Source organism: Enterobacter sp. CC120223-11, assembly GCF_900215375.1.
Taxonomy (GTDB): Bacteria; Pseudomonadota; Gammaproteobacteria; order Enterobacterales; family Enterobacteriaceae; genus Scandinavium.
Genome location: NZ_OBEF01000001.1, coordinates 1 through 115343 on the forward strand (window position 1 = coordinate 1; position 115343 = coordinate 115343).

At 55.9% G+C, this 115343-nt stretch carries 100 protein-coding genes, 1 tRNA gene and 3 pseudogenes (1 of these 104 running past the window's edge); 44 read left to right on the top strand and 60 right to left on the bottom strand.

From position 1 onward, the window contains the following. Positions 1-279 precede the first annotated feature (279 nt). From CRO87_RS22425 to CRO87_RS00015, 4 genes and pseudogenes are all read right to left on the bottom strand, one after another. The gene (locus CRO87_RS22425; protein ID WP_141398647.1) at positions 280-1479 is read right to left on the bottom strand and encodes a fimbrial protein; all 1200 of its coding nucleotides are present in this window, start codon (positions 1477-1479) and stop codon (positions 280-282) included. Positions 1480-1903: 424 nt separating this feature from the next. Then, positions 1904-4435: a fimbria/pilus outer membrane usher protein gene (locus CRO87_RS00005; protein ID WP_097160874.1), complete on the bottom strand. Its 2532-nt coding sequence runs from the start codon at positions 4433-4435 to the stop codon at positions 1904-1906. A gap of 20 nt (positions 4436-4455) precedes the next feature. Beyond that, positions 4456-5139 (bottom strand): molecular chaperone, encoded by a 684-nt coding sequence (locus CRO87_RS00010; RefSeq protein ID WP_255252461.1) that lies wholly within the window; start codon positions 5137-5139, stop codon positions 4456-4458. A 46-nt stretch (positions 5140-5185) separates the two neighbouring features. Beyond that, positions 5186-5720 (bottom strand): annotated as a pseudogene (locus tag CRO87_RS00015) (fimbrial protein). A gap of 628 nt (positions 5721-6348) precedes the next feature. On the opposite strand from CRO87_RS00015, the gene CRO87_RS00020 reads away from it, so the two are divergent. Together CRO87_RS00020 and CRO87_RS22430 are read left to right on the top strand one after the other, a co-directional pair. Beyond that, a complete protein-coding gene (locus CRO87_RS00020) occupies positions 6349-6879 on the top strand; it encodes a fimbrial protein (protein ID WP_176504237.1) in 531 nt (176 codons plus the stop codon). A 127-nt stretch (positions 6880-7006) separates the two neighbouring features. Next, positions 7007-8197, top strand: coding sequence for a fimbrial protein (locus CRO87_RS22430; RefSeq protein WP_141398648.1), 1191 nt, complete (start codon positions 7007-7009; stop codon positions 8195-8197). Between the two features lie 412 nt (positions 8198-8609). Here the strand turns inward: CRO87_RS22430 and CRO87_RS22795 are convergent, their stop codons facing one another. From CRO87_RS22795 to fusA, 3 genes are all read right to left on the bottom strand, one after another. Beyond that, complete coding sequence (locus CRO87_RS22795; RefSeq protein ID WP_255252462.1) at positions 8610-9134, bottom strand: hypothetical protein; 525 nt, start codon at positions 9132-9134, stop codon at positions 8610-8612. A 300-nt stretch (positions 9135-9434) separates the two neighbouring features. After that, positions 9435-9731: a VF530 family DNA-binding protein gene (locus tag CRO87_RS00035; RefSeq protein WP_097160878.1), complete on the bottom strand. Its 297-nt coding sequence runs from the start codon at positions 9729-9731 to the stop codon at positions 9435-9437. A gap of 165 nt (positions 9732-9896) precedes the next feature. Next, entirely contained in the window at positions 9897-11999 is a 2103-nt protein-coding gene (gene fusA, locus CRO87_RS00040) for an elongation factor G (RefSeq protein ID WP_097160879.1), read from the bottom strand. A gap of 212 nt (positions 12000-12211) precedes the next feature. On the opposite strand from fusA, the gene CRO87_RS00045 reads away from it, so the two are divergent. The 3 genes from CRO87_RS00045 (at position 12212) to CRO87_RS00055 (ending at position 14578) form a co-directional block, all read left to right on the top strand. Then, positions 12212-12520 (top strand): helix-turn-helix transcriptional regulator, encoded by a 309-nt coding sequence (locus tag CRO87_RS00045; protein WP_097160880.1) that lies wholly within the window; start codon positions 12212-12214, stop codon positions 12518-12520. Positions 12521-12812: 292 nt separating this feature from the next. After that, positions 12813-13163: a ProQ/FinO family protein gene (locus CRO87_RS00050; RefSeq protein WP_176504238.1), complete on the top strand. Its 351-nt coding sequence runs from the start codon at positions 12813-12815 to the stop codon at positions 13161-13163. Positions 13164-13297: 134 nt separating this feature from the next. Next, on the top strand, positions 13298-14578 hold the full coding sequence (locus CRO87_RS00055; RefSeq protein WP_255252463.1) for a glycoside hydrolase family 10 protein: 1281 nt from the start codon (positions 13298-13300) through the stop codon (positions 14576-14578). Between the two features lie 85 nt (positions 14579-14663). Here the strand turns inward: CRO87_RS00055 and CRO87_RS00060 are convergent, their stop codons facing one another. The 6 genes from CRO87_RS00060 to CRO87_RS00085 form a co-directional block, all read right to left on the bottom strand. Further along, positions 14664-15221, bottom strand: a complete 558-nt coding sequence (locus CRO87_RS00060; protein ID WP_097160883.1) for an RNA polymerase sigma factor — start codon at positions 15219-15221, stop codon at positions 14664-14666. Beyond that, positions 15218-15685: a hypothetical protein gene (locus CRO87_RS00065; protein WP_097160884.1), complete on the bottom strand. Its 468-nt coding sequence runs from the start codon at positions 15683-15685 to the stop codon at positions 15218-15220. Before CRO87_RS00065 ends, CRO87_RS00060 begins: the two co-directional genes overlap by 4 nt. A gap of 85 nt (positions 15686-15770) precedes the next feature. Continuing rightward, the gene (locus CRO87_RS00070; protein ID WP_255252464.1) at positions 15771-16724 is read right to left on the bottom strand and encodes a hypothetical protein; all 954 of its coding nucleotides are present in this window, start codon (positions 16722-16724) and stop codon (positions 15771-15773) included. 26 nt (positions 16725-16750) lie between these two features. Next, complete coding sequence (locus CRO87_RS00075) at positions 16751-17548, bottom strand: MipA/OmpV family protein (protein WP_097160885.1); 798 nt, start codon at positions 17546-17548, stop codon at positions 16751-16753. A gap of 115 nt (positions 17549-17663) precedes the next feature. Continuing rightward, positions 17664-18179 carry a DUF6622 family protein gene (locus tag CRO87_RS00080; protein WP_097160886.1) on the bottom strand — a complete coding sequence of 172 codons (516 nt, stop codon included), beginning with the start codon at positions 18177-18179 and terminating at the stop codon, positions 17664-17666. Between the two features lie 102 nt (positions 18180-18281). Then, positions 18282-19187, bottom strand: coding sequence for a LysR family transcriptional regulator (locus CRO87_RS00085; protein WP_097160887.1), 906 nt, complete (start codon positions 19185-19187; stop codon positions 18282-18284). Between the two features lie 122 nt (positions 19188-19309). Between CRO87_RS00085 and CRO87_RS00090 the strand changes: the two genes are divergently transcribed. Beyond that, positions 19310-20719 carry an MFS transporter gene (locus tag CRO87_RS00090; protein ID WP_097160888.1) on the top strand — a complete coding sequence of 470 codons (1410 nt, stop codon included), beginning with the start codon at positions 19310-19312 and terminating at the stop codon, positions 20717-20719. A gap of 98 nt (positions 20720-20817) precedes the next feature. Here the strand turns inward: CRO87_RS00090 and CRO87_RS00095 are convergent, their stop codons facing one another. The 4 genes from CRO87_RS00095 to CRO87_RS00110 all read right to left on the bottom strand — a co-directional run bounded on the left by CRO87_RS00095 (position 20818) and on the right by CRO87_RS00110 (position 23326). After that, positions 20818-21357 (bottom strand): NUDIX hydrolase, encoded by a 540-nt coding sequence (locus CRO87_RS00095; RefSeq protein ID WP_097160889.1) that lies wholly within the window; start codon positions 21355-21357, stop codon positions 20818-20820. 6 nt (positions 21358-21363) lie between these two features. Beyond that, positions 21364-21726 (bottom strand): DUF1801 domain-containing protein, encoded by a 363-nt coding sequence (locus CRO87_RS00100; RefSeq protein ID WP_097160890.1) that lies wholly within the window; start codon positions 21724-21726, stop codon positions 21364-21366. Positions 21727-21800: 74 nt separating this feature from the next. After that, complete coding sequence (locus CRO87_RS00105) at positions 21801-22229, bottom strand: OsmC family protein (protein ID WP_097160891.1); 429 nt, start codon at positions 22227-22229, stop codon at positions 21801-21803. Positions 22230-22279: 50 nt separating this feature from the next. Next, positions 22280-23326: an NAD(P)-dependent alcohol dehydrogenase gene (locus tag CRO87_RS00110; protein WP_097160892.1), complete on the bottom strand. Its 1047-nt coding sequence runs from the start codon at positions 23324-23326 to the stop codon at positions 22280-22282. A 261-nt stretch (positions 23327-23587) separates the two neighbouring features. Here CRO87_RS00110 and sra point away from each other — a divergent pair, with 261 nt between their 5' ends. From sra to adhP, 4 genes are all read left to right on the top strand, one after another. Then, entirely contained in the window at positions 23588-23728 is a 141-nt protein-coding gene (gene sra, locus CRO87_RS00115) for a stationary-phase-induced ribosome-associated protein (RefSeq protein WP_097160893.1), read from the top strand. Positions 23729-23917: 189 nt separating this feature from the next. Further along, positions 23918-25615: an NAD-dependent malic enzyme gene (locus CRO87_RS00120; RefSeq protein WP_097160894.1), complete on the top strand. Its 1698-nt coding sequence runs from the start codon at positions 23918-23920 to the stop codon at positions 25613-25615. Between the two features lie 322 nt (positions 25616-25937). Further along, positions 25938-27656 (top strand): ABC-F family ATP-binding cassette domain-containing protein, encoded by a 1719-nt coding sequence (locus tag CRO87_RS00125; RefSeq protein WP_097160895.1) that lies wholly within the window; start codon positions 25938-25940, stop codon positions 27654-27656. A gap of 255 nt (positions 27657-27911) precedes the next feature. Further along, positions 27912-28922 carry an alcohol dehydrogenase AdhP gene (gene adhP, locus CRO87_RS00130; RefSeq protein WP_097160896.1) on the top strand — a complete coding sequence of 337 codons (1011 nt, stop codon included), beginning with the start codon at positions 27912-27914 and terminating at the stop codon, positions 28920-28922. Positions 28923-28973: 51 nt separating this feature from the next. On the opposite strand, the gene CRO87_RS00135 is transcribed toward adhP, so the two are convergent. After that, positions 28974-29483, bottom strand: a complete 510-nt coding sequence (locus CRO87_RS00135) for an Rrf2 family transcriptional regulator (RefSeq protein ID WP_097160897.1) — start codon at positions 29481-29483, stop codon at positions 28974-28976. A 131-nt stretch (positions 29484-29614) separates the two neighbouring features. Between CRO87_RS00135 and CRO87_RS00140 the strand changes: the two genes are divergently transcribed. From CRO87_RS00140 to CRO87_RS00150, 3 genes are all read left to right on the top strand, one after another. Continuing rightward, positions 29615-30817 (top strand): NAD(P)/FAD-dependent oxidoreductase, encoded by a 1203-nt coding sequence (locus tag CRO87_RS00140; protein ID WP_097160898.1) that lies wholly within the window; start codon positions 29615-29617, stop codon positions 30815-30817. Between the two features lie 207 nt (positions 30818-31024). Continuing rightward, positions 31025-31303 carry a type II toxin-antitoxin system RelE/ParE family toxin gene (locus CRO87_RS00145; RefSeq protein ID WP_097160899.1) on the top strand — a complete coding sequence of 93 codons (279 nt, stop codon included), beginning with the start codon at positions 31025-31027 and terminating at the stop codon, positions 31301-31303. After that, entirely contained in the window at positions 31303-31593 is a 291-nt protein-coding gene (locus CRO87_RS00150) for a HigA family addiction module antitoxin (protein WP_097160900.1), read from the top strand. The genes CRO87_RS00145 and CRO87_RS00150 overlap by 1 nt, the downstream gene beginning before the upstream one ends. 38 nt (positions 31594-31631) lie before the next feature. On the opposite strand, the gene fdnI is transcribed toward CRO87_RS00150, so the two are convergent. From fdnI to fdnG, 3 genes are read right to left on the bottom strand one after another with little or no spacing between them, the layout of a single operon-like run. Beyond that, positions 31632-32279, bottom strand: a complete 648-nt coding sequence (gene fdnI, locus CRO87_RS00155; protein WP_097160901.1) for a formate dehydrogenase-N subunit gamma — start codon at positions 32277-32279, stop codon at positions 31632-31634. Continuing rightward, entirely contained in the window at positions 32272-33156 is an 885-nt protein-coding gene (gene fdxH, locus CRO87_RS00160) for a formate dehydrogenase subunit beta (RefSeq protein WP_097160902.1), read from the bottom strand. The genes fdnI and fdxH overlap by 8 nt, the downstream gene beginning before the upstream one ends. Before the next feature lie 11 nt (positions 33157-33167). After that, the gene (gene fdnG, locus CRO87_RS00165; protein WP_097160903.1) at positions 33168-36215 is read right to left on the bottom strand and encodes a formate dehydrogenase-N subunit alpha; all 3048 of its coding nucleotides are present in this window, start codon (positions 36213-36215) and stop codon (positions 33168-33170) included. A gap of 193 nt (positions 36216-36408) precedes the next feature. On the opposite strand from fdnG, the gene yddG reads away from it, so the two are divergent. After that, on the top strand, positions 36409-37287 hold the full coding sequence (gene yddG, locus CRO87_RS00170; protein ID WP_097160904.1) for an aromatic amino acid DMT transporter YddG: 879 nt from the start codon (positions 36409-36411) through the stop codon (positions 37285-37287). Here yddG and CRO87_RS00175 read toward each other — a convergent pair whose 3' ends face one another. Next, positions 37288-38778, bottom strand: a complete 1491-nt coding sequence (locus CRO87_RS00175; RefSeq protein ID WP_097160905.1) for an MFS transporter — start codon at positions 38776-38778, stop codon at positions 37288-37290. It lies immediately after the preceding gene. Between the two features lie 117 nt (positions 38779-38895). On the opposite strand from CRO87_RS00175, the gene CRO87_RS00180 reads away from it, so the two are divergent. The 6 genes from CRO87_RS00180 (at position 38896) to narI (ending at position 47791) form a co-directional block, all read left to right on the top strand. After that, the gene (locus CRO87_RS00180) at positions 38896-39471 is read left to right on the top strand and encodes a TetR family transcriptional regulator (RefSeq protein ID WP_097160906.1); all 576 of its coding nucleotides are present in this window, start codon (positions 38896-38898) and stop codon (positions 39469-39471) included. Between the two features lie 178 nt (positions 39472-39649). Then, a complete protein-coding gene (locus CRO87_RS00185) occupies positions 39650-41035 on the top strand; it encodes a NarK family nitrate/nitrite MFS transporter (protein WP_097160907.1) in 1386 nt (461 codons plus the stop codon). A 102-nt stretch (positions 41036-41137) separates the two neighbouring features. Further along, on the top strand, positions 41138-44878 hold the full coding sequence (locus CRO87_RS00190) for a nitrate reductase subunit alpha (protein ID WP_097160908.1): 3741 nt from the start codon (positions 41138-41140) through the stop codon (positions 44876-44878). Then, the gene (narH, locus tag CRO87_RS00195) at positions 44875-46419 is read left to right on the top strand and encodes a nitrate reductase subunit beta (RefSeq protein WP_097160909.1); all 1545 of its coding nucleotides are present in this window, start codon (positions 44875-44877) and stop codon (positions 46417-46419) included. The genes CRO87_RS00190 and narH overlap by 4 nt, the downstream gene beginning before the upstream one ends. Beyond that, on the top strand, positions 46419-47114 hold the full coding sequence (narW, locus tag CRO87_RS00200; RefSeq protein ID WP_097160910.1) for a nitrate reductase molybdenum cofactor assembly chaperone: 696 nt from the start codon (positions 46419-46421) through the stop codon (positions 47112-47114). The genes narH and narW overlap by 1 nt, the downstream gene beginning before the upstream one ends. Then, the gene (gene narI / locus CRO87_RS00205) at positions 47111-47791 is read left to right on the top strand and encodes a respiratory nitrate reductase subunit gamma (RefSeq protein ID WP_097160911.1); all 681 of its coding nucleotides are present in this window, start codon (positions 47111-47113) and stop codon (positions 47789-47791) included. Before narW ends, narI begins: the two co-directional genes overlap by 4 nt. 85 nt (positions 47792-47876) lie before the next feature. On the opposite strand, the gene nhoA is transcribed toward narI, so the two are convergent. Continuing rightward, positions 47877-48722, bottom strand: coding sequence for an N-hydroxyarylamine O-acetyltransferase (nhoA, locus tag CRO87_RS00210; protein WP_097160912.1), 846 nt, complete (start codon positions 48720-48722; stop codon positions 47877-47879). Positions 48723-48873: 151 nt separating this feature from the next. Between nhoA and CRO87_RS00215 the strand changes: the two genes are divergently transcribed. Next, positions 48874-49446 (top strand): flavin reductase family protein, encoded by a 573-nt coding sequence (locus CRO87_RS00215; protein ID WP_097160913.1) that lies wholly within the window; start codon positions 48874-48876, stop codon positions 49444-49446. Here CRO87_RS00215 and CRO87_RS00220 read toward each other — a convergent pair whose 3' ends face one another. Beyond that, a complete protein-coding gene (locus CRO87_RS00220) occupies positions 49447-50418 on the bottom strand; it encodes an isopenicillin N synthase family oxygenase (protein ID WP_097160914.1) in 972 nt (323 codons plus the stop codon). Positions 50419-50939: 521 nt separating this feature from the next. Here CRO87_RS00220 and CRO87_RS00225 point away from each other — a divergent pair. The 4 genes from CRO87_RS00225 to CRO87_RS00240 are packed head-to-tail and all read left to right on the top strand — an operon-like array spanning position 50940 to position 54940. Then, positions 50940-51902: an ABC transporter substrate-binding protein gene (locus tag CRO87_RS00225; protein ID WP_255252470.1), complete on the top strand. Its 963-nt coding sequence runs from the start codon at positions 50940-50942 to the stop codon at positions 51900-51902. A gap of 9 nt (positions 51903-51911) precedes the next feature. Then, complete coding sequence (locus CRO87_RS00230; RefSeq protein WP_097160916.1) at positions 51912-52730, top strand: ABC transporter ATP-binding protein; 819 nt, start codon at positions 51912-51914, stop codon at positions 52728-52730. After that, a complete protein-coding gene (locus tag CRO87_RS00235; RefSeq protein WP_097160917.1) occupies positions 52723-53517 on the top strand; it encodes an ABC transporter permease in 795 nt (264 codons plus the stop codon). The genes CRO87_RS00230 and CRO87_RS00235 overlap by 8 nt, the downstream gene beginning before the upstream one ends. 7 nt (positions 53518-53524) lie before the next feature. Beyond that, positions 53525-54940 (top strand): amidohydrolase family protein, encoded by a 1416-nt coding sequence (locus tag CRO87_RS00240; RefSeq protein WP_097160918.1) that lies wholly within the window; start codon positions 53525-53527, stop codon positions 54938-54940. Between the two features lie 34 nt (positions 54941-54974). Here CRO87_RS00240 and CRO87_RS00245 read toward each other — a convergent pair whose 3' ends face one another. The 13 genes and pseudogenes from CRO87_RS00245 to CRO87_RS00310 form a co-directional block, all read right to left on the bottom strand. Then, a complete protein-coding gene (locus CRO87_RS00245) occupies positions 54975-55802 on the bottom strand; it encodes a CPBP family intramembrane glutamic endopeptidase (RefSeq protein WP_097160919.1) in 828 nt (275 codons plus the stop codon). Positions 55803-55904: 102 nt separating this feature from the next. Continuing rightward, entirely contained in the window at positions 55905-56135 is a 231-nt protein-coding gene (pptA, locus tag CRO87_RS00250; RefSeq protein WP_097160920.1) for a tautomerase PptA, read from the bottom strand. A 48-nt stretch (positions 56136-56183) separates the two neighbouring features. Further along, positions 56184-56816, bottom strand: coding sequence for a glutathione S-transferase family protein (locus CRO87_RS00255; protein WP_097160921.1), 633 nt, complete (start codon positions 56814-56816; stop codon positions 56184-56186). Positions 56817-56863: 47 nt separating this feature from the next. After that, positions 56864-57712 carry a transporter substrate-binding domain-containing protein gene (locus CRO87_RS00260; RefSeq protein ID WP_097161294.1) on the bottom strand — a complete coding sequence of 283 codons (849 nt, stop codon included), beginning with the start codon at positions 57710-57712 and terminating at the stop codon, positions 56864-56866. 44 nt (positions 57713-57756) lie between these two features. Continuing rightward, complete coding sequence (locus CRO87_RS00265) at positions 57757-58533, bottom strand: amino acid ABC transporter ATP-binding protein (protein WP_097160922.1); 777 nt, start codon at positions 58531-58533, stop codon at positions 57757-57759. Then, positions 58517-59443 (bottom strand): amino acid ABC transporter permease, encoded by a 927-nt coding sequence (locus CRO87_RS00270; protein WP_097160923.1) that lies wholly within the window; start codon positions 59441-59443, stop codon positions 58517-58519. Before CRO87_RS00270 ends, CRO87_RS00265 begins: the two co-directional genes overlap by 17 nt. Positions 59444-59452: 9 nt before the next feature. Continuing rightward, entirely contained in the window at positions 59453-59962 is a 510-nt protein-coding gene (locus CRO87_RS00275; protein ID WP_097160924.1) for a GNAT family N-acetyltransferase, read from the bottom strand. 10 nt (positions 59963-59972) lie between these two features. After that, a pseudogene (locus CRO87_RS22800) lies at positions 59973-62245 on the bottom strand (NtaA/DmoA family FMN-dependent monooxygenase). Between the two features lie 32 nt (positions 62246-62277). Then, on the bottom strand, positions 62278-63399 hold the full coding sequence (locus CRO87_RS00290) for an amidohydrolase (protein WP_097160927.1): 1122 nt from the start codon (positions 63397-63399) through the stop codon (positions 62278-62280). Then, complete coding sequence (locus CRO87_RS00295; protein WP_097160928.1) at positions 63396-64397, bottom strand: LLM class flavin-dependent oxidoreductase; 1002 nt, start codon at positions 64395-64397, stop codon at positions 63396-63398. Before CRO87_RS00295 ends, CRO87_RS00290 begins: the two co-directional genes overlap by 4 nt. A 91-nt stretch (positions 64398-64488) precedes the next feature. Next, positions 64489-65040 carry an AAA family ATPase gene (locus CRO87_RS00300; RefSeq protein ID WP_097160929.1) on the bottom strand — a complete coding sequence of 184 codons (552 nt, stop codon included), beginning with the start codon at positions 65038-65040 and terminating at the stop codon, positions 64489-64491. A gap of 39 nt (positions 65041-65079) precedes the next feature. Next, complete coding sequence (gene dhaR, locus CRO87_RS00305) at positions 65080-66999, bottom strand: dihydroxyacetone kinase operon transcriptional regulator DhaR (RefSeq protein ID WP_097160930.1); 1920 nt, start codon at positions 66997-66999, stop codon at positions 65080-65082. 98 nt (positions 67000-67097) lie between these two features. Beyond that, a complete protein-coding gene (locus tag CRO87_RS00310) occupies positions 67098-68195 on the bottom strand; it encodes a glycerol dehydrogenase (protein ID WP_097160931.1) in 1098 nt (365 codons plus the stop codon). A gap of 566 nt (positions 68196-68761) precedes the next feature. Between CRO87_RS00310 and dhaK the strand changes: the two genes are divergently transcribed. From dhaK to CRO87_RS00330, 4 genes are all read left to right on the top strand, one after another. Continuing rightward, positions 68762-69832, top strand: coding sequence for a dihydroxyacetone kinase subunit DhaK (dhaK, locus tag CRO87_RS00315; RefSeq protein WP_097160932.1), 1071 nt, complete (start codon positions 68762-68764; stop codon positions 69830-69832). Between the two features lie 10 nt (positions 69833-69842). Next, positions 69843-70475 (top strand): dihydroxyacetone kinase subunit DhaL, encoded by a 633-nt coding sequence (dhaL, locus tag CRO87_RS00320; RefSeq protein ID WP_097160933.1) that lies wholly within the window; start codon positions 69843-69845, stop codon positions 70473-70475. 10 nt (positions 70476-70485) lie between these two features. Next, complete coding sequence (gene dhaM, locus CRO87_RS00325) at positions 70486-71901, top strand: dihydroxyacetone kinase phosphoryl donor subunit DhaM (protein ID WP_097161295.1); 1416 nt, start codon at positions 70486-70488, stop codon at positions 71899-71901. An 81-nt stretch (positions 71902-71982) separates the two neighbouring features. Next, positions 71983-73632, top strand: a complete 1650-nt coding sequence (locus tag CRO87_RS00330; RefSeq protein ID WP_097160934.1) for a glycerone kinase — start codon at positions 71983-71985, stop codon at positions 73630-73632. Positions 73633-73807: 175 nt separating this feature from the next. Here CRO87_RS00330 and CRO87_RS00335 read toward each other — a convergent pair whose 3' ends face one another. Then, positions 73808-76189, bottom strand: coding sequence for a glycoside hydrolase family 3 protein (locus tag CRO87_RS00335; protein WP_097160935.1), 2382 nt, complete (start codon positions 76187-76189; stop codon positions 73808-73810). Between the two features lie 592 nt (positions 76190-76781). Further along, entirely contained in the window at positions 76782-77180 is a 399-nt protein-coding gene (locus CRO87_RS00340) for a cupin domain-containing protein (protein ID WP_097160936.1), read from the bottom strand. Between the two features lie 105 nt (positions 77181-77285). Between CRO87_RS00340 and CRO87_RS00345 the strand changes: the two genes are divergently transcribed. Beyond that, complete coding sequence (locus CRO87_RS00345; protein ID WP_097160937.1) at positions 77286-78176, top strand: LysR family transcriptional regulator; 891 nt, start codon at positions 77286-77288, stop codon at positions 78174-78176. A 275-nt stretch (positions 78177-78451) separates the two neighbouring features. Further along, positions 78452-79948 carry an L-asparagine permease gene (ansP, locus tag CRO87_RS00350; protein ID WP_097160938.1) on the top strand — a complete coding sequence of 499 codons (1497 nt, stop codon included), beginning with the start codon at positions 78452-78454 and terminating at the stop codon, positions 79946-79948. 187 nt (positions 79949-80135) lie between these two features. Here ansP and CRO87_RS00355 read toward each other — a convergent pair whose 3' ends face one another. Beyond that, positions 80136-81197 (bottom strand): YncE family protein, encoded by a 1062-nt coding sequence (locus CRO87_RS00355; protein ID WP_097160939.1) that lies wholly within the window; start codon positions 81195-81197, stop codon positions 80136-80138. A 256-nt stretch (positions 81198-81453) separates the two neighbouring features. Between CRO87_RS00355 and pqqU the strand changes: the two genes are divergently transcribed. Next, complete coding sequence (pqqU, locus tag CRO87_RS00360) at positions 81454-83565, top strand: TonB-dependent receptor PqqU (protein WP_097160940.1); 2112 nt, start codon at positions 81454-81456, stop codon at positions 83563-83565. A gap of 76 nt (positions 83566-83641) precedes the next feature. Here pqqU and CRO87_RS00365 read toward each other — a convergent pair whose 3' ends face one another. From CRO87_RS00365 to CRO87_RS00375, 3 genes are all read right to left on the bottom strand, one after another. Continuing rightward, a complete protein-coding gene (locus CRO87_RS00365; RefSeq protein ID WP_097160941.1) occupies positions 83642-84301 on the bottom strand; it encodes a GntR family transcriptional regulator in 660 nt (219 codons plus the stop codon). Between the two features lie 261 nt (positions 84302-84562). After that, the gene (locus tag CRO87_RS00370; RefSeq protein WP_097160942.1) at positions 84563-85600 is read right to left on the bottom strand and encodes an NADP-dependent oxidoreductase; all 1038 of its coding nucleotides are present in this window, start codon (positions 85598-85600) and stop codon (positions 84563-84565) included. A 63-nt stretch (positions 85601-85663) separates the two neighbouring features. Further along, a complete protein-coding gene (locus CRO87_RS00375) occupies positions 85664-86239 on the bottom strand; it encodes an XRE family transcriptional regulator (RefSeq protein ID WP_097160943.1) in 576 nt (191 codons plus the stop codon). A 96-nt stretch (positions 86240-86335) separates the two neighbouring features. On the opposite strand from CRO87_RS00375, the gene CRO87_RS00380 reads away from it, so the two are divergent. The 3 genes from CRO87_RS00380 (at position 86336) to CRO87_RS00390 (ending at position 88575) form a co-directional block, all read left to right on the top strand. Continuing rightward, positions 86336-87535 carry a DUF2235 domain-containing protein gene (locus CRO87_RS00380; protein ID WP_097160944.1) on the top strand — a complete coding sequence of 400 codons (1200 nt, stop codon included), beginning with the start codon at positions 86336-86338 and terminating at the stop codon, positions 87533-87535. A 75-nt stretch (positions 87536-87610) separates the two neighbouring features. Beyond that, positions 87611-88129, top strand: coding sequence for an L-methionine sulfoximine/L-methionine sulfone acetyltransferase (gene mddA / locus CRO87_RS00385; RefSeq protein WP_097160945.1), 519 nt, complete (start codon positions 87611-87613; stop codon positions 88127-88129). Then, the gene (locus tag CRO87_RS00390) at positions 88126-88575 is read left to right on the top strand and encodes a DMT family transporter (protein ID WP_097160946.1); all 450 of its coding nucleotides are present in this window, start codon (positions 88126-88128) and stop codon (positions 88573-88575) included. Before mddA ends, CRO87_RS00390 begins: the two co-directional genes overlap by 4 nt. Positions 88576-88577: 2 nt before the next feature. On the opposite strand, the gene CRO87_RS00395 is transcribed toward CRO87_RS00390, so the two are convergent. The 3 genes from CRO87_RS00395 to CRO87_RS00405 all read right to left on the bottom strand — a co-directional run bounded on the left by CRO87_RS00395 (position 88578) and on the right by CRO87_RS00405 (position 92062). Next, positions 88578-89843, bottom strand: a complete 1266-nt coding sequence (locus tag CRO87_RS00395) for a TcdA/TcdB catalytic glycosyltransferase domain-containing protein (RefSeq protein WP_097160947.1) — start codon at positions 89841-89843, stop codon at positions 88578-88580. A 365-nt stretch (positions 89844-90208) separates the two neighbouring features. Beyond that, complete coding sequence (locus CRO87_RS00400) at positions 90209-90442, bottom strand: DUF2526 family protein (protein ID WP_097160948.1); 234 nt, start codon at positions 90440-90442, stop codon at positions 90209-90211. Between the two features lie 9 nt (positions 90443-90451). After that, positions 90452-92062: an ABC transporter substrate-binding protein gene (locus CRO87_RS00405; RefSeq protein WP_097160949.1), complete on the bottom strand. Its 1611-nt coding sequence runs from the start codon at positions 92060-92062 to the stop codon at positions 90452-90454. A 272-nt stretch (positions 92063-92334) separates the two neighbouring features. On the opposite strand from CRO87_RS00405, the gene CRO87_RS00410 reads away from it, so the two are divergent. The 4 genes from CRO87_RS00410 (at position 92335) to CRO87_RS00425 (ending at position 100350) form a co-directional block, all read left to right on the top strand. Further along, positions 92335-93666, top strand: coding sequence for an SrfA family protein (locus CRO87_RS00410; protein ID WP_097160950.1), 1332 nt, complete (start codon positions 92335-92337; stop codon positions 93664-93666). A gap of 2 nt (positions 93667-93668) precedes the next feature. Next, entirely contained in the window at positions 93669-96650 is a 2982-nt protein-coding gene (locus tag CRO87_RS00415; RefSeq protein WP_097160951.1) for a virulence factor SrfB, read from the top strand. Next, positions 96647-98788, top strand: a complete 2142-nt coding sequence (locus CRO87_RS00420; RefSeq protein WP_097160952.1) for a virulence factor SrfC family protein — start codon at positions 96647-96649, stop codon at positions 98786-98788. Before CRO87_RS00415 ends, CRO87_RS00420 begins: the two co-directional genes overlap by 4 nt. Before the next feature lie 128 nt (positions 98789-98916). Next, positions 98917-100350: an aldehyde dehydrogenase gene (locus CRO87_RS00425; RefSeq protein ID WP_097160953.1), complete on the top strand. Its 1434-nt coding sequence runs from the start codon at positions 98917-98919 to the stop codon at positions 100348-100350. 24 nt (positions 100351-100374) lie between these two features. Here the strand turns inward: CRO87_RS00425 and CRO87_RS00430 are convergent, their stop codons facing one another. Then, entirely contained in the window at positions 100375-100548 is a 174-nt protein-coding gene (locus CRO87_RS00430; RefSeq protein ID WP_097160954.1) for a GhoT/OrtT family toxin, read from the bottom strand. Between the two features lie 182 nt (positions 100549-100730). Between CRO87_RS00430 and yncL the strand changes: the two genes are divergently transcribed. Continuing rightward, positions 100731-100829 (top strand): stress response membrane protein YncL, encoded by a 99-nt coding sequence (gene yncL / locus CRO87_RS00435; RefSeq protein WP_097160955.1) that lies wholly within the window; start codon positions 100731-100733, stop codon positions 100827-100829. A 46-nt stretch (positions 100830-100875) separates the two neighbouring features. Here the strand turns inward: yncL and CRO87_RS00440 are convergent, their stop codons facing one another. The 7 genes from CRO87_RS00440 to CRO87_RS00470 all read right to left on the bottom strand — a co-directional run bounded on the left by CRO87_RS00440 (position 100876) and on the right by CRO87_RS00470 (position 104869). Beyond that, complete coding sequence (locus tag CRO87_RS00440; RefSeq protein ID WP_097160956.1) at positions 100876-101124, bottom strand: lipoprotein; 249 nt, start codon at positions 101122-101124, stop codon at positions 100876-100878. A gap of 62 nt (positions 101125-101186) precedes the next feature. Continuing rightward, positions 101187-101756 (bottom strand): GNAT family N-acetyltransferase, encoded by a 570-nt coding sequence (locus tag CRO87_RS00445; RefSeq protein ID WP_097160957.1) that lies wholly within the window; start codon positions 101754-101756, stop codon positions 101187-101189. Between the two features lie 149 nt (positions 101757-101905). Then, positions 101906-102130, bottom strand: a complete 225-nt coding sequence (locus tag CRO87_RS00450) for a hypothetical protein (protein ID WP_097160958.1) — start codon at positions 102128-102130, stop codon at positions 101906-101908. 83 nt (positions 102131-102213) lie between these two features. Next, a tRNA-Lys gene (locus tag CRO87_RS00455) sits at positions 102214-102291 on the bottom strand. A 66-nt stretch (positions 102292-102357) separates the two neighbouring features. Further along, entirely contained in the window at positions 102358-102789 is a 432-nt protein-coding gene (locus CRO87_RS00460; RefSeq protein WP_097160959.1) for a glycine zipper 2TM domain-containing protein, read from the bottom strand. A gap of 428 nt (positions 102790-103217) precedes the next feature. Further along, complete coding sequence (locus CRO87_RS00465; protein ID WP_097160960.1) at positions 103218-103580, bottom strand: energy transducer TonB; 363 nt, start codon at positions 103578-103580, stop codon at positions 103218-103220. A 71-nt stretch (positions 103581-103651) separates the two neighbouring features. Beyond that, positions 103652-104869, bottom strand: coding sequence for a hypothetical protein (locus CRO87_RS00470; RefSeq protein ID WP_097160961.1), 1218 nt, complete (start codon positions 104867-104869; stop codon positions 103652-103654). Between the two features lie 341 nt (positions 104870-105210). Here CRO87_RS00470 and CRO87_RS22770 point away from each other — a divergent pair, with 341 nt between their 5' ends. Continuing rightward, positions 105211-105381, top strand: coding sequence for a YnfU family zinc-binding protein (locus CRO87_RS22770; protein WP_217992659.1), 171 nt, complete (start codon positions 105211-105213; stop codon positions 105379-105381). Between the two features lie 132 nt (positions 105382-105513). Further along, positions 105514-105678: pseudogene (locus CRO87_RS22805) on the top strand (site-specific integrase); the annotation flags it as partial. A gap of 86 nt (positions 105679-105764) precedes the next feature. Here CRO87_RS22805 and patD read toward each other — a convergent pair. From patD to CRO87_RS00500, 6 genes are all read right to left on the bottom strand, one after another. Further along, the gene (patD, locus tag CRO87_RS00475; protein ID WP_097161296.1) at positions 105765-107189 is read right to left on the bottom strand and encodes an aminobutyraldehyde dehydrogenase; all 1425 of its coding nucleotides are present in this window, start codon (positions 107187-107189) and stop codon (positions 105765-105767) included. Between the two features lie 21 nt (positions 107190-107210). Then, a complete protein-coding gene (locus CRO87_RS00480) occupies positions 107211-108017 on the bottom strand; it encodes an ABC transporter permease (protein ID WP_097160962.1) in 807 nt (268 codons plus the stop codon). Further along, positions 108007-108948, bottom strand: a complete 942-nt coding sequence (locus tag CRO87_RS00485) for an ABC transporter permease (RefSeq protein WP_097160963.1) — start codon at positions 108946-108948, stop codon at positions 108007-108009. Before CRO87_RS00485 ends, CRO87_RS00480 begins: the two co-directional genes overlap by 11 nt. Before the next feature lies 1 nt (position 108949). Beyond that, positions 108950-109963 (bottom strand): ABC transporter ATP-binding protein, encoded by a 1014-nt coding sequence (locus CRO87_RS00490; protein ID WP_097160964.1) that lies wholly within the window; start codon positions 109961-109963, stop codon positions 108950-108952. A 16-nt stretch (positions 109964-109979) separates the two neighbouring features. Then, positions 109980-111125: a putative ABC transporter substrate-binding protein YdcS gene (gene ydcS / locus CRO87_RS00495; RefSeq protein WP_097160965.1), complete on the bottom strand. Its 1146-nt coding sequence runs from the start codon at positions 111123-111125 to the stop codon at positions 109980-109982. Positions 111126-111442: 317 nt separating this feature from the next. Continuing rightward, the gene (locus CRO87_RS00500; protein WP_097160966.1) at positions 111443-112858 is read right to left on the bottom strand and encodes a PLP-dependent aminotransferase family protein; all 1416 of its coding nucleotides are present in this window, start codon (positions 112856-112858) and stop codon (positions 111443-111445) included. A gap of 147 nt (positions 112859-113005) precedes the next feature. On the opposite strand from CRO87_RS00500, the gene CRO87_RS00505 reads away from it, so the two are divergent. Then, on the top strand, positions 113006-114400 hold the full coding sequence (locus tag CRO87_RS00505) for a cytochrome ubiquinol oxidase subunit I (protein WP_097160967.1): 1395 nt from the start codon (positions 113006-113008) through the stop codon (positions 114398-114400). Next, positions 114400-115343 carry the 5' portion of a cytochrome d ubiquinol oxidase subunit II gene (cydB, locus tag CRO87_RS00510; protein ID WP_097160968.1) on the top strand. 67 nt of this gene lie beyond the right edge of the window, so the window shows 944 of its 1011 coding nt (coding positions 1-944); it begins with the start codon at positions 114400-114402; its stop codon lies beyond the right edge, outside the window. Before CRO87_RS00505 ends, cydB begins: the two co-directional genes overlap by 1 nt.

A 115343-nucleotide genomic window follows, 5' to 3' on the forward strand; every position in this document is an offset into this window, starting at 1 on the left:
CATTGCAAGGTTATTTGATTCTTCTTTTAAATAATCAAAATGAATAAAATAACCTTATCATACAAGATGATATCGGAGGTAATGCTATTAGTGGCTATGTGTTTTCGTCATCTGGTAAAACTTCAAATATAGTCACCACAGACAACCTCGTTCCCCTCTTCCCCATGGCATTCAATAGTCATATTGCATGTCTAAAATCATTCCATCGGTCGCTGACACCGATGGAATGATAGCCAATGAGACATTCGGGAAGTTCAATATTGTCAGTAAGAAACGCTATTACTTGTAATAAATATTAATAACAACCTGAGTATTGGCTATGCCGGGGGTAATTTTACTGGCTGTCTGATAATAACGCGCAGCTAACGGTATTTTTACTGTACCGCCAGCTGCTGGAGGCGTGAGATCCCATGTTTCCCCAGCAGTCCAGATGGTGGTCGGTGATGTTGCAGCCGCGGAAATATCTCCAGGGGTGTAACCTAATTGAACCCCCACACCTGAAGCCGCCCCGGCAACAGCATCAAGTCCAATCACATTCCCGGAAACAGAATTGGCAGGGGATACTGAAATAGTGAAGATGTTTGCCGTCCGGCTTCCATCAGTTGGCGCTCCGGAACCATCAATGGTCTGATAGCCTGAATACCCATGATACCCTGAAAACTCCGGGCAATTATTCAGCACGATGGACGAGTCAACCCATTTCGTTGTTACCCCTGGCCCGCTAAATGTCGCATCGGTCACATCATATTTTCCAAGATCAACAACAGTACTTGCCGGAGTTGTGCATGTTTTAGTGACAAAAGTACTGGTTCCAGTGTAACTCGCGGTAAGTACAGTAATGGGCAGCCCTGAGTAACCCGACTGAGCCCGTACATCCCAAACCCAGTGTGGGAAAGAGCTTCCATTTACAACGGCTCCCGAAGCGATGGGACCCGTTTTCACCAGTGCGAGACCGAAATATTTCACATGTGGCCCAATACCGCTATCCCCTGCCGAATCATGAGAAATAGCCGTATTACTGTCCACAATTGTTGATGTCAAAAAATATTTGTTACTTGAGTTGCCATTTTTCCAGATGACCACCCCGACTCCCGCGACATTGGTCGGAAAAACAGGGACGTTGCCATACAATGTATTCATCATGGTTGGAGCACCTGACGGCATACTGGTTGTTCTCATATCAAGGCCCACTGTGAACGGGGCATCACAATAGATACCGAGTGTGCTAACCGAGTAACCATTTTGCAGCGAATAAATTGTGCTTCCCAGGGGGAGATCATTTCCTGCGGTGGATGAAGAAACAGTCACGTTTGGTACAATCGTTATGGCTGGAAAGCGAGTTGATGGTTCGCATGCAATAGTTGCCTGTGCATTATGGCTAAATATCAACAAACCAATAAATAATGCCAAAACATATGACAAATATTTGCCCCCGCTATAACTTTCAATGTTTTTTTTACTGCCCGTCATTATATCCATAACCTTCATTCTTATTATTTTCCCTGCAAGCGTAGACCACACTTTGAATCCGAATAATAATCAGTCAACCATACGCTCAATATCATTTCAAAACAGTCCTTATTACCTATGTCCGCATCAATGCCCTCATCATAAAAACCCAAGCATCACGCTCACAACAACATAAATTAAAGGTTATACTCTAAAGCAAAACATACCAAACCAACAAATGAATAGAATACTAAACGAATCACATTACACCCTGCCCAAATGTAGAATTGCTTGGTGATAACTAACCCATTGAATAATAACAATATACAAGAAAAATTCAAGCAAATTCACAAAGTATATTTATAAACCCTTGCCCCTTCCGTCATCCTGAATATTGGGCCAATCTCAATGAAAAATTCATTGAGATTGCAAGCCTTATCCTTCGGGTAATTTCTCAGCGATCCCTACACGGAGCATTAAATGTCTGTAGTGCTTTTGAATCCCTTGCTCTTGCCTGTGGCATCAGGTGGTAACGGATCTGGCACTGCTCTGTTGCTTCCTTGCCCCAGCGCACTGTCAGTGCGCCCTGCTCGGCCTCCACACGGGCATACACCTGGCCACCCTGGCCGGCACTCCCCACGCTCCGGCCTTTCGCATCCAGCACTTCCGCGCCAAACGGCACAGGCACTCCGTTTATCGTCGCGTTCACCAGTACCGGCGTACCCGTCTTCGTTTCGTATTTCACCTTCACCACCGCACCGTAGTACGGTGCCACTTTTTTCACAGTACTCGCCATCTCCACGTCATCACTCGCGCCTTTCGGATCCAGTGTGATGTCATTCATCTGGTACGGATCAAGGTACGGCACCAGCGCATAACCGAAACGGTCAATATGCACTCCCGGGTAACCGGACACTGACGCTCCTGCTGCCCCCTTCGCTTCTATCAGCGCAAACGTGTCTGAGGTGTAGGACGTCAGGGTCACTCCTCCGCTGTGGGCCACTATCGTGCCGCTCGCCCCCAGGGATTCGCTGTGGTAGTTTTTGCCTCCGCTCCACCCGGCACTCAGGCCAGTATAGTGTGTCCGGTACTGCGCATTCAGCGCCCCTGACTGACCCACACTCTGGTTCGCATTCATCGCCGTTGCGCTATAGCTCAGCTGATGTTCATCACCCCCTGTGCCCGACAGCGTGGCCTGCTCGCCGGTGCGCCCGGTGCTGTTATGCGTCATCTGCATCGACAACTGCGGACGGTAAGAGCTGTCCGAACGCCCCAGAGGCAGACTCACCGTCAGCAGGTACGTGTCTTCCGTCCCGTTCAGGTTGTAAGTTCGTCCTGCCGAGAGACCGTAGCTAACCGCACCGTAGCTGTTGTTATAACCCACCTGGTACTGCTCGTCCGACCCACTCTTGTTCCAGAAATCCTGCACCGAACCACTCAGGTAGAACTGTCCCCATTCCCCCGGCAGCGCCTGGCTTGCCGTCACGCTGTAACGGTTACGCGAACGCCAGACGCTGTCCATCGAGCCGCCGCGATGGATTGCATCCACGGTCTCCTGGGCTGTCATGAAGTCCATGAAACCACTGGACGAGAAACGATAGGCCGCCACTGACAGACTGGTATCGCTCACCGTTTCGCTGTAGCTCAGACGGTAGCTCTGCCCCTCACTCTTTACGGAATGATGAGAATGCAGTTTTGCCTGCGTCACATCGAAGGAGAACGCCCCCAACGCGGTTCCCACCGCGGTACCGCCCAGAATGGCGTAATAGTTCTGACTTAGCTGCATCCCGCCATAACCCGTCAGCCAGTTGGTGATGCCGTGGCGCACCGTTCCCTGATACAGGGCAACATCGTCAGAGAGATAATCGTTACGCAGCTTGCCACCAACGATTTCATAGCGCGTTGCCCCCGGACGCAGCTGCTCCACCACCGACGCATATGGCACGGTAAACGCCTGTTTGGTGCCGTCGGCTTCCTCCACCGTCACCAGCAGATCACCGCCGTAGCCGGTCGGATACAGGTCATCAATCAGGAAGGCCCCGGGAGCCACCGTGGTCTGATAAATCACCGCCCCGCCCTGACGCACTGTCACTTTGGCATTCGTGCTCGCAATGCCGCGAATTTCCGGTGCATAACCCCGCTGGGAATCCGGCAGCATGCGCTCATCCGTCGCCAGCTCCAGCCCGGTAAACGGCAGAGTGTCAAACACATCCCCGCGAGTGTTGGCCTGACCAGCCAGCGTACGCGCTTTCAGCACTGGTATGTCACGCTGCACATAAGTGTTGATAGCTTCGTATTTTTTCTGCCCGTACTGATTCCAGTTGTAGCTTCCGTTATGACGGAAATACCACGCCCCCACGTTCAGCCCGGCGTTAATCCCGGCATACAGCGACTTGCTGTCGTAACCGTTCGAGGTACTCTGGTAGCCATTCAGGTTATATCCCAGAATGGCGGCCGGAATACCACTGTCCCACAGCGCCGGGTTTACTGAACCCCGTGCGCTGTCCGACACATACAGCTGCGGCAGCTGAATATTGAGACGCATCTCATTACTGTCGAACTGCGTCACCGCCTCCGACAGCAGCAGCGTCAGGTCACCGCACTCGCCCACTTTATCGAAAAAGTGGTCCGGCAGATGTTCATAGCGAAACGGGATCTGTTGCAGCAATGTCTCCGTCATGCACGGATAAATTGTTTTATCCTGACGTTCACGCAGCTCCACATCTATCGACCCCACCGACTCGCCGTTCACATAAACCGCGGCGTTGTAGGTACCGGGTTCAATACTCGACCCGTTGGCATAGCGACTTAAATCAACAGCACTCTGATCTTCCAGTTGCAAAAAAGAAGAGCTGAAAGATCTGTCCTGACCGGACTCAGAAGATGTGGCCTGAGCTGCAAAGCTCAGTAAAATCGCAGAAATGACAAGAACAGTATTGTTGTTCCTGTTGTGCAATACCGCACGAGAAGCGGGTATAAATCTCATAAACACTTTTACATGATGTTCTAGTGAACATCAGCACTCACTGAAATAATCGCACCATAATCGCTGACATATTTTGCCGTCACCTTACCAGAAGCGCTCAGTTCATAATCCCCATCACCAAACGGAGCTAACATTTTTCCATCAATCGTTTTGCCGCCCGCAGCGAGATCAACAAACGTGATAAAATAGGGTGAATTATTGTGAACATGAAGCCCGGATTTGCGGTGACTCCATTGCAGCGCTTTTACCGCTTCACTCAGACTGCCCTTAAGTTCTGCTGGACGATAAAAGAATTTGATACGACTGCGGAAAGCCACCTGTAGATAATTGCTTGCATCTGAGCTGATGTCTTTTGGTTTCGCAGGGATCTCCAGCACATTCAGCCAGAACACGGATTCTTTATTCGTCGGTAAATTGTTCGGTAACCCACGAATACGCAGCGTCTGACCACTACCTGGTTCCACGCGATTAATCGGTGGGGTCAGAACAAAAGGCACCTTTATCTGGTCGGGTTTGGCTTTAGTATCCCCATTATCCATCCAGCTCTGGATTAATACCGGAGAGGACCCTTTATTACTGACCTTAACGCTAACCTCTTTGGCACTCGATGGATAAATTACGCGAGTACCGGTAATGACAATACTGGCCTGTGCACCAGTACATAACAAAAGTAAGGAAAGCAGGGATATACAATGACGAAACACAATAACCTCCAAAAAACCGGAGACTTTGAGTCATCCGGTAATGTATCTATTTATATTGAATGGAATAAATAACATCGCTGACAACAGTCCCAGCAGTGGTGACACCATCGGCATAATATTCGACGGCATACGGAAGTTCTGCCGTGCCTGCTGAAACATCAAAATAGGTTGCGTCCGTACTCTGGCTGCTGCTTCCCGCTTTAATAATAGATTCAGCCCCCGACTCTTCACGCAACTGCAGGCTAACATTGGTTGCATCTCCACTCATGTTTTTCAGATGTCCGCTGCTAACATCAACCGAAGAACCCGCTTCAAAAAAAGCAGAAGCGGTCTGAAGCGTACCGGAACATCCACTCAAGCTGATGTTAAATCCTGTACGTCCGGCGGTGTCCCCCAGATTAGCGGCCAATGGTTGGTAAGACGATTGTTGCATCTGGCCCCTGGCCATCAACATCGGCATTACAGGTATTAGCGGTCAACTCACCGTTAAACGTAATAGTTCCGGTTCCTGCCGCTACTGCTACATTTTGCATTGCCGTTGCGCTGGCCAATGTAAATACTATCGATGTGATTAATTTCATCTTCATTCCAGCTTCTTAATATATCCAGAGTCATTCATGGATATAGACAGCCACCAATAAATGGCAACCCTTTTTCTGATCAAAATATTTGGTCACGTTAATTAAAATATTCATTTATAACCGAAGTGCTTTCCAGTTCCTGACTAAACTAACACAGTGGGAAAAACACACAATGCAATAGAAAGTGAAAGCGCGCACTAAATGCAAGGCTATCAATTTGGTCAGATTGCATTCTTCAATAATAACACCATTGAATTTAATTTTTTTCATTATTTAATTTAAAAAAAAACAAAAAAAATCAAAACACCCCTCCTTATCACGCCTATAAATAGCCCTAACGCTCTGAAAAACCAACGTTAATATGTGCCTGAGATTCAATGCTTGGGGGACTGATTGGCACCTCTTTATCACAGCCAAACCTTGCAATTATATTTCATGCAGTTAAAATGCCCCCAAATGTATGCCCCCCCCAAAAAAACATATTGCTAAGCATTCTGTGCATCCGAATCACATCATTGTTTCATTCCAGTATGTTTCATGAGTGACTTAAGTCAGGTAAGGAGGGATATTCTGTTCACGGACTTAATCCATCCTGACTGAAAGGATGGGAAAATTGAAGGGTCAGGATATGAATTTACGCATAGTATTTTTTACTTTACCAGGGCTTTTGTTTTCCCCTTTCACCGTAACAGCCCAAAATGCCACCCTTACCCTTCAGGGGGAGTTTTTCTCTGGCACCTGCGATGTCGCTTTGAATGGCGCTCAGGCAGATGGCACCGTGACGTTGCCGAAAGTCTCTACAGACGAATTAAACCAGCTTAAAATTACAGGGGAAACAACTTTTTATTTTACACTAACAAATTGTGCCTCCGCGTCTAACAACTGGGTCATTTTTTACTTTGAGGGTGGAAACACTGTCGACACAACTAATTACTATGTAAAAAATAGTGACGGTAGTGCCACGGGTGTCGAACTTATTCTGAAAACACCCGGGGGAAACCAAATAAAACCAGGGACAGACACCCAAGCTGGAGAGAATAAATTTGCAGATAGTAGATCAGGTAACTTCTCTGTATCTTACGTTACGGACAACAATATCGGACCCGCCACTCCCGGCACGGTTATCAGCCATATCACTTACCATCTTGAATACAAATAAGCGCATAACAATACTTTTCACACCAGTCATTTGTTAGACTTTATATGATTTGATTATCATAGCAATATAAATAAGTTACCAACAACATCACGAAATAAAACTCAAACAAATTAAGGCGTTAAACATAATGAAAGTGACTGAGTCATCTAAGTCCTGCAGAAAATATGGTGTTTTTACCCATATAATGTTCCGGATTTGTATCTCATCTTCACTACTCTGGTTAACACTCTTCAGCCAAAGCGTGCAAGCCGATGTTAGTTGTCAGTTAAACGGTTCGGTGGCTGTTGAAACTCCCACAATCAGTCCATCAGTCTCCTATGTTGGAAATGATCTGCCCGTAGGAAGCAGCATCTATCGGTTAAAAATGCAATTGGGGACGTATCCTGGTGTTTATTGCGACGGCGCGTTCGATCTGACCAGTTATCTCAGGGTGACTAATGAACCTTTAGGTGCCCCTACAATCATGACTACTCCAAATGGAACGGGTCCCGTATATCCTACAAATGTCCCGGGAGTTGGTGTCTATATATGGGCCGCCAATCAAAGCGGAGGCGGAACATCATTATTTTCGAAAACATCCCCCATGCCCTATATAGCATTTCAGCACGCTTCGCAGGGGATCATTAGGAAGGGGCCAACGCTGGATATCTCACTCATCAAAACAGGCGATATTCCATCAGGAGCCTCTGTCAACGCCAGTCTTTTTCCCAGTTTTGAATGGTATATTCCGTCGACGACCGGGTATTCGGGTTTACCTGTTCAACTAATGACATACAGCTTTACAGGTAGTCTAAAATTTACCACTCAGACCTGCACTACCCCTGACGTTAACGTAGACATGGGCAGTTATGATGTAACGAATAATTTTAATGCTGTAGGAACCACCACTCCCTGGCGGGATGTTTCTATCGTCATGCAGGATTGTCCGAGTTTCACGGGATACTACAATGGCGGTAGCGGGAACAATCAGGACATTGTTGATTCAGGGGCCATCGATGAGGCCTCCCGTCAGGCCACTACTTTTAACGTTTCTCTGACACCGGCGAATCCCTCATCAAATAATATTATCAGTGTTGATAACACTACTGATGCGGCCACAGGAGTGGGTGTGCAAATGGGCTACTCCACCAGTGTTGACACCGATCCGATCCCACCACAAACTCTCTGGAGTGCAAATTCAAACTGGAGTGTAGTCGCTCCCACAGATGGCCGAAGCACCTTTAAAATACCGCTGGCGGCACGCTATTACCAAACTGCAAGTACCATTACCCCAGGTAAAGCGAATGTCAAAATTATCGTGAATATTGCATACAAATGAGCAGTCTGAATCGCCACGGATAATCTAGACACTTCCGAGCCGTTGGTAATACTGGTTTTCATATTCAGCCGGTGGCGATTCACTCTTTGACGCTGCTAAAGCTATGGATGCTGGCCTTTCCACGATGACGAAATGAGTCAATCAACTGCGTGTTTACGGTCACCCGCAGAGTCATTTCATAATAGAAATTGTTTGCTGGTTCTGTGAGTGATGACTTGTCATTACCCTAGACGCGATATACGTGACTTTGCTTCATTAATATGGCTGCTCAACGCTGCGAGACATGGGGCAAAATTTACCGACAGGCGATTGTCATCACGGGCCAACGCAATAAAACTCTCGGCTAACCCGAGCGCTTCCCGCCAGATTTCGCCACTTACCACCTCAAGCAGTGTCGCTGGCCGAAGTGTATTCACAAGTTCACCGCCCGATTTAGGGGCAAAACCCATTGGCAAAATATCGTAGTGAATTTCACCAGAACATGGCCATGTTCCGTATGAGTGCAAAACTTTGGCTGCTCGCCTCCGGCGGAAGATCCCGGCACTTCGCCAGCGCTGACTGCCCGGGCCAGCATGGGAAAAACGGTGTGGCGATCAACGGCTTCAGGTACTGGCATCTCCAGGAACTGATTTCTGGCCTGTTCACCGATGAGCAGATTCCCTACTGCATCGTGCCCGTGAACCAACAGCGCTTTGATCACATCCGAATCATTCCAGTTTTCTGGATTAGCAGACAGGCCAATTCCGGCTGAATATGTTGATGCCCAGGCTCTGCCAAGGTATCCCTGTGGCCGCATATCAAAGAGCCACCACGGCAGGCCGTCGCTATGGAGGCACACTTTGTCAGCCTGCTCCATGACATAACCCTGCGGATAAACCGGAATAAGTTTGCCCAGGAGTTTTACCTGACCTTCTTCGGAAATACGGTAAACAGGCACAGGTTTGAACCCACGATAATCATCGCGTTAAGCATATTGAATAGATGGGTCAGAACCGATTCGAACTACTTCATCACCCTTGGTTTAAAGACACGGGGCAACATCTTCTGGCTAATCTCTATGATATCAGTAAGTTGCCTTTCCGCCGCTGGCCCTTGGCCCAGCAGTTGGCGGATTGTCTCGGATCGATTTTTAATACCGTGAATAACTTAATGAATAGGTATATGAATAGTTAATCTAACAGTTGATTCACGCTATGCCATCTACGGAGGATGCAGCCCTGCCATTCAATTTCCGGATTTAGCTTTCTGAAGAGTTTTTATTCTGCCAGTTTGCCCACGGATTATCAGCCGGAGCGCTATCGCTCGCATTTTGCAGATCGTCCAGCGAATCGATATACAGCGCTTCAACTTCTTTACGCGCCCACGGCGTGCGGCGTAAAAATTTCAGGCTCGATTTGATGCTCGGGTCGCTTTTGAAGCAGTTAATGTTGACCTGCTTTGCCAGGGCTGCCCAGCCATAGCGTTCTACCAGCGTGGTGAGTAACGCTTCAAGCGTGATGCCGTGTAAAGGGTCTTTTGAAGGCTGGCTGGTCATGGTCTGTCCTGGGATCTTAAGAATTTGCGCACACCTTACTGGCATCATAGACCATACGCAATATACCTCCTGTCTCTTCCTTACCCTTTGTAGCGCTTATTGGGCCGAATAAACGCCCTGATAAAATAATGCCGATCACCCTGGGTAACCGGCATTATTCAAAGGTCAGGCTTTGGCTCGCTTGGCGATAATCTCATCTGCCACGTTGCGCGGCGCCTCAGCATAATGATGGAACTCCATGCTGTAGGTCGCGCGGCCCTGCGACATTGAGCGCAGCGTCGTCGAGTAGCCAAACATTTCGGCTAGCGGCACATCGGCGCGGATGATCTGGCTCCCGAACCGCTCTTCCATGCCCTGCACCATGCCGCGGCGAGATGAGAGATCGCCCATAATGTTCCCGGCGTATTCCTCCGGTGTTTCCACTTCGACATGCATGATCGGCTCGAGGATAGCCGGATCTGCGCGACGAGCGCCCTCTTTGAAGCCAAAGATGGCCGCCATGCGGAACGCCATTTCCGATGAGTCGACGTCATGATAAGAGCCAAACGTCAGCGTCGCCTTCACGTCCACGACAGGGTAACCCGCCAGTACGCCGGTGTTCATGGCTTCGCGCAGCCCTTTTTCCACTGAAGGAATGTACTCGCGCGGCACCACCCCACCTTTGGTGGCATCTTCAAACCTGAAGCCGCTACCCGGCTCCAGCGGTTCAAGGGAGAGCACTACGTGGCCGTACTGCCCTTTCCCGCCGGACTGGCGCACAAACTTGCCTTCAATCTCACTGACCGCTTTGCGGATCGTCTCGCGATACGTCACCTGAGGCCGGCCGATATTGGCTTCCACGCCAAATTCGCGCTTCATACGATCGACGATGATTTCCAGGTGCAGCTCACCCATACCGGAAATGATCGTCTGGCCGGACTCTTCGTCGGTATGCAGACGGAACGACGGGTCTTCCGATGCCAGGCGCTGCAGCGCGATGCCCATTTTCTCCTGATCGGCCTTGGTTTTTGGCTCAATGGCGAGTGAAATCACCGGTTCCGGAAACTCCATTCGCTCAAGCGTAATCACCTTGTCAGGGTCGCTCAGCGTGTCGCCGGTGGTGACGTCCTTCAGCCCCACGCAGGCAGCAATATCTCCGGCGCGCAGTTCATCAACTTCATGCCTGTCGTTGGCGTGCATCTGCACGATGCGCCCGATACGCTCTTTCTTGCCTTTTACCGGGTTATACACGGCGTCGCCTTTGCGCAGCACGCCGGAATAGACACGAATAAAAGTCAGTTGGCCCACGTAGGGGTCGGTCATCAGCTTGAATGCCAACGCCGAGAACGGTTCATCGTCGCTCGGGTGGCGTTCCGCCGGTTGCCCTTTTTCGTCCACGCCATCTATGGCAGGAATATCCAGCGGCGACGGCATAAACTCCACCACCGCATCGAGCATGCGCTGCACGCCCTTGTTTTTAAAGGCGCTGCCGCACAGCATCGGCTGGATTTCACCGGCAACGGTGCGGGCACGCAGCCCAGCGATGATGTCAGCCTCATCGAGAGCGCCCGTTTCCAGATACTTATCCATCAGCGCATCACTGGCTTCCGCTGCCGCAGAAACCATTTTCTCACGCCACTCCTGCGCGGTTTCCAGCATCGCTTCAGGTACTGGTCCATAGCTGAATGTCATGCCCTGAGTGGCATCGTCCCAGTGGATCTCACGCATTTTGATGAGGTCGATAACGCCAGAAAAGTGCTCTTCTGCGCCAACGGGAATGACAACAGGAACTGGATTAGCTTTCAGGCGGTCCTTCATCATCTGCACCACGCGGAAGAAGTCCGCGCCCTGCCGGTCCATTTTGTTGACGAACGCCAGCCGCGGCACGTGATATTTGTTGGCCTGACGCCAGACGGTTTCCGACTGCGGCTGCACGCCACCCACGGCGTCGTACACCATCACTGCGCCATCAAGCACGCGCATGGAACGTTCCACTTCGATAGTGAAATCCACGTGACCCGGGGTGTCGATAATGTTGATCCGATGCGGCTCAAAATTACGATCCATACCCGGCCAGAAGGCACTCACCGCGGCGGATGTGATGGTAATGCCGCGCTCCTGCTCCTGCGCCATCCAGTCGGTGGTTGCCGCGCCATCGTGTACTTCACCCAGCTTGTGGCTCATACCGGTATAAAACAGAATGCGCTCAGTGGTGGTTGTTTTACCGGCATCGATATGCGCGGAGATACCGATGTTGCGATAACGTTCGAGAGGAATGGGTCGGGGCATGATGCGTCCTTAGTCAGTTGACTGTCAGTGAGCGGCCAGAAGTGGCGCTCTTCATTTAACGCTGCCAATAATAGTACAACTGTACGAGTATATTCGAACTATAATTACCTATCGTAGCTATCGATGAAACGGCGGGTGCATATTTGGCTTTCATGAAGGCCTTTCGGTATATTACCGCCCACCAGCGCCCGCTAAGCAGACACAGGAACAGTATGATCGCGAACCATCCGGAACCTGAACAAATTCGCCTCGAAAATGTGCTTTTTGCGCTCGGAAATGCACTGCGTCTGGAAATTGTGAAAACGCTGGCCGACGGCAGTGAGCTGAACTGCAGCGCCCTGCGTCAGGATGTGGCCAAATCCACCATGACCCACCACTGGCGGGTGTTACGCGACAGCGGCGTTATCTGGCAGCGCCCTCAGGGGCGTGAGAATTTGATTTCACTGCGTCGGGAAGATTTAGATGCGCGCTTCCCCGGCCTGCTGGATACGCTATTAGAAGCCGCTCTGCGTAACGGCTAGCATGAACGGAAGAATGCATCCCATATCAGATACGCCCCAAAGGACCAGCAGAGCCCTTTGAATACCCAGCGATGGTAGCGGTACTGGTGCCGCTCCCGCGCGTTCGCCTGCATGATGCGCTGATCGACGTCCCTTTCCATTGATTCCCCCTAAGATTTCCGCCTGACTGACCGATACTGACTTTAGCTTATGCGATTTTTTGGGGGCCCGTCTTCAGGCTACGCCACAAAAACGTAATGCATCGCTATGTTTTATACTAATAAATATTCACCTGTGACAAAGGGACATGACTTTGGATAAAAACCAACGCGCCATGATGCTGCGTGAGAGCTGGCCTCTGCTCTTTACGCAGGAGCCGCTCAAGCCGATGAAAACGGGCATCATGCAGGACCTGATTACCGATGCTGAAAAGCGAAAAATTGATTTTCCGGGGCTGGAAATTGGTAAAGCACTGAAGCGCTACACGCGTACAATCCCCTACCAGCTCGCACTCGCCAGTGATTCCCAGCGTTACGATATCCATGGCCAGCCCGACGGCGTGGTGACGGAGGAGCAGCGGCAGATGGCCCTGACCTGGCTGAAGAATAATCCAAACTATCCACAAGATGCTGAAAAGTCAGATGTAGCGAAAAAGGCACGCTGAACGAGTATCATGATGTATTGCTCTGATCTTCGATTAAGCAGAAAATGACGTCCTTCTTCACTGCATGATAACTCAGGGACGCCATCATCAGCTCACATCATCTCCCCTTAGCTGGCCGGCTCAGTCGTGCTGGCTTGTTGATTGCCACCGCGCTGGTGCTCGCCAGCTGTGGCTCGAAACCACCCAAATCGCTGGTAACGCCGTTGCCACCAGTGGCTAAGCACCCGTTGCCGGATTCTTCTTCGTCGGACCACCAGCCTGTTCGCGGCATCTGGCTGACGACCGTTTCACGCCTCGACTGGCCGCCAATCCCTTCGGTGAACGTCAGCGATCCAGCCACCCGCGCCCGCATGCAAAAGCAGGCGATGACCGACAAGCTGGATAATCTGCAACGTCTCGGCATCAATACCGTGTTCTTCCAGGTGAAACCTGACGGCACTGCCCTGTGGCCGTCACAGATTCTGCCGTGGTCAGATATGCTGACTGGCACTATTGGTGAAGATCCGGGTTACGATCCGCTGATGTTCATGCTCGAAGAGGCGCACAAGCGCGGCATGAAGGTGCACGCGTGGTTTAACCCCTATCGCGTGTCGACCAACATCAAACCGGGCACGACCGCCGCGCTGAATCGCACGAGTTCGCTGCATCCGGCGAGCGTGTTCGTCACGCACAGGGACTGGATCCGCACCTCAGGCGATCGTTATGTGATCGACCCGGGTATTCCCGAAGCGCGTGACTGGATAACCAGTATCGTGGCGGAGGTCGTGTCCCGTTACCCGGTCGATGGCGTGCAGTTTGATGACTATTTCTATACTGAATCGCCAGGCTCTGCGCTGAATGACAATCAAACGTTCGGCTTATACGGTCAGGGCTTTGCCTCTAAGGCAGACTGGAGACGTAAAAACACGGAGCTGTTAATTGGGCAGGTCTATCGCACCATCAAGCAGATCAACCCTAACGTGCAGTTTGGCGTCAGCCCGGCGGGCGTGTGGCGCAACCGCTCACACGATCCAGCAGGATCCGATACCCGCGGCGCAGCGGCGTATGATGAATCATTCGCTGACACCCGATTGTGGGTACAGAAAGGCCTACTGGACTACATCGCGCCACAGGTTTACTGGCCTTTCGCGCGTGATGCCGCCCGTTATGACGTGCTGGCAAAATGGTGGGCTGACGTTGTGAAACCAACGCATACCCGGCTTTATATCGGCGTGGCGCTGTATAAAGTGGGCGAGCCTTCCCGAAGCGAGCCGGACTGGACCGTTCAGGGCGGCGTGCCTGAGCTGAAAAAGCAGCTGGATTTGAATGAATCTCTGCCCAATATCAGCGGCACGATTCTGTTCCGCGAAAACAACCTCAATCAGCCACAGACGCAGCAGGCGGTGAATTATCTTCGTAACCGCTGGGGAAGCTGATTCAGGTATCACTTCATCCACACGGGCCTACAGAATCACGGTGATCTGCAGGCCCGCTAAAGCGTCACCGCCAGCGGGAAGTTTGTTATTCGATCAACTCGTCATACAGACTACGCAACCGCGTGCGGAGAAAGAGTACCGCTTTGTGCTTGCGCGACAGCAGCGCCTGAACGCTGTCGCCGGTCTCCTCCGCCAGTTCCTTATAGCTCAAACCTTCGAGCTCCGTGCGTTCAAACACTTCACGCTGCGCAGCGGGCAATTCCGCTAACGCATCGTTTAATTCTTCCCACAGCAGCGACTTCAGGTAATCCTCTTCCGGCGTTTGTGCGACGCCAAACAGCGTTTCAGCCAGCTCATCTTCCGGAAAATCCCCCTCTTCGTCTGCCGTAAAAAAGGACGACAGCGGCAACTCTTTTTTCTTACGTGACCGATCCGTTAGTTCATTACGCGCGGCGCGAAACAGCCAGGCGGCGACATTCTCCACCGGCTGCTCCACCTTCATCAGTTGCCAGGTAATTTCCTGCAAAACGTCATCGGCATCTTCCCTTACCGCCGTGCGGCCACGGATAAAGGCGGTTAACCGTGATCGACAGGCGTTGAGCGCCGTCATCAGCAGTGAATCCCCTGCCGCGTCCGATTTCATCCGCGCGGTTCGCTGTCAGGTGCATCCGATGGACGAGACTCTGGTGACGCTTCCGGACCCATGCGCTCATCACGTCGTTCGTGCCAACGGCCGCAGCGTCCGTGACGTTCATGATGATGTCCGTGACGGCCAAACCCTTCACGGCGATGCTGCATAAAGGCTTCGCGCTGCTCCGGCGTCATTTGCATCCAGCGCTCATGCATCCGGCGACGCATGCCTCCGAACATCCCGGGGCGGAAACCGAGCCCGCCGAACAGAATACGACACAGTACCAGCAACCCTAACGCCTGCCAGAAGCCAATGCTTTTCACGCCGATAAGCGCTGGCAGCAGCGCATTCCAGAGCGACATCACCAGCAGGCCAAGTACGGCAACGATAATCGCACCGATAACCAGCGGTTTCGCCATCCGGTGTCCGCCAAAACCGTGGCCGTGGCGATGTTCGTGTCTGTCAAAATTTCTCATGTTTTTTTCCTCATTACGTTTCGTACTGAGGTAGACGAATCAGACGCAGAAATATTGCTGAAAAAAAGAGAAAAAATAAGAAAAGTTAAAAACTCATCGCCAGGCCAATGCCGTAACCGGTGGTGTTTTCACCAAACATATAACGCGCAACCAGCCGGGTGCGGGTGATAAAGACCGGGTATTTACTGCTGTCGAGCTCAAGCCCGATGCCGACAGAGCTCAAACTGTTGAAGCCCAGTTGCCCGCGCTGTTGGCCGAGATATTCCGTATGCGCCCCTTCAAGCACATAGCGCACAGGGCTTTTCAGCAGCGTCCAGTCAGAAATGGGGGCGCGACGGCGCAGATACAAACCCAGATTCTGCGCGTTAGCCTCCCCCTGCACCGCATCCGATGTGCTGCCGAAGGTTTGCAGATTCATGGCGGAATAGCGCAGCTCCACGTCAATGTCCTGAGGATCGGATATCAACTCGTAATCAAGCATCAGTGAACCGCCAAGGCCATAAGCGTTCAGCCGTCCGCCGTCGAGAAATTTGTAGTCGGCGTCCCGGCGTTGCTCAATCACGAAGCTGCCAATTCGCACATCGCTTGCCATGGTGCCAAGCATAAAGTTGGCGATTGGGCGCAGGACAAGGTTCCCACCGAGACTGTCCGTATAGAGCTTGAAATCCCAGCCGATACCGCCAGTAGCGGTCAGGCTATTCCATTTGGTGGGGACACGACGTGCTTGTGCGCCATCGGTTAAAACGAATTGCGGATCATAACGGCTGTAGCCCATCGTGCCTTCGAGGTAAATCGGAAAGCTGTCGCTCAGGGTCGCACCGCCGCCGAACTGGGTCATGGAGAGATTATTATTTTCGTTCCCCGCGCTGCCGATGTTCAGGTCGCTGGCGGTGACATCCGGAAAAACCGAATAGCTCATCAGCGCCAGCACGGCATCGACGCGTTTCTTAATGCGGTCACCATCGGCAGCGGAGCAGAATGCGGAGGGAAGCCAAGCGCTCAGCAGTAAAAGAACAAGACCTGGAGATGGAACTGTCATGCGTGGCCCCCTTCAGCGATAAATAGCTACCAGGTGTATCCGACCCCGGCAATGACGAAGAACTCACCCGAGTGCTGCACAATGGGGCTGTCAGCAATGTCTTTATCGTACAACTCGTAGTTAGCCGCAAACAGGCCCATCCAGTGTTGGCTGAAGCGGTAAGTGGTTATCACCGCCGCCATGGGTGAAAACGTCGTACCGGTGTCCCAGGCTTTACGCTGCGGTGTCGCCTCAGCAGACGACACACCACCGAAATAGTAGTTCGCCATTTTGTCGCTGCGGATCATCATCCCCATTCCGGGCATCACTAACCAGTTATCTTTGAGTATCGGGAAGTCGGCCCACAGCAGCAACTCCTGGCCGTTACTGCGCCCGGTGACATCGGTTGCAAAACGGGCGGTCAGCAAAGCATAGGGCGTGATGTAGGTTGCCCCAAGCCCGGCCTCAAATTCCCCTTTTCGCTTATGCATACCGTGAAGCGAGTCGGCATCGTCCGGATCGAGGTTGCCGAAGCGATAACGCCCGTAGCCATACAACGCAAGATTGTCGTCGTAATGGAAGTAGTAGCGGGCCCGGTCGCCGAGGTACATCAACTGGTCACCAAAATAGAGCGCGCCGGGGATCGCTAAGGCCGTATTATCCTGCCCTTTATAACGCGCCTGGCCGCCAATGCCCGCCGCCCCCGCGACAAAACCTTTTGGCACAGGGCTTTGCGGATTATCTCTTGCCAGAATATCCAGAGAGCCGAGATCCACTTCGGCGCAGACAGAGGCGCTGAGAAGCCAGAGCACGCTCAGCGCGACAGAATGACGTTTCGTTATCATTATAATTCCTGAACCTGCTATTAGCCGTTGTGCGGCAAAAGAATGCTTCAATTTATCAAGTGATTACTCTAGTCTGCCGCCTGAATATTACCAGCCTGGACGCGGCAGGATCGTCCTAATTCAGCGAGCGAGCCGGAGAAAAGTAACACTGCAAATAGCGGGTGAACTTCCCAAGGAAACTGCCGGCAAAAATCCCGCCTGCAATCACTGCCGTCGCGCTGACCAACGGCTGCTGCATTGTCTGCGGAGAAACCGCCGTCAGTACGCCAAAAACATACTTAATGGCAAAAGCAGTCATCATCAGCGGCAGCGCTGAATAATCAGCCTGACGATTAATGGCCCGCGGCTGCGTGGCCCGGCTCACCCGCTCAGGACGAATCAGCCAGAATCCCAGCGCCGCGCCGGCGAGCAGCCCGGCAATCCACAGCGCCACAATACCTGGCGTCAGATGGCGGTAAACCACCAGGTCGTAAAGATCCCAGGTTAGAAATATCAGGGGGATGATTGCCAGCCTTTCCAGCGTGACGGTTGCAGGCTGGCGCGCCTTTAGGCCGCGCAGCAGCAAAAACACAAACAGCACGTACACCCAGATGGGTGTATCAGTCAGCATATGAACAATAAATTCAGCCATTCCGGGTACCTGCGGGCACGTGAACGGAGCTTCTGCTCTGCAAAAAAAAGCCTGGCACAACGGCAATCACTTTGCGAATCAGCCGCTTCAATGCTGTGACACTCAATCAGGATACTGCTGCTGGCAAACGCTCAGCACCGTCTGCCTCAACCAGCGGTGCGCCGGATCCCTTTCCATACGCGGATGCCACATTTGCGACACGGTAATGGTGCGTGTTTTCAGCGGAAGCTCAAAAGCGTGCAGCGCCGGTGCGCCCTGGCGCAAAAAAGAGGCCGGTACCAGGGCGATTAAATCCGATGCCTGCGCTACCGCCAGCGCGGCAGAAAAGCCAGGCACAACGCTGACAATTTTGCGTTCTAAACCCTTGTCTGCGAGCGCTTCATCCACCGGCCCATGCGGCTGACCGCGACGCGAGGCCACCACGTGGCCCCAGGCAATATAGTCGCTGATGCTCACCGGGTCCTGCTTCGCCAGCGGATGATCCTTGCGAACCACGCCGACAAACCTGTCGCGAAACAGCGCCTGGAGACGAATTTCCGGGCCCATATTGCTCAGCACGCCGATCTCAAGATCCACAAGCCCTTCACGCAGATAGCGCGAGGACTTTTCCGGTTTTGGCGCAAAGCGTAAACAGACCTGCGGGGCGGCCTGGGCGACCGCGGCAATCAACGCCGGACCGAAGGCTTCGATAAAACCGTCATTGGCGCGAACGGTGAAGACCCTTTGCAACTCGGACAAATCGAGCGTCTCAGCTGAGGGTTGCAGCACAGCCCTGACCTCGAGCAGCGCATTTCTCGCCCTCTCACGATTAGCCTGGGCGTAAGGCGTCAGCACCATATTGCGGCCTGCCCGAACCAGCAGTGAATCACCGGTCACCTCACGTAAACGGCCAAGCGTACGGCTCATCGCGGAGGTGCTCAGATTCAGCCGCCGGGCGGCGCCAGCGACGCTGGCCTCCGTCAGCAGCGCGTCCAGCGCAATCAGCAAGTTGAAGTCAGGATCGGTCATCAAAATGGTCCTCAAAGTAAGATAAGGCGTTTGATGCAACTATAACCTGACATTGCTGCGTCTTCCGCCTTCTTTCTGGTAGGCCTATTCTTTGCGCATTCCAACATTGCTGAGTGATTGATATGACCCTTTTTTCTGACCAACCGGGTGACGAAGGCCTGCCGGGCCGTGAACGAGCCTTCGCCATGGCGGCGGTGATGACCTCCACGCTGATGGCGGTATTTGACGGCTCAATGGTGAATATTGCCCTGCCTCAGATGGCGCAGTCTTTAGCGGTAACGAGCGCCACTGCCGTCTGGTTTGCTAACGGCTATTTACTCTCTGCCGCCATGACGCTGGCTATTTTCGCCGCGCTGGCCACGCGCTTTGGTTTTCGCGCGGTGTTTCTCTTCGGACTGAGCCTTTTTACCCTGGCGTCTGTAGGCTGCGCGATGGCCTTCTCGGCAGAGATGTTGATCGCCATGCGTATTTTGCAGGGCATTGGTGGCGCCGCGACGCTGAGCATTGCCCCGGCGATTTTGCGATCCGTGTTTCCTGGCAGGTTGCTCGGGAGGATCCTCGGCATGAATGCACTTTTGATTGCCTCCAGCACCGCTGTGGCACCCGTACTCGGCGGTGCGCTGCTCGATACGCTGAGCTGGCCATGGCTTTTTGCGATCAACATTTTGCCGGGGAGCGTGGCTATTGCATTAGCGATGAAGGCGATTCCACATCAGCCCGCCCTGAAACCACAGAAATTTGATGCGACAGGCGCGGTGCTTTCTGCCACGTTGTTGGGATCACTGATCATGGCGGCGAACAGCTTCGCGGAACCTCGCGCCGCCCTCCATGCGCTGAACACTGGTGTGTATGGTTGGAGCACTCTGGCGCTTGTCGGTGGCATAACGTTCATCTGGCATATCCGACGAACCGACAAGCCCCTGCTGCCACCGGTGATCTTCACATCGTCCCGTTTTTCCCTCGCGGCGCTGACGTCGCTGGCATCGTTTGTCAGCCAGGGCATCACCTTCGTCGCCCTGCCGTTTCTGTTTCAGAGCGTTTATGGCTACAGCGCGCTGGATTCGGCCCTGCTGTTTACGCCGTGGCCGGTGGGCATCGTGCTGGTTGCCCCACATGCGGGAAGACTGGCGGATAAGTACCCGCCGTCGGTGATTTCGACTCTTGGTCTGGCGGTTTTCGTTATTGGCCTTACGCTGCTGGCGATGTTGCCCGCCCAGGCGACGGCCTGGGATATCGGCCTGCGCAGCCTGATTTGCGGGATGGGGTTTGGCTGCTTCCAGAGTCCGAACAACCGGGAGATGCTGTCAGGCGTGGCGAGGGAGTTCAGCGGTTATGCCTCCGGCGTGCTGGCGATTGTCAGAACGTTCGGGCAGTGCGTGGGCGCGGCGCTTGTCGGCGTGATGCTGGCGATAATGGTGACCGGAGGTCAGGTAGCGCTGGAAGCCCAGGCGGTAAGGATGAGTTTGTGGGTCGCGGTTATTGCTTCAGGCGTGGCGGTGGTATTCAGCTTGAGTCGTTTGCGTCAGAATTAGCGTGAGAAGAGCCCGGTGGCGTTACCTTACCGGGCCTACAAAAACGCCTGTAGGCCTGATAAACGAAGCGCCATCAGGCAATAAAATAAGTGACAACGTCACACAAACCCTTTCAGTTTAGCTAACAAAAAGGCCGTAACCGAGGTGGCATCGCTGATTTTACCTTCGGCAATCAGCGCTTCAAACTCGGCGACCTGCATCCGGCGGCAGGTCAGCCCGACCTCTTCCACATCCAGGTTTTGCGTGCTGGCAACAAAATCTGTTGCCAGCCAGATGTGATACCCCTGGCTGGAATAGCCCTGCGCCAGTTTCTGATAGCCGATTTGCGTCATGCTGTTGGCGAGTAGCCCGGTTTCCTCGACCAGTTCCCCGCGCGCAACGGCAATCGGGTCAGCGTCCGGGCTCAGCTCCCACGACCCCTGCGGCAGCTCAATCGTCCTTTTGCCAAGCGGATAACGGTACTGCTCCACGACCCAGATATGGCCTTCGGCAACGGGCACGATCACCGCAAAGTCTGGCTTCTCGATGACTGAATAAACGCCGTGCGAGCCGTCGGCCCGCTCGATGCGATCTTCCTTCAGCCGCATCCACTGATTACTGTATATTTCCTGCGAACTCAGGGTCTTAATTTCACTCATAACCACTCATTTTTGACTGTTGTAGGCGATGGCGCGACGGATCATTGCCACCAGCGCGGGTTTATCCAGTTTGTCTCCGGCACTCAGATCCAGCGCCCGCCACTGGTTGCCGTTGAGACCGGCGTTAAACAGATTATCGGGATCGGCAAGTTTCGCGCCCTGGGCAAAGGTCACTTTTACCTTTTCCTTGTGGGCGTTGGCAACGGCCAGATTGCCGTTCAGCACCCAGGTCGGGCTGCCCATCCATTTCCAGGCTTCGGACACTTCTTTGTCCGCCTCCAGAAAGCAGTGACGGATCTGCGATAACATCTCACCGCGCCAGTCATCGAGCCCGGCGATCAGCTGGTCTATCTGTTCTGTGGGGGTCATGCTGGCCTCGGACTGTGCGCCGACTTGTGCGGTTGGCCGGGTAAGCTGCGATCGCCCCCCGGCAATCAGCGAACTTAGTTCAGCGTATAATCCAGCGTGATCTCAGCCTTCAGCACCTGAGACACCGGGCAGCCCGCTTTGGCTTTCTGAATAATGCCATCGAAGGTGCCTGCATCAATATCAGGCACGGCAATTTTGCTTTGCAGCGCCACTTTGGTAATGGAGAATCCGGCGTCGGATTTATCAAGCGAAACGGTCGCTTCGGTATCAATGGAGGTGGCCGTAAACCCGGCCTCGCTCAGCATCAGCGACAGCGCCATGGAGAAGCAGGACGCGTGCGCGGCCGCAATCAGCTCTTCCGGGTTAGTCCCTTTAGCCCCTTCAAAGCGGGTGTTAAAGCCGTAGGGCTGCTGGCTCAGCGCCCCACTTTCCGTCGAGACGGTGCCTTTGCCGCGTTTCAGATCGCCTTCCCAGTGGGCCTGACCTTTCTTATGGATAGTCATCTTTCACTCCTTTTTCCTGTGGGCTGATAAGTATAGAACATGCGCCTGACTCAGGCCTGAAGGGAGGCCATATCAATCACAAAGCGGTATTTCACATCGCTCTTCTGCATCCGCTCCCAGGCGTGGTTGATATCCTGAATGTTGATCACCTCCACGTCGGCGGCGATCCCTTTCTCAGCGCAGAAATCAAGCATCTCCTGGGTTTCCGCAATGCCGCCAATGGCCGACCCGGCAATGGAGCGGCGATTGATCAGCATCGGGACGGTATTAAATTCTGGGGTGTCGCCAAGCAGGCCAACGAACACCAGCGTGCCGTCCAGCGCCAGCGTCGGCAGGTACGGGTTGATGTCGTGCTCATAAGGAACGGTGTCGATAATTAAATCGAACTGATTGTGTACCGTCGCCATCTGCTTATCGTCAGTAGACAGCACAACGTTGTTTGCACCTAGACGACGGGCATCGGCCTCTTTCCCCGGCGAACGCGTAAACAGCGTGACTTCTGCACCCAGCGCATGAGCCAGTTTCAGCCCCATATGCCCCAGGCCGCCGAGGCCAATCACCGCCACTTTGCTGTGCGGGCCAATCTTCCAGTGGCGCAGTGGCGACCAGGTCGTGATCCCTGCGCAAAGCAGCGGTGCCGCGCCCTGCAGCTCCAGACCTTCCGGCACGCGCAGCACGAAATCCTGGCTGGCAAGAATGACCTGAGAATAGCCCCCGTAGGTCGGCTGATGGTCGTGTCGGTCGTGGCCATTATAGGTCTGGGTGTTGCCCTCTTCGCAGTACTGCTCCAGCCCGTCCTTGCACGGTGAACAGACGCGACAGGAGTCGACCATACAGCCGATGGCGGCTAAATCGCCTGGCTTGAATTTAGTGACGTTGTCACCAACGGCCGTCACCCGCCCGACGATTTCGTGGCCCGGCACCAGCGGATATGTGCTGAATCCCCAGTCGTCGCGTGCCTGGTGGAGATCGGAGTGGCAAACGCCGCAGTACAGCACTTCGATCGTGACGTCGTCAGGCCGTGGCGTGCGACGTTCGAACGTAAAAGGAGCCAGCGGCGTGGTGGGATTTTGTGCGGCATAACCTAAAACTTTCATGGACGACCCTCGCGATATGCAGAACGGAAAACCTCAGGGCGAAGCCTCAAGCATAGTTCAGAGACATGGCGCAATGATGACGGCCGCACAAAGGGTTAAACCTCAGAGAGTTCCTGAAAGCGCCGAGTCGTGTTGCTATTTTGCGCAGGATGGTCAACTATCAATCGGGCAGGCCAGTCAACTTGTCTGCGCTAAGGGGTAAATTTCGCCCGGTCCCACCGGGAATGACCTTGAAACCATTCACAGGATTAAGGAGTCAGAATGAAATCGAACCGTCAGGCACGCCACATCCTCGGCTTGAACTACAAGCTGTCCAACCAGAAAAAAGTCCTTATCGAAGGCGATTCAGAAACTCAGCATAATCATATTCATGCGACAGGCCGTAAACGCCGCAGCGAATAATCGTTGTTTGAGTAAGAGTTTTCGATAAAGACCGACACCACCGTTAACAAAAGGTGGTGTTTTTTTTACTTTCAGATCCGCCGCTTTTTCCCTTTTTATTAACACTTGCTTTATACTTTGCCGCGCCGAATACCCTGCCAGCCCCGTTCGCGCTGCCTGGTCGGGCCGTGATGACAAAGGATCAGTGAGATGTTACCCAACCCTAAAAATAACCGTTCTCTTTATATCCCCTATGCAGGCCCCGTCTTACTGGAGTTTCCGCTCCTCAATAAAGGCAGCGCGTTCAGCCTTGAAGAACGTCGCAATTTCAACCTGTTAGGCCTACTGCCTGCGGTGGTGGAAACCATCGAAGAGCAGGCCGAACGCGCCTGGATCCAGTATCAGGGCTTCAAAACCGAAATCGACAAGCATATATACCTGCGCAACATCCAGGATACCAACGAAACCCTCTTCTACCGTCTGGTCGAAAATCACCTCGACGAGATGATGCCGGTGATTTACACCCCGACCGTTGGCGCCGCCTGTGAACGCTTCTCCGAGATTTACCGTCGCTCCCGCGGCGTGTTTATCTCCTACGAGAACCGCCACAACATGGACGACATTCTGCAAAACGTGCCAAACCACAACATCAAAGTGATTGTGGTGACCGACGGCGAGCGCATCCTGGGCCTCGGCGACCAGGGCATTGGCGGCATGGGCATTCCTATCGGCAAGCTCTCGCTCTACACCGCCTGCGGTGGGATCAGCCCGGCATACACCCTGCCCGTCGTGCTTGACGTGGGTACCAACAACCAGCAGCTGCTGAACGATCCGCTGTACATGGGCTGGCGTCATCCGCGCATCACCGACGATGAGTATTACCAGTTCGTCGACGATTTCATTCAGGCCGTGAAACACCGTTGGCCGAACGTGCTGTTGCAGTTCGAGGACTTCGCACAGAAAAACGCGATGCCGTTACTGAACCGCTATCGCGATGAGATTTGCTCGTTCAATGATGACATTCAGGGCACTGCGGCGGTCACCGTTGGGACGCTGATTGCCGCCAGCCGCGCTGCAGGCAGCCAGCTCAGCGAGCAGAGAATTGTCTTCCTCGGCGCAGGATCTGCCGGGTGCGGTATTGCCGAACAGATCATCGCGCAGACCCAGCGTGAAGGCCTGAGCGAAGAGCAGGCCCGCGGCCGTGTCTTTATGGTCGACCGCTTCGGCCTGCTGACCGATCAGATGCCGAACCTGCTGCCGTTCCAGACCAAACTGGTGCAAAAGCGCGATAACCTGAGCAGCTGGGACAGCAATGAAGATGTGCTGTCGCTGCTGGACGTCGTGCGTAACGTCAAACCGGACATTCTGATTGGCGTCTCCGGGCAAACGGGCCTCTTCACGGAAGAAATTATTCGTGAAATGCACAAACACTGCCCGCGTCCGATCGTGATGCCTCTCTCTAACCCGACTTCCCGCGTGGAAGCCACGCCGCAGGACATCATCACCTGGACCGAAGGCTGTGCGCTGGTTGCCACCGGCAGCCCGTTTGCCCCGGTTGTGTGGAAAGAGAAAACCTATCCGATTGCGCAGTGCAACAACTCCTATATCTTCCCGGGAATTGGCCTCGGCGTTATCGCCTCAGGTGCCTCGCGCATTACCGACGAAATGCTGATGTCCGCCAGTGAAACCCTGGCGAAGCACTCGCCTCTGGTGAATAACGGTGAAGGCCTGGTGCTTCCGGAGCTGAAAGACATTCACACGGTGTCCCGCGCTATCGCGTTTGCCGTCGGAAAAATGGCGCAGCAGCAAGGCGTGGCCGTTAAAACGTCGGCTGAAGCCCTGCAACAGGCCATCGATGACAACTTCTGGCAGCCGGAATACCGCAGCTACCGCCGCACCTCGATTTAATGTCTGATGGCGCTGCGCTTATCCGGCCTACGAATATCTGTAGGCCTGGCAGGCGTAGCGCCGCAGGGAAATCTTAGCTACACTCTGCTCACCCATTAATCTACTGAATATAAAAGGAGGATCCCCATGCCGTACTGTGAAATGTTTAATATTTCACATACCTTTGGCGATCGCACTTGCTCAAGCGTTATCCGTACCGTGCTGCGATAACTTCTGCTTGAGCGAAGACACCAGAGACTAAATCCCTTCCCTCGGCTTACCGGGTTATCGTCGGCGTTATTTGACGAGGCGTTTCTACGCCAGTAACACTTGAGTAAGTACTATGAGCACACTACTGAATGCGCACTCCCTGTGCCACGACACGGCCTTTGGCCCCCTGTTTACCCATCTCACTTTCACCCTGAAAAAAGGCGATCGCGTCGGGCTTATTGGCTATAACGGCTGCGGTAAAAGTACCCTGCTTAAACTGTTAGACGGCACGCTTGAGCCCACTTCTGGCTACGTCTCCATCGCCGGACATTGCCTGCTGGCGCGCGTGGAGCAGCATCTGCCGGACTCGCTGAATCCTTTAACTATGCTCGATGCCGTGCTGGACAACATTCCTCACGCCGAGCGTGAAAGCCAGCGCTGGCGGGCAGAAGCCCTGCTTGCGGAAATGGGTTTCAGCCCGGCGGACTGCGCGTTAACCGCAGCCACCCTGAGCGGCGGTCAGCACACGCGACTGCTCCTGGCGCGGGCGCTGATTACTTCACCGGACCTTCTGCTGCTGGATGAACCGGGAAACCACCTCGATCTGCCCACGTTGCTGTGGCTGGAGCGCTTTCTTAACGGCTGGAACGGCAGCTTTATCGTCGTCTCACACGACCAGCAGCTGCTGGACAACGTGACCAACACCAGCTGGATCCTGCGAGACCGACAGCTGCACAGCTTCGCCCTTCCCTGTGGCGCTGCCCGTGCGGCACTGGCAGAGAAGGATGCGAGTGACGCCCTGCGCTTTAAAGCGGAGCAGAAAGAGATCGACCGGGTGACCGCCAGCGCCAAAAGGCTCGCCGTATGGGGAAGCGTCTACGACAACGAAGACCTCTCCCGTAAGGCTAAACAGATGGAAAAACAGGTGGAACGGCTGAAAGAGAGCCAGACCGACGTCACCGCAGGCAGCCAGTGGAAATTGCAGCTTCAGGGCGATGCCCTGCGGGCCGACCGTCTGCTGGCGCTGGATAACCTTCCTGTTCCGCCCGCGCCCGGGCTGCCACCGCTGTTCCGCACCCCGGTTGTTCGCCTGAAAAGCGGCGATCGGGTGGCGGTCATTGGCCGCAACGGCTGCGGGAAATCCTCCCTGCTGCGGCTTATCTGGCAGCATTATCAGGCAGGTATGCTGACGGAAGATCTGAAAATCCACCCGCGTGTGGCGATGGGCTATTACGACCAGACGCTGCATCAGCTGGCTGATGAGGCCACGCTGTTTGAGGCGCTGGAGCCTTTTGCGCCCGAGCCTGAAACGCGGAAAATGGCCCTGATTAGCGCCGGATTCGCCTGGTCACGGCACGGCCAGGTGGTGAGTTCGCTGAGCGGCGGCGAGCGCTCCCGGCTGCTGTTTATCGGCCTGACGCTGGCGCGCTACAGCCTGCTGATGCTGGATGAGCCAACCAACCATTTGGATATGGAGGGTAAAGAAGCGCTGGCAGAAACGCTGCAATCCTTTGCCGGCGGCGTGCTTCTGGTAAGCCACGACCGCCATCTGCTGAAAGCCAGCTGCAACCGATTCTGGCTCATCGAAAACGGTGAACTGGAAGAGTGGCATGATGCAGATGCGGCATGGGAAAGGCTGCGGGAGCCGGTACTCCACGGTTTCGCGCCAGAGCCTGATGTGAAAATTGAAACGACGGCCCATGCCTCAGACGACCTGCTGGAGAAATTGATCGAGCTCGAAACTCTGCTGGCTGACGATCAGGCCAGAAAACCGAAGCACCAGAAGCCGCAGCTTCAGGCTCAGTGGCAGCGTGAAATCCGCCTGCTAAACGCTCAGCTTGCATTGCTGTAGTTATCCTCTGAATGCCGGGCGGCGCAGGCTTGCCCGGCTTACTGGACTGAGAAATCTGCAAGATAAATCCCCCAGCAATCATAAACACCATTAATGCAATATGTAACAGAAAAGACTACCATTTCCTGTAAAACTATTACTTTATGTTTCCATCGCCTTGCCAATTCAACAGAAAAATTTAACTCTGAGTGCGCAACGACGTCCATTTGTGCGCCGTGCCTGCATTGCAGATTTTCATTTTAAAAGGAGACATTCATGAAAGCTGCCGTAGTTACCCAGGACCATCAGGTCAACGTCACTGAAAAAACGCTGCGCCCGCTGAAGCACGGGGAAGCGCTGCTGAAGATGGAGTGCTGCGGGGTCTGTCACACCGACCTGCATGTCAAAAACGGCGATTTTGGTGATAAAACCGGAGTCATTCTGGGCCATGAAGGGATTGGCATCGTCAAAGAAGTCGGCCCGGGCGTCAGTTCCCTGAAGGCGGGCGATCGCGCAAGCGTGGCGTGGTTCTTCCAGGGCTGCGGCCACTGTGAATACTGCAACAGCGGCAATGAAACGCTGTGTCGTGACGTGAAAAACGCCGGTTACAGCGTTGATGGCGGCATGGCCGAAGAGTGCATCGTGGTGGCAGATTACGCAGTAAAAGTGCCCGACGGCCTCGATTCTGCAGCCGCCAGCAGCATCACCTGCGCGGGCGTCACCACCTATAAAGCCGTGAAAATATCAAGTATTAAACCGGGCCAGTGGATTGCCATTTACGGCCTGGGTGGGCTCGGCAACCTCGCCCTGCAATATGCCAAAAATGTCTTTAATGCCAAAGTGATTGCGCTCGACGTCAACGATGAACAGCTGAAGCTGGCGGCGGAAATGGGTGCCGATCTGACGATCAACTCCCGCAGCGAAGACGCCGCGAAAATCGTGCAGGAAAAGACCGGCGGCGCCCATGCCGCGGTTGTGACGGCGGTTGCCAAGGCGGCCTTTAACTCAGCCGTGGATGCCGTTCGGGCCGGTGGCCGCGTGGTAGCCGTTGGCCTGCCGCCGGAATCCATGAGCCTCGATATTCCACGCCTGGTGCTGGACGGTATTCAGGTTGTCGGATCACTGGTGGGCACCCGTCAGGATCTTATCGAAGCCTTCCAGTTTGCCGCAGAAGGGAAAGTGGTACCGAAGGTCACGATGCGCCCGCTCGGTGACATCAACGCCATCTTTAAAGAGATGGAACAAGGTCAGATCCGCGGACGTATGGTCATCGACCTGCGCCATTAATCACGATGAAAACGACAAACGGCGCCATTGTGCGCCGTTTTTTATACTGGATTACGCCTTACTCCGACGATCGTTCACCCACTGTTTGACCTCAATAGTGAACGTATCGGGTGCTTTACGGAACATTTTACGCGCCAGATCGAGCACGGTATGGCGGGCAAGTTCTTCTTCCATTCTTTGCTGAGCGCTGTCCATCACGGAACGGACGCCGCAGGGACCATCGCAAGCCCACGCGGGCGGTTTCTCATCGAATAACGCCAGCCGCTGGCGGATTTCTTTGCACTCGAACATCGACTTTTGGCCGTCAATGGCGTGGACGATATCCAGCACGCTGATGAGCTCGCTCGCCCGCGCCAGACGGAAGCCGCCGCCCTTTCCTTCTGTGCTCACCACCAGCCCCGCTCGGGACAAGCGCGTGAAAATCTTCGCCAGATAGTCGTACGGGACATTCTGCAGCTCTGCCAGTTCGCGCACGCTCATATCACGCGCGTCGCCGTTGCCATCAACCATGCTCATCAGGCTGTGAATACCGTATTCCACGCCAGAACTGTAAAACGCCATTTTGTGCTCCTGTGCTAATTCTGTGGAGATGATAACTCAGATACTCAGAAAGATCTTGCCGGAGTTAACTCCGACAAGTATAGTAGCAGTTATCGGGGCCGGGTGGCCCAAATATGCATAAAGGAATCACCATGAAACAACGTATTCTTATCATCGGCAGCGGTTTTGCAGGCATGTGGGCAGCCGTCAGCGCGGCACGTGTGGCACATTTGCAGGGCAACACTAACCTTGAAATCGCCGTGCTGGCCCCGCAGCCGGAACTGCGTGTCAGACCGCGTTTTTATGAAGCCAACGTCTCGACCTTAACCGCTGATTTGCAGCCGCTGTTCGCCGAGTTGAATATTCGTTTCATTGCCGGCCACGCTGAACGTGTGGACTCCGCTGAGAGCGGTGTCTGGTACAAAACGCCGGAATCTGATTCAACGTTTCTTTCTTATGACAAGCTGATCATCGCGAGCGGCAGCCGCCTGCACCACTTCGGTATTAAAGGCATTGCCGAACACGGTTTTGATATCGATCAGCTGGACACAGCTCAGCGTCTGGAAGATCACCTGAATGCGCTGGCGAGCCAGCCAGAAAGCGCCGCGCGCAATACCGTTGTCGTGTGCGGCGGTGGCTTCACAGGGATTGAACTCGCCACCGAGCTCCCTTCCCGTCTGAAGTCACTTTTGGGTAGCGATACAAATACTAAAGTAGTCGTAGTTGAGCGCGGTTCACAGATTGGCGGTCGTTACAGCGAAGCGTTACGCAAAATCATCAGCGATGCCTCCGACGAGCTCGGTATTGAGTGGCGTCTCAATGCCGCGGTTGAAGTGGTTGATGCTGGCGGCGTAACGCTTCAGGACGGCAGCCGCATTGACGCCGCCACCGTCGTCTGGACGGCAGGCGTGCAGGCCAGCGCGTTTGGCGAGAACCTCACCGCAGACCGCGATAATCTGGGCCGTTTTGTGGTCACCGAAGAGTTGCAGATCCCCGGTTACAACAATATCTATGCCACGGGCGATATGGCGCACGCTAAAACCGACACCCTCGGCAATACCGCGTTAATGACCTGCCAGCACGCCATTCAGTTAGGGAAATTTGCCGGACACAACGCCGCAGCAAGCCTGCTTGGCGTAGAAGGCCTGCCGTACCGTCAGGAATTTTACGTGACCTGTCTCGATTTGGGTGCCTGGGGCGCGGTCTATACCGAAGGCTGGGAGCAGGAAGTGAAAATGGTGCGCGAAGAAGCGAAAAAGCTGAAAATTGCTATCACCAATGAACTGATTTATCCGCCAAAAGCTGACCGTGACGTGGCCTTCGCCGCCGCCGACCCACTGGCGAAGTTCGTCTAGTTTTTGTATCTCCTCTGCAAAGGCCTGGTTCAACACCGGGCCTTTTTCTTTTGCGGCGAGGCTCGAAGAATCCTCCCGTCCCGCTTGTTGCTCCGCCCTCACCGAACAAGAATCACTCCCGACCCTTATCGCATGACGAAAAAATAATCGTTGCGCGGAACGCAACACTCATATACCGTTCCTCATGAGGGAACACGAGAGGGACCGATGATCGTGAGCTTTCGACATAAAGGATTACGTAATTTGTTCTATTACGATGAAACCGCAGGTGTTCATCCCTGGCACGTTAAGCGCTTAAAAGAACAGCTAACGCTGCTGCAGGCTGCCACCAGCCCCAGATCGATGGACATACCAGGCTATCGCCTGCATGAGCTGAAAGGCAGCCGTGAAGGCGTTTGGTCAGTAAAAGTTTCGGGTAACTGGCGTCTGACGTTTGAGTTTATTAACGGTGACGCATACCTGTTAGATTATGAGGATTATCACTGATGAAAATGGCAAACCCCGTAAGCCCTGGAGAAATCATTCAGAGTGCGTTGGTCGAGCTGAACGTCAGCCTGCGAGAATTTGCGCGAGCGATGGACATTGCTCCTTCCACGGCCAGCCGTCTGTTGACGGGCAAAGCAGCATTAACGCCTGAAATGGCTATCAGGCTTGAAGCGGTAATCGGCAGTACTGCGCAGACGTGGCTCAACGTGCAGCAGAACTGGAGCCTGGCTGAGGCAAAAAAACGCGTGGATGTATCGGGATTAAAGCCGCTCAGAGCGCACAAAGCATAAAAAAATGGCGCCGGTTAAGGCGCCATGCTTTTTCAGTATTAGTCAGTGGTTTTCTGTTGCGCTTCGCGCTGTTCAACCTCAGCATACCAGCGAGGATGATGTTTCCGCGCCCAACGGCGGCTGACCTTCCCTTCAATCATGCCCTTTATCGAACCTTTTACCCAGAACGCCATGTACATATGAATCAGAATGGCGTGGATCAGGATAATGGCCGACGTGGCATGAATCAGCAGGCTGTAGCGAATCACCTGAATCGGGAAGTAATCGGCGAAATACGGCCGCCAGATGATAACGCCAGTCACCAGCAGCACAAAGATCATGCTCATGATGGTCCAGAACATCATCTTCTGCCCGGCGTTATACTTGCCCACCTTCGCCACTTTATGTTCGTTGCCCTTCAGCACTTCAACAATCCCTTTCAGCCAGGGAAGATCCTGCTTGTCCGGGATGTTGTGCTTCACAAAGCGGAAGAACATAAACATTAGCGCCACGAAAATCAGCACGCCAAAGAAGGGATGCAGAATGCGCCCCATCTGCGGCGTGCCGAAGGTTTCCGTCAGCCACTGCAGAGACGGGAAGAAGAACGAAATCCCCGAAAGTGACACCAGAAAGAAGCACACCACCACCGTCCAGTGGCAGGCCCGGTCGATAAACTTCGTGCGCACAATCATCTTCGATTTACTCATGATCGCTCTCCTCGTCATCATCCACCTCTTTGTTAGGGCCAATGCCGATGTAGTGATACATCAGCCCGGCAAAGGTGGCGATAAAACCTGCGGCAGAGAGCGGCTTGAGGATCCCTTTCCACAAATTCACCGACGTATCAATTTTCGGATCCTTCGGCAGCTTGTGGTACAGCTCTGGCTGGTCGGCATGATGCAGCACGTACATCACATGCGTGCCGCCCACGCCTTGCGGGTTGTATACCCCCGCGTGAGGATAGCCGCGTGCTTTCAGCTTACCGACGCGCTCTTCCGCTACCGCCAGCATCTCTTTTTTGGTACCAAAATGAATGGCGCCCGTCGGACAGGTTTTCACGCAGGCAGGCTCCTGGCCGATGCTGACGCGGTCGACGCAGAGCGTGCATTTGTATACCCGGTTGTCCTCTTTATTGAGACGCGGCACGTTGAACGGACAGCCCGCAATGCAGTAGCCGCAGCCGATGCAGTTGTCCTGCTGAAAATCGACAATGCCGTTGGCGTACTGCACGATAGCGCCCGCTGATGGACAGGCCTTCAGGCAGCCAGGATCTTCGCAGTGCATGCAGCCATCCTTGCGGATGAGCCACTCCAGCCTGCCGTTCTGTTCGGTTTCGCTAAAGCGCATCACCGTCCAGGATTTGGCGCTCAGATCGGCCGGGTTGTCGTAAACACCCACGCAGTGACCCACGTCGTCGCGAATATCGTTCCACTCCGAGCACGCCACCTGGCAGGCCTTACAGCCCACGCAGGAGGAGACATCGATAAGCTTCGCCACTTCTTCTTTATAATCCCGCGCGCGGGGCGCGGGCGTTATACCGTTGGTGGCCGAGCGTTTGATGATGTCCTGTGTTTCCATTGACATAGCTTCGCTCCTTACGCTTTCTCGATGTTAACCAGAAACGCTTTGTACTCCGGCGTCTGGGAGTTGGCATCGCCAACGTTTGGCGTCAGGGTATTGGCGATATAGCCCTTCTTCGCCACGCCCTCAAAGCCCCAGTGCAGCGGAATACCAACGGTTTCCACCTGCTGTCCGTTGACGTTCAGCGTATGCAGACGACGGGTGACCACCGCCACGGCGCGAATAAAGCCGCGCTGACTGCTCACTTTCACCTTATCGCCGTTGGCAATGCCTTTGCTTTTCGCCAGCCCTTCGCTGATTTCAACGAACTGCTCCGGCTGCGCGATGGCGTTCAGGCGCGCGTGCTTGGTCCAGGTGTGGAAATGCTCGGTCAGGCGATAAGTGGTGCCGACATACGGGAACTTATCCTTTTTGCCCAAACGCGCCACGTCGTCTTCATAGATGCGCACCACCGGGTTCGACACCACTTTCGGGTGCAGCGGGTTGGTGCCAAGCGGCGTTTCCATTGGCTCGTAGTGTTCCGGGAACGGCCCTTCGGCGAGCTTATCGAGCGCAAACAGGCGGCCCAGCCCTTCAGGCTGCATGATAAACGGCCCGGTGGCGCTGCCCGGCGCGGCGGTGTTGTAGTCAGGGATATCGTTCCCCGCCCACTTCTTGCCGTCCCACTGGATAAGCATCCGTTTCGCATCCCACGGTTTGCCGTTGATGTCTGCGGAAGCACGGTTATAGAGCACGCGGCGGTTCAGCGGCCACGCCCAGGACCAGCCGAGCGTATTGCCGAGTCCGGACGGATCCGCGTTGTCGCGGTTCGCCATCTGGTTGCCTTTTTCGGTCCAGCTTCCGGCGTAGATCCAGCAGGAAGACGCCGTCGAGCCATCGTCGCGCAGCAGTGCGAAGCTGTTCAGCAGTTCGCCCTTCTTCGCCACCTGCACGCCGTTCGCGTCAAAGAGATCGTCGAGCGCATAGCCGTTGTTCTCTTTTGCCACTTCGTCAGAGGCCGGGCTGTCCGGCAGCTTATAGTGCCAGTTCATGCTGAGCAGCGGCTCAACGCCGTTACCGCCTTCTGCCACATACATCTCGCGCAGGCGATGGTAAATGCCGGCAAGGATTTCACCGTCGTTGATCGCTTCTCCCGGCGGCTCTGCGCCCTTCCAGTGCCACTGCAGCCAGCGGCCGGAGTTGGCAATTGAGCCGTCTTCTTCCGCAAAGCAGGTGGACGGCAGGCGGAACACTTCGGTCTGGATCGCCGACGGATCGACGTCGTTCATCTCACCGTGGTTCTGCCAGAAGGTGGAGGTTTCCGTCACCAGCGGATCGATAACCACCATGTATTTCAGCTTGCTGAGGCTCTGCACAACCTTGTTTTTGTCAGGGAACGACGCCACCGGGTTGAAGCCCTGGCAGAAATAGCCGTTCACTTCGCCCTTATCCATCAGGTGGAAATACTTGATGACGTCATACGCCTGGTCCCATTTCGGCAGCCAGTCGAAACCCCAGCTGTTCTCCTTCTGCGCCTTGTCGCCATAGAAGGCTTTCATCAGGCTGACGAAGAATTTCGGGTAGTTGCCCCAGTAGTTCACCTGATCGGCAAGCGTAGCTTTTGGCGTGTTAGCGGTCAGGTAGGTTTGCAGATCGGTTTGCTTTTCGGACGGCAGCGTCAGGTAGCCTGGCAGGCTGGTTGAAAGCAGACCGAGGTCGGTAAGGCCCTGAATATTTGAGTGACCACGCAGCGCATTCACCCCGCCGCCCGCCATACCCATGTTGCCGAGCAGCAGCTGGATCATGGCCATAGTACGGATGTTCTGCGCCCCGACAGTGTGCTGGGTCCAGCCCAGGGCATACAGGAAGGTGGTGGTACGTTCGGCGGCGCTGGTTGATGCCAGCACTTCGCAGATTTTCAGGAAATCAGCTTTCGGCGTGCCGCAAATGTTCTCCACCACGTCCGGCGTATAGCGGGAAACGTGCTGCTTCAGCAGGTTCCAGACGCAGCGTGGATCGCTCAGCGTCTCGTCGCGTTTCGCGTAGCCGTTTTCATCGAACTGATAGTTCCAGGAGGATTTGTCGTACTGCCGTTTCGCTTCGTCGTAGCCACTGAACAGGCCCTCTTCAAAGCTAAAATCTTCGCGCACCAGCAGGCTGGCGTTGGTGTAGTGCTTCACGTACTCCGCATTGATTTTATTGTTTTCAATCAGGTACAGCAGCACGCCGGACAGGAAGGTTATGTCCGTGCCGGAGCGAATAGGCGCATAAATATCGGCCACCGACGCGGTGCGCGTGAAGCGCGGGTCGACGACGATAAGCGTCGCATCGTTGTTGTTTTTGGCTTCCATCGCCCAGCGGAATCCGACGGGATGCGCTTCAGCGGCGTTGCCGCCCATCACCATCACCACGTTGGCGTTTTTGATATCCACCCAGTGGTTGGTCATCGCACCGCGACCAAATGTTGGAGCAAGACTTGCTACCGTTGGTCCGTGTCAGACGCGCGCCTGGTTGTCTACCGCCAGCATCCCGAGGGAGCGGGCAAATTTTTGCGTCAGGATACCGGTTTCGTTACTGGCGGCCGAGGCGCAAAGCATCCCGGTGGAGAGCCAGCGGTTCACCGTGGTGCCCTGCTCGTTTTTCTCAATAAAATTGGCATCGCGATCGGCTTTCATCAGCTTCGCAATGCGCTCAAAGGCTTCATTCCAGGAGATACGCTGCCATTTGTCAGAGCCGGGCGCACGGTATTCCGGGTAGCGCAGGCGGTTTTCGCTGTGGATATAATCCAGCAGGCCCGCGCCCTTCGGGCAAAGCGCCCCACGGCTCACCGGATGATCCGGATCCCCCTCGATGTGATAGATAGACTCGCGCACGTTTTTCGCGCCGTCCCCCTGGCTGTACATCAACAGCCCACAACCCACGGAACAGTATGTGCAGGTATTACGAACCTCTCTGGCGCGCAGCAGCTTAAAGTTGCGCGCCTGGGCCAGCGCTATTTTGGGGGCAAACCCCAGCACTGCCGCCGTCGTTCCTGCCATCCCGCCCGCGCAGATTTTAAAGAATTTTCTGCGACTGACGTCCATGATTCCCTCGTTAATCAGGATTAAACTGGCCGAAATTTAACAGCCGTGGCCGGGGACAATTTGCGGCAAATCAATCTATGTCCGCAGCGCCCCCCTAATAGTCATTGCCGGTAGATTTATGTAATCCTTAGGGATTATTGTTGCGAGGTGATATAACCGTAAGCTTCGCTTTTTGCTTTTGATAAAGACTTTCATGACGAAAAACAGAGCAACATCCATTGGCCTGCTGGCTATTCTTCTCTGGAGTACGATGGTCGGCCTGATCCGTGGCGTGAGCGAAGGGCTCGGCCCGGTAGGCGGCGCGGCGGCAATTTACACCCTGAGCGGGATTCTGCTGCTGTTCACCGTTGGCTTTCCCAAAATTAAAACCTTCTCGCCGCGCTATCTGCTGGCCGGATGCCTGTTGTTTGTCAGCTATGAGATTTGCCTGGCGCTCTCTCTCGGGCTCGCGGCCACGCGCCAGCAGGCGATAGAAGTGGGCATGGTCAACTATTTGTGGCCAAGTCTGACAATCCTGTGCGCCATTTTATTCAACGGGCAGAAAGCCAAATGGTGGGTGATCCCCGGCCTGCTGATCTCCTTACTGGGTGTGACCTGGGTATTGGGCGGTGAACAGGGTCTGAACCTGGCGGAAATAAAGCAGAATATTGCCTCCAGCCCGCTCAGCTATATTCTGGCTTTCTGCGGCGCGTTTATCTGGGCGGCGTACTGCACGGTGACGGCGAAATACGCCAAGGGCAAAAACGGCATTACGCTGTTTGTTTTGCTGACTGGCGTCAGTCTGTGGATCCACTATTTTTCCAGTCCTCAGCCAGAGATGATTTTCAGCTGGCCGGTGATGATTAAGCTTATTTTGTGCGCCCTGTCGCTCGGTTTCGCTTACGCGGCGTGGAATATCGGGATTCTCCACGGCAACGTCAGCCTGCTGGCCGTGGGCTCGTACTTCACGCCGGTGCTCTCTTCCGCACTGGCGTCTTTCCTGCTGAGCGCCCCGCTTTCGTGGGCCTTCTGGCAGGGAGCCTGCATGGTGTGCGCAGGCTCCCTTCTTTGCTGGTATGCGACGAGAAACTAGTTAAGCCGTCCGATGGGCTTTCGCCAGACCAAACCAGATACCGATTGCCAGAATCAACATCATGCCGCCCGCACTAAACAGCGCCACGCTGTGCGAGGTAATGAATGCGCTTTTGGCGGCGTGAACGACCGAATCAGCAAGCGTCGGCGTCAGCGTTTGTGCCAGCTGCATCGCCTCACCAATCGACGATCCTGCCCGGCTGGCGGCTTCTGCTGTCAGCCCTTCCGGCAGCAGGATGGACGACGTGTAGCTTCGGGTCAGAATCAGCCCGAATAATGCAATGCCCAGGCCCGCACCGAGTTCATACGCCATGGTTTCGATGGCTCCAGCAGCGGCGGCTTTCTCTTTTGGTGCCGCGGCCATAATTGCGGCCGTTGAGGCCAACAAGGCACTGGCGGCGCTGAAGCCGAGCAGCGTCATCAGGCCCCACGCCTGCCACTGCTGGGTGGTGAAATCAGTCATCGACAGCCCGAGGAAGCTGAAGGCGCTGAGCGCCATTCCGCCCGTTGCCACCTGACGCAATCCCAGATTTGAAACCAGCATCCCGGCAATAGGGCCGCTGAAACCGCTCGCCAGCATCAGCGGCAGCATAAACAGCCCGGCCTCAAACGGCGTTTTGCCGTGGACAAACTGCAACTCCTGCGCCATCAGCAATTCGAAGCCAACGAGTGTGATCATCGCGGTGACGGCCATCATCACGCCGCTCAGAATAATGCGGTGCGTGAACAGACGCATATCAATCATTGGCGTGCGGGCATTGAGCTGAATACGCACGAATGCGGTGAGCAAAGCCGCGCCGAACAGCAGCACAAGGCCGATTACCCACATAGCCATCACGCCCTTCATCGCCGTTTTAGCACTCCACACCAGCAGCAGAATGGCCACAATCAGCATCAGCGCATGGCTGAAGTTCAGCGGCTGCTCGCGGCGGCCCGGCTGCGGCGGCACCACGCGAGCGCTGAGCGCTAATACAACCAAGACAATCGGCACATTGATCAGGAACACCGCGCCCCACCAGAAGTGCTCAAGTACGATCCCGCCAATCAGCGGGCCAAACGCGGCTCCTCCGGATCCCACAGCCGCCCACATGCCGAGCGCCATATTGCGGTGCTTCGCTTCGCTGAAGGTATTACGAATGCCCGCGAGCGTTGCCGGGACGATCATCGCCGCACCGATAGCCAGCATGGCGCGGGCGGCAATCAGCCACTCCGCCGTCGGCGCAAAGGCCGCACACAAAGATGCCACGCCAAACAGGCCGCTGCCGGTCAGCAGCAGGCGCTTAAAACCGATTCGATCGCCGAGGGCGCCCATCGGCAGCACCATCCCCGCCATCACCAGCGAGTAGATATCAATGATCCACAGCAGCTCGTTGCCGCTCGCGCCAAGCGACACGCTCAGCGTCGGCGCAGCAACGTGCAAAACCGTGGCATCAATGGCGACCGGAATATAAACCAGCACGATAGCCACTAACGTTAACCATTGACGAAACATAACTTTTCCCTCTTCATAACAAACTGGACACTTGTCCAGGATGCGATCCTGCCCGAGAGTTGAACGCACGTCCAGCTTTTTGTTATGATCGTTTCATGACTGTTAAGGACAGAAATCATGAGCTATCTGAACCGGGAAGATCGTCGCGAAACCATTATGCGAGCCGCCATTCAAGTTGCGCTGGAGGAAGGCTTCAGCGCCATGACCGTGCGCAACATCGCCAGCCGCGCGGGCATTGCCGCAGGCCAGGTCCACCACCATTTCACCTCTTCGGGTGAACTGAAATCTCAGGCGTTTGTCCGCGTGATCCGCGAGATGATGGCCCTCCCACTTGTGCCAGAAAATGCCAGCTGGCGCGAACGGCTTTTCTCCATGTTAGGCAGCGAAGACAGGCGTCTTGAGCCTTACATTCGCCTGTGGCGACAGGCACAGCTGCTCGCGGACAGCGATCCGGAGATTAAGAGCGCTTATCTGTTGACTATGTCGATGTGGCACGGCGAAACCGTCAGGCTGATTGTGGCCGGGCAGCAGGCCGGGGAATTTACCTTCAGCGACAGCGCCGAAGATATTGCCTGGCGCTTGATCGCGCTGGTTTGCGGGCTGGACGGCATCTACGTACTCGGCATGGCGGAAATCAACGACGCCGCCTTCAGCCGCCATCTGCACCGTGCCATCGCGCTGGAGCTCAATTAAGATTTACAATTAGTAACACTTAAGCGCGGCGATATCCGGGACCCATTCGCGGGGCTGCGCTTTTTTATCTATCCTCTTTCACATAACCCTAAAAATTCCTTATCTTTTCGCGGAACCTTTTGTTCCGTCGGTCTTCTGTTGCTTATTTTCATCACGAACTGGCGCGAACGAGGGCAATATGTCACAACAAGATGAGAAAAATAATCATTATCTTTTAAATAACTGGAAGCCTGAGAACCCGCAGTTCTGGGAAAATAAAGGCAAGGGCATTGCGCGGCGAAATCTCTGGATCTCCGTGGCCTGCCTGCTGCTGGCCTTCTGCGTCTGGATGCTGTTTAGCGCCGTCACCGTCAATCTCAATAAGGTCGGATTTAATTTCACCACCGATCAGCTTTTTTTATTAACCGCCCTGCCTTCCCTTTCCGGCGCAATATTACGCGTGCCCTACTCCTTTATGGTGCCTATATTTGGCGGCCGCTACTGGACGGTATTAAGCACCGTTATTCTGATTATTCCCTGCATCTGGCTCGGAATTGCCATTCAGAATACCGCTACCCCGTACTGGGTATTTATTACTATTGCACTGCTGTGCGGATTTGCCGGAGCGAATTTCGCCTCGAGCATGGGCAATATCAGCTTCTTCTTCCCGAAAGCGAAACAGGGCAGCGCGCTCGGCATTAACGGCGGGCTCGGTAACCTCGGCGTCAGCGTGATGCAGCTCGTTGCCCCTCTCGTCATTTTCATGCCGATTTACACCTTCCTCGGCGTACAGGGCGTGGCGCAGGCCGATGGCTCAACTATGTGGCTGACCAACGCCGCATGGATTTGGGCCCCTCTGCTGCTGATAGCAACGATTGCCGCCTGGTTTGGCATGAACGACATTGCCAGCTCTAAGGCCTCCGTTGCGGAACAGCTTCCGGTGCTGGCCCGTATGCATACCTGGATCCTGGCCCTGCTCTATCTGGCAACTTTCGGCTCGTTTATCGGTTTTTCGGCTGGTTTTGCGATGCTCGCGAAAACCCAGTTCCCGGATGTGAACATCCTCAAACTGGCGTTCTTCGGGCCGTTCCTCGGGGCGCTGGCGCGTTCCGTTGGCGGCTTCATTTCCGACAAGTTTGGCGGCGTGCGCGTCACGCTGATTAACTTCGTCTTTATGGCCATTTTCAGCGCCCTGATCTTCTTCACCCTGCCTGGCGGTAACTCCCCGGGTAACTTCACTACCTTCTTCCTGGTCTTTATGGGCCTGTTCCTGACCGCCGGACTCGGCAGCGGTTCCACCTTCCAGATGATTGCGGTGATCTTCCGCCGCATCACTATCGATCGGGTGAAAGCCAAAGGCGGCAGCGACGAGCAGGCCCAGCAGGAAGCGGTGACTGACACCGCCGCCGCCCTGGGCTTCATCTCAGCCATCGGTGCCGTCGGCGGCTTCTTCATCCCGAAAGCCTTCGGCACCTCGCTTGCCATGACCGGCTCGCCGGTCGGCGCAATGAAGATCTTCCTGGTGTTCTACATCGTTTGCGTGATGGTGACCTGGCTGGTCTATGGTCGTCGCAAAATCGCCTGATGCCTGAACTTTGCCCGGTGGCGACCTGCTTACCGGGCCTACAGAACGCTGTAGGCCGGGCAAACAGCGCGTGGCCTGGCGTCTGCAACATGGAGCATTGTCATGAGCAAACTACTCGATCGTTTTCGCTACTTTAAGCAGAAAGGCGACAGCTTCGCCAACGGCCACGGCCAGGTCTATAACAATAACCGCGAGTGGGAAGACAGCTACCGCCAGCGCTGGCAGTTCGACAAAATTGTACGCTCCACCCACGGCGTGAACTGCACCGGGTCGTGCAGCTGGAAAATCTACGTCAAGAACGGTCTGGTGACATGGGAAACTCAGCAAACCGACTATCCGCGCACCCGCCCTGACCTGCCGAACCATGAACCTCGCGGCTGCCCGCGCGGGGCCAGCTACTCCTGGTACCTTTACAGCGCCAACCGCCTGAAGTACCCGATGATCCGCAAGAGCCTGATCGCTATCTGGCGCGAGGCGCTGGAGCAGCACACCGACCCGGTCAGCGCCTGGAATGCCATCATGCACGACCCGGCAAAATGCCAGCAGTACAAGCAGGCGCGCGGGCACGGCGGCTTTGTTCGCTCGAACTGGAAGGAGCTGAATCAGCTTATCGCCGCGGCGAACGTCTGGACGATTAAACACTACGGCCCGGATCGCGTGGCGGGCTTCTCGCCGATCCCGGCGATGTCGATGGTTTCATACGCCGCGGGCACCCGGTATCTCTCGCTGCTGGGCGGCACCTGCCTCAGCTTCTATGACTGGTATTGCGATTTACCGCCAGCGTCGCCAATGACCTGGGGCGAGCAGACCGACGTGCCGGAATCGGCCGACTGGTACAACTCTTCGTACATCATCGCCTGGGGTTCTAACGTGCCACAAACGCGCACCCCCGACGCCCACTTCTTCACTGAAGTGCGCTACAAAGGCACCAAAACCATCGCCATCACGCCAGACTTTTCGGAAGTGGCGAAGCTCAGCGATCAGTGGCTGGCCCCTAAGCAAGGCACCGACAGCGCCCTGGCGATGGCGATGGGCCACGTCATGCTGCGTGAGTTCCATCTCGATAACCCAAGCGACTACTTCATCAACTATTGCCGCCGCTACACCGATATGCCGATGCTGGTGCAGCTCGACGCGCGTGAAGACGGCAGCTACGTGCCGGGCCGCATGCTGCGCGCTTCCGATCTGGTCGATAACCTTGGGGAAAGCAACAACCCGCAGTGGAAAACCGTCGCCATCAACACCGCAGGCGACCTGGTGGTGCCGAATGGCGCGATTGGATTCCGCTGGGGCGAGCAAGGCAAATGGAACCTCGAATCCCTGGCGGCAGGCAGCGAAACGGAGTTGCAGCTGTCGATGCTCGGCAATCACGACAGCGTCGTCGGCGTGGCCTTCTCCTATTTCGGCGGCAATGAAAATCCGCACTTCCGCAGCGTCAAGCAGGATCCGATTCTTGTGCGCCAGCTGCCGGTGAAGCAGCTCACGATGGCTGATGGCACCGCAGGCCTGGTGGTCAGCGTCTATGATCTGATCCTTGCCAACTACGGCCTGGATCGCGGGCTGGACGACCCGCTGGCGGCAAAAGACTACAGCGAAATTAAAGCCTACACGCCTGCCTGGGCTGAACAAATTACCGGCGTGCGCCAGCATGACATTGCGCAAATCGCCCGTGAGTTTGCCGATACGGCACACAAGACTCATGGCCGCTCAATGATCATTCTCGGCGCGGGCGTCAACCACTGGTATCACATGGACATGAACTACCGTGGGATGATCAACATGCTGATCTTCTGCGGCTGCGTAGGCCAGAGCGGCGGCGGCTGGGCGCACTACGTCGGGCAGGAAAAACTGCGGCCGCAAACCGGCTGGCTGCCGCTGGCCTTCGCGCTGGACTGGAACCGCCCGCCGCGCCAGATGAACAGCACCTCGTACTTCTACAATCATTCCAGCCAGTGGCGCTATGAAAAACTCACCGCCCAGGAGCTGCTCTCCCCGCTGGCAGATGCCAGTAAATTCACCGGCCATCTGATCGACTTCAACGTCCGCGCCGAACGCATGGGCTGGCTGCCGTCTGCGCCGCAGCTCAATCTCAATCCGTTGTCGATCAAGGAGATGGCTGACGCCGCAGGCGTAACCCCTGCGGAATACACCGCTCAGGCGCTGAAGTCCGGCGATATCCGCATGGCCTGCGAACAGCCCGACAACGGCAAAAACCACCCTCGCAACCTGTTTGTCTGGCGCTCCAACCTGCTGGGTTCGTCGGGCAAAGGCCACGAATATCTGCTGAAGTATCTGCTCGGCACCGAAAGCGGCATTCAGGGCGATGCGCTGGGCGAAAGCGACGACGTGAAGCCGGAGGAAGTGGAATGGCAGACGGCGGCGATTGAGGGCAAGCTCGACCTGCTGGTGACGCTCGATTTCCGTATGTCCAGCACCTGCCTGTTCTCAGACATCATTCTGCCGACCGCCACCTGGTATGAAAAAGACGACATGAATACCTCGGATATGCATCCGTTTATTCACCCGCTCTCCGCCGCCGTGGATCCAGCCTGGGAGGCGAAAAGCGACTGGGATATCTACAAAGGCATAGCCAAAGTCTTCTCGGAGGTCTGCGTTGGGCATCTCGGCACCGAAACCGATGTGGTATTGCAGCCGCTGATGCACGACTCTCCGGCAGAGCTGTCGCAGCCGTTTGAGGTTGCCGACTGGCGCAAAGGCGAATGCGAGTATGTGCCTGGAAAAACCGGGCCTTCGATTGCTGTCGTCGAGCGTGATTACCCGGCAACCTACGAACGCTTCACCTCCCTCGGGCCGCTGATGGACAAACTCGGCAACGGCGGGAAAGGCATTTCGTGGAAAACGGAAAGCGAAGTCGATTTCCTCGGCAAGCTCAATTACGTCAAGCTCGATGGCCCGGCGAAAGGCCGTCCGCGCATTGAAACGGCGATTGATGCCTCTGAAGTGATCCTCGCCCTCGCCCCGGAAACCAACGGTCAGGTGGCGGTGAAAGCCTGGGAGGCGCTCGGCAAAATCACCGGCCGCGAGCACGCGCACCTGGCGTTGAACAAGGAAGACGAAAAAATCCGCTTCCGCGATATCGTCGCCCAGCCGCGCAAAATCATCTCCAGCCCCACCTGGTCCGGGCTGGAGAGTGAGCATGTTTCCTACAATGCAGGCTACACCAACGTTCACGAGCTGATCCCCTGGCGCACCCTTTCCGGCCGCCAGCAGCTTTATCAGGATCACCTGTGGATGCGCGCGTTTGGCGAAAGTCTGGTTGCCTATCGCCCACCGATTGACACCCGCAGCGTCAGCCAGATGAAAGAGATCCCACCGAATGGCTTCCCGGAAAAGGCGCTGAACTTCCTCACGCCGCATCAGAAATGGGGCATTCACTCCACCTACAGCGAAAACCTGCTGATGCTGACGCTCTCGCGAGGCGGGCCGATTGTCTGGCTTAGCGAAACCGATGCTAAGGAGTTGGGCATCGCCGACAACGACTGGATCGAAGCCTTCAACGCCAACGGTGCGCTCACCGCCCGTGCGGTGGTCAGCCAGCGCATTCCGCCTGGCATGACCATGATGTACCACGCTCAGGAGCGCATCATGAATATTCCAGGCTCAGAAGTGACCGGACGACGCGGCGGTATTCACAACTCCGTCACCCGCATCTGCCCGAAACCCACGCACATGATTGGCGGCTACGCCCAGCTGGCGTGGAGCTTCAACTATTACGGCACCGTCGGCTCCAACCGCGACGAATTCATCATGATCCGCAAAATGAAAAACATTAACTGGCTGGATGACGAAGGCAACGATCAGGTCCAGGAGGCGAAAAAATGAAAATCCGTTCTCAGGTTGGCATGGTACTCAATCTCGACAAATGCATTGGCTGTCACACCTGCTCGGTGACCTGTAAAAACGTCTGGACCGGACGCGAAGGCATGGAGTACGCCTGGTTCAACAACGTGGAAACCAAGCCCGGCATCGGCTATCCAAAAAACTGGGAAGATCAGGGGCAATGGGAAGGCGGCTGGATCAGGGGCATCAGCGGCAAACTCACGCCGCGCCTTGGCGGGAGATTAGGCGTAATAACGAAAATCTTCGCTAACCCGGTATTGCCGTCCATTGACGACTACTACGAACCCTTCACCTACGACTATCAGGATTTGCAAGGCGCGCCGGAAGGCAAGCACCTGCCCACCGCCCGCCCGCGTTCGCTTATCAGCGGCCAGCGCATGAACAAAATCGAATGGGGCCCAAACTGGGAGGAACTGCTCGGCGGCGAATTTGAAAAACGCGCCAAAGACCAGAACTTCGAAAAAATCCAGAAGGAGATGTACGGCCAGTTCGAAAACACCTTCATGATGTACCTGCCGCGCCTGTGCGAGCACTGCCTGAACCCAAGCTGCGTGGCAACCTGCCCGAGCGGGGCGATTTATAAGCGTGAAGAAGACGGCATTGTGCTTATCGATCAGGACAAATGCCGCGGCTGGCGCATGTGCATCAGCGGCTGTCCGTACAAAAAAATCTACTTCAACTGGAAGAGCGGCAAGTCGGAAAAATGCATTTTCTGCTACCCGCGCATTGAGTCCGGCCAGCCGACCGTCTGTTCGGAAACCTGCGTCGGCCGCATCCGCTACCTCGGCGTACTGCTTTACGACGCAGACCGCATCGAAGAAGCCGCCAGCACCGAGCACGTGACCGATCTCTACGAGCGTCAATGTGACGTGTTCCTCAACCCGCATGACCCGAACGTGATTGAGGAAGCCCTTAAACAAGGTATTCCCGCGAACGTGATTGAGGCCGCGCAGCAGTCGCCGGTGTACAAAATGGCGATGGACTGGAAGCTCGCCCTGCCGCTGCACCCGGAATATCGCACCCTGCCGATGGTCTGGTACGTGCCGCCGCTGTCGCCAATTCAGTCCTACGCTGATGCAGGCGGCCTGCCAATGTCCGACGGCGTGCTGCCCTCCGTCGAGAACCTGCGCATTCCGGTACAGTATCTGGCGAACATGCTGGCGGCGGGCGACACCGGCCCGGTGCTGCGCGCGCTGAAACGCATGATGGCGATGCGCCACTACAAACGTTCGCAGACCGTCGAAGGCGTGACCGACACCCGCGCCATCGAAGAAGTGGGCCTCAGCGTTGAACAGGTGGAAGAGATGTATCGCTATCTCGCCATCGCCAACTATGAAGACCGCTTCGTGATCCCGACCAGCCACCGCGAAATGGCCGCCGATGCCTTCCCGGAGAAAAACGGCTGCGGCTTTACCTTCGGCGACGGCTGCCACGGCTCCGACACCAAATTCAACCTCTTCAACAGCAAGCGCATCGACGCCATCGACGTCTCCGGCGTGCGCCGCCATGGGGAGGGAGAATAATGCCGATCCTCAAGCTTATCGCGCTGCTGATGGAGTACCCCGACGCGACACTGTGGGAGAGCCGCGACGAAGCTCAGGCGCTGGCTACGCAGGAGATGCCAGCGCTCGCGCCCTGGGTGAATGACTACCTGAGCGCCCCGCTGCTCGACAGGCAGGAAGCCTGGTGCGACCTGTTTGAACGCGGCAGCGCAATGTCGCTGCTGCTGTTTGAGCACGTGCACGGCGAATCCCGCGATCGCGGCCAGGCGATGGTGGATTTAATGGCGCAGTACGAACAGGCAGGTTTGCAGCTCGACTGCCGCGAACTGCCGGACTATCTGCCGCTTTATCTCGAATTTCTCAGCATGCAAACGCCCGAGGAAGCGCGGGAAGGCCTGCATAACGTCGCGCCGATCCTGGCGCTGCTCGGCGGCAGGCTGAAGGAGAGGCAGTCGGAGTATTATCAGCTGTTTGACGCCCTGCTCAGAATCGCCAACAGCCCGTTAAGAAGTGACAGCGTCACTCCACAAGTGAAAACCGAAGTGCGCGACGACACCCGTCAGGCGCTGGATGCGGTGTGGGAGGAAGAACAGGTGAAGTTTATTGAAGACAATGCCACCGCCTGCGACAGCTCCCAGCTGCAAAGCTATCAGAAACGTTTTAGTCAGGACGTTGCGCCGCAGTACGTCGACGTCCGCGCCGGAGGCCCGAAATGAGCCAGTATCTGAACGTCTTCTTTTACGATATTTATCCCTATATCTGCGGGTCGGTGTTTATCATTGGCAGCTGGCTACGCTACGACTACGGCCAGTACACCTGGCGGGCAGGCTCCAGCCAGATGCTCGACAAACGCGGAATGGTACTGTGGTCGAACTTGTTCCACGTCGGTATTCTTGGAGTCTTTTTCGGCCACGCCTTCGGCATGCTGACGCCGCACTGGATGTATGAATCCTTCCTGCCAATCAGCGTGAAGCAACAAATGGCGATGATCCTCGGCGGCGTATGTGGGCTGATGACGCTGGTTGGCGGCGCAGGGTTGCTTATCCGTCGACTGTTCAACCCACGCGTTCGCGCGACGTCGACAACGGCAGACATTCTGATCCTGTCGATTCTGCTGATTCAGTGCATCCTGGGGCTGTCGACCATTCCGTTCTCCGCCCAGCATCCGGACGGTAGCGAAATGATGAAACTGGTGGGCTGGGCGCAGGCGGTGGTCACCTTCCACGGCGGCGCATCTGCACATCTGGACGGCGTCGCCTTTATCTTCCGCATCCATCTGGCACTTGGCATGACCATTTTCCTGCTGTTCCCGTTCACCCGTCTGGTCCACGTCTGGAGCGCGCCAATTGAGTACTTCACTCGTCGCTATCAGGTGGTGAGATCGCGTCGTTAGTTTTTTGTCTGATGGCGCTTCGCTTATCAGGCCTACAAAACCATTGCATTTGTAGGCCCGATAAGCTTGCGCCACCGGGCATTAATTACTTCCCCGCCTCCGGATGCGTATCAAACGCCGCCATCACTGCCGCGAGATCCGCCAGCGAAAAGCCGTTTTTCGGGTCATCCACGCCCTGGCCGAATTTGTCCTGCAGCAGCAGATAGAGGCTCTCCACGTCAGGCAAATTAATTTGCTCTACGGTGTGGCCGTTTTCCTGATGGGTGAAATGGAAATTAGTCAGCGTCAGCTTGCCGCCGTCGGGTAAATGGCGGCACATCAGCAGGTGATGGCGGAAATGCGACTGCGGCCAGTGCGCTGACCAGAAGTTACCGGCGACAAAATCAGAAAAATACTGCGGCACCATGTCGAACACGTACATCGACTGCCAGCGGTCGTGATGGCGGAACTGTAAGGTCCAGTCGTTTCCCTCATTCAGCAGGCGGTACACGCCGTGCGGCGTGGTTTGTTCTTTGTCGGCCTGTAAGCGAATCGGCGCCGTCAGCGTTTGGCCGCCAAAACCCACGTCAGCAATCCAGCGCTCTCCCGCCAGTTCCACAACCAGTAACCTGTGCGTGCGCGCCGGTAACTGCGGTGGATTCGACAAAATTACGCGGCCAAGCACGCTACGCACGTTAAAGCCTATTTCTCGCAGCGCACGCTCAAACAAGCCATTTTGCTCAAAGCAGTAACCACCACGTCGGGCCGCTATGAGTTTGTCTTCCAGCGACTGATCGTCGAGCTGGATTTCACGCGGCAGCAGCACGTCCAGGTTTTCAAACGGGATGGTGCAGTTATGGCGCAAATGCAGCGCGCGAAGCGTCTCAATATTGACCCCGGCGACATCATTCCAGTTGAGACGAGTAAAATACGCAGTTAAAAATGGGCTCATACGGCCTCCGTGCTTGAGATATAGTGTGTTTATAACGTATTTTTTTCGCCACACAGGCGATTTTGTGCGGTCATTTTTTCCGTTTGTGCGCGACCCCTGTTTTCCGCACACGGAACCCGCTTAAATGCAGCAAACCGTCAGGAGAATTGCTATGAGCCGTTTTCGCCCCGTGGAACTCAGACATGCCAGCCGCCTGCTCAATCACGGCCCGACAGTATTAATCACCAGCTACGACGAAAGCATCGATCGCCGAAATATCATGGCGGCGGCGTGGTCCATGCCCGTGGAATTCGAGCCGCCGCGCATTGCGATCGTGGTGGATAAAAGCGCCTGGTCGCGCGAGCTTATCGAGCGAAGCGGCAAGTTTGGGATCGTTATTCCGGGCGTGGATGCCGCCAACTGGACGTATGCCGTCGGCAGCGTCAGCGGGCGCGATGAAGATAAGTTCAACTGTTACGGTATTCCGGTGGTACGCGGGCCTGCGCTGGGTCTGCCGGTTGTAGAGGAAAAATGTCTGGCGTGGATGGAGTGCAAGCTACTGCCCGCCACCGCCGCACAGGAAAAATATGACACCCTGTTTGGCGAAGTGGTGGCAGCCTCAGCCGATGAGCAGGCCTTTATCGAAGGGCGCTGGCAGTTTAACGGCGACCGCCGCAACACCCTGCATCATCTCGGCGCCGGGACCTTCGTCACCAGCGGCCGAATGATTAAAGCGGCAGAGTGATCAGTATTTGCCGGAGAAGTTGGCGCTAATCCGCTGAGCCAGATAGGCTTTGGCGGTGATCGGCGGATACTTTTTCTCCGGCCCTTCAATCACCACATCCTCGTTGGCCTGACAGAAAAACGCCAGGCTGTAGCGATCGCTGACCGATTCCCCCGGCAGCGGGCTGCGAACGCGATGGAAGTTGGACGGCAGTTTGTCATCACTCCAGCGCATCAGCATATCGCCGATGTTGCAGGTGATAAGCCCCTCCAGCGGCTCAATAGAGGTCCAGCTCTGACTCTCCATCTCTTTGCCGGGGCACACCTGTAACCCGCCCTGGCCCGCCTGCTGGAACAGCAGCGTCAGGCAGTCGAAATCGGTGTGCGCACCTGCGCGCCACGGGCCGTCAGGCTCACCCGTCAGCGCAAAATAGTGCAGCATGCGCAGCGTGCTCTGGTAGGTTTCTTGCGAAGGATCGTGCGCCTGGGTGAAGAAGTCGTCAGGAAAGCCCATTTTCAGCGCAAAGCAGGAGAGCAGCTTCATGCCCACCTCCCAGCACTGACGCTCGAACGTCAGCACCGCTTCGCGAAAACCGGGGAGCGTGGCGTCATCGGGCCACAAATCGGTCATCCGTGGGCGCGTCACCTGATAGGACTCTTTCTGATCGGGTTTACCCGTTGAGGGTCGAATTTGCGCGCGGTATTCCCAGCCTGCGTTGCGATTGAGGGGGAACTGCCCTTTTACGGCTTCCGGTAGCGCAAAGAACTGTTCGGCGCGGGAGAAGGCGGCATTGATATCGTCGAGTGGAATACCGTGCCCGGACACCTGAAAGAAACCAATCTCCACTGAAGCCTGCCACAGCGCATCGGCGATCTCTTCTTTTCGCGTCTCAAAATCGCTCAGATCGATAATACGAACGTCGCGGGCGGTTTCTTCGCCTCTCGCGCCCATCAGGGCTTCTTTGGAAAGTTCATGCAGAGCAAAGCTGTTCATAAGTGGACCTCGTTCATTGCAGTCACGGGGGCCTGGGCCGGGTTCCGGGCAGGCCATGGCCTTGTCCTGTCGACAAGGGAGCAATGACCCACCGGAGGCTTTCCGGCTGACAGCTTCTACTCAGGGAGAAGTGAAGCAAGCGGCGTGCCATCCTCATATCATTCGATAAATCAACAGATTGCCGTTTGCACTACACACCCGTTGCCCTGAATCAGTGCGAATCAACCCTTTTTGCTTCACCTTTGTGCAACAAATTTCTAACTGAAACGCTTGTTTCAGACGCCTACGCTTCCACAGACGGCGAAACGACACGCTTTTTGTTCAATCTCCTGCGTCTGGCACGCCCTTTGCTTTATCACCCGCAGAGTATAAGCGGTCAGCGTGACGAGGTTTCACCACGCGGGACATTGCTCTGCAGCTACGGCTGTACCTCGTCAGGGGGCGGTGCTTTGCGCCGTGAGACTCGCTTACCCCTGATGACAGACCGTGTTCACGTTTCGATTTGGGGGTCTTTTATGTCAATGTCGTCCGTTCGTTTGATTACGCTGAGTGTCCTGCTGGGCGCAACCGCCCTTGCCCACGCTGAAGATAAGATCGTGCTGCAAACCACCTGGGTGGCGCAGGCCGAACAGGGAGGGTATTACCAGGCCGTTGCGGCTGGGATCTATAAAAAGTACGGGCTGGATGTCGACGTCCGCGCCGGTGGGCCGCAGCTCAATAACATGACCCTGCTGCTGGCGAACCGCGCCGACGTCATCGTCAGCTACGACCTGCAGGTGCTGAAAGGCATCGAACAGCACTTCCCGCTGAAGGCGATTGCCGCCCCGTTCCAGTTCGATCCTCAGGGGATCCTCACCCACGCTAACGTCAACTCACTCAACGATCTGAAAGGTAAAACCGTGCTGGTGTCGGCGAGCGGCCAGGCCAGCTGGTGGCCGTGGCTGAAAAACCAGTATCACCTCGAGGACAGCCAGGTCCGCCCTTACACGTTCAACATGCAGCCGTTCCTTGCTGACGGCAACACGGCGCAACAGGCGTACGCCACCTCCGAAGTGCAGCAGGCCAAAGCGGCCCAGCCTGACAGCAAATTCTGGCTGTTCGCCGAACACGGTTACCCGGCCTATGGCGGCATTCTGGTCACCCGCAACACCCTGCTTGCCGAAAAACCGGACGTCATGAAGCGCTTTGTGGAGGCGTCAATGGAGGGCTGGAAAGCCTATCTGGCGGATCCGACGCTTGGCAATCAGCTCATCAAAAAAGAGAACCCGCAGATGACCGATGCCGTGCTGGCATTCGGCGTGGCACAGATGAAAACACTGCGCCTGATAGACGGTGGCGACGCGGCCAACAAAGGGCTTGGCGTCATGACGGACAAGCGCTGGCAGGCCACGCGTGACTTTATGGTTAACGCCGGACTGCTGGACAAGGCGACGGACTACAAAGCCGCTTACACCACTCAGTTTTACCCGCAGGCCGCGATGTAAGGAGCCGCTATGAGTCATGTGCTGTCATTTGAACCGCCAGGCGCGATGCCGGACCCCGCTGATTCGCGCTTCCTGATGGCGCGCGGTGTGGAAAAGGTGTGGCCCAACGGCACCGTCGCGCTGGAGCGTCTGAACCTGAACGTGGGCCGTGGAGAGCTGGTTTCGCTGCTCGGCCCGTCCGGCTGCGGCAAAAGCACGCTGCTGAAAATGTTCGCCGGGTTGGAGCCACCGAGCGCCGGTATGTTGCGCTGGAACGGGCAGCCTGCGCTGGCCCAATCCTGCAAAATGGCGATGGTGTTTCAGGAAGCCACGCTGATGCCGTGGGCAACCATTGAGGAGAACGTCCGGCTACCGCTGAGCCTGGCGGGCGTGAGCAAAAACGTCAGTACGCCGCAGGTGATGCAGGCGCTGTTGGCGGTGGGCCTGGAAAACTTCCTTCACGCAAGGCCGCGTGAGCTCTCCGGCGGAATGCAGATGCGCGCCGCCCTCGCCCGCGCGCTGGTGATCGAGCCTGATCTGCTGCTGATGGACGAGCCTTTCGGCGCGCTGGATGAATTTACCCGCCATAAGCTCGATGCCGACATTCGTGCCCTGTGGGCCAGACGTAATCTGACAGTGCTGTTCGTCACGCACAGCATCTACGAAGCGGTCTGGCTTTCATCGCGAGTGATCGTTATGGGCGCACGCCCTGGACGCGTAATCGCCGACATTCAGATTGACGGCCCGAAAGAGCGCGACGCCAGCTTCCGCACCACGCCGACGTTTATCCGTCAGGTGGCGGAGCTGTCCACTCTGCTCGAACAGGCCAGCGGAGGCACACATGATTAAGCCCCTGATTCAGTATCCGCAGGTGCAGCGCCTGCTCTGGCCGCTAATGGTCGCCATCGCTCTGCTGCTTTTCTGGGAAATTGGCTTACGCCAGCTTGGCGTGCCGGTCTACCTGGTGCCAAAACCCAGCGATATAGCCCTGACGCTTTACGCCCAGCACACGGCGCTGCTGGCAAGCCTGCTGACGACCCTGAAGGTGACTCTGCTGGCGTTCGTGCTGGCGGTAACCATCGGCACGCTGATTGCGTTTCTCTGCGTCCAGAGCCGTATCGTCGAGTCCTGCCTGATGCCGTGGGCCATCCTGTTTCAGGTGACGCCGGTGGTGGCCATCGCCCCGCTGGTGATCGTCTGGATCCACAACACCACCCTGGCACTGGTCGTCTGCGCGATGCTGGTCGCGGTATTTCCTGTGCTCACCAACACCACGCTCGGCCTGCGCAGCGTCAGCCCCGGCCTGCTGAATCTGTTTCACATCAACCACGCCAGCCGCTGGCAGATTCTGATGCGCCTGCGCGTGCCCAATGCGCTGCCTTACTTCTTCAGCGGGCTGCGTATTTCCTGCGGCCTGGCGCTGATTGGTGCGGTGGTGGCTGAGTTTGTGGCGGGAACCGGCGGCAGCGGCGCGGGGCTCGCCTGGCAAATCTTACAGGCAGGGTTTCAGCTCAACTTACCGCTGATGTTTGCCGCTCTTTTTCTGATTACCTGCACGGGGCTCGCCCTTTGGGCGCTGATGTCCCTTCTCACCCGCTGGTGCCTGCGCGGCTGGCACGACAGCGAACTGGCCTGAGGTATTGATGAACAGACTGATAAAAAACTGCACGGCGATAATGACCGGCCGCCGGGACGAGCCCCGAAGCCCGGCGACGGACATTCGTATTGAAAATGGCATCATCACTGAGATGGGCATCCTGGTGGCCCGGCCTGGCGAAGCGGTCACGGATGCGCGCGGATGTGTTGCTTACCCAGGCTGGGTCAATACGCATCACCACCTGTTTCAGTCGCTGCTGAAAGGAGAACCACAGGGGCTGAACCAGAGCCTCAGCGCCTGGCTGGCTTCCACGCCCTATCGCTTTCGCGGCGCGTTCGAAGAGGACACCTTTCGCATTGCCGCCCGTATCGGCCTTGTGGAATTGGTCCGTTCGGGCTGCACCACCGTCGCCGATCACCACTATCTTTACTGGCCTGATATGCCGTTCGACGGCGCGGCGATTTTATTCGATGAGGCAGAGAAGCTCGGCGTGCGCTTTGTACTCTGTCGTGGCGGTGCCACACAAACGCGCGGGCTCGAACAGGATCTGCCGACGGCGCTGCGCCCCGAAAAATTCGACAGCTGGATGCAGGATGTGGAGCGTCTCACCGGGCAGTATCACCAGCCGCAGGCCGACGCTATGCGCCGCGTCGTCATGGCCCCAACAACCACGCTGCACTCCACCACGCCGCAGGAGCTGCGTGACAGCGCACGTCTGGCCCGCGCACTGGGGATCAGGCTGCATAGCCATCTGTCGGAAACCGTTGACTATCTTGATGCCGCAAGAGCCAAATTTGGCATGACGCCGCTCCAGTTTTGCGCGGAGCAGGAGTGGATCGGCGAAGACGTGTGGTTTGCCCATTTGGTGAAGCTGCTGCCGGAGGAGATTGCCCTGCTGGGCGCGGCGGGCAGCGGGATTGCGCACTGCCCGCAGAGCAACGCCCGACTGGGTAGCGGCATCGCCGATCTTGTTTCTCTCGAACAGGCCGGAGTGAAAATTTCGATAGGCGTGGACGGTGCCGCCTCGAATGAAGCCGCCGATATGCAAAGCGAAACGCACGCCGCCTGGCAACTCCAGCGCGCCCGCAAAGGGATGCTGGCGCAGCCTCACTACGCCGGAGGCCAGTTTGAAGGCGGCGGTGATGCCGCCACCATTGAGGATGTGATCCGCTGGGGAACGTCCGGCGGCGCGGAGATCCTGGGCTTAGCCACCGGCGAACTGCGCCCGGGCATGGCGGCAGATATTGCCGTTTATCAGCTGGATGACCCGCGCTATTTCGGCCTGCACGACATGGCTATTGGGCCCGTTGCCTGCGGCGGTCGCGCCAAACTCAAGGCGATTCTTTGTCAGGGCCGGATGATTGTTGATAACGATGCGATTCCCGGCATGGACTGCGCTGAACTGGGGCAGCAGGCGGCGGAGGCGGTAAAACGACTTCAGCACCGGGCCGGAGTCCGGTAATCAACTGCCCGCAGTCGCCGGGACTGCGGGTGTTTCAACCTGCGATCGGCAATCGCTGCCACACTGGATAAGTGAAAAACAGCAAATGACACAGGTTCAGCCCGAAGTGAAACAGGACCGCAACCCATAATCTTCCGCTGAGCATCCACGCTAAGCCGTATATCAGCCCCGCCAGGGTGGCGAAGATAACCATCAAACCGCCGCCTGCGAAATGCAGCCCGCCAAACATGAGCGAAGCGATGATTAATGCCAGAACGGGATGCATCACCGACGCCAGGCGCTGCTGAAGGTATCCGCGAAAAAGCGCCTCTTCCGCGAGAGACACGAAGAAGATATTCGCCAGGATGAACTGGAACAGCCATTGCGGATGGTGCCATTCAACCTTCAGCCCACCCAGTGCCACTGCCACCATTAACAATACCGGCACGGCGACAACTAACGCCAGCCAGTGCCAGGGTCGGGTATTGGGCCGGGTATACGTGGTGAAAAGCGACTTCAGGCAGATAAGCAAGGCAAACGGCACCAGCGCTTTATCGAAGTTGTAATACATCGAGAACGGCGCGCTTTCCGGGCCCGCCCTCACGCCGTCCAGCACCTTAAGATTATGAAAGCCAGGTATCAGGTGCAGCATCAATCCGACTGACGCCAGCACAAGCAGGATTTCCAGAAGGGTTCGCGGCACTCTGCTGCTGAACCGGCAATAAGCCGCGGCAACAACGGCTAGCCCGGCTAAAAACGCCAGGGCTCGCCAGTCAAGAACCTGCATACTGGCCGCAACTATGGCAGTCACGACAAGCAGGATGACAGAGAGTTTTTTGCTGAACTGGAGGACAAGAAGAGATAAAGCCAGTAGGTACCACATATCGTTCCCTGAGATGAAATTGCCCGGCGGCACGTTGTATGCCGGGCCTGCAAAACGCTAAATGTTGGCCGGGCAAGGCTTCACCGCCCCCCGGCACAACACTTACATACTGTAACCCGGCTTTTTGATCAAGGTTTCCAGCTGCGGGGCAATTTCCGTGTCCCAGACCTGAGATTTCCACTCATCCTGTTGGACCTGGTTCAGCGCGACGCTAATCGCGCCATCTTTGCTACCGAGGTGACGGGTAATGGCGGCAGCAATGTCGGCGGCCAGGGCGGTTTTTTCTTCGTCGTTCAGTTCACGGGGAAAACATTTGATATCTACGTGCGGCATGGTGATCTCCTGTTATGTGTCGCTTAAAACTATCACCTTCTCAGCCACTTAATTAGCGTTTTGTGCAGTTAAGATGTCGTTGTTTCGCAGTACGGCCTGAAGTTCTTCACGCTGCGCGATATGGTCGGCAATGGCGCTCAGTCGGGGCGTATTTTCGGCAAACCATGCCGCACGCGGTCCCCAGGTGCGCATCACCACAATATAGGCATCGAGAAGCGTGACGTTGTCACCTAACGCATACGGCCCCACCAGTTGCCTGTCCAGCCATTGATAAAGCGTTTTACGAAACGCAATACAGCTGTTTTGCAGCTGTTCTGGCGCATCCGGCGCAAAGCGCTGCGGGTAATCGGCATAGGTAAACGTGGGATAGACGTTGGCAACAATCCAGATCAGCAATCGCTGAAAAAGTGCCCGCTGCGGTGAACCAGACGGTGGAGCAAGATCGGGTCGCGTGTCGAGGATCATTAGCGCGATGGCAGCCGATTCGCTCATGATGGTGCCGTCCGCCAGGCGCAGCGTCGGCACCTGGCAAAGAGGGCTGAGCTGTTCCAGCACGTCGTGCTGTGGCCCCGGTTCATCGAAGCCCTCAACGTTGACAAAGTGATAAGGCATTTCCGCCATCGTCAGCATCACTTCGCTGATTGCCGAGCCCCAGCCCGGCACGCCGTAGAGCGTTAACATACGCTGTTCCTCTTGAAAGGCAGAAACAACAGTATGGACCCGAATCGTCAGTACGTGATCCCCGGCGGGTTCACTTCGGACTGTTCCACGCCCTCGCCGCCTTCGCCCCAGCGGGCAAGGATCTGCTGCACTTCCCCTCGCGCAATGCCGCCGTTCAATGCGGTTTGCAGGGCATATACCAGCCCATTATCCTTTTTGGTGGTTGTCGCCACCCAGGCCTTTTTCGGGCCAAGGCCGACCACTTTGGTTTTACCTGTTAAAGCTGCCTTATAGGATGAAACCGACTGCGGGCCGAAGAACACATCGGCGCGACCGGACTGAATATACAGATTACCGGACGCATCATCAGTGAGGTAAACCGGCAGCGCGGGCGCTCGCCCTGCCCGCTCATTTTCCGCATTCCAGCCCAGCAAAATTCGCTCCTGATTGGTGCCGGAGCCGACAATCACTTTTTTCCCGGAGAGGTCCGCCGGGCCGTTCACCGCTTTGATTGGGCTGTCAGCCTTTACCGAAAAGGCTAGCGAATCCACACGATAAGTGGCGAAATCGAACTTCTCTTTTCGCTGCTCCGTCACGGCGATATTGACCAGCGCCACGTCGTAGCGTCCTGAAGAAATGCCCAGCGGCCAGTCCTCCCAGGCGGTGGGCACCAGTTTTAGCTTCAGACCAAGGCTTGCGGCCAGCAGCCGGGCGATGTCCGGATCGCTGCCGATCCGCGTGCGGTTATCGCTCGCCAGCAGCGCCAGCGGTGGTGAATTCAGCGCGGAAATCGCTACCGTCAGCGTGCCTGGCTCCACGAAACGGTAGTTCGCGGGGATCTTCGCGATCGCCTGCTCATTTCGCGCCACGGGCAGTGGCTGCTCGTTGGCTTTGAGATCGAGCGTTCCCTGCGCCATCGCCGCGCTCGCCCCAAACCATCCTCCCAACAGCGTCCATTTGATCATGCCAGCACCTTTGATAAAAATTGCCGCGTACGGGGATGCTGCGGGCGGTTCAGCACCGCGTCGCTTTCACCCTGCTCGACGATTTTGCCATCGACCATAAACACCACCTGATCGGCCACTTCACGGGCGAAGCCAATCTCATGGGTGACCACCACAAGCGTTGTGCCAGAACGAGCGAGCTTCTTGATGACATCCAGGACTTCGCCCACCAGCTCAGGATCGAGCGCCGAGGTAGGTTCATCGAACAGCATTACGCGCGGCCTCAGCGCCAGCGCGCGGGCAATGGCGATGCGCTGCTGCTGGCCGCCAGAGAGGTGGCGCGACCAGGCATCAGCCTTATTCCGTAATCCCACCACGTCCAGCAGCTCGTATGCCCGCTCCGTTGCCTGCTTTTTGCTGAGCTGACGGTGCGCCAGCGGGGCCTCAATCAGGTTTTCCAGCACCGTCATATGCGGGAAAAGATTAAAGTTCTGAAAGACATAGCCCACGTTGACGCGCTGACGCAGGATCTCCTTCTCCTTCAATTCATACAGTCGGTCGCCCTGCCGACGATAGCCGATATAGTCGCCGTCAATCTGGATAAACCCTTCATCGACGCGCTCCAGGTGATTAATGGTGCGCAGCAGCGTAGATTTTCCCGAGCCGGACGGGCCCAGAATCACCGTCACGGTGCCCGGCGGGATCTCCAGCGACACGTTGTCCAGCGCCTTGTGGCGACCAAAATATTTGCTGACGCCGGTAATTGAGATATGGCCTTCAGGAGAGTTGGGCATGGGCAGGCTCCGGGTTTGACGTTGGCTGTGTGGCAGGCGTCACCGCACGACTGCGCGCGGCATTGACGGCTGAACGGCGCTCGCTTCTGGCAAGCGATCGTTCTACCAGATACTGAATCAGGGAGAGAACGCTGGTGATCGCCAGGTACCACACCGCGCCGACCATCAGCAGCGGGATCACTTCCTGGGTGCGGTTGTAAATCATCTGGATGGTGTAGAACAGCTCAGGCATCGCCAGCACGTAAACCATCGCCGTGCCCTTCGCGAGGCTGATAATTTCGTTAAACCCTGATGGCAGAATGGTGCGCAGCGCCTGAGGCAGAATAATACGCAGCGTGCGTCTCCACGCAGGCAGGCCGAGCGCCGCTGCGGCCTCATACTGACCGTGATCGACGCCTAAAAAACCCCCGCGAATAATCTCTGCCGTATAGGCGCTTTGCACCAGCGTCAGGCCCACAACCGCCGTAGAAAACTGACCGAGCACGTTGATGGTCTGATAGCTCGCCCACTGGATGCCGGTAAACGGAATGCCGACGGAGAGCGTGTCGTAGAGGTAGGAAAAGTTGTACAGCACGATCAGCACCACGATCAGCGGCAGCGAGCGGAAGAGCCAGATATAGGCCCACGCCAGGCCGCTCAGCAGCCACGACGACGAGAGCCGCGACAGCGCCAGCACGCCGCCAAAAATCACGCTCAGCACCGTGCCGATCAGCGTGAGCAGAAGCGTCTGCCCCAGCCCTTCCAGAATCACCGGGTCGAAGAACCAGCGGGCGAAAACGCCCCATTCCCAGCGCGGGTTGAACGCGACAGACTGCACAACAACCGCCAGGATCAGCAGCGCCACGGCGGCACCGACCAGGCGCATCGGGTAGCGCGCGGGCACCACTTTGATGGTTTCGTGGGTTTTCATCGACACTCCTCAGGCACTTTTGCTGAGCGCGGGCACCGCCAGCGCTTTGGTGAACCGCAGGCGACCGTCGAACGGCGGTCGGCTGTACTCTTCCGGGTCGCGGCTCAGATCGAACTGCGGCTGGTAGCCCTGGCTGAGATAGAGGCGCACCGCTTCCGGCTGGCGAAAACCGGTTGTCAGGTACATCTGAACGTACCCGGCAAGCCAGGCGCGACGCTCAAGCTCCGCCACTATGCGGCCCGCAAGCCCCTGCTGACGCAGGGATTTGTCGGTCCAGATACGTTTGATTTCCGCCGTCTGATCATCCAGCGGCTTATACGCCCCGGTGGCGATAATCACGCCGTCGCGCTCCAGCACGATAAACAGCCCCTGCGGCGCGAGATACCACTCCGTCAGCTCCACTTCAGCATCACGCGAAAAGTAGTCGCCGTAGCGCGCGGCGTACTCGGCAAACAGCCCGCTCAGAATCGGCTGAAGCTCAGCGTCCTCTGGCGAAACATCACGAAAGCGCTCACTCATCGCAGGCTCCTTAGTCGCCAAGACCGGCCGGGTTAACTTCAGACTGCGGGATACGCTCCACGCCTTCACCCCAGCGGTTCAGCACCTTGTCGTAGTCGCCGTTTTTGATGACGCCGTTCAGCGCCGTCTGCACAGGCTCGGCCAGACCGCTGCCTTTTTTCAGCGTCACGGCAATGTGCGCCGCCTTCGGCCAGCCACCGTCCACGCTGCCAACCAGTTTGGTTTTGCCGTTGAGCGCGGCTTTCCAGGCGCCAATCACGTTCGGGCCGAAGTAGGCGTCTGCCCGCCCGGACTGCAATGCCAGCGTCTGGGCCGCATCGTCTTTGGTGTAAATCGGGGTAAACGGCTTCAGGCCTTTTTTGATGTTCTCCGCGTTCCAAGCCAGCAGGATGGCCTCCTGGTTCGTGCCGGAACCGACGATAATGTTCAGCCCGGCGATGTCCGGTGCCGTCTCTATCTTGTTGATCGTGCTTGTCGATTTAACATAAAAACCGAGTGAGTCCTTGCGGTAGGTGGCGAAATCAAACTTCTCTTTGCGCTCTTTGGTCACGGTGATGTTGCTGACCGCCGCATCGTATTTACCGGAGGCCACGCCGAGTGGCCAGTCTTCCCACGACGTCACGACCACGTTCAGCTGTAACCCGAGGCTGTCCGCCACTAAACGGGCAATATCCACTTCGCTGCCGAGCAGGGTTTTGTTGTCATCGGAGAACACCGTCAGCGGCGGCTGATTCATCCCGGCGACCGCCACCGTGAATTTTCCCGGAACCGCAGGCGTAAAGCCCTGAGGAAGTTGCGCAATGGCCGCAGGATTTTTTGCCGTGTTGACGGGCGCTTTGTTGGCCTCGACGCTCACGCCGGTCCCGTTAATGGTGACGTCACTGGCTTGCGCCAGTCCGGAAAAGGCCAACGCGAGCGCCAGCAACAGCGATGATTTTTGCATGGTGAAGTCCTTTATTATTTTGTGGAAGATTGAGTGAACTGATTTTCGGGCAGCGCCAGTCCCAGGCTTTCGCGCAGCGTGTGGCCAGGATATTCATGGCGGAACAAACCCCGCGCCTGAAGCAGCGGCACCACCTGGTCGACAAAGCGCGGGAACGTGTCCGGCGTGCCGCCCTGGATGATGAACCCGTCGGCGGCGTGGCTTTCAAACCACTGTTGCAAGCCGTCGGCCACTTCCTGCGCCGTGCCGGAGAAGCGCGGGCGTGGGCTGGCGGCTTCCAGCGCAGCCTGACGCAGCGTTAAACCACGCGCTTTAGCGTTGCGTTTGATCTCATCGGTGGTGCTGCGAAAGCTGTTCTGCCCCAACTCGCCAAGCTCTGGGAAAGGCGCGTCCAGCGGATACTGGCTGAAATCGTGGTGCTCAAAGTAGCGGCCCAGATAGTTCAGCGCGTCCTCCACCGACACCAGCGCCGCGGTGGTCTGATACTGGCGTTCAACGTCTTCGGCATCGTCGCCGACAATTACGCTCACGCCCTGGAAAATATGCAGTTCATCCTCGCGACGCCCGTGAATTTCCAGCTGACTTTTCACATCGCGATAAAAAACCTGCGCCTCCTCCAGACTTTCGTGATGAGTAAAAATAGCATCGGCATGAGTGGCGGCTAATTTTTTACCGTCATCGGATGCACCAGCCTGAAATATAATCGGCCTGCCCTGCGGCGTGCGCCCAATATTAAGCGGCCCGGCGACCTGGAAAAAATCACCGTGATGATCGAGCGTGTGTAATTTTGTCGTATCGAAGAATTGCCCGGTATCTTTATTACGCACAAAGGCATCCTCTTCCCAGGAGTCCCACAGCCCTTTCACCACCTGCAAATATTCATCCGCAATCCGATAGCGCAAAGCGTGATCCGGGTGCTGAGTGCGGGAGAAGTTCTTCGCCGAACCTTCCAGCGGCGACGTTACTACGTTCCAGCCTGCTCGCCCGTTGCTCAGGTGATCGAGGCTGGCGAACTGACGCGCGGTGATAAACGGCTCGCTGTAGGAGGTGGAGAGCGTACCCACCAGGCCTAAATGCTGTGTCACACTTGCCAGGGCCGATAATACCGTCAGGGGTTCAAAACGGTTTAAAAAATGCGGAATGGATTTTTCGTTGATATATAAACCATCGGCGACGAAAATAAAGTCCAGCTTCCCTTCTTCGGCTTTTAATGCCGTCTCTTTAACAAACTCAAAGTTAATACTGGCGTCCGCCTGCGCTGCCGGATGCCGCCACGCGGACATATTTCCTGATGCGCCATGTAATATGGTGCCGAGTCGCAATTGTCGAACTGAAGACATAATAACCCCTTACCCTGCCGGTAACTAATTGATTAAATGTTGTGTAAGGCTTTTTCCGCCAGCGCCGCGAAATAGTGCGCCGCCGGGGCAATCAGCTTTTCATCCGGGTTAAAGGCCGGATGGTGCAGGCCATACTCGCTGGCACTACCGATGCTGACAAAAGCCCCGGGCGTCTGTTGCAAATAGACTGCAAAATCTTCCCCGCCCATGTGCAGATCCGCCTTCGCGGTCTGGTACCCCGCTTCATCTGCGACCGTGGTGGCGAACTCAGCCCATTCTGGCGTATTCACCAGCGCCGTCGGGCCCGCGTGCCAGATGACGTCAATTTGCGCATTAAACGCGCTGGCAAACCCCGCCGCAATTTCGCTGACTCGTGTTTTGACCTGCTGCTGAACATCAGTGCTGTGGGTGCGTAACGTGCCCTCCAGTTCGACGTTTTCCGGCAGCACGTTCCAGGTGTTGCCGCCCTGAATGCGCGTGACGCTCAGCACGACTGAGTCGAGCGTATTGACCTCGCGGCTGGCCACGCTTTGCAGAATACTCACCAGCTGGCTGGCAAGCAGGATCGCATCCTTGCCTTCATGAGGGCGGGCTGCGTGGGCGCCCTTTCCGTGCACCCGCAGCACGAAGCGATCGACGTTGGCGTAGAATGCCCCGCCGCGAGTGGCAAAGGCGCCCACCGGCAGCCCAGGTTCGTTATGCATGCCAAAGATGGCGGAGACGCCTTCCAGCGCACCCGCGCGGATCAGCGTTTTCGCGCCGCCAAAGCTTTCCTCGGCTGGCTGAAAAAGAATGCGCACGCGCCCGGGCAATTCGGCTTCTCTGGCTTTTAGCAGCAAGGCCGCTCCGAGCATGACGCTGGTGTGAACATCATGCCCGCAGGCGTGCATTACGCCTGCGTTTTGCGAGCGAAACGCGACGTTTGCAGCTTCTTCTATCGGCAGCGCATCAATATCCGCGCGCAGGGCAATCACCTTTTCGCCCTTGCCTACTTCGGTTACCACGCCGGTTTTCAGGGCGAAAGGTAAAATGGGAAGCCCGGCGGTTTGCAGCCAGTCGCGAATGCGTGCGGTGGTGGCCACTTCCTGCAATGAAAGTTCCGGGAACTGGTGCAGCTCGCGCCGCCAGGCAATCAGCTGTTGCTCGAAGCTCATAGCAACACCTCCGCACGGTTCAGCGCCTGCGCCAACAGACGTACCGATGCCAGTCGGGCCGCACCTTCGGCAACCGGCGTGTCGATGATAAATTCATTGATGCCATAGTCCTGATGCAGCGAATCAAGCTGCGCACATACCTGCGAAGCGGTTCCGGCAATCACCGACGATTCGCGACGCACAATTTCTACCGCCGGACTTCCCGCCTGACGGGCAAAATCATCTGCCTGCGGCCTGCTGGCAACGGTGACCCGCTGGCCATTCGCCAGCCGGACGCCCCAGACTTCCACCTGCGCGGCAAGCTCGGAAGCCTGTGCAGCATCCGCGGCCACAATCACCTGAACCGCCACAATGGCATCGCGCAGGCTCAGCGCACGCCAGCGTGAAATCACCTCGCGCAGCAGCTGCCTGTCGCCGTTAAGGTGCGCGGCGAACACAAAGTTCCAGTCGAGCCGTGCTGCCAGCTCCGCGCTTTCAAGACTCGCGCCGAGTAAAAAGCCATCCGGCCTCTGCGGAGGAATGGGCGTGGCGAGCACGGTATCGCTGCTTTCCGCGCGGGTTTGCGCCAGCCAGTTATCCAGCTGCGCCAACTGGTCGGCAAAGGTTCCCTTCTCATCAGCATGGACGCCCTGTTGCAGCGCACGGGTAGAGTGAGGTAAGCCGCCGGGCGCTTTGCCGACGCCGAGGTCCACGCGGCCTGGCGCAAGCGACGCCAGCAGATTGAAATTTTCCGCAACCTTATACGGGCTGTAGTGTTGCAGCATCACGCCACCGGAGCCGATGCGAATGCGTTTTGTCTGTCCCAGCAGCCAGCCGATCACCACTTCCGGCGAAGGGCTCGCGAGTTGCGGGGTATTGTGATGTTCAGCAATCCACAAACGGTGATATCCCAGGGCTTCCGCCTGCTGTGCCAGCGTCAGCGTGCGGGCCAGCGCCTGATCGGCAGTTTCACCTGCCCCCAGCGGGCTTTTATCCAGAAGACTGATTCGATAAGACATAATGCAGGCTCGTTGTGAGAAACATGCCTGCATTATTAAGAGGGGTTGGGCGCGCTGAGAAACAATTTATTTACATTTGCTCAGCACAAAATTAGCTATTGCCCGCCGCCTGATGGGTAATTTTTGCAATAAAGGCTTCGGTTTCCACCCGTGTACGCAGTCGGACAAAAGTGAGTCCGGCAAACTGGGGATCGTGCATATCGGCCAGGTAACGGCGGCGGTTTTTGTGCCAGGTTTTAAGCGTCCATAGAATGATAGATTCCCGACTGAAAAATGAGCGTCGAAAACTTTCGCGATTGCCGGTGCCCGGCCACAGCTCTTGTCGTGTCCAGGCGCGGGAAAATGCCCGGCTGATGGCCTGACGCAGGGTGCGCCAGAAGCCGCAATCCACCCAAACTATCGTCTGCACGTTGCGCCATTTCACCGGACGCGTGCGGTTATAGTTACCGTCCAGAACCCAACTTTCGGTTGCGCTCAGCGTGTCAGCCAACCGGGCAAACAGTTCATCATCCGTCGTTCCCTGCCAGTTTTCGCGCCAGTAAAGTCTGTCCATTTCGATGTAAGGCACAGCCAGCCGCCCGGCCAGACGACGGGCCAACGTGGATTTGCCGACGCCACTGGTGCCAACCACGTTAATTCTCATTTCTCCTCCCGAATTGCCAAAAATATTCCGCCCTGTCCCTCAATGCCTGTTTTTAAACTGACTGACATCAATACCGTGCATTTTCATTTTGCGCCATAGCGTGGTGCGACCAATATTCAGCAGTTGTGACATTTCCTGCACGCGCCCTTTCGTTACCCTCGCAGCGTGAACAATCGCCTCTTTCTCAATTGCGGTGATAGTTAAGTTTGCGGGCAAAAGTGATGAAGCCTGATCGGTTCCCAGCGGTTCGGCGAACAGATATTCCGGCAGATGGCACAGCCGGATATGCCCCTTTTCACTGCTAATGGCGATGTTTTCAACCACGCTGTTCAGTTCAAAATCATTGCCCGGCCAGGGGTAAGCAACCAGTTTCGCCAGCACGTCGTCATCAAGTTTGAACCGGGTTGAAAAACGTTGTTCAAGACTACGCAGGCGATTATTCACCAGCGAAGGAATGCTGCTGCGTCGCTCCCTGAGTGCAGGGAGCACGATTTCAAACGAGTGCAGCGCATAGTAAAGCTGGCGGCTAAAGCGGTTCTGTTCCACGAGCGTTGCCAGATTCGTCGTGGTGGCGGCAATAACTTTGACATCCACTGGGATCATTCGTCGCGCATCCATCCGCGTCAACACACCGTGCTTAATGACCTGTAACAGCGCAGATTGTAATTCAGGCACCAGATATTCGATTTTTTCCAGAAACAGGGTGCCGCCGTTTGCCAGTTCGAGCCGACTAAGCTGGCCGTTGCGATCGTCGGTTGACGCGCTGCCCATAAAATCCTGCACCAGTCCGCTGTCAGCATACAGCTGGCAGTTCACCGCGATATAAGGGCCTTCGGCACGTTCACTCTCGTTATGAATGGCCTGGCTGAGCAGCTCTTTGCCCACCCCTTCCTCACCGCACAAGAGTACCGGGAAATTGCCTTTGGTCGACTGGCGGCCAAAATGAATCAGGCGTCGGGTTTCCGCATCCTCTGCGGGCATTTGCGCGAAGGTATAACTTACTTTCCCCAGTTGGCTGGTCATTAACTGACGCATCTGCTCCATCGGGTGAAGGAGCAAAATAAAGCTGCTACTTTCTTCTTCGGCAATCGGTTTTAGGGTGATCACCGCATCAATAAACTGATGCTGACTTTCGAAAGTCACTTCAACATGGTTAAGTTCGCGCGCCTGTTTGATGGCTCTGCGTAAAACCGCAGGCAGGGTCAGCAAGTCATGAATGTTTCGTCCCTGGCTGGTTTGCCCGTCCAGGTGTAAAAGCTTCGCCGCCTGCAGATTCATAAATTGTAGCCCCCCGCTTTCATTCCAGGCCATCACCCCATCGTCCATGCTTTCCAGTAAACCGTGCATCTGATTCAAATGGCGGTTAGATTCGGCCAGTAAACTGTCGGTCAGCAGTGAGTTACCCACTTCCCGCGCAATGGCGAGGGTCAGGGCTAAATCAGAAGAGGTGTCATCGACGGCCAGACAGCCGAGGCACACCGAGCCGAACGTGTGTCCCTGGTTGTCATAAACGGGTGCGGAGCAAAATGTCCACGGGGAGAGCGCCTGTTTGAAGTGCTGCCCGCCGGTGGTTTTGATTGGCTGACCCTGCATTGAGGCCAGCGATAGCGCGCAGCTGCCGATGATACTTTCCGCGCAATAGCTTCCGTCGAGAAAGCCTAATGCTTCCAGCTGCGCCAGGGTTTCCGGTGAGCCACAGCGGCTGAGAATACAGGCGGATTCGTCGAGGATAAACAGCACGCAGGGCCGCCCATCCATGTATTCCCACGCATCTTCCAGCGCCGTCTGGGCGAGGGTCAGAAGCTGCGTTTTACGCCGACAAATCGACTGAAACGTCAGGCCCTGCGCCTGATGGGGAGATTGCCAGTTATCACGCTGCATAAATTTGCCGCAGCGAAACCAGGATTGTTCAATGATGGAAGGTATATCCTTTTCCGCACCCTGCGTGTGAGCCGCCATATCCGTATCCGCTGTTAAATAAAGAAAACCCCTCTGACCAGATGTTCAGAGAGGCGATTTACTTCAGGCTCGATAACCAGACAAGCGGCGCTTGCCGGTTAGCGTGACAGCCACTGTTGCCCCAGTCTGTCGGCAGTCAGGATCGCCGCACAGACGCTGTCCGGCGTCACCGCGAACGGCATATTGTGGATAGTTTCACCTTCTGCGCAGGTGGTTTTCGCCACTGCGGCGATTTTTTCTTCCACGCCCTGCTTCACGCCCATTTGTGCAAGCGTGATCGGCAGACCCACCTTCTGGCAGAAGCCCATCACGGTTTCAATTTCTTCCATTGGGCTGTTCTGCAATACCAGCTGAGACAGCGTACCAAACGCCACTTTTTCACCGTGATAGAGGTGGTGACACTCTTCGAGGATCGTAAAACCGTTGTGGATGGCATGGGCTGCCGCCAGGCCGCTACTTTCGAAACCAATGCCGCTCAGATAGGTATTGGCTTCCACAATACGCTCCAGCGCATCGGTCACTACGCCCACTTCTGCCGCCAGACGGGCCTTCTCGCCTTCAGCAAGCAGCGTATCATAGCACAGGCGAGCCAGGCTCAATGCCGCTGCGGTGGACTGTCCACCCGCCATACTGGTGGCTCTTGAGTCAAAACAAGCCTTCGCTTCAAACCAGGTAGAGAGCGCATCGCCCATGCCAGCGACCAGCAAGCGGACGGGTGCTTTGGCGATGATGGCGGTATCCATCACCACCATGTCCGGATTTTTCGGATAAATCAGATACTCTTCGAACTCACCAGACTCGGTATAAATCACCGACAGGGCGCTGGTTGGCGCATCGGTCGAGGCAATGGTCGGCACAATCACCACTGGCAGGTTCTCGTAGTAGCCAATCGCCTTGGCGGTATCCAGCGTTTTGCCGCCACCAACGCCGACCACGCCCCGGCAACCCTGCTGCTTCAGCAAGGTGATCAGACGTTTGATTTCAACATGGCTGCACTCGCCGTTAAAGCGCTCCGCGTGGCAGCGAATACCGTGTGCGCCCAGGCCAGTCAGCACCTGATCGCCCGCCAGCTTCATCACAAAATCATCGGCAATGACAAAAAAGCTGTCTGCCAGATTTTTGGCGTATTGCCCAAACTGCGCCGCTGCATTCGGTCCCTGAAGGTATTTGGCTGGAGATTGAATAACTTTTAGCATTCCTTTCATCCTCTTTAAGGCAGTTATTAACAAGAGAGACCCGGGTTTTAAGCCATTATTCCCGATCGCTGCGAGGGGAAACTGGCGTTGAACCAGAGCAATGTCTTCACTGTAGGGCAGCCGATAAATAAAAAAAATGCTTTAAAAAATTGTTCCTGAATGAAACGAGTAGAATATTAACGTTTCATAATGAAACGGAAATAAAACAAAAATGGAGAGATTGCGATCTATATCCGTATCTGATGAACACATTGGCTCTGCGGCACCCTGTACATTCGGCTCTCACAATGAAAATTTGCACACTGATTCAACAAAAAACTCTTTTTACAGCAGCTTACCAATAACATCAGCGGGCAAATAAAAGCCGACCCGCTTCGCATTTTTGCTTTTTCCCTTCTATTTACGTTCCGTTATGAAACGCAGCAATAGGCTTTACGTTTCTATCTGAAACATTATTGCGGGTATTTTTCCCCTGCAGTAACTCAGTCACAATCATTTCAACCGGAATCGGGCCTGGCAGCAAAAAACCGACTGAATGAAGCGATCCTCTGACGGAGCAATGAACAATGAAAAAAATGATAAACCGTATAGAAGAGGTTTTAAGTGAGCAGTTGGCCGGGATGGTTCAAGCCTGCCCCGGACTGCAACTTCATCAGGATCCGGTGTATGTCACCCGTGCCGATGCCCCTGTCGTGGGCAAAGTGGCGCTGCTCTCCGGCGGGGGAAGCGGTCACGAACCGATGCATTGTGGTTTTATTGGCAAGGGAATGCTCTCCGGCGCCTGCCCTGGTGAGATTTTTACCTCCCCCACTCCCGATAAAATTTTTGAATGCGCCATGCACATCGAAGGCGGGGAAGGCGTGCTGCTCCTGATTAAAAACTACACTGGCGATATTCTGAATTTTGAAACCGCCGCCGAACTGATGCATGAAAGTGGATTAAAGGTCGCAACCGTCGTCGTTGATGACGACGTGGCGGTGAAAGACAGTTTGTACACCGCTGGACGACGTGGCGTCGCGGTAACCGTACTGATTGAAAAACTGGTGGGTGCGGCGGCTGAACGCGGCGATCCTCTGGCGGCCTGTGCCGCACTGGGGCGTAAACTCAATAACCACGGCCATTCGATTGGGATAGCGCTGTCTGCCTGCACCGTTCCTGCCGCCGGAGAGCCGTCCTTTTTACTGTCTGATAATGAATTTGAGTTTGGCGTGGGGATCCACGGTGAACCCGGTATCGATCGCCGTCGCTTCAGCGGCCTTAATCAAACCGTTGATGACATGTTCGATACCTTGCTGGAAAACGGCAGCTACAGCCGGACGTTGCGTCACTGGGATAGCACTACGGGCAAATGGCAGGAAAACCAGCAGCAAAAAGCCGCCCTTAAGCGCGGCGACCGGGTGATTGCGTTGGTGAATAACCTCGGGTCAACACCCCTTTCAGAACTGTATGGTGTTTATCACCGCCTGGTGCTCCGCTGCCAGCAGGCAGGGATCGTGATTGAACGTAATCTTGTCGGCAGCTACTGCACTTCGTTGGATATGCAGGGCTTCTCTCTCTCGTTGTTGCAGGTCGATGACGAGACGCTGCAATTATGGGATGCACCTGTTCACACCCCGGCCCTCAACTGGGGAAAATAAGGAATACGTTATGTCACTGAACAGAACGCAAATTGTCAGCTGGTTACAGCGCTGCGGTAACATTTTCGCCAGCGAATGCCAGTTCCTGACCGGGCTGGACAAAGAAATTGGCGATGCCGATCACGGCATGAACATGCTTCGCGGTTTCAGCAAGGTCGTGGAAAGGCTGCCATCGATTGCCGACAAAGATATCGGCTTTATCCTGAAGAATACCGGCATGACCCTGCTTTCCAATGTTGGCGGGGCTAGCGGCCCACTGTTTGGCACCTTCTTTATTCGCGCCGCGCAGGTCACTCAGGCACGTCAAAGCCTGACCTTAGACGAGCTGTACCAGATGTTCCTGCAGGGCACCGATGGGGTGATGAATCGGGGTAAGGCGGCGGCGGGCGACAAAACCATGTGTGACGTTTGGCTGCCAGTGGTTGACTCATTGCGTCACTCCTGTGAACAGCAGCTTTCGGTCCCTGCGGCACTGGATATCGCCAGCCGCGAAGCAGAAGCGGGCGTGCTGGCGACCATCACCCTGCAGGCCCGCAAGGGTCGCGCCAGCTATCTGGGCGAACGCAGTATCGGGCATCAGGATCCTGGGGCAACCTCAGTGATGCTGATAGTGCAAATGCTGGCCGCAGCGGCAAAGGAATAAGGAGATGACGATGGTAAATCTGGTTATCGTTTCTCACAGCCTCACCCTGGCCCAGGGGATTGCTGAGCTGGCCGGTCAGATGTTAGCGGGAAAGAGTTGCAGGCTGGCCATCGCCGCCGGGATCGACGATCCGAGCAACCCCTTCGGCACCGATCCTCTGCAAATCATGGCGGCCATTGGATCCGTCGCCGATGCCGATCACGTGCTGGTGCTAATGGATATGGGCAGCGCCATTTTAAGTGCCGAAACCGCACTGGAGCTACTGGAGCCTGCCATTGCGGCTAAAGTACGCCTGTGCGCCGCGCCATTGGTTGAGGGAACGATGGCGGCCTGCGTCAGTGCATCAGCCGGTAACGCAATTGAGGTAGTCATCGCAGAAGCAATGAACGCCCTGGCACCGAAACAGCTTCACCTTAAGTTGTCAGACAATGTTCGCCCTCTTCCCGCCCCTTCTTTCGCGGCGGAGCAGGCAGCCCTGAGCGTCAGCGTCAGGATCACCAATCGGCATGGTCTGCATGTGCGTCCTGCGGCAAAGCTGGTTGCTGCGCTGGCAGGGTTCAACAGTCAGCTGATGCTGGAGAAAAACGGCCACTGCGTGACCCCGGACAGCATCAACCATATTGCGCTGTTACAGGTACGTTTCCAGGACAAGTTACGATTGCTGGCGAAAGGACCGGATGCCGAAGCCGCCTTAGCCGCCTTCGCCGCGCTGGCCGCAGAGAACTTCGGTGAGCCAATCGCAGAACGTGCCCCACAAGCTCTCGTGGAACAAACGCAAGTCCAGGGAGATGTATTGCTCTATCCCCGGCCAGCTCTGCATCCCATTTGTCAGCAGTCTCCGGACGTGTTGCAAGAACAAAGTCGGCTAAAACGGGCGATTGATCTCACCCTGAAAGATCTCAACGTCCTGATGGCGCTGGCCGATGAAAAATATTCAGCCGACATCGCCGCCATTTTTTCCAGCCATCACGCGCTGGTGGGTGACGCCGACCTGTTCGCAGCCGCCTGCGAGGTCATCCGTACGAAACAGTATTGCGCCGAACAGGCGTGGTATCAGGTACTTAAAGCGTTGAGCAATCAATATTGCCAGCTCAGCGATCCCTATTTACAGGCGCGTTTTATCGATGTGGAAGACATTTTACAGCGCTCGCTCAATCATCTTCAGGGCCGTCCTCAGCCGCTGCCGAACATCATGGCCCCTGTCATTCTCGTTGCGGACGATATCTTCCCCTCGACGGTGTTGCAGCTTGATGCTCAGCGGGTGAAAGGCATTTGTTTACAGGAGAGTAGCGTCAATTCACACAGCGCCATTATTGCCCGTCAGGCTGGCATCGCCTTTCTGTGCCAGCAGGCTCAGGTATTAAACCTGCGTAGCGGTGAAACTCTGACCCTGGATATCAGCGGGCAGCGCACGCTTCGCCTTTAATTTTTTAACGCAGTATCACGTTATCGATCCCGGAGGCGCGTCCTCTGGCGGATTGACTCAACCTAAACGCAAGGAGCTACCATGTCTGCATTCTTTTTCAATCAACGTACAAATCTGGTTAACGATGTCATTGAAGGTGCAATCACCGCCAACCCATGGAACAACCTGGCACGCCTGGAAAGCGACCCGGCGATCCGCGTCGTGGCCCGCCGCGATCTGAATAAAAACAACGTCGCGCTGATTTCGGGTGGTGGATCTGGCCATGAACCTGCTCACGTCGGGTTTATTGGTAAAGGGATGCTGACGGCAGCAGTCTGCGGCGATCTGTTCGCCTCCCCAAGCGTGGATGCGGTACTGACCGCCATCCAGGCCGTCACCGGCCCGGCGGGATGTCTGTTAATCGTCAAAAACTACACCGGTGACCGCCTCAACTTCGGCCTTGCCGCCGAGAAAGCGCGCCGTCTGGGTTATAAAGTCGAAATGCTGATCGTCGGTGACGATATTTCGCTGCCAGACAACAAGCATCCGCGTGGGATCGCCGGGACAGTTATGGTGCATAAAGTGGCGGGTTTTTATGCCGAACAGGGCCACGACCTCGCTACCGTCCTGAAACAAGCGCAGTTTGCGGCGAAGCATACCTTCAGCCTGGGCGTGGCGCTCTCCAGCTGTAACCTTCCGCAAGAAACAGAAACTAACGCGCGCCTGGAGCCAGGCCACGCTGAACTGGGTATGGGGATCCACGGCGAACCGGGTGCCTCCGTTATCGCCACGCAAAACAGTGCGCAGGTGGTTAGCCTGCTGATTGATAAACTCAGCGCAGCGCTGCCGAAAACCGGCCGCCTGGCGGTGATGCTCAATAATCTGGGCGGCGTTTCGGTTGCCGAAATGGCGATCATCACCCGTGAAGTGAACAGCTATGCGCCTTTCTGCCAGCGCATTGACTGGCTGATTGGCCCTGCCGCTCTGGTCACCGCGCTGGATATGAAAGGTTTTTCCATTACCGCCGTCGCGCTGCAAGGTGACATTGAAGCCGCGCTGTTATCCGATGTTGAAGCCGCTGGCTGGCAGAAACCGATCAAACCGCGCGCTATCACCTGGATGGCGTCAGCCCATCACAGCAGCCGCGTGGAGTATAAGCCGTCAGAAAACGAAGCCGTCGCCAGGGTCATTGCCACAGTGACCGAAACGCTGTCGAACCTGGAAGTCGACCTGAATGCGCTGGATGCCAAAGTGGGTGATGGAGATACTGGCTCTACGTTTGCCGCAGGTGCACGTGAAATCGCCGCTATGTTGCAAAATAAACAGTTACCGCTGAACGACCTCTCCACGCTGATGGCGTTGATCGGTGAACGTCTGACCGTGGTGATGGGCGGCTCCAGCGGAGTGCTGATGTCTATCTTCTTCACCGCCGCCGGACAGCAGCTGCAGCAGGGGGCGAGCGTGATTGAAGCCCTGAACAGCGGCCTGGCACAGATGAAATTCTATGGCGGGGCAGACGAAGGCGACCGCACGATGATCGATGCGTTGCAGCCAGCACTCAGCGTTTTGCTTGTCAACCCACAGGACAGCCTGGCAGCCAGTCGCGCAGCGCAGGCCGGTGCCGATTTAACGGTGCAGTTAAGCAAAGCCAATGCCGGACGTTCATCTTATCTGAGCAGTGACAGCCTGGCCGGAAATATGGATCCAGGTGCGCATGCGGTGGCGATGGTCTTTAAAGCGCTGGCGAAATAATCTTTCTCCTTCATAAAAACAGCCCGGTGGCACAAGCTTACCGGGCCTACACCTTCCGCATAATCCATTGATTTTGTGGGTCTGATAAGCGAAGCGCCATCAGGCAAAAAAACTGCACCTTACTCAGTTGGGTGACCAACTTTTGGGGTGCAGTCCACATGCTTTATTTTACGAATTACAGCGCATTTATTTGGTTCAGCACATCCTGTTTAATCTGCTCCATTTTTGCGGGTTCTTTCGCCAGTTCCGGCTTCAGCTTCAGCGCCGCATCCATTTTTTCGCCTAAGGAAGGTGAGCCTTCAATCCAGGCATTGGTGGCCTCATCGCCAATCACTTTCGCCACTATCGTTGCCGCCACAGGATAGGTTTGCACATCAATCCACGGCGTATTCAGCGAAAAGACCGGAGTGGCAGAGACAACCGTGACCGGCACTTCGGCGTGAATGTCGCGCGAAGAGCTACCAATGCGTAAGGTGAAGCGGCCAGGCTCCAGCAACCAGTCATTTTTGTCTTCATCAAAATAGGAGAAAGCACGTTTATCGAGGCTCAACGACACCTGCTTCTCTTCCCCCGCTGCCAGTTTGACTTTATTGAACGCTTTCAGCTCCTGATAAGGACGATCAAGTCGTGAGGCATTGTCATGAACATAGAGCTGAACCACTTCCTGCGTCTCGATTTTGGAAGTATTGCGCACCGCAACGGTGACGTTCAAACTCGCTTGTTTATCGATATCAAACACCGGACTTTTCGGTGCTACCTCTCCGTAGCTGACGCTTGAATATGACAAGCCATAGCCAAACGGATACATCGGGGCAATACGACGTGTGTCGTAGTGGCGATAACCTACATACACACCTTCGCCATAGATAATGGTTTTAGTGGTGCCTGGATAATTACCAAAACTTGGGGCGTCTTCCGGACGCGCCGGGAAGGTTAAAGGCAGTTTTCCAGATGGGTTCACGTTGCCCGTCAGGATATCCGCGACGGCATTTCCCGCCTGCTCACCCGGCTGCCAGGTAACCAGAATGGCATCCACATGATGTGCCCAGCTCTGCATCTCAATCGGCGAACCAATATTCAGCAGCACCACCACTCTCTTATTCTGCTGATGGAAGGCGTCGGCAACGTGTTCAATCATCGCGACCTCCTCCGGATGCATCTGCATTGAATAACGATCGGCTCCTTCGCTGGAACTGCGGCCAATGGAAATCAGCGCGATATCACTTTGCTCGACCACGCGGGTGATAATGTCTGCGGGCGTTTGTTCATCCAGCGTTTTATCGCCTGCCTGCTGTATGACCTTCATCCCGGCGTTTTGCAGTCCCTGAGGTAAGGAAACCTGACGTTTGGGATCAATATTCACTTCTGCACTGCCCCCACCCAGCACAAAGAAGTTTTCGATGTTTTGCCCAAATGTCGCCACCCGCGTGGTGTTTTTTAACGGCAGGGTCTGGGCATCGTTTTTCAGCAATACCATTGATTCTGCCGCGGCCTGACGTGCCAGCATTGAGTGATCGGTGGCCTTTTCGGTCATGGGTTTGTTGCCATTTTTGAAGCGCTGGGTTTTCAGCACCACATTGAGGATATGACCAATATTCTCGTCAATCTGCGCCTGGGTAATTTCCCCGGACTTCAGCCCGGCCAACACCACTTCCTTCGGATCGGTTTTGCGATGCAGGAATGGCGATTCTTTCTCAGACAACCCGCCCGGCATATTGAGATCGTTACCATTCAGCAGTGCCCCCAGCGGATTGGTCACACCGTACCAGTCTGACATCACCATCCCGTTAAACTTCCACTGCTTACGCAGCACCTCTTTCAGCAACCATGAATTCTGCGAGGCGGGCGTGCCGTTAATCGACGGATAAGAGCTCATCACCGCCCACGGCTGCGCATTTTCCATCGCATACTCGAAAGCCGGGAAATAAATTTCACGCAGCGCGCGTTCAGAGATTATCTCGTTCACCGTCTGACGGCGCGTTTCCTGGTTATTGGCGGCAAAATGCTTCAGCACCGCGCCAACGCCCTCGGCCTGCATGCCGTTGATATAACCGGCAGTGATAATGGCATTCAGCAGTGGATCTTCGGTGAAATATTCAAAATTTCGTCCATTGAGTGGGTTACGCTGAATATTAATGGCCGGGCCAAGCATCAGATCGACCCCGTTGAGACGCGCCTCATCGCCGATAGCTCCCCCCACCCGCTGGATAAGCGCCGGATCCCAGGTTGCAGCCATCGCCACTGACACAGGGAAGCCTGTCGCAAACGTTTTTTTACCGCCCGTAGGGCCCGCGCCCAGACGGACACCCACCGGGCCATCCGCAAAAACGATTTCAGGAATGCCAAGTCGGGGAATAGCAAATGTGGAACCTGCTGCACCTTCCACATTTTTGGCGTTATTCATGCCCGTACCGGAAACAATGGCCGCTTTTTCTTCAAGCGTCATCGCAGCAATCACCGCCGGAATGGAGGCCGCGTCTTTTAACTGTGGGGCCGCTATTGTTGGCGCAGAAATGAGCGTGAGCGCAGTTAAGATGCCCACATTGTTGAGTTTCATACTTGTCCCTTAGCATTATCAATAATAATGCTGAACCGATCATCCGTGTGGCCCAGAGAATAACCCTGGCGGCAGATGACAATCGTGTTCAGCACCGAGAGAGTGATCCATAAAAGCAGCAGGGTGAAGGATAAATTAGCCTGGTGAACAGGCAGCCCTGTTACTCCACAATAGAGTAACAGTAACGGCGTGTTTAAAATTATGAATGAGATCAAAGTTCTTTATATTCAGGGGATTTAAACCATGGCTTACTGAGTAATCATTAGATCAAAAAATAATTCAAGTCGGCACCCGACAGAAATCATTAATTAAGATAAAACTGAGGGTGAGGCCTGAAACTGAACAATTCTGTAATAGAGATGATTAATTCATCTGGCTCAGAGTGTGGTGTAACTAATCTCTTTTTATATTCTTCAAGATTTTGACACCAGGTATTAATTTTGGTCGAAAGGTTTTTTGGCTCCTGGAAAATCATTAAGTACTGCTGCGCCTAATGAATTAACCTCTTAGCATGGTTTTTACACCATTGGACCCCGTCCCCGTGGACGAGGTTTATTTTATGTCAGCCCGAATATCGGGAGAAAATTCAGCGCTAGCGCCCGGCGTACTCTTCATCGGTGACTTTCTCAAGCCAGGTGACGGGCGAGCCGTTTTCCGCTTCCGCGATGGCTAAGTGGGTCATTGCCGTTTGTGAACTCGCGCCGTGCCAGTGTTTGACGCCCGGTGGGATCCATGCGATATCGCCCTGATTCAGCGCCTGTGCTTCCTCTCCTTCTGCCTGCAACCAGCCGCGGCCCTGCGTCACAATCAGCGTTTGTCCTAATGGGTGCGTGTGCCAGGCAGTACGCGCCCCTGGCTCAAAGGTCACCGTTGCCCCGCCCACTTTGGCAGGCTCCGTTGCCTGAAACGGCGCATCAATTCTGACGGTGCCGGTAAACCATGCTTCCGGACCTTTGACCGACGGCAGTGAACCACTACGAATAATTTTCATACTTCCTCCTGGTTGATGTATTCAGCGTAGCGCGGAATCACCGCGAGGATTAGACTGCATAATCAGAATGGAAACATGAACAAAATTCATTAATCAGGAGACGCAATGCTCAAAGAGAATATTCAGGATCTGCTCTCTTTTATGGTGGTGGCGCGGGAGCGCAGCTTTACACGCGCGGCGGCCCAGCTTGGCGTTTCTCAGTCTGCACTCAGCCACGCGATGCGAAACCTTGAAGCCCGGCTTGGCGTGCGCCTGTTGACCCGCACCACCCGCAACGTGTCGCCAACGGAAGCAGGTGAAAAGCTGCTGGTGCGCCTGGGCCCGCAGATCCAGCAGATGGAGGACGAACTGCTTTCTTTGCACGAACTGCGCGACAAGCCTGCCGGTAATATTCGCCTCACCGCCGGGGAGCACGCCATGCAGGCCGTACTTTGGCCCGCCCTGCGCCCTTTTTTGCAGCGGTATCCTGACATTCACGTGGAAGTGATAGTCGATAATGGCCTGACGGATATCGTCGACGGGCGTTTCGATGCGGGGATCCGCCTCGGCGAACAGGTGGCAAAGGACATGATTGCGGTGAGAATCGCCCCGGAAATGCGTATGGCGGTGGTGGCTTCGCCTGACTATCTGGCGCGGTCTGGCACACCCGATTCTCCTCGCGAGCTGGCGCATCATCGCTGCATTAATATGCGACTGCCGACGCGCGGTGGCCTGTATGCCTGGGAATTTGAGCAAGGCAGCCAGGCGCTACGCGTGCGTGTGGAGGGGCAGCTCACACTGAACACCCTGCCGCAGCGCATTGATGCGGCACGGGCGGGACTCGGATTGGCTTACGTCCCGGAAGACACCATTTTAGATGACGTCACTTCAGGAAAACTGGTCAGAGTACTGGCAGAATGGTGCCCGCCCTTCGATGGCTACTACCTCTATTACCCCGGCAGACGCCAGCATACCGCCGCGTTTGCTCTGCTGATTGAGGCACTGCGTCTGCGCTAACCCTCTAAAATATTTGCCGATTATTTATTCTTCCTCTTTCCGCTTACGCAGCAGATCTGACCACACGAAATGTTGCGACATTCGTCCGCCTGACGGCGCGTACCTTTTGCGTCGCTTACCATTTGCAGGTAGGATGCTGCGCCATGTTTTGCCTTATCTCTACGTCAGAATGCTGAGAAAAGCAGAACACTGTGCTGCCGCGCAATCGTTTAACCGCGGCGGCATTTTTTGGGCTCCGGGTTAGGAGCAAAAAGACAGGTAATCGGGATACAACCATGAACACAAAACACAACAGCGCGGCTGAGCATCACGCAGCGAAACGCCGCTGGCTGAACTCGCAAGAGGCGGGTTACAACAAAGCGATGGGCAACCGTCACGTGCAGATGATTGCCATCGGCGGCGCTATCGGGACAGGTCTGTTTTTAGGCGCGGGCGCGCGTTTGCAGATGGCTGGCCCTTCCCTCGCCATCGTCTATCTGGTCTGCGGCATCTTCTCTTTCTTCATTCTGCGCGCGCTGGGCGAGCTGGTTCTGCATCGTCCTTCGAGCGGCAGCTTCGTCTCCTATGCCCGCGAGTTCCTCGGTGAAAAAGCCGCCTATGTGGCTGGCTGGATGTACTTTGTTAACTGGGCAATGACGGGTATCGTCGACATCACCGCCGTAGCGCTCTATATGCACTACTGGGGCGCATTTGGCGACGTACCGCAGTGGGTCTTTGCCCTCGGCGCGCTGGCGATCGTCGGCACCATGAACATGATTGGCGTGAAGTGGTTCGCCGAAATGGAGTTCTGGTTTGCCCTGCTGAAAGTGCTGGCGATTGTGGTGTTCCTGGTGGTCGGGACCGTGTTCCTCGGCAGCGGAAAAACGATCGACGGCGCAACAACCGGTTTTCACTTAATTTCCGATAACGGCGGCTTCTTCCCGCATGGCCTGCTGCCTGCGCTGGTGTTGGTTCAGGGCGTGGTGTTTGCCTTTGCCTCCATTGAACTGGTTGGCACCGCGGCGGGTGAATGTAAAGATCCGCAGACCATGGTGCCGAAGGCCATCAACAGCGTTATCTGGCGTATCGGCCTGTTCTACGTCGGCTCCGTGGTGCTGTTAGTTCTCCTGCTGCCGTGGAACGCCTATCAGGCCGGACAGAGCCCGTTCGTGACCTTCTTCTCGAAGCTCGGCGTGCCTTACGTGGGCAGCATCATGAACATCGTGGTGCTGACCGCGGCGCTCTCCAGCCTGAACTCCGGCCTCTACAGCACCGGGCGTATTCTGCGCTCGATGTCCATGGGCGGTTCTGCGCCAAAATTCATGTCGAAGATGAGCCGTCAGCACGTGCCTTATGCGGGCATTCTGGCGACGCTTGCGGTGTACGTGGTGGGCGTGTTCCTGAACTATCTGGTGCCTTCTCAGGTCTTCGAGATCGTCCTGAACGTGGCGTCTATCGGCATTATCGCCTCCTGGGCGTTTATCGTGGTGTGCCAGCTACGCCTGCGTAAGTTCATCAAGGAAGGCAAATGTGCCGACGTCAGCTTCAAGCTGCCTGGCGCACCGTTCACCTCCTGGCTGACCCTGCTGTTCCTGCTGGCCGTGCTGGTGCTGATGGCGTTCGATTATCCGAACGGCACCTACACCATTGCCTCCATTCCTCTGCTGGCCGTGCTGCTGGTTGCGGGCTGGTTTGGCGTGCGTAAGCGCGTGCAGGAGATCCACAGCACTGCGCCTGTTCATCCTGACGATGAAAAACAGGATGCGCCCCTGGTTGAGAAGACGTCTCACTGATTGAGTGCCCGGCGGCACTGCGTTTGCCGGGCCTACAAAATGCACGAATCTGTAGGCCTGATAAGCAAAGCGCCATCAGGCAACCAACACCGTAGGTTGGGTAAGCAAAGCGCCACCCAACATTCAACGCTCAGCCCTGTAAAAAAGCCGCTCTTCTGAGCGGCTTTTTCATACCTGAAATCTGTAATTACAGCTTAATGCGAATCACATCATCGGGCTGGGTGGCTTCTTTATCGCGGGTGGATTCCTGCTTCACGCTGACGTAGAGCGTTTTACCATCTGCTGAAAGCGCCAGGCTGTTCGGACGTGGTGGAGTATCGAAGGTCTTCACCACTTTATTGGTTTTGGTGTCCACCACGCTTACCTTACCCTGCATGCGATGCGTGACGTACGCTTCATTGCGCGCTGGGTTGAAGGCCACCGCCAGCGACTCTGGCATCGCAATGGTGTTCAGCACTTTGCCGTCGCGATAATCCACGACCAGCAGCTCCGGCTGTTTGAAGTCGGTGATATACGCGCGGTGATTGGCCTTATCCAGGGCGATATTCAGGAACGCGTGCTCTTTGCCATCGTTCACCAGCTTCTGACGACTCAGAATGCTGTTACTTCCGGTATCAACGGTCACCAGTTCACCGTCAGCGCTGACGGTATACAGCCGCTGCGCATCGTTATCGAGGGCCAGCGCGGTGCTGCGGTTGCCGGTCCCGCTGATGGTCGCCTTCAGCTTCAGCGCTGCGCCGTCAATCACCCACACCACGCTCTCTTTGCCGACGCCGGTCACATACACGGTGTTGGTTTTGTCATTCACGGCAAGCTCACGCGGCTGAAGCGGCTTCACCGTCTCGCTGCGCTGACGTGAATCCAGCACCACGCGCCCTTTCACATCACCCGTTTTGCCGTCGATGGCGGTGACCGTACCGTTAGTGGTGTTGCCAAACCACAGGGTCTGAGTCTGGTTATCCACGGTTGCGCCGAACGGTTTCAGATCGCTGTGAATGGTCTGGGTCGCCTCCAGGGTCACAGGGTCGAGACGATACACCACCCCGCCCTTATCGGTTTTACGGCTCTGCGAGGTTGCCACCCACAGCGCATTTTCATCCTGGCTCAGTGCCATTTCATAAACGCCTTTACCCACGGCTTTGCGCAGCATTTCGTCATCAGCATGCGCGCTGAAGGATCCGGCAAGGAGTAATGAAGACAGCAGCAGAGAACGGCGAAAACGCGGCATGGAGATAGAACGTAAAGACATGACGACTCCCTTTGAAATCAAAATGATGTACTGCCCGACATGCTTCCTGCTCGCGGCGTCATGGCACCGCATTTTGTTGTTGAGAATAGTAATCATTAATTATCAGAAAGGGGAGCGTTAATTCCGCTGCTTCGCCACATTTGTGCCATTGTTAAACCTGCATTTAACCTAATGTGCCGTTAAGCTTTTCAAATAATTTACAAAAGCATTAACATATTCACAGTTGTTCCATTTGGTTCATTATCACGAGAATTGCATGAAAATCATTACTGTCCGCAGGGCCGCGCTGTCGGCGATCCTCCTTCCGCTCCTGCCCGTGGCTGACGCTAACGCTGCCGACGAACAAACCATGGTGGTGTCCGCCAGCCCGCAAGCGGTGTCAGAGCTGGATACGCCCGCCGCCGTGAGCGTTATCAACGGCGAAGATATGCGCCACGCTGCGCCGCAGGTTAACCTTTCGGAATCCCTCAGCAGCGTGCCTGGCCTGCAAATTCAGAACCGTCAGAACTTCGCCCAGGATCTCCAGCTGTCGATTCGCGGCTTTGGTTCCCGTTCGACATTTGGCGTACGCGGCATTCGTTTATATGTGGACGGCATTCCGGCGACCATGCCGGACGGACAGGGCCAGACGTCGAACATCGACATCACCAGCGTCGATAGCGTGGAAGTGCTGCGCGGGCCCTTCTCCGCGCTCTATGGCAACTCCTCAGGTGGCGTGATGAACGTCACCACCGAAACCGGGCAGCAGCCGACCACGATTGAAGCAAGTAGCTATTACGGTAGCTATGGCAGCTGGCGCTACGGCGTGAAAGCCAGCGGCGCGGTCGGCGACGGAACTCAGGCGGGCGACGTGGATTACACCGTCTCCACGACTCGCTTCGATACCCACGGCTATCGCGACCACAGCGGCGCCCGCAAAAACCTCGCCAACGCCAAACTCGGAGTGCGCATCGACGACGTCAGCAAGCTGACCCTGCTATTCAACAGCGTAGACATCAAAGCCAACGATCCGGGCGGCCTGAGCTACAGCGAATGGCAGGCCAACCCTCAGCAGTCGCCGCGCGGCGATCAGTACAACACGCGCAAAACGACGAAACAGACCCAGGCAGGGCTGCACTATGAGCGCCAGCTGAGCGATCAGGACGATCTGAGCGTGATGATGTACGCCGGTGAACGCCAGACCACGCAGTACCAGTCGATCCCGATGGGGCCGCAGCTCAACCCTTCCCACTCCGGCGGCGTGATAAATCTCGATCGCCATTATCAGGGTATCGACACTCGCTGGACGCACCGTGGCGAGCTGCTGGTGCCGGTGACCTTCACCACCGGTTTGGACTACGAAAATATGAGCGAAAAGCGCAAGGGCTATGAAAACTTTGTGCTGGATAACGGGGTGCCGGACTACGGCGAGAAAGGCGCAATGCGCCGCAATGAGCGCAACCTGATGTGGAACCTCGACCCCTATCTGCAAACTCAGTGGCAGCTGACGCAGAAGCTGACGCTGGATGCAGGCGTGCGCTACAGCTCGGTGTGGTTCGACTCCAACGATTTCTACGTCACACCGAAGAACGGCGACGACAGCGGTGAAGCGAGCTATCACAAATGGCTCCCGGCAGGCTCTCTGAAGTACGCGGTGACCGATGCCTGGAACGTCTATCTCTCGGCTGGCCGTGGTTTTGAGACGCCAACTATCAATGAACTCTCGTACCGCCCGGACAACCAGAGCGGACTCAATTTTGGCCTCCAGCCCTCCACCAATGAAACGGTGGAAGTGGGCAGCAAAACCCGCATCGGCAACGGGCTGCTGACGGCGGCGCTGTTCCAGACCGATACCGATAATGAAATCGTGGTCGACAGCAGCAGCGGCGGGCGCACCAGCTACAAGAACGCCGGGAAAACCCGCCGTCAGGGGGCCGAACTGTCGCTCGATCAGCAGTTTGGCGAAAGCTGGAAGTTGAAAGCCGCCTGGACCTGGCTCGACGCGACCTACCGCACCAACGTCTGCGACGACGCAAGCTGCAACGGCAACCGCATTCCGGGTATTGCCCGTAACATGGGCTACGCTTCCTTCGGCTATGAACCGGAACTTGGCTGGTACGCTGGCAGCGATATCCGCTATCTGAGCGATATCATGGCCAATGATGAGAACACCGCCAAAGCGCCGTCATGGACGGTCGTCGGGCTGAACACCGGCTATAAGTTTGGCGTGGGTAACTGGAAGATGGACGTCTTTGGTCGCGTGGATAATCTGTTCGATCGGGAGTATGTCGGGTCGGTTATCGTGAACGAATCCAACGGGCGTTATTACGAACCGGCGCCTGGCCGTAATTACGGTGTGGGATTATCGGTGGCTTATCAGTTTCAGTAATTAATTAGCGTGCCGGGCATTCCGGCACGCTATTATTCCGCAATCAATTAATGACGCTTTTTGTTAATAACGGAAGTTAATTATAATACTGGCGCAGTAATATCGCCGCGCCCTGATCGATGGCCCGACACATGGCCGCCCCACTCTCCGCTTCATCTTTTTTTTCCAGCGCGGCCAGCAAATCCTCATAATAACGATGCTGTTTAAACACCTCACAGGAAAGCGGGTGTAAATAATAGAAACAGGGGCCAATGCGTACCCACAGCTGCTCTATCAGCGCCGTAAGCGTCGGCATTTCGGCGTAATCATAGAGCCGGAAGCGGAAACGGCAGTTAGCCTGTAACGCACGCTCCATTTCGCCCTGGGCCTTGGCGTCATGAAACGCATCGACATAGTTGCGTAAATCCCGCAGCTTTTCATCCGTCATTAATGCCGCGGCCGCAGAGGCTGCCATACCTTCTAGCTTCTTACGGATCTGATTGACTTCGTTGTATTGCTCAAGCTTCACTTCCGGCACCAGAAAGGCCTGAGCGGGCGTGGCCTGTAATGCTCCCGATGAGACAAGGCGCAGTAACGCCTCACGTACGGGTGTGATGCTGGTCCCCAGCTGCTCGGCAAGATCGCGCGTCACCAGTCGGGCTCCGGGCTTGAGAGCCCCAATAATCAGGGCACTCTTCAAATTGACTTCCACCTGCATGGTCAGACTCATTCGCTGTGCTTTTTCAAAATCAAGCATGGTTATTTCCTGTGTCCATAATCATTGTTCTCGTCACGGCCTGAGAGCAAACAACTGAGCGCGACCCCAGGATATATCCTGTATCGCGGTGGTGTTGGAAATAACATGGAGCAAACTGCTACAAGTATGTATTTTTTAATTATTGTGTTGTTAATTTAGGCCGTGCTGTTCATGCCAACGTGCTATTGCATAATTAATTAAAGACGCTAATGGAATTTTTGCACGGAAATTTGCGGCGCACGCAGCGCCGCCGCTCATTTTTTACCCATCCGCCGCCACGCGAATAACGACTTTTCCGAAATTTTTACCTTTCAGCAGGCCGAAAAAAGCTTCCGGGGCATTTTCCAGACCGTCGGTAATTTGTTCACGATATTTAATCGATCCATCCCGAATCCACTGACTCATGGCCGCCTGAAACTCGCCGATGCGATGGCCATAATCCTGCCCGATGATAAAGCCCTGCATGCGGATACGTTTTTTCAGCAGCGTGCCCATCAGCAGCGGCAGGCGATCCGGCCCGGCGGGCAGTTCAGTGGCGCTGTAGCCGCTCACCAGCCCGCAAACGGGCACGCGGGCGGAGGTATTCAGCAGAGGCAGCACCGCGTCAAAGACTTTGCCGCCGACGTTTTCATAGTAAACATCAATCCCCTGCGGGCAGGCTTTCGTCAGCTGTTCTGCGAAGTCCTGAGCATGGTGATCGAGACAGACATCGAAGCCTAAGGTTTCCACGGCATAGCGGCATTTCTCTTCGCCGCCAGCGATACCGACCACGCGACACCCTTTGATTTTACCAATCTGCCCGACCGTTGCACCAACGGGCCCGGTCGCCGCCGCGACAACCAGCGTTTCTCCTGCTTTCGGCTGGCCAATATCCAGCAGCCCCATATAGGCCGTGAAGCCCGGCATGCCGGCAATACCCAGCGCCCAGGAAGGGTTTTCAGGACTATCGCTCAGTTTAACCAACCCCTGCCCGTCAGAAATCTCGTAGTTCTGCCAGCCGCTGTAACCCAGCACCCAGTCACCCGGTTTGAAATCCGCATGGTTTGACTTAACCACCCGGCTGACGGTGCCGCCCACCATCGTGGCACCAATTTCTACGGGTGGCGAATAAGACGGCGCGTCGCTCATGCGGCCGCGCATATAAGGGTCGAGCGAGAGATAGACGGTGCGTAACAGAAGCTGGCCGTGGCCAGGCTCGGGGACATCGCCCTCTTCCAGGCGGAAATTCTGCAAAACCGGCTCGCCGTGCGGACGAGAGGCCAGTACCCAGCGACGATGGCGTGACGCGTGTTGACTCATGATCTGCTCCTTTTGGAAAACATCCCCTGAGACTAGTCGCTCATCGACGCCCGCGCATTACCATTATGAGCCGGAATGGTTCAGCCGCACCACAAGGTAGATGCAGGGCTGGTCGGTTTCGTTCACAAAGCGACAATCGTTCGGTGGGCCAAGCTCCAGGCAGTCGCCCGGCTGCATTGCATGGTGGGTATCGCCCTCGATAAACAACAGTTCGCCCTGCTGGAGCCAAATCAGCTGACGAGCCAGCGCGTAAGAGGATGCGGGCATCGGAATATCGCTGCCCGGCGGCAGCTCAACCTGCACAAGATCGATGGGCAAATCGCTGCGGGGGGAAACGTGGCGGCGAAGATAGTGCGTCTGAGGATCGTGCCAGACCGGCTGATTTTCATACCGCAGCAGCTTCCCTTCCTGCATTTCGGCCCGGGCGATAAGCGTGGACATGCTGATGCCAAAGGCACCGGAAAGCCTGCCGAGCATCGTTGCAGTCGGACTGCTGTCGCCACGTTCAATTTTGTGGATCATCGCCCGCGATGCACCGGCGCGCTCCGCCAGTTCGCTGAGCGACCAGCCCCGGGATTCGCGTTCGATGCGAATACGCGCACTGATGCGCTGATTCAGAGTGTCTTCAATAGTATTCATAGCGTAATACTATAGTGCATTCCCGTGCTTTTCGAGTGGCAAGCCAGACGCGATTCGCTAGAGTTAGTTTATCTTCCCACCTGGGCGAGCAACGCCATGAGCAAAAACATCATTTTCTGTGCCGACGGCACCTGGAATGGCCCGAATCAGCAGGACGACGACGACGGACAACCCGATTTCACTAACGTCTACCGACTGTACACCGATCTGGCTGGCGTCGACGATCCGACCATGCTCAAGCTGGGTAACGAGCAGGAAAAAACAGCGAAAACCGCTTCCGGCACCGTCACGCAAATTGCCAAATACCTGCACGGCGTGGGCGACTCACGTAACTGGTACGTCAAAATCATGGGCGGCGTTTTCGGGGCAGGCATTATCGAACGTATCGTGCGCGGCTATACCTTTATCAGCCGCAATTATCAAAAAGGCGATCGGATTTACCTTGTCGGCTTCAGCCGTGGGGCTTACACCGTGCGGGCGCTGGCGGGCATGATCGGCAAATGCGGCCTGCTCGATGCCAGCAAACTCAACCTGGAAGATAAGGTCAGCGCCTATCGCCTGGGGTCGGCAGTATGGGCAAATTACCGTAAGGCCTCTGGCGTGTCAGACTCGCTGTTTACGGATATTTTGTTGGACGCTCCCCTGTTCTTTCAGCAAAACATTGACCCTGCGTCGATGATTTACAACGTGCAGATTGAAGCGGTGGCTGTATGGGAAACGGTCGGCTCACTCGGCATTCCCGCCTACCTCAACGACAAACGCGTCGATCTTTACCGCTTCGCAGACACCAGACTTAACAGCGCCGTGCGCTTCGGGCGGCAGGCCATTGCCATCGACGAGCAGCGAATCGACTTCACGCCAACCTACTGGGATCGCCGCGACGGCATTGTGCAAGTGCTGTTCCCCGGCATTCATGCCGATGTGGGCGGCGGCTACAGCGCGGCGAGCAACGGTAACGGGCTGTCGAACATCAGCTATCGCTGGCTGCGTGATGAACTGGCGTCGCTGAAGGTGAACGTTCATGCTGAAAATTACGCCGAAGACCCTTTAGGGCGTATCCATTGCGAATGGGGCGACGGTAAGCCTTACAAAACAACACCTCGTACGCTGGTTGACCCCACATCCGCAGACATGATGATCCATCAGGCTGCCGTCACGCGCCTGAAAAGCACAACGGCCTCACCTGTGCAGCAGAGCAGCGGGTTATGGAAAAATCAGCTTTATCGCCCTCAGGCGCTGAAAACGGTCATGGCCCCGGACTGGAAACTGCCCGCCAGCGTCGTAATCGCCAAATAGCGCAGGCCTCTTGTCAAACCGAGCAAAACTATAGTATCTATATCGTACTACTATAGTGAACAACCGAGGCCAGCCATGAACATTCGTTACGCCAGCAAAGAAGACTGCGCGGCGATCGCGGAAATCTATAACCACGCGGTGCTGCACACTGCGGCAATCTGGAACGATCAAACCGTCGATACCGACAACCGCATTGCGTGGTATGAAGCACGCCAGATTGCAGGTTACCCGGTTCTGGTCAGCGAGGAGAACGGCACGGTGACCGGGTATGCTTCTTTCGGCGACTGGCGCGCATTCGACGGTTTTCGTCACACCGTAGAGCATTCGGTCTACGTTCACCCGCAGCATCAGGGCAAAGGCCTGGGTCGCGCCCTGCTCACTCAGCTCATCAACGAAGCCCGACACATTGGCAAACATGTGATGGTGGCGGGGATTGAATCGCAGAACCAGGCTTCGCTGAACCTGCACGCCGCGCTGGGGTTTGTCACCACCGCACAGATGCCGCAGGTGGGCACTAAGTTTAGCCGCTGGCTGGATTTGACCTTTATGCAGCTGCAGCTCGATGAACGTCAGGACCCGGACGCCCGGCCATGAACCAGTCATTGACCCTCACCTTTCTGATCGCCGCCGGTATCGGCCTGGTGATTCAGAATACGTTGATGGTGCGCATCACTCAGTCAGCCTCCACGATTCTTATCGCCATGTTGCTCAACTCGCTGGTGGGGATTGTGCTGTTCGTGTCGATTCTACTGATCAAGCATGGCCTGAGCGGCTTTCAGGAGCTGGCCTCCAGCGTCAAATGGTGGACGCTGATCCCAGGCCTGCTTGGCTCGTTCTTCGTGTTCGCCAGCATCAGCGGCTATCAGTACGTTGGCGCGGCCACCACCATTGCCGTGCTGGTTGCAAGTCAGCTTATTGGCGGCCTGGCGATGGATATTGTTCGTCAGCAGGCCATTCCGTGGCGGGCACTGGTTGGCCCGGTATGCGGCGCGGTGATGCTGGTCGTTGGCGCATGGCTGGTGGCGCGGCGTCAGTTCTGAGCTTAATTACGCCATGACGAATACTGCCCGTCTGGCGTGTCTAAGTTATGTTGATACAGTGCGACCCCGTAATGTTCATCCTGGAAGTATTCCGCGACAGCGGACGGTTCTATGCCTTCTAAATCAATCAGCTGGTAGGCAAGGCCCAATAATACTTCCAGGATTAAACCAGGGCCTGTCAACGCCGAGGTGACGCAATAGTTTTTCGTCATTAATTCCGTGCGCCAAGTCAGAATGCGGGAAAGATACATCCCCTGTTTCCCGCCGCTATAACATTCAAAAATACAGTTATTTCTCTCTAAATACCGATAGCGTTTCTTCATGACACGAAGAATTATTCGCACGGCTTTTGACCCTGGGTGTGACGCCATAAAGTTATTAAAATAAATGCCTTTCAGCCTTCGGAGTGACGCGACGGCCAGTAAGTTTTTATGAACCTGAATATGACCCAGCGGCGCAATGTTTTCTGGCGTAAACTTCGCCATGTCTTTCTCTATAAGGCGCAGGATTTTCTCGTATTTACCTTCATAAAAACAGGCGACCGAATCGTCACCAGAACAATAAAAATCATCCGGGCAAACCAGTTTACCCAGAACGCTTCGGGTTTTCATCAATAGCCAATAATCATCCTCAGCAATGCCATTTCGTTGTAAAAAGCGGTTGGTTCCTCTGAATGCATCATCCGTGTAGGGTAGCGTGTCCATGTCCACATAAACACCCCCATGCAAATGCAAAATCAGCAACCTGACGATATCACTGGCGCTGGCAAGGTTGTCTCTTAACATTATCTCGTAATAATAATATTTCATAAAATCATGAAACTCGGCCGTAAATAGCCCGGCAATATCCATTACTACTATGTTTCCGCTGCTAATCTGTGGGTCTGATACCCTTCCCGGGGGTTGCCTCTTCTGGATACCATGATCAGACAGGAAAGTTTTAACGAGTTTGTCAAAGGGACGCCCCTCTTTTATTTTTGAAAACAGCGAACTGAAGGCGATATTTTTAATGTTTATTTCTAATGCGCTATAATTTTCAACATGCTGGCTAAGGGCATACTCCCGGATGGAATCATGAAAATACTTATTTACGTAACTTCCTTTATCCAGCCAGAGGTATACCGTCTTGTTTTTATTAGCTTTAAGCCATATATCGATATAGTCGTAGTTGATTTGACGATTGTCGCCAATCCAGACGAAGTGAATAATATCCGGGACGGCTGTTTTCTCCTTCGCGAGAGCTGGCACTTCGTTAAGCTTAATTTTCATTTCAGGTTTCTTTCTCAGATGCATGGATGCATCGGATATTACAAATCAAACCTTGACATTAAAATAGCGCAACCTGTAACAACAAGCTGTCACGGTGTCGTTATCATTCACAAGAAATATATAACCTTCTAAATAATGGCGTCATAATAATTTTGCGAAATGCCATTAGAATTCAAACCAGCGCCATTGTTGACGTACTGAGCTGTTCCGCGAGTTATTTGTGTTATTTAATAGCCGAACGCATAACGCAATGCATTAACAAAATATCTGGCTAATTTTTTCAGCGAAAGAATGAAGAGTGAAGCGGAAGCCTGCGGTGAAGTTAACAGGCGATCCTCCCTGATACAGAAGGATCGCCTCATTTTTTACAGAATGGAACCACCTTTAGTCAGACTCTCGAGACGAGCCTCTTCCGCTTCTTTTTGATGACGCCCATGGTGGGCGATGGTGGTACGCAAACGCTGCTGCTGGGTGAATCGCTCCTCCCGGCTCAGTTCTGCATCATCGCTCAGCACCACCAGCAGTTCGTTCATGGTGGTAATGGAACCGGTGGCAATCGCCGCGTCCACTTGCAGACTTACCTCATCCAGATGCGACATCTCTACTCCTTAATTCAGCTTCGCTTTTGAAAAATCACTGCCCATCAGGCTGACGCTGTAGCCAGTCACGTTGCTGCGGGTCGCGAAGAAGGTTTTGCCATTTGCCAGCGCAATCCACGGTGCCTGCTGGTAGAAAATCTCCTGCGCCTGCTGATAGAGCTTCGCGCGTTTCGCCGGGTCGCTGGTCAGTTTGGCCTGTTTCACCAGACCATCATACCCCTTATCGCACCAGCGCGCGGCATTGGAACCGGTTTTGATGCTGTCGCAGCCGAGCAGCACATCAGCAAAGTTGTCCGGATCGCCGTTGTCCGACATCCAGCCAAACAGGGCAGAGTCGTGCTCGCCCTTGCGCATACCGGAGAGATACTCGCCCCACTCGTAGGTGGTGATTTTGGCTTTGATGCCGACCTTCGCCCAGTCGCTCTGAATCATCTCGGCGATACGACGGGAGTTCGGGTTATACGGGCGCTGTACCGGCATCGACCAGAGCGTCACCTCGGCGCCCTTCTCAAGCCCCGCCTGCTTCAGCAGCGCTTTGGCTTTTTCCAGATCGTAACCATAGCCCGGCAGATCTTTGCTGTAGCCCAGCATGTTCGGCGGCAGCGGTGATTTTGCCACGGTGCCAGATCCCATAAACACGGCGTTCACAATGGCTTTCTTGTCGGTGGCGTAGTTCAGCGCCTGGCGCACCAGCACGTTATCAAACGGTTTTTTCTCGGTGTTAAACGCCAGGTAGCCGACGTTCAGCGCATCCACCGAGTGCAGGGTCAGATCTTTGTTATTTTTAATCACGTCAAACTGAACCGGCGATGGCGCCGGAATGATCTGACACTCGTTGGTTTGCAGCTTCGCCAGCCGCGTTTCCACGTTCGGCGTGATGGAGAAAATCAGGTGCTTCGTCGGCACTTCGCCATCCCAGTAGTTCGGATTCGCGATGTAGCGGATCAGCGAATCCACCTTGTATTGCTGCAGCACATACGGCCCGGTGCCAATCGGCCAGGTGTCCACGTACTCCGGCGTGCCCTTTTTCATCATCTCATCGGCGTATTCCGCAGAGAGAATGGAGGCGAAATCCATTCCCCAGTCGGCCAGAAACGCGGCGTTCGGCTCCGTCAGTTCAAACTGGACGTGATAATCATCAATCTTCTTCACGTCTTTAATCAGCTTATCGAGGCCAACGTCGGTGAAGTATTCATAATTGCCCTGCGAAACCTTGTGATACGGATGATTTTCATCCTTCTGGCGCATCACTGAGAAGATAACGTCGTCGGCGTTGAAATCGCGCGTCGGTTTGAAATATTTGTTGCTGTTGAACTTCACGCCCTGACGCAGCGTAAAGGTGTAGGTTTTTCCGTCTGGTGAAATCGTCCAGCTGGTCGCCAGCGATGGCACCGGCGTGTTGGTTTTCGGATCGAAGTTGATCAAGCGATTGTACAGCGTCTGCGAGCTTGCCACGAAGGACGGGCCAGAGCTGGCAATCTGCGGGTTGAAGGATTCCGGTGAGGCTTCAGAGCAATAGATCAGCGTGTCTTTATTATTTGCCGCCATCGCGGCCCCTGCCGGTAATAATGCGCTGAGAGCCAGCGCCAGCAGCGTTTTACCTGCCGTGGAGTGAGACATGGTTATAAGCCTTATAGTTTTATTCTAAGAGGCGTAATCACAGCACAGGATGCTTATCCTGGCAAATAACCAAACCGCATCAGGTTATGCTTAAACGCGGTTTATCGCCGCTTTATTCGCCACGAATTTCGCTTAGGGCTTTTTGTGAAAAGCAACGCTTTAGCGCAAATTCAATAGCCGGAGTATTTAGCTTTTTTGCCTTTTCCTCGACCGTTTATCGCCATCGCCCCTGCGTTAGAGTAGCGGCGTGAAAAAGTCGATGGGATAAGAACGTGGCAAAAACTTTATTACGCAGCGGCAGCCTGGATGATTTCCAGTCCGTGGGCGGCGGCGGTCAGGCCGTCTTTGCGTCTGCATTGCAGATCCGCGAAACGCTGCGATTGCGCAAACAGCAAACGCTGGCGGAGTGTCTGGCGATCCCGCAGGTCAACGATGAAGGTGACCGCGTGGACTGGTATTCGCCGGTGGAAGGCGAAGTGCAGGCGTGGAAATCCGCCGATGAAGAGGTGCGTGAGCGCGCCCTGCATCAGCTGGAAACCCTGGCCGACAGCGCACTAAGCCTGGCTCGCAAGTGCCAGCAGTCGGAGAAAACGGCCCAGCAGCTGTTCGGCGCTCTGCTGGAAAAGGCGCTCCAGTTCCCTGGTGAAAACCATGTATTTTTGGTCGGCGATAAACCGGTCATCACCTTCTGGGGCTTCGTCAATCTCAACGAAAGCGCCCGCGAGGAGCTGTTTGGCTGCCTGCATTTTGCCCCCGTTCCTGAACCCCTTATCGACGACGAAGACGACTTTATTGACGACGAACCGCTGACGGTCACCTTAAGCCACGCCGATGAGCCGCTTCTCGCCGCACCTTTGACGCTGGCAGCCGAACCCGAGCCTGAAGCGGAACCCGCCGCAGAATTACCTGCCGAGCCAAAAACTGTAGAAGCCCCGGCCCCTGTCGCTATCCAGAAGAAATCTCGCCGCATTCCATTGTGGAGCCTGCCCGTTGCCGCCGTCATCGTGGCAGCCGTTGCCGGGCCGCTGCTCTGGCCGCGCCAGACCACTTCGGCTGAACCCGTTGTCGCGAACGTGGCACCGCAGCCTGTTGTTACTCAACCTTCCGCTCCATCGCTCCCTGCCCTGAAGCCGACCCTGCCGCTGCTTCAGGCGAGCGTAACCGTGCCGGAAAAAGAAGAAAAACAGGAAGAGAAACCCGTCATTATCGCGGCTATCCCGAAAGATGCGCTGGTGATGGAATCCGATCAGCTCCGTGCCGGTACCACCAAATTCCTGAACGGTAGCTGGCGAGTGCTGGTTGACGTCAAAGATCCAGTCAGCGGCAAAGCTCTGTCGCTGCGCTATCAGATCCTCAACAACAAAGGCACCGCGCGTCTGGTACACGGTGCCAACGTGGTCTGCAAAGCGGATATTTTCTCCGGCCTGCATCAGAACGGTGAACTGCTGGTGAAGAGCCGCGGCACCGCCCGCTGCAACGACGGTTCACGCTACCCGATGCCAGAAATCTCCTGTAAGGCAGGCACCAGCGGCATCGCTGAATGCACGGGCCGCTACGACGCCAGTACCGTCGTGCCGCTGACATTCCGTAAAGTGGGAGCATAAAGATGCTGGTGACTCTTTGCGATTACCAACAGAGCGTGACGCTCATCGCCAACAGCGGCGTGCAGTTCCTCGACTTCGGGCTGACGCCGCAGGATTCCCTCAGCAATGGGCGCTTCGTGCGCAAAACGGCCAACGGCCCGCTGCTGCGCCTGGATTACGACATCGTCAACAGCCGCTACACGCTGCCAGCCACCGACGGCGAGCAGGCTGAAGTGGTCAAACCCGAAAGCACCTTAACGCTTGAGCATTCGCTTGCGATGCTGGACGGCGTCTGGCTGCCGCTGCCTTTCCTGCGCTTCAATCCGCCGCGTACCTTTGTTGAAGGCCCGGACAACTGGGCGCGGGTGCAGATCCGAAAACTGCCGGAGCCGGACAGCGCCGGACATACCCACCGAGTGACGATTGCCCTCGACAGTCAGATCCGCGACGACGCGCCGCTGGCGCTGGCCCCCGTTGCCAACGACCTGCTCAACGGCACCCGTTTTGCGCTGGCATGGCGCGACAGCGAGGTGGCCGACTTCCTCGATCAGACCTGGATTGACGGCTGGCTGCGGGAAGTGTTCAGCCACTACGCAAGCCACAACGAGAACCGCAGCGAGCGCGATATTGCCCAGGCGATGCGCAGCTTTGAATATCAGGGCCATTGGCTGAACCTGCTGGCGATGCTCGGCGAACAGCTGAAAGTGCCGGAGGTGAAAATCGCCACCGCCTCCGTCAGCTCGCCCGCCATTCCTGTGGACCTGATCCTTGACGTCGGCAACAGCCACACCTGCGGCGTCATTATTGAAGATCACGGCGACGCCAATGACGGCCTGCGCCAGACGGCAGAGCTGCAGGTGCGTTCCCTTAGCGAGCCGCAGTTCCTCAACGCCCCGCTGTTTACCAGCCGTCTTGAGTTTTCAGAAGCGCGTTTCGGCAAACAGCATTTCTCCGTGGAAAGCGGGCGTGAAGACGCATTCGTCTGGCCTTCAATCGTGCGCGTCGGCGACGAGGCACGGAAGCTCGCGATGGCGCGCACCGGCACCGAAGGCAACAGCGGCATCTCCAGCCCGCGTCGCTATCTGTGGGATGAAACGCCAACCGTACAGGACTGGCGCTTCAGCCAGATCAACAGCCGCACCCAGCGCGAACCGCTGGCGGCCGCCTTCCCGCTCTCCTACCTGATGAACGACGACGGCCAACCGCTGTTTACCCTCTCGCCGGATGAGCGGATGCCGGTCTTCTCGCCGCAGTACAGCCGCAGCACGCTGATGACGCACATGTTGTGCGAGATCCTGGCCCAGGCGCTCGGGCAGATTAACAGCGTTGCCACCCGTCAGCGCCTTGGCTTCCCGTCATCACCGCGCCAGCTGCGAACGCTTATTCTGACGCTGCCTTCCGCCATGCCGAAGCAGGAGCGTGAAATCTTCCGTCGCCGTATGTTTGAGGCCATCGCCCTGGTGTGGAAATCCCTCGGCTGGCATCCGCAGGATGACGACTTCAGCAGCCAAAAGCAGCAGGACAAAAGCGTCGTACCGGTCCCCCACATTCATATGGAGTGGGACGAAGCCAGCTGCGGCCAGTTGGTGTGGCTTTACAACGAGGCTATGTCCCATTTTGGCGGGCAGACGGAAGCCTTCTTCGCCGCACTGGCAAGACCTGACCGCGAGCCAGAACCTGGCACACGCCCGGGCCGTGCGCTGCGGGTTGCAGCTATCGATCTGGGCGGCGGCACAACCGACATGGCGATCACCCATTACCGCCTCGATGAAGGCACCGGCAGCAACGTCAAAATTACGCCGCAGCTGCTGTTCCGCGAAGGCTTCAAGGTCGCGGGCGACGACATTTTGCTCGATGTCATTCAACGTTGCGTGATGCCTGCGCTGCAAACCCAGCTTCAAAAAGCAGGCATTGCCGATGCGCCAGCCCTGATGGCAACGCTGTTCGGCGATTCCGGACGCATTGATACCCAGGCCGTGCTGCGTCAGCAGACCACCCTCCAGCTGTTTATGCCCATTGGGCACGCCATTCTCGGCGGCTGGGAATCGAGCGATGTCAACGACCCGCTGGCCGGGCTGCACGCCACCTTCGGCGAACTGCTGACTCAGCCCCTGACCCGCAACGTGATGAACTACGTCGGGCAGGCTATCAGCCACGCATTGCCCGCCGATGCAGAGCCGTTTGATTTGCTCGCCACGCCGCTACAGGTCAATTTCCGCGACCTGCATGAAGCCATGCTGGCAGGCGAATTTACAATTGCCGCCCCGCTCCACGCCGTCTGCGAAGCCATCTCCCATTACGCCTGCGACGTGCTGCTGGTGACCGGGCGTCCGGGCTGTTTGCCGGGCGTACAGGCGCTGATCCGCTACCTGCAACCTGTCCCGGTGAATCGCATGGTGTGGATGGACAGCTATCACGTCCACGAATGGTATCCGTTCAGCCAGCAGGGGCGCATCGGCAACCCGAAATCCACCGCTGCCGTGGGCGCGATGCTGTGCAGCCTGGCGCTGGATTTGCGTCTGCCGCGCTTTAACTTCAAGGCCGCTGACATCGGCGCGTACTCCACCGTGCGCTATCTCGGCGTGCTGGATAACACCGTCAATACGCTGCGTGAAGAGAACATCTGGTATGCCGACCTGGATCTGGACAAGCCGGGCGCGAAGGTCGATGCCCGCCTGCACTTCCCGCTGCGCGGCAACGTCACCCTCGGTTTCCGTCAGCTGGCGAATGCTCGCTGGCCTGCGACGCCACTTTATACCCTGAGCATTAACTCTCCGGAGGTGGCGAAGGCCATTGCCGGAGACGGCGTGCTACAGGTGCGTCTGCAACTGACCGGCGGCAGCCGACAGGAAGGCCCGGAAGCCTTTGTCCTGGCTGAGGCAAAATTACAGGACGGCACGCCCGTCCCGCCGGATGCCCTGACGCTGAAACTGAACACCCTGGCTGACCGCCGCCACAGCGGTAGCCACTACTGGATCGACAGCGGGAGCGTTTACCTGAAATGAGCCGACTTCAATCTGTTATCGACTGGGCCCGCGACACCCGCCGGAGCTCCGCGCTTTTTGACATCGATGCCGATGCGTTGCTCACGCGCTTGCTGATGCTGAAATCGCAGGAAACGACGCTCCAGGAAGCGCAAACCGCCCCGGCAAGCATCGCCCTGTTTGGCCATTCGCAGGCCGCAAAAGCGCATTTGCTCAGTGCGCTGTGCAGCAGCGGCAACGGTCGTCTGCTGGTGCAAACCGGCAGCAAAACCCTCGACTATTTCACTCATCTTAATCCAGGTCATGCGCTGACCCGTATGGCGCTTCGCTTTAGTCACACCACACCTTCACCGGACGATGCATTCCCGCTGCGTCTGCGCCTGATGTCAGAGGCGGAGCTGGTGCAGGTGTTCCTTACCCATGCCCTGCAACAAGGCGGCGTACGTCAGACGGCTAAATCCGTGGTCACGGCCCGGTTGAAAAGCGGGCAGTCTCTGCGCCAGACTCAGCCCGTACCTGGGATGACTGAGGAAGAAGTGGCTGCCGTCGCCAGCTTCTGGCAGGCCAGCGTGCCGGAGAATCAGCAACAGATCGACGACACCGTCTGGCAGCAGTTTATTCAGCTACTGCCCTGCCTCGACCTTAGCGCCCGCGCCGCGATCTGGGCGCTGCTCTGGGGAGAACAGCAGGAGCTCACGCGCCAGTGGCTCGAACTCGCCCATGTGCTGCAGCAGTGCGGCAACGTGCGCGAACTGGCCGCCCCGCTAAGCCTGCTGGTCGACAGCTTCACTCTTCCCGTCGAAGGTTTCCTGACGCCGGAAAGCGAACCTGAAGGGGAAACCCTGGTCCATCCGCTGCGTGACGGGCAGCTGCAAAACGCCGTCAGCCTGCCGCTGAGCGCCCTGGCGCTGCTGAGCGTTGAACTGGTGCTGCCTGCGGAAAATGGCGTGCTGGACAACGTCGATCTGATCGACATTCCGCAACCCGCTCAGGGCAACGCTGACGCCCTGTGGGCCAGCAAGTGCCGCTGGCTGCTGGAGCATTATCGCCAGCAGCATCAGCCGGATCTGCTGCTAATCTGCAACGCCGCCGCCAGCCGCGGACAAATCACCGACAGCGCAAAGGCGCTGGCAAAATGGGTGAGCGACACCCAGCCGCAGCACGAAGGTGCGCTGCCGGGCCTGGTGTGGACCATCACCCCGCAGGACGATCGCTTTGTGCGCAAAGTGAATTTTGACGAAGCGGTGCAACAGCTGATTGAAAGACCCGGCCAGCGCTGGGGGACCTTGCAGGCGCTGGACGGCAGCAGCCTCCAGCGGCTGATTGAATGGCTGTCGCAGGCTACTGTGCCTGCATTACGTAGCGCACGCTTACAGCGACTGGCCGATCGCCAGCGGCTGCAAACCCGACAGCTGCTGGCAGGCTGGCAGCATGACCGTGAGTCCGATCCGGCAGTACAGCGCCGCCAGGCGGAACAGGTGGTGCGTGAGCTTCAGGGCCGGGTGGTCGTTTTAGGCGAACTGCTGGAAGGCTTATTGCCGCCGCTGGCAAGTTTTGAGCAGCTCGGTCAGGTACAGCAACCCCGTGAGGAGAAGGTCAGCGGGCTGTTCAGCGAAAGCGTCGATCTGTTCGCACCAACCGATGTCGCACAGACTGGCGGGCATGGCTATCAGGATAACGGGGCCCGCGCTCATGCGCTATGGGTGAACTATTTGCGCCAGTGGGGCCGCAGCGAAGCCAGCGCCCGTCGCTATGGCCTGACAACCGCCGTGCTGCAACAGTTGGCTGATATTTTGATCGTCACCAGCTATCGGCTTGAATTACCTGCACAACTGCAGGCGGTGACGCCGGACGAACGCGCCAGCGCAGCCCATTTACGGGCAACTATCAGCAACTATCTGGCGTGGCTGGGCTATGCGGATATGCCTGTTGATGCACGCCCCGCAAGTCGGGTAGTGAAAGGGAGCACGCTTTTCGCGCCTGCATCCAGCAATCTCAAGCGCCTGACGCAATTAGGTGAGCGCCCTGCTCACGCAGCCACTCGTTACGTCTACGACTGGCTCGTCGCGCTGTTCACCCGTGCAACGGAAGCGCCGGACTATCGTCATCCGCAGGACGTTTCTACAGATGCACGCAAGCAGCTTTCCACACTGCTCTGATTTTTCGGCTCACAAGGATGTGAGCCTGCTACCGGCGTTGAAATAAAACGTGCGATTAACGCCCCCGCTATGGTCATCTGCCCGTCACTCTCTACACTCATTTCGTCAACCAGAACAATGAGGTAACCATGACCACCCTCTCTCCTTTGTTTATTGGCGGCCATGCCGTCGCGGCTGAAAATGAGCGCACCTTCGAAAGACGTAACCCCGTCGATGACTCCGTCGCCAGCCGTTCTGCTACGGCAAGCGTGAACGATGCACGTCGTGCAGTTGATGCGGCTGCCGACGCCTTTCTTGCCTGGCGCGATAGCACGCCAGCCGCACGTCGCGCACTGTTGCAGAACGCCGCTGAGGAGCTGGAAAAACGCAGCGAACAGTTTACCGCCATCATGGCAGCAGAAACCGGAGCCACGCCGCACTGGGCAGGTTTTAACGTGCACCTTGGGGCTGAAATACTGCGAGAGGCCGCCGCGTTGACCACGCAGATTGACGGCCAGGTTATTCCGTCAAACGTGCCAGGAAACCTGGCGATGGGCATTCGCCAGGGCGCAGGCGTGGTTCTGGGTATGGCGCCCTGGAATGCTCCGGTGATCCTTGCCGTACGCGCCATTGCAACGCCGCTCGCCTGCGGTAACACGGTTGTCCTTAAAGGTTCTGAGCTCTCTCCGGCAACCCAGCGCCTGATTATCGAAGCGCTGGACGCAGCAGGCTTGCCGCCTGGCGTGGTCAATTATCTCTCCTGCGATGCCGAAAGTACCCCCGCCGTGGTGGAAGCCATGATTGCGCATCCCGCAGTGCGGCGCGTGAATTTTACCGGTTCGACAGGCGTAGGACGGATGATTGCGCAGACCTGCGGGCGCCATCTGAAACCCGTGGTGCTGGAACTCGGCGGCAAAGCGCCCTTACTTGTGCTTGAGGATGCCGACCCGGAGCAGGCTGCAGCGGGCGCGACCTTCGGGGCTTTCGCCAACGCCGGACAAATCTGCATGTCGACCGAGCGTATTATCGTTGATGACGCTATCGCCGAAGTCTTTATTGACCGCCTGGTCAGCCGCGTAAAAGCGCTGCCACCGGGGCTACTCGGCTCCGTGGTGGACAGGCGTGCCGTTGAACGCTGCAATGCGCTGATTGACGATGCGATAAATAAAGGAGCCCGGCTGCTGACGGGAGGGAAAGCAGACAGCACCCTGATGGCCGCCACGCTGCTGGATGGCATTACCCGCGAAATGCGGCTGTGGCACGAGGAGTCGTTTGGTCCCGTTAAGGCGATTATTCGCGCCAGTGGCGACGCCGACATGCTGGCCATCGCCAATGAGAGCGAGTATGGGCTCTCTTCCGCCGTTTACAGCCGGGACGCCGCCCGGGCATGGAACGTGGCGCAAAACCTGCAAACGGGGATCTGCCACATTAACGGCCCGACAGTGCACGATGAAGCCCAGATGCCTTTTGGCGGGTGTAAATCTTCAGGCTACGGGCGCTTTGGTGGCCGCGCCGGGATCCATGAGTTCACCGAGCTTCGCTGGATAACGCTGCAAACTGCGCCGCGTCAGCTGCCATTCTGAGCAAACAGAAGTGTAAATCGCTGATCAGAACAGTGACAGTAAAAGTGCGACCGGGAAGCTGAATGGCCAGGTGGCACCTATCAGGAAGGTGGCAATCAGGCGGATGCGCTTGCTCTCTTTGGTGAGAAACCACGTAATGAAGGCGCTAATGGTGGCCATAATGGCGTAGAAAATCAGCATATGCTGGTACAGCGTCATGAAAAAACCCGATCTATGTCAAAAAAAATCGTGCGCACTATGCCACTAATTTTGACTTGTATCAAATTTTTACAAGTGTGAGTCGGGAATGACGCGGGTATTGTAAAATCTGACTTTGTCCGATGGCGAATCTGCGTGCAACAGACTATATCAGTAGAGGCTGATAAAAAGAGGAAGGTGTTATGGAAGTGTCCAGTAAAACCGTGTTTATGATTAATCTCTTTGCTGCCGTTGCCCTGATTAGCCTGCTGTCGCTTCGCTTTGGCTGGATTGAACTCTGACGCACACAAAAAAAGCAGCCGCCCGGCTGCTTTTATACGTTTTTAATCAATTGGTTGCGCTTTTTAATTTAGCGGCGTTCGCATTGTAGGCAGCCTGCAGTGCGGCCGCGTTATCGTAGTTTGTCGGATCGTACTTCGGCAAAGGATTGACCTTTTCGAAATCCCATTCAGCCGCGGTACAGGCCGCTTCCGTTCCGCCCTTCTTCTCACACTCGGCGATGCGATGCGCCGGAGAATTTGTACATCCACTCAAAAAAGCCAGCGCCACAAAAGCGCAAATAAACAGTTTCTTCATGCCAACTTAAGATTATACCGGGTTAGAAAGCGGATGATCCTCGCATAACGCCGTTATGGCTGTCAAAACCCGATTAATCCGGAATTGGGGTGGCGAATCATTCCCTGTCGGTGGCGGTGCCACTCATCAATGCTCAGCGCGTAAAACAGGCTTGGCGCGGCATTGGCAACGTCGGCAACCTGCCCCCGCAGCGCCAGCCCCGCTTTGAGCAACACCCGCTGAGAAGCCAGATGGTTGGGGCGCACCACGGCGGTGATACGGCCAAGCTGTCGCTCATCGAAAGCATAATCAAGCATGCGCTGACAAAACTCAGTCGCCAGCCCCTTTCCCCAGGCCGCGGTAGCAAAACGGTAGCCCAAATTATGAGTCTGCTCATGCTCCAGTGGACGCACGCTGATGCCGCCGAAGCCGATAATCTCCAGCGGCTTCTCGCACTCATAAATCGCCATTTCACCGATGCCGTGCAACCGCCAACCGTCCAGCCACTGCGACAGCCTCGCGGTGGCAAAAGCGGCGTCCGGATAAGGCCCGGTGGGGTTAAATGTGTTGGTGGCAGGATCGCCATAGATGCGAAACAGGTCGCCTGCATCGTCGGCACGAACCGGACGGATGATCAGACGTTCAGAGAAGATATATTGCGTGTCGATGGTTGCGCTCCATACCAGAGAAACCCGGTGCTGTCGGTCAGGTTACACTGAATTATGATCATTTTTGCCGGGTTTGCATGGGCGCTGAAAAATAAAAAGCCGCCCGAAGTGGCGGCCTGATGCGGCGTAAGACGTTAAGCGTCACCTTCCAGTGCATCCTGAATCGCATCTGCCAGGACAGAAACTTCCTGCGCCACGTTGCGCAGATCCATCTGGCTGCGAATGCCCGCATTTGCCGTAGAGGCAGAAACCGAGGCTTTAGATATCTCTAACGCCGCCTGAACGGCCAGCAGACGTTTGTGATTTTCAGCCGCATCTGCACCCGTGACGTTATCGAGATCGAAATACCCTTCTAACATTGCGCTCTCCTTAAATAATATTCGAATCGTTGGCTAAGAGCAGGATACTGAAAATGCTGGCATAAGCCAGCATCATTGAGAATTGGACCGCCACCGAGGCCTCGAACCTCGTACACTACAACATAAAATGTCATTTGCTCTTCCAGCTGAGCTAGTGGCGGTTTGGGCTAAACATTCTACGCGTGAATGAATAACATGACAAACATTACGGATTTTATTGCTGAGAGTTAGACCGATTTGTCCACTGTGGTGCTGGCACCGCTGGTCAGAATGCGGACTTTATCACCCACGTTGAAGGTGAGCCCGGAATTGTTATCCTGCACTACCTGAATGGTTTGACCCGACTGCGTTTTGATCAGCAATTGCACTTCCTGCGCCGCCTGTGCTGCTGTCTGATGGTGGCGAGAGGCTGCGGCTCCCGCCACGGCACCGCCCGCAGTCATCGCCGTTTTTCCATTGCCGTTACCGAACTGGTGTCCGATAACGCCGCCCACTGCGCCCGCCGCAAGGGTGCGCAGAGGATGATAGCCCTGCTGTGAATGCGTAATAATGCTGCTGCGCTGAACCGTACCGTATTCAACCAGCGTTTTTGTGCCGGCACAGCTCATTTGCGATGACAACGCGACAAGCGTTAAAGCGATCAGTACTGTTTTTTTCATAATAGCCACACACATTGCAGTTAAATTGTCCGCGATTGTGCCAGCATGATGGATGCGGCCTTAAGGCATGAATGCTATTCGCTGATAACTGTTTATTTTTGAATAAAAAAGAACGAATTCGTTAACGGGCTGGTGAGTTTTTTACGCAAACGCTGAACGCCCCGCGCTGGCTAAGAGCATCACTTACATATTGGGTCAGGAAGAGGATTATTAAAAACAGGATACATTGCTGAGGTTGTCCAGGCCCCAGCAATGAGCAATGCGTTTTAAAGCAAGCCGATTTGCATCAGCGCGTTCGCAGTGAGAAGAATGAACATAATAACAACCATTGGAGTGTACATTTTGAACCTCCGACAGCGAGTGCTATTACGTTAATAATGCTCGCACAAAAGCAGTAGATTAGTGACCGCCCTCACACTCCGATAATATTACTTCGTATCATTCATTCTGAAGGTCAACGTCGTGGTTTGCGCCACCGTGGTCGGGGCCAGACACCAGCGGCTCACAGCCCTGAGTGCTTCACGTTCGAAATAACCTTCTGGGGTGGCTGAAAGTATCATGATGTCTTCAGGATGCCCGCTGGCCCCCACTTTATAAGACACTGTAACTGTGCCATCAACCCTTAGCGCAGCGGCCTTAACAGGGTAAGCAGGTTGGGCATTAGGAACCGAAACGTCACATTGCGCTTGACCGGGCGGGTCTGATTTAAGGGAGTGGCAGCCAGATAATATTAATGAACTGGCTAATGGCAGACAAAGCATAATTAGCGGTAAGCCACGTTTTATATTCATGATACTCCCCTCTCAATTTGAGGGGGAGTATACGACACAATCAGTGAATTACGGATGCAAACATTGACCCGTCAAAGCTGTTTACAGAAAGTTTGAGATCCTAACTGCTGGCAGCGGTAATGATCGATAACGGGCGATGGATTTTGTATCGGTTGCACCTGAGGAGCAACGTAGCTGTTAGAAGTGTTAATGGTATTTTGAGTTTGCTGTTGCAATGAATTATTCAGGTTGGTCAGGCTTTGATTTAAAGACGCCATCTGTTGTTGTCTGATAATAGCCTGCTGTTGATTGATAATTGCGTTCTGCTGAGCGGCCAACTGAATTTGCTCTCGCCTTTGCTCACGTGCGCGCTGAACGACAGCAGCATAACGATTAAAATCAGCTTGATTTTTAGTATTGAAATTGGGGTCGCACAAATTTTTAAATGCCGCTGTATTACGGTTTTTACTGCAATATTCTTTTTGAATTTCTGCGATTTTAATAATGGCATTGGACGTGCTAATGCCGACTTGCTGATTCGTATCAGAGAGTGTTAACACACTAAATTTGCTATCAAAATATGCGAGAAGGTCACTGGATGGCCGCATGTTCGAGGCACCAAGGCTGTCATTGTATGCAACATTACCATTGAAATAATGCACAATTGAGCGCTTAACGCCATCAATTGAAATGGTGTCAATAGCCTTGACTGCCCATGTGTCATCATTATTAATCAATCGATGTAAGAAGACTTTTCCACTTCGATCGCCATAGGTATACCAGGATGTTTTGGTGACTGGAGACTGAGAAAAGTATTGCGCAACTCGCTCATTTAATACTGCCACATTTTGCGTATACGATTTCCCCTCCCCTGGATAATCCTTAACTTCTAAACTACGAAAAGAGGATTCACCTTTGTTCCTCACCTCACCGTACATATAATTACCCTGATTATTCATGAATGAATACTGGACATCGTTGCCACCATCAAACTCAGACACGGAAGCGCTATTATTCCCAGGGAAGTAAAGTAAGCCTAATCCTTTCGCTAAACCAGAGCTGCATTCGCCGTACCACTCAATCTCCTGCCCCTTATAGTCAGAGAATTCAATTTTACAGGGTGTCTGTTTATTCGATGGCTGAACAAAGGTCATTGCTGAGGTCTTATTAAGTTCGAATTTTAGCCCAGCATCAACCGCAACTTTAACGTCATCCAGCTCTTTTACCGGACGATTGTCTCCCGATTTTGATGAACAACCGCCCAAAAGGGAAAATGCTGCACATACCAAAAAGGCTTTAGTTATCTTCATACTGAATCCAGGAAGGTGGCATTTTGAAAAGTTCAAATGAGAAAAATCTTATATAACCCAGGTAAAATCAACCACCAATAAACAGGGGTTTACAAGCGTATGGGCGATCTACTCACTCTGATGCGTCACTGAATCGATGGGAAAACTGCGGGAACAGAGGCTGATGGATGCGGATAACACACCAGGCTGCCCCAACAGGCGGGCACAAGGACAACGATCCATGACAACCCAGCAATGCTCTCTTTAGCGGAGCTGTTCCAAATGATAACAATTAAATGGAAGCACGGGCGCCTTGGGTCGCAATAGTGTATGGTTGTCGTCCATTCATTCAGGAATACCAAATGCCTATCAGAAAAGACAAAAATACTCGTCGCAACCATCTCACAAAATGTGCCAGCCCTTCCTGCGCAAAAGAATCAGAACACAGCGCTTCCAGAATCCAAAAAGGGTCACAGCTAATTTGCCCTCACTGCGGAAAACTCTTCCAGTCCACACTGCAGTTCGTTCGATAGGCTTTCCCTGCATCGCCGTAAATATCTGCCCCTAAAATACAAAGCCCCTGCATCTCTGCAAGGGCTCGAATGTGTTTTCCCACCGCTCCGCCCAAGGCTTCATTGCAGGTAGGTAAGCTCTTTCGCCTTTGACGTCCAAGTTACTAATCACAGCATACTTTCGCTTGCCGGGCCCTTAGCGTTGGAGCAAACCCAAGCTTTATTGCAAATCAGATGTGGCATACAAATGCGTAGATAGTTTTCAGCGTTTACGGGAAATCGATGTCTGAACAAAACGGCGATCAACTTGCCATTCTCAAACAGAATTTCGACCTTATTGCCCCACAGATGCCCCAAAAGAAAATGGCTGTAACGCATAAACATTACAGCCACTTATCACTTCATCAGTGCTTTATCATCACATGCCGGACCACGGTGTAATCCTCCAGGCCGTAAATCGACATATCTTTGCCGTAGCCGGAGAGCTTCTGGCCGCCGTGCGGCATTTCGCTGACCAGCATGAAGTGGGTGTTGACCCAGGTGCAGCCATATTGCAGGCGAGCACTCATGCGATGCGCGCGGCCCACGTCTTTGGTCCAGACAGAAGACGCCAGGCCGTAATCTGAGTCGTTGGCCCAGCCAAGCACCTGCGCTTCGTCCTCAAAGACCGTGACGCTGACCACCGGGCCGAAAACTTCGCGCTGCACGATGTCGTCTTCCTGCTTCGCGCCAGCCAGCACGGTCGGTTTGAAGTGATAGCCGTTACCTGAGGCCTTTTCTCCCCCGGTAACGACAGTCACATGGCTCAGGGCTTTGGCTTTCTCCACCGCCGCACTTACGCGGTCCAGATGCGCTTTTGAACTCAGTGGGCCAAGTTCGGTGGATTCGTCGTCCGGACAGCCCATTTTCAGGGTGGAAACGGCAGCACCAAGTTTTTCAACCAGCGCGTCGTAAACGCCCTTCTGCGCATAAATACGACAGGCTGCGGTGCAGTCCTGCCCGGCATTATAGAAGCCGAAGGTACGAACGCCTTCGACAACGGCATCCAGATCCGCATCATCAAAAACGATAACCGGCGCTTTGCCGCCCAGCTCCATGTGGGTGCGCTTAATCGACGGCGCTGTGTGGGAAATAATGTGCTCGCCGGTGGCAATGGAGCCTGTGAGCGACACCATGCGCACCTTCGCGTGGCCCGTCAGCGGATCGCCGACGGTCTGCCCGCGCCCGAACAGCACGTTAATCACCCCTGCCGGGAAGATATCTTTTGCCAGCTCAGCCAGTTTCAGCGCCGTCAGCGGGGTGATTTCCGAAGGTTTGATCACCACGCAGTTGCCCGCCGCCAGCGCCGGGGCGAGTTTCCAGGCCGCCATCATCAGCGGATAGTTCCACGGCGCGATTGACGCCACCACACCTACCGGGTCACGACGAATCATCGAGGTGTGACCTTCCAGATATTCCCCTGCCGCCAGCCCGTTCAGGCAGCGCGCCGCGCCCGCGAAGAAGCGGAACACATCTGCCACAGCAGGCAGTTCGTCGTTGATCACGCAGTGCAGCGGTTTGCCGCAGTTGAGGGACTCGAGTTTTGCCAGGGTTTCAGCATGTTCGTCGATAACATCGGCAAGTGCGAGCAGGCATTCAGCACGCGCCTTCGGCGTGGTCTGGCCCCATTCGGTAAACGCCCGATCGGCGGCCAGTACGGCGTCATTCACCTGCGCCGCAGTCGCTTCGGCAATCTCCAGAATGACTTCTCCAGTGGCCGGGTTGTAGACAGGCTGTTTTTCACCTGCGCCTGCGACCAGTTCACCGTTAATCAGTAAGTTGTGTTGCATATCCTGCTCCATCATTTTCAATTATTTACCGCTTCCGGCGACCGTTTCGCCGTCGCGTGTCAGCCACCAGGCACCCAGAATCGGTATGGTTGTCACCAGCATCACCAGCAGCGCCACCACGTTGGTTACCGGCACATCGCGCGGGCGACCCAACTGGTTCAGCAGCCACAGCGGCAGCGTGCGCTCGTGGCCTGCGGTAAAGGTGGTGACGATGATTTCGTCAAACGACAGCGCGAACGCCAGCATCCCGCCCGCCAGCAGCGCGGAACCGAGGTTCGGCAGCACCACATAGCGGAAGGTCTGCCAGGTGCTGGCACCTAAATCCATCGACGCTTCCACCAGGCTCCAGGAGGTACGGCGGAAACGGGCAATAACGTTGTTGAAGACCACCACCACGCAGAAGGTTGCGTGCCCGACCACGATGGTGATGAAACCTGGTTCAAGGTTTACAGCCTTGAATGCGCTCAGCAGCGCGAGGCCGGAGATGATCCCCGGCAGCGCAATCGGCAACAGCAGCAGCAGCGAGATGGCGTTTTTGCCGAAAAACTCACTCCGCCACAGAGCCGCTGCAGCCAGCGTGCCAAGTACCAACGCGATAACCGTCGACAGCGCGGCTATTTGAAGTGACAACGTCACCGCATCCAGAATATCGCTGCGCCCCGCCGCCACGCTGAACCAGTGCAGCGTCAGGCCTTTCGGCGGAAAGCTGAACGCCGCGTCTTCCGTATTGAAAGCATAGATGGCGATGATGGCGAGCGGGAAATGCAGGAAGATTACCCCGCCCCAGGTCGCCAGTTTCAGGAACCACGGTGCTCTTTCAGAGTGCATCGAATGCTCCCAGACGTTTCACGAACGCCAAATAAAGTGCGATTAACACAATCGGTACTAAGGTGAACGCCGCTGCCATCGGCATGTTGCCAATCGCCCCCTGCTGCGAATACACCATCTGGCCGATAAAGTACCCCGGCGGGCCCACCAACTGCGGCACAATGAAGTCGCCGAGCGTCAGAGAGAAGGTGAAGATAGAACCCGCAGCAATGCCAGGAATCGCCAATGGCAGAACCACATAGCGGAACGTCTGGCGCGGATAAGCACCCAAATCTGCCGAAGCCTGCAACAGTGAAGGCGGGAGCCGTTCCAGCGCGGCCTGAACCGGCAGGATCATAAACGGCAGCCAGATGTAAACGAACAGCAGAAAGCGACCGAACCCGGAGGTGGAGAGCGTGTTGCCGCCCACTGCGGGAAGCAGCAGGAACTCGTTCAGCAGGCCTTCCAGCCCCATATGAGTCAAAAACCACTGCGCCACGCCATCTTTCGCCAGCAGCAGCGTCCAGGCGTAAGCCTTGACGATGTAGCTCGCCCACATCGGCAGCATCACCGCGATGTAAAAGAACGCTTTCCATTTGCCGCTGGTGTAGCGCGCCATGTACCACGCCATCGGGAACGCGAGGATCGCGCTGGCGATGGTCACGGCAATCGCCATCACCAACGTTCGCACGATGATGTCGTAGTTTGCCGGGTTGAACAGCGCTTTCAGGTTGGCGAGCGTCAGGTCCGGCGTCACCGACATGGTGAAGTCGTCAAAGGTGTAGAACCCTTGCCAAAGCAGCGTCAGCAGCGAGCCGAGATAGACCACGCCGAACCACATCAGCGGCCCGAGCAGCAGCAGGAACAGCGCCAGCGATGGCTTACGCCAGAACAGGCCAGAAAGGCGGTTGGCGCGTGATTGCTGAGGAAGCGGTGCGATACTCATGGCCATCTCACCTCCCTCCGTCCAGCGGCACCATCGCCTCCCGCGACCAGGACGCCAGCACGTTCTGGCCCGGCGTCGGGCCGTCCGGTACTGCGCCGCCGCTGAAATTCCCCTGACTCACCAGCAGCTTTTCTCCGCCGGGCAGACGAATTTCATAGCGTGTCGCCGCGCCCTGATACTGCACGGCCTGCACCACGCCGCTGACCTGAATTTCTCCGGCGGTATCCAGACGAATATGCTCCGGGCGCAAAGACCACTGGCCCGACATACCGCAGAGTTTTTCGGTCATACCGCTATCAAATACGTTCGACGTGCCGACAAAACCGGCCACGAACGGCGTGCGCGGGCGCAGATAAAGCTCCCGAGGCGTATCCACCTGTTCAATGCGGCCGTTGTTAAACACCGCCACGCGGTCAGACATCGACAGCGCCTCACCCTGATCGTGAGTCACGAAAATAAAGGTGATACCCAGATCCTGCTGCAGCTTTTTCAACTCGAACTGCATCTGCTCGCGCAGCTTGAGATCGAGCGCCCCGAGAGGCTCATCCAGCAGCAACACGCGCGGCTTGTTGACCAGTGCTCGTGCGATGGCCACGCGCTGACGCTGGCCGCCGGAAAGCTGAGACGGCTTGCGCGCCTGCACATGACTCAGGGCAACTTTTTCCAGCGCTTCCTGCGCCATCGCGTGCCGCTCTTTTTTGCCAATGCCCTTCACCATCAGCCCGTAGGCGACGTTATCGAGGATCGACATGTGCGGAAACAGCGCGTAGTCCTGGAAGACGGTATTGACGTCGCGCTGCCACGGCGGCAACTCGCTCGCTTCTTTACCGAAGATTTTGATTGCCCCGCCGGAGAGTTGTTCGAACCCGGCGATAAGCCGCAGGCAGGTGGTTTTGCCGGAGCCGGACGGCCCCAGCATGGAGAAAAACTCCCCGTCCTGGATGGCGATACTGACGCCATCCACCGCACGAACATCACCATACAGACGTGAGACATCCTGAAATTCTACTGCGTACGTCATGCTTCACTCCCGGGTGTTAACGACCACCCATGATGGCGATATAGTCCTGCGTCCAGCGGCTGTAAGGCACGTATTTCCCGCCTTCAGCGACAGGCGTTTTCCAGAAGGCAATTTTGTCGAAGAAGGTGTAGCCGTTGGTTTCACAGCCTTTCTCACCGAGCAGCGTGCTGGCTTTACAGCCTTCCGGCACCACTGGCAGCGAGCCGAACCAGGCGGAAACGTCGCCCTGCACCTTCGGCGTTAATGACCAGTTCATCCACTTATAAGCGCAAACCGGGTGTTTGGCTTCGGCGTGCAGCATGGTGGTGTCTGCCCAGCCGGTGACGCCCTCTTTCGGGAACACGGTCGCGACAGGCTGGTTGTCGGTCTTCAGGCCGTTCGCCTGATAAGGCCAGGAACTGGAGGCCACCACGCCTTCGTTTTTGAAGTCGCTCATCTGTACGGTGGCGTCGTGCCAGTAGCGGTGGATTAACGCGTGCTGATCGCGCAGCACTTTCAGCACCGCCGCGTACTGTTCTTCATTCAGCTGATACGGGTCGGTAATGCCCAGCTGCGGCTGCGTGGCTTTCACGAACAACGCCGCATCGGCAATGTAGATTGGACCGTCATAGGCCTGCACACGGCCCTTGTTGGATTTACCATCCGGCAGGGTTTGCTCGACGAACACCACTTTCCAGCTGTCTGGTGGCGTCGGGAAAGTTTTGGTGTTGTACATCAGCAGGTTCGGGCCCCACTGGTACGGCGTGCCGTAGACTTTACCGCCCACGTTGAACCACGCGCCTTTTTCCAGGCGAGGATCGAGGGTTTTCCAGTTCGGGATCAGCGCCGTGTTAATCGGCTGTACGCGTTTGCCCATAATCAGGCGTAAAGAGGCGTCTCCCGAGGCGGTGACGAGGTCATATCCGCCCTTTGCCATCAGGCTGACCATCTCATCAGAGGTGGCGGCGGTTTTTACGTTCACCGAACAACCGGTGTCTTTTTCAAACTGGGTGACCCAGTCGTAGTTTTTATCGGTCTGGCCGCGTTCCACGTAGCCCGGCCAGGCAATAATATCGAGGCGACCTTCTGCTTTGCCGAGCGTCGTTGGCGGCTCGGCGGCTTGTGCTGTCATGATAGTCAGACCCAGCGCGCACAGGCTGCTGCGGGCAAATTGCTTGCTCATAGTATGGTTACTCCTGTCGGAATTTATATGGCGGCAGCCGTGCCGTAAAAATATGTCCCCTGATAACTTTAGACGGCGTAATACGCGCGCACCTGCGCCTGGTGATAAATTTCACCAGGTTGTGACAAAGAGCGCATAACGCTGAAAATCCAGTGATATATCTGAACTAAACAGAGTATAGACAAGGTGTTAGGGCGGGACGCCTGATATGCATATTTCCTATGGGAGCGGCCAAAGAAATAACCCGCTTATTATCAGCTAAATAATAAGCGGGTTATTTTCAATTCGAGAAAAAGGTATTCAGAAAATAAGAATGGCTATTCGTTAATCATTTCACGAATTAATCTGCCGAGCGTTTTTACGCCCTGCTCTTCGCGATCGCTCCAGCCCCAGGCGGTGTTGAAGCGGAAGAACGAGGCCCAGCTGTCGGTGGTCGAAAACATTTTGCCCGGCGCGATGCTGATTTTATGCGCCAGCGCCCGTGCACCAAGCTCTCCGGCGTCAATCCCGGCGGGCAGCTCCAGCCACAAAAAGTAGCCGTTATCGCTGTGATGGATTTTCACCTCAGCCGGCAAATGACGCAGCAGCGCCTGCCACGCCTGATGCTTACGTTCCGCCAGCTGGCGTCGCAGCCTGCGCAAGTGGGCGTCGTAACGTTTGGTGCCGAGGTAATCGACCAGCGCCATCTGCATGGGCGAACTGGTGGAAAGCGTGCTCATCAATTGCAGATGCTGAATGCGCTGCGCGTGTTTGCCCGCGGCTACCCAGCCGATACGAAACCCCGGCACCAGACATTTTGAAAACGAGCTGCAGTGCAGCGTCATGTCATCGCGATCCCAGGCCTTGGCGGGCAGCGGTTTCTCACGGCCAAACCAGAGTTCGCTGTAAACGTCGTCCTCAATCAGCGTCACGTTGTGCGCGGTAAGCAGCCCGATAAGCTGTGCTTTTTTCTCCGGGCTCAGGGTAAAGCCGAGGGGGTTCTGGCTGTTGGTCATCAGCCAGCAGGCCTTCACCGGGTACTCTTTCAGCGCCAGTTCCAGCGCCGCCATATCAATGCCCTCTTTAATATCAGATGGCACCGCCAGCGCTTTCAGCTTCAGCCTCTCGAGCGCCTGAAGCGCGCCGTAGAAACAAGGGTTCTCAACAATCACCCAGTCGCCAGGTTCGGTCACGGCCTGAAGGCTCAGGTTCAGCGCCTCCAGGGCTCCGGCGGTGATCACAATCTCATCCGGGGAAATGTTCATCCCCTGCAAGGCATAGCGCCGGGCGATGGCGTGACGCAGCTCGGCGTTCCCCGGCGGTAAATTTTCAATCACGCTCATGGCGCTGGCGGTTTTGCTGACCTGCGCCAGCGAACGGTTGAGCTGCTGAAGCGGGAACAGTCGCGGGTCCGGAAACGCGGAGGCAAAAGGCAGCACCGCCGCATCGCGGCTCGCCTGCAGCACGCTGAAAATATAGGTATTGATATCCACGGCTTCGTCACGCATCACCTGCATGGGCGCGGCGGTCTTGAGAACCTTCACCGGACGTGGCGCGACATAGTAGCCCGACTGCGGCCGGGCGATAATCCGCCCCTGGCTTTCCAGCAGCTGATAGGCATGGCCGACCGTCATAAAACTCATCCCGCTGATGGTCACCTGCTCGCGCAGCGACGGCAGCCTGTCACCGGGTTGCCAGACACCCAGGGCAATCTGTTCGGTGATCTGCTGCGCCAGGCGCTGGTATTTTTTCATCGCTGCGTCCTTCGCTGAATATAACAGTTATATAAATTATCGTTTTTACTATAACTGTTATACGTAAATAAGTCCCGACTGTCTCTGCTACTCCCTCACGCCAATCCTTACCATGACTGCGATCACCGTTTTATGTCGAGGTTGTCCATGTTCGGTTTAGACGCATTCCACCTGGCGCGAATACAGTTCGCGTTCACCGTCTCTTTTCACATTATTTTCCCGGCCATCACCATCGGGCTTGCCAGCTATCTGGCGGTGCTTGAAGGGCTGTGGCTGAAAACCAAAAATCCTGTATGGCGCTCGCTGTGGGCGTTCTGGTCGAAAATTTTCGCCGTCAACTTTGGCATGGGCGTGGTATCGGGGCTGGTGATGGCCTACCAGTTCGGCACCAACTGGAGCGGCTTTTCGCAGTTTGCCGGCAGCATTACCGGCCCGCTGCTCACTTATGAGGTGCTGACGGCCTTCTTCCTTGAGGCGGGTTTCCTCGGCGTGATGCTGTTTGGCTGGAACAAAGTCGGACCGGGCCTGCACTTTTTTGCCACCTGCATGGTGGCGCTCGGCACGCTTATTTCTACCTTCTGGATCCTCGCCTCTAACAGTTGGATGCAAACGCCGCAGGGCCACGAAATCATTAATGGCGTGGTCGTGCCCGTCGACTGGTTCGCCGTGGTGTTTAATCCTTCATTCCCTTACCGGCTGGCGCATATGTCTGTGGCGGCGTTCCTCAGCAGCGCCTTGTTCGTTGGCGCGTCTGCGGCATGGCATCTGCTGCGCGGCAACAACACACCCGCCATTCGCGCGATGTTTTCTATGGCGCTGTGGATGACGCTGATCATCGCCCCGCTTCAGGCGCTGATTGGTGATATGCACGGCCTGAATACGCTGAAACATCAGCCCGCCAAAATCGCCGCCATTGAAGGCCATTGGGAGAACAAACCTGGCGAGCCGACGCCGCTGCTGATTTTCGGCTGGCCTGATATGGAACAGGAGCGCACACGCTATGGCTTAGAAATTCCGGCCCTCGGCAGCCTGATCCTGACGCACAGCCTGGATAAGCAGGTCCCGGCGCTGAAAGAGTTTGCGAAAGAAGACAGGCCAAACTCAACAATGGTGTTCTGGTCATTCCGCGTGATGGCCGGGCTCGGTGGCCTGATGCTGCTACTTGGCGTGCTTTCACTGTGGCTGCGTAAGGGGCAGCGATTGTATGCCAGTCGCCCTTTTCTTCGCTTCGCGCTGTGGATGGGGCCATCCGGACTGATTGCTATTCTGGCGGGCTGGATAACCACCGAAGTCGGCCGTCAGCCGTGGGTGGTTTACGGCTTGCAGCGCACAAAGGATGCCGTCTCTGCGCATGGTGATTTGCACATGAGCGTGAGTCTGCTGGCGTTCTTTATCGTCTATTCATCGGTCTTCGGCGTGGGGTACAGCTATATGATTCGCCTGATTCGCAAAGGCCCACAGGACTTTATTCCCGACCCACACGGCACGCCTGCTCGCCCGCTTTCGGCGGCCATCGACGCTAACCACCAGGAGGCTCGCTAATGGGTATCGACTTATCGGTTGTCTGGTTTGTGCTCATCGTTTTCGCCACCCTGATGTATATCGTGATGGACGGCTTTGATTTAGGCATCAGCATTCTTTTCCCCTTCGTGCGTGATGCCGAAGAGCGCGACGTGATGGTCAACAGCGTCGCCCCGGTGTGGGACGGCAATGAAACCTGGCTGGTGCTCGGCGGCGCGGGCCTGTTTGGCGCGTTTCCACTGGCTTATGCGGTCATTATTGATGCGCTGACCATTCCGCTGACGCTGATGCTGATCGGCCTGATTTTCCGCGGCGTGGCGTTCGAGTTTCGCTTTAATGCCACGCCTTCACACCGCCCGTTCTGGGATAAGGCGTTTCTCGGCGGCTCGCTGCTCGCGACATTCTGCCAGGGCGTGGTGGTGGGCGCAGTGTTGAACGGTTTCCCGGTCGTGAATCGCACGTTTGCCGGAGGTCCGTTCGACTGGCTGACGCCGTTCACGCTGTTCTGCGGGTTGGGTCTGGTGGTGGCTTACGCCCTGCTCGGTGCGACCTGGCTGGTGATGAAAAGCGAAAATCCGTTGCAGGCGACAATGCGCGGGGTTTCACGAGGCCTGCTGCTGGCAATGCTGGCAGTGATTGCAGTTATCAGCCTGTGGACGCCGCTTGCGCATCCGTCGATTGCCGAACGCTGGTTCAGCCTGCCGAATTTGTGGTATCTGCTGCCAGTGCCTGTTCTGACGCTCATGGTTGCCTTCGGGTTGTGGCGTTCGCTGAACAATCACGCCAGCCATACAGGCGCGTTTTTGCTGACGCTGGGCCTGATTTTCCTGGGCTTCAGTGGCCTTGGGATCAGCATCTGGCCGAACCTGATTCCACCTGATATCACGCTATGGCAGGCGGCCGCCCCGCCGCAGAGCCAGGGCTTTATGCTGATTGGCGCCCTGCTGATTGTGCCGATAATCCT

Coding starts and splice junctions, on each gene's coding strand:
- CRO87_RS22425 (WP_141398647.1), bottom strand. CDS start 1,479: ATGGATATAATGACGGGCAGTAAAAAAAACATTGAAAGTTATAGCGGG.
- CRO87_RS00005 (WP_097160874.1), bottom strand. CDS start 4,435: ATGAGATTTATACCCGCTTCTCGTGCGGTATTGCACAACAGGAACAAC.
- CRO87_RS00020 (WP_176504237.1), top strand. CDS start 6,349: ATGAATTTACGCATAGTATTTTTTACTTTACCAGGGCTTTTGTTTTCC.
- CRO87_RS22430 (WP_141398648.1), top strand. CDS start 7,007: ATGAAAGTGACTGAGTCATCTAAGTCCTGCAGAAAATATGGTGTTTTT.
- CRO87_RS00035 (WP_097160878.1), bottom strand. CDS start 9,731: ATGACCAGCCAGCCTTCAAAAGACCCTTTACACGGCATCACGCTTGAA.
- fusA (WP_097160879.1), bottom strand. CDS start 11,999: ATGCCCCGACCCATTCCTCTCGAACGTTATCGCAACATCGGTATCTCC.
- CRO87_RS00045 (WP_097160880.1), top strand. CDS start 12,212: ATGATCGCGAACCATCCGGAACCTGAACAAATTCGCCTCGAAAATGTG.
- CRO87_RS00060 (WP_097160883.1), bottom strand. CDS start 15,221: ATGAAATCGGACGCGGCAGGGGATTCACTGCTGATGACGGCGCTCAAC.
- CRO87_RS00065 (WP_097160884.1), bottom strand. CDS start 15,685: ATGAGAAATTTTGACAGACACGAACATCGCCACGGCCACGGTTTTGGC.
- CRO87_RS00070 (WP_255252464.1), bottom strand. CDS start 16,724: ATGACAGTTCCATCTCCAGGTCTTGTTCTTTTACTGCTGAGCGCTTGG.
- CRO87_RS00075 (WP_097160885.1), bottom strand. CDS start 17,548: ATGATAACGAAACGTCATTCTGTCGCGCTGAGCGTGCTCTGGCTTCTC.
- CRO87_RS00080 (WP_097160886.1), bottom strand. CDS start 18,179: ATGGCTGAATTTATTGTTCATATGCTGACTGATACACCCATCTGGGTG.
- CRO87_RS00085 (WP_097160887.1), bottom strand. CDS start 19,187: ATGACCGATCCTGACTTCAACTTGCTGATTGCGCTGGACGCGCTGCTG.
- CRO87_RS00090 (WP_097160888.1), top strand. CDS start 19,310: ATGACCCTTTTTTCTGACCAACCGGGTGACGAAGGCCTGCCGGGCCGT.
- CRO87_RS00095 (WP_097160889.1), bottom strand. CDS start 21,357: ATGAGTGAAATTAAGACCCTGAGTTCGCAGGAAATATACAGTAATCAG.
- CRO87_RS00100 (WP_097160890.1), bottom strand. CDS start 21,726: ATGACCCCCACAGAACAGATAGACCAGCTGATCGCCGGGCTCGATGAC.
- CRO87_RS00105 (WP_097160891.1), bottom strand. CDS start 22,229: ATGACTATCCATAAGAAAGGTCAGGCCCACTGGGAAGGCGATCTGAAA.
- CRO87_RS00110 (WP_097160892.1), bottom strand. CDS start 23,326: ATGAAAGTTTTAGGTTATGCCGCACAAAATCCCACCACGCCGCTGGCT.
- sra (WP_097160893.1), top strand. CDS start 23,588: ATGAAATCGAACCGTCAGGCACGCCACATCCTCGGCTTGAACTACAAG.
- CRO87_RS00120 (WP_097160894.1), top strand. CDS start 23,918: ATGTTACCCAACCCTAAAAATAACCGTTCTCTTTATATCCCCTATGCA.
- CRO87_RS00125 (WP_097160895.1), top strand. CDS start 25,938: ATGAGCACACTACTGAATGCGCACTCCCTGTGCCACGACACGGCCTTT.
- adhP (WP_097160896.1), top strand. CDS start 27,912: ATGAAAGCTGCCGTAGTTACCCAGGACCATCAGGTCAACGTCACTGAA.
- CRO87_RS00135 (WP_097160897.1), bottom strand. CDS start 29,483: ATGGCGTTTTACAGTTCTGGCGTGGAATACGGTATTCACAGCCTGATG.
- CRO87_RS00140 (WP_097160898.1), top strand. CDS start 29,615: ATGAAACAACGTATTCTTATCATCGGCAGCGGTTTTGCAGGCATGTGG.
- CRO87_RS00145 (WP_097160899.1), top strand. CDS start 31,025: ATGATCGTGAGCTTTCGACATAAAGGATTACGTAATTTGTTCTATTAC.
- CRO87_RS00150 (WP_097160900.1), top strand. CDS start 31,303: ATGAAAATGGCAAACCCCGTAAGCCCTGGAGAAATCATTCAGAGTGCG.
- fdnI (WP_097160901.1), bottom strand. CDS start 32,279: ATGAGTAAATCGAAGATGATTGTGCGCACGAAGTTTATCGACCGGGCC.
- fdxH (WP_097160902.1), bottom strand. CDS start 33,156: ATGTCAATGGAAACACAGGACATCATCAAACGCTCGGCCACCAACGGT.
- yddG (WP_097160904.1), top strand. CDS start 36,409: ATGACGAAAAACAGAGCAACATCCATTGGCCTGCTGGCTATTCTTCTC.
- CRO87_RS00175 (WP_097160905.1), bottom strand. CDS start 38,778: ATGTTTCGTCAATGGTTAACGTTAGTGGCTATCGTGCTGGTTTATATT.
- CRO87_RS00180 (WP_097160906.1), top strand. CDS start 38,896: ATGAGCTATCTGAACCGGGAAGATCGTCGCGAAACCATTATGCGAGCC.
- CRO87_RS00185 (WP_097160907.1), top strand. CDS start 39,650: ATGTCACAACAAGATGAGAAAAATAATCATTATCTTTTAAATAACTGG.
- CRO87_RS00190 (WP_097160908.1), top strand. CDS start 41,138: ATGAGCAAACTACTCGATCGTTTTCGCTACTTTAAGCAGAAAGGCGAC.
- narH (WP_097160909.1), top strand. CDS start 44,875: ATGAAAATCCGTTCTCAGGTTGGCATGGTACTCAATCTCGACAAATGC.
- narW (WP_097160910.1), top strand. CDS start 46,419: ATGCCGATCCTCAAGCTTATCGCGCTGCTGATGGAGTACCCCGACGCG.
- narI (WP_097160911.1), top strand. CDS start 47,111: ATGAGCCAGTATCTGAACGTCTTCTTTTACGATATTTATCCCTATATC.
- nhoA (WP_097160912.1), bottom strand. CDS start 48,722: ATGAGCCCATTTTTAACTGCGTATTTTACTCGTCTCAACTGGAATGAT.
- CRO87_RS00215 (WP_097160913.1), top strand. CDS start 48,874: ATGAGCCGTTTTCGCCCCGTGGAACTCAGACATGCCAGCCGCCTGCTC.
- CRO87_RS00220 (WP_097160914.1), bottom strand. CDS start 50,418: ATGAACAGCTTTGCTCTGCATGAACTTTCCAAAGAAGCCCTGATGGGC.
- CRO87_RS00225 (WP_255252470.1), top strand. CDS start 50,940: ATGTCGTCCGTTCGTTTGATTACGCTGAGTGTCCTGCTGGGCGCAACC.
- CRO87_RS00230 (WP_097160916.1), top strand. CDS start 51,912: ATGAGTCATGTGCTGTCATTTGAACCGCCAGGCGCGATGCCGGACCCC.
- CRO87_RS00235 (WP_097160917.1), top strand. CDS start 52,723: ATGATTAAGCCCCTGATTCAGTATCCGCAGGTGCAGCGCCTGCTCTGG.
- CRO87_RS00240 (WP_097160918.1), top strand. CDS start 53,525: ATGAACAGACTGATAAAAAACTGCACGGCGATAATGACCGGCCGCCGG.
- CRO87_RS00245 (WP_097160919.1), bottom strand. CDS start 55,802: ATGTGGTACCTACTGGCTTTATCTCTTCTTGTCCTCCAGTTCAGCAAA.
- pptA (WP_097160920.1), bottom strand. CDS start 56,135: ATGCCGCACGTAGATATCAAATGTTTTCCCCGTGAACTGAACGACGAA.
- CRO87_RS00255 (WP_097160921.1), bottom strand. CDS start 56,816: ATGTTAACGCTCTACGGCGTGCCGGGCTGGGGCTCGGCAATCAGCGAA.
- CRO87_RS00260 (WP_097161294.1), bottom strand. CDS start 57,712: ATGGCGCAGGGAACGCTCGATCTCAAAGCCAACGAGCAGCCACTGCCC.
- CRO87_RS00265 (WP_097160922.1), bottom strand. CDS start 58,533: ATGCCCAACTCTCCTGAAGGCCATATCTCAATTACCGGCGTCAGCAAA.
- CRO87_RS00270 (WP_097160923.1), bottom strand. CDS start 59,443: ATGAAAACCCACGAAACCATCAAAGTGGTGCCCGCGCGCTACCCGATG.
- CRO87_RS00275 (WP_097160924.1), bottom strand. CDS start 59,962: ATGAGTGAGCGCTTTCGTGATGTTTCGCCAGAGGACGCTGAGCTTCAG.
- CRO87_RS00290 (WP_097160927.1), bottom strand. CDS start 63,399: ATGAGCTTCGAGCAACAGCTGATTGCCTGGCGGCGCGAGCTGCACCAG.
- CRO87_RS00295 (WP_097160928.1), bottom strand. CDS start 64,397: ATGTCTTATCGAATCAGTCTTCTGGATAAAAGCCCGCTGGGGGCAGGT.
- CRO87_RS00300 (WP_097160929.1), bottom strand. CDS start 65,040: ATGAGAATTAACGTGGTTGGCACCAGTGGCGTCGGCAAATCCACGTTG.
- dhaR (WP_097160930.1), bottom strand. CDS start 66,999: ATGGCGGCTCACACGCAGGGTGCGGAAAAGGATATACCTTCCATCATT.
- CRO87_RS00310 (WP_097160931.1), bottom strand. CDS start 68,195: ATGCTAAAAGTTATTCAATCTCCAGCCAAATACCTTCAGGGACCGAAT.
- dhaK (WP_097160932.1), top strand. CDS start 68,762: ATGAAAAAAATGATAAACCGTATAGAAGAGGTTTTAAGTGAGCAGTTG.
- dhaL (WP_097160933.1), top strand. CDS start 69,843: ATGTCACTGAACAGAACGCAAATTGTCAGCTGGTTACAGCGCTGCGGT.
- dhaM (WP_097161295.1), top strand. CDS start 70,486: ATGGTAAATCTGGTTATCGTTTCTCACAGCCTCACCCTGGCCCAGGGG.
- CRO87_RS00330 (WP_097160934.1), top strand. CDS start 71,983: ATGTCTGCATTCTTTTTCAATCAACGTACAAATCTGGTTAACGATGTC.
- CRO87_RS00335 (WP_097160935.1), bottom strand. CDS start 76,189: ATGAAACTCAACAATGTGGGCATCTTAACTGCGCTCACGCTCATTTCT.
- CRO87_RS00340 (WP_097160936.1), bottom strand. CDS start 77,180: ATGAAAATTATTCGTAGTGGTTCACTGCCGTCGGTCAAAGGTCCGGAA.
- CRO87_RS00345 (WP_097160937.1), top strand. CDS start 77,286: ATGCTCAAAGAGAATATTCAGGATCTGCTCTCTTTTATGGTGGTGGCG.
- ansP (WP_097160938.1), top strand. CDS start 78,452: ATGAACACAAAACACAACAGCGCGGCTGAGCATCACGCAGCGAAACGC.
- CRO87_RS00355 (WP_097160939.1), bottom strand. CDS start 81,197: ATGTCTTTACGTTCTATCTCCATGCCGCGTTTTCGCCGTTCTCTGCTG.
- pqqU (WP_097160940.1), top strand. CDS start 81,454: ATGAAAATCATTACTGTCCGCAGGGCCGCGCTGTCGGCGATCCTCCTT.
- CRO87_RS00365 (WP_097160941.1), bottom strand. CDS start 84,301: ATGCTTGATTTTGAAAAAGCACAGCGAATGAGTCTGACCATGCAGGTG.
- CRO87_RS00370 (WP_097160942.1), bottom strand. CDS start 85,600: ATGAGTCAACACGCGTCACGCCATCGTCGCTGGGTACTGGCCTCTCGT.
- CRO87_RS00375 (WP_097160943.1), bottom strand. CDS start 86,239: ATGAATACTATTGAAGACACTCTGAATCAGCGCATCAGTGCGCGTATT.
- CRO87_RS00380 (WP_097160944.1), top strand. CDS start 86,336: ATGAGCAAAAACATCATTTTCTGTGCCGACGGCACCTGGAATGGCCCG.
- mddA (WP_097160945.1), top strand. CDS start 87,611: ATGAACATTCGTTACGCCAGCAAAGAAGACTGCGCGGCGATCGCGGAA.
- CRO87_RS00390 (WP_097160946.1), top strand. CDS start 88,126: ATGAACCAGTCATTGACCCTCACCTTTCTGATCGCCGCCGGTATCGGC.
- CRO87_RS00395 (WP_097160947.1), bottom strand. CDS start 89,843: ATGAAAATTAAGCTTAACGAAGTGCCAGCTCTCGCGAAGGAGAAAACA.
- CRO87_RS00400 (WP_097160948.1), bottom strand. CDS start 90,442: ATGTCGCATCTGGATGAGGTAAGTCTGCAAGTGGACGCGGCGATTGCC.
- CRO87_RS00405 (WP_097160949.1), bottom strand. CDS start 92,062: ATGTCTCACTCCACGGCAGGTAAAACGCTGCTGGCGCTGGCTCTCAGC.
- CRO87_RS00415 (WP_097160951.1), top strand. CDS start 93,669: ATGCTGGTGACTCTTTGCGATTACCAACAGAGCGTGACGCTCATCGCC.
- CRO87_RS00420 (WP_097160952.1), top strand. CDS start 96,647: ATGAGCCGACTTCAATCTGTTATCGACTGGGCCCGCGACACCCGCCGG.
- CRO87_RS00425 (WP_097160953.1), top strand. CDS start 98,917: ATGACCACCCTCTCTCCTTTGTTTATTGGCGGCCATGCCGTCGCGGCT.
- CRO87_RS00430 (WP_097160954.1), bottom strand. CDS start 100,548: ATGACGCTGTACCAGCATATGCTGATTTTCTACGCCATTATGGCCACC.
- yncL (WP_097160955.1), top strand. CDS start 100,731: ATGGAAGTGTCCAGTAAAACCGTGTTTATGATTAATCTCTTTGCTGCC.
- CRO87_RS00440 (WP_097160956.1), bottom strand. CDS start 101,124: ATGAAGAAACTGTTTATTTGCGCTTTTGTGGCGCTGGCTTTTTTGAGT.
- CRO87_RS00450 (WP_097160958.1), bottom strand. CDS start 102,130: ATGTTAGAAGGGTATTTCGATCTCGATAACGTCACGGGTGCAGATGCG.
- CRO87_RS00460 (WP_097160959.1), bottom strand. CDS start 102,789: ATGAAAAAAACAGTACTGATCGCTTTAACGCTTGTCGCGTTGTCATCG.
- CRO87_RS00465 (WP_097160960.1), bottom strand. CDS start 103,580: ATGAATATAAAACGTGGCTTACCGCTAATTATGCTTTGTCTGCCATTA.
- CRO87_RS00470 (WP_097160961.1), bottom strand. CDS start 104,869: ATGAAGATAACTAAAGCCTTTTTGGTATGTGCAGCATTTTCCCTTTTG.
- CRO87_RS22770 (WP_217992659.1), top strand. CDS start 105,211: ATGCCTATCAGAAAAGACAAAAATACTCGTCGCAACCATCTCACAAAA.
- patD (WP_097161296.1), bottom strand. CDS start 107,189: ATGCAACACAACTTACTGATTAACGGTGAACTGGTCGCAGGCGCAGGT.
- CRO87_RS00480 (WP_097160962.1), bottom strand. CDS start 108,017: ATGCACTCTGAAAGAGCACCGTGGTTCCTGAAACTGGCGACCTGGGGC.
- CRO87_RS00485 (WP_097160963.1), bottom strand. CDS start 108,948: ATGGCCATGAGTATCGCACCGCTTCCTCAGCAATCACGCGCCAACCGC.
- CRO87_RS00490 (WP_097160964.1), bottom strand. CDS start 109,963: ATGACGTACGCAGTAGAATTTCAGGATGTCTCACGTCTGTATGGTGAT.
- ydcS (WP_097160965.1), bottom strand. CDS start 111,125: ATGAGCAAGCAATTTGCCCGCAGCAGCCTGTGCGCGCTGGGTCTGACT.
- CRO87_RS00500 (WP_097160966.1), bottom strand. CDS start 112,858: ATGAAAAAATACCAGCGCCTGGCGCAGCAGATCACCGAACAGATTGCC.
- CRO87_RS00505 (WP_097160967.1), top strand. CDS start 113,006: ATGTTCGGTTTAGACGCATTCCACCTGGCGCGAATACAGTTCGCGTTC.